A 105,943-nucleotide genomic window follows, 5' to 3' on the forward strand; every position below is an offset into this window, starting at 1 on the left:
TGTAAGATTCATTAAAGACATAAAAACAGCCATCCTTTCATGGATATTCCATGAAAGGATGGCTGTTTTTGTTGAAAATTATACATACGTAACCTTAACTTGATGGCTATGCCATTTCGGTCCTCTTTTTTAATGTACATTTGTAATACTTTGCAATTGCTCTTGCATTTCACGAAGCTGTATTTTTTCAGCTGTACTTGAATGAGTATAAGCGGACTGCAAAGCGTTTTTTGCTCGGTATACGAGTTCTTGCTGCTCAGTACCACTTGAACAATAAATGGCTTTCGAAACAGCGTCTCGTGCTTGTTGAAATAGTAAGTTCCCCATTTAAACCCCTCCAAGAGAAGAGTTGTTTCGTTCTTTTTCTGCCTCAGCTAATGTACCGCGGTACGGGAATCTTGCATCATGCTTCATAACAGCATCTCGTCCTTGCTGGATAAAACGTTTTGATTTGTTCTTTTTACCCATTCGTAATTCCCCCTTTTGTTAGCTGAAAACAATTGACGCGAGTTGCGTCTACTTATAGTATGAGCGATTTAAGGGAAACTATAAGTAGGGAATTTTTAGATTACAATCCAAGAGCCTCTTCTAAATAAAGGGCAATGCCGTCTTCCTCATTCGTTAATGTTGTATAGTTTGCAAGCGACTTTAATTCAGGAATCGCATTTCCCATCGCGATGCCGTGACCTGCATACTCAATCATTTCGAAGTCGTTATCTTCATCACCAAAAGCGATAATGCGCTCTTTTGGAATGTTATAATGGCTTGAAATCTTTTGCAATCCAATCGCTTTATTCAAACCGCTTTTTACGATTTCAATAATCGGCCAAGGAGCGCCCCATTTGCGGTGATCAATGACTTCAGCATGCATATCTGTTAAGTGCTGACGAATTTTATTTGCTTGCTCATCAAGGGTATCGATTAATAAGCATGTTGGATGGTCTTGTAGAATATTTAATAAATCTCCTGTGAAAATATTTGGAGAACCAAATTCGAAAATATGCTTTTTATCCTCATCAATTTCGCGAACATATACATCATCCATCACTTCAGCATAAATATTTTTTACACCAAAATCGAAGCAAGCTCGTACAATTTCTTGTGCAGTGGAAAGTTCGAGAGGTGAATGATGTGTCCCCCAATTTGCATCAAGTGGGTGATGTACATATGCACCGTTAAAATTTACAATCGGTGTGTTTAAACTAAGTTCTTGATAATACGTGTGACTGGCGCGAAATGGACGACCTGTTGAAATGACAATGATATGTCCTTGTTCTTTCGCTTTTTCGATTGTCTGTTTTGTTCGCGCTGAAATCACTTTATCATCTGTTAATAAAGTACCATCTAAATCTAATGCAATTAAGTGCTGTTTTTTCATGTTTTCACCTCTTATAAAATTTTTTATTTCGATCTGTATTTCCATTTATTTTATGCAGAAATAAGAGGTTGGAAAAAGGGAGACCTCCATAGATGAAAGTTTCACTATATATTCATCTTACGTCGCGAAGTGCTAGAATGTCCACTATTTAGCGCTTAAAACAAGAAAAGTCAATATGTTTTTAGAAAGTTCAAATAATGTTTCTTTCATTTTGTACAATTTGTGAAAAGGGTTACATGAACTGGATTATACAGACTATAATGAAAACGTAATCTTCTCGTATATGTTTGACTCTCCTTTGAAACTGATCTCGTATAGGTCAGTTTCTTTTTTTTCAACATACTTGCTTTGTTTTCCTGCTTCATTAAAGAAATACATATGTGTAGGATCGAAAAATATGATTTGTTTCCTAAACATAACAGAAAAGCTTTTTGGAAAATGGATATACTAATGTTGTAAAGATGTTATGGAAGGAGAATGAAGATGGGACAAAGTCATAGATTTCGTGCTGGGCAAAAAGCTCCAAACAATGGGCTCTACGTCGAGATTGGTGAAACTGGCAGTATGGTAAAAGATCCGCAAATGGTAAAATTATCAGCTGGTGAAAGATTTCCGGAAAATTCAAACCATAACCGTCAGTGGACATATAAAAGAAAACCGTAAAGAGACCCGCAGCTTATTGCTGCGGTTTTTTATGTAACTTCTGAAATATGCAATCAAATTGATTGTATAAAAAAGGAGATAAGAGTATAATAAATTACAAAAGGTCAAAGAAAGTCAAAAAATCAAAAAAGGTCAAAAAAGAGGAGGGACTGTAAAGATGGACTTCAATCAAATGACGACAAAAACACAAGAAGCGATTATGAGTGCCCAATCTTTAGCGGTATCTCATCATCATCAAGAAGTAGATACTGTTCATCTATTGCTTGCCTTGCTAAAGCAGCAAGATGGATTAGCGGTACGTATTTTTCAAAAAATGAATGTAAATATAGAACAATTAACGAAAGAAGTGGAAACGCTCATTCAGAAAAAGCCATCTGTAACGGGAAGTGGGGTAGAAGCTGGCAAACTGTATATTACAGGCGCTTTGCAACAATTGCTCGTTCAGGCAGAAGCGGAAGCGAAAAAACTGCAAGATGAATACATTTCAGTAGAACATGTATTATTAGCTTTTTGTGAAGAAACAGGGGATGTAAATCGTCTATTTTCTCATTTTCGGATTACAAAAGATACATTACTACAGTCTTTAATGGCAGTTCGGGGGAATCAAAGAGTGACAAGTCAAAATCCAGAAGTAACATATGAAGCGTTAAAGAAATATGGCCGTGATTTGGTCGCAGAAGTGAAACAAGGAAAAATTGATCCTGTAATTGGACGCGATAGTGAGATTCGCCGTGTCATTCGCATTCTTTCGCGTAAAACAAAAAATAACCCTGTCTTAATTGGTGAACCTGGTGTCGGGAAAACAGCCATTGTGGAAGGATTAGCGCAGCGAATTGTAAAAAAAGATGTACCGGAAGGATTAAAAGATCGCACCATCTTTGCATTAGATATGAGCGCACTTGTAGCTGGGGCAAAATTCCGCGGGGAGTTTGAAGAGCGTTTGCAAGCTGTATTAAATGAAATTAAAAAGAGTGAAGGACGTATTCTATTATTCATTGATGAACTGCATACAATTGTAGGAGCTGGGAAAACAGAAGGAGCAATGGATGCTGGGAATATGTTGAAACCGATGCTTGCACGTGGGGAGCTTCATTGTATCGGTGCGACAACTTTAGATGAGTACCGAAAATATATTGAAAAAGATCCGGCGCTAGAACGTCGTTTTCAACAAGTATTAGCGGAAGAGCCAACGGTGGAAGACACGATTTCTATTTTACGCGGCTTAAAAGAACGTTTTGAAATTTATCATGGTGTAAATATTCATGATCGCGCGATTGTAGCGGCTTCCGTATTATCTGATCGCTATATTTCGGATCGTTTCTTACCGGATAAAGCAATTGACCTTGTTGATGAGGCGTGTGCTACCATTCGTACAGAAATTGATTCTATGCCAACAGAATTAGATGAAGTAACGCGCCGCATTATGCAGTTAGAAATTGAAGAAGCGGCGCTTGGGAAAGAAACGGACCGCGGTAGTCAAGAAAGATTGAAAACATTGCAGCGCGAGTTATCTGATTTAAAAGAAGTGGCAAGCGGCATGCGTGCGCAATGGGAAAAAGAAAAAGAAGAAATTCATAAAGTACGCAATTTGCGCGAGAAATTAGAGCGTTTACGCCGTGAACTGGAAGAAGCAGAAGGAAACTATGATTTAAATAAAGCGGCTGAACTTCGTCACGGTAAAATTCCAGAGGTAGAAAAAGAATTAAAAGAAGCAGAAAAAGCCGGAATGCATAATGAAAACGAGAACCGTTTGCTTCGGGAAGAAGTAAGTGAAGAAGAAATCGCAAATATTGTTTCGCGCTGGACAGGGATTCCGGTAGCGAAATTAGTAGAAGGAGAGCGCGAAAAATTACTCCGTTTAGAGCAAATTTTATCAGAACGCGTTATTGGTCAAGAAGAAGCAGTGAGTCTTGTAGCAGATGCAGTTCTCCGTGCAAGAGCAGGAATTAAAGACCCGAATCGTCCGATTGGTTCTTTCATTTTCTTAGGGCCAACAGGTGTGGGAAAAACAGAACTTGCGAAAACATTAGCGCAGTCGTTATTTGATAGCGAAGAACAAATGATCCGAATTGATATGTCTGAGTATATGGAAAAACATGCGGTATCCCGTTTAATTGGAGCGCCTCCAGGATATGTAGGATATGAAGAAGGTGGACAATTAACAGAAGCGGTTCGTCGCAAACCATATTCCGTTATTTTATTAGATGAAATTGAAAAAGCCCATCCGGAAGTATTCAACATTTTATTACAAATGTTAGATGATGGCCGCATTACTGATTCACAAGGACGAACAGTCGACTTTAAAAATACAGTAATCATTATGACATCAAATATTGGGTCAGCATATTTATTAGAAGGATTACAAGAAAATGGCGCTATAAAAGAAGAAGCAAGAGACCTTGTAATGGGAGACCTTAGAGGACATTTCCGTCCTGAGTTTTTAAACCGCGTGGATGAAATTATTTTATTTAAACCACTCACAACTCGTGAAATAAAAGGAATTGTTGATAAGATTGTAAAAGAATTACAAGGACGGTTAGCGGAGCGTCATATTACAGTTGCATTAACAGAATCCGCAAAAGAATTTATTGTAGAATCTGGGTTTGACCCTATGTATGGCGCACGTCCGTTAAAAAGATATGTGCAGCGCCAAATTGAAACAAAACTTGCAAGAGAATTAATTGCAGGAACAATAACAGATAATAGCCATGTAGTGGTAGATGTAGAAAATAATGAATTCGTTGTGCATGTGAAATAAAAAATGTCCGGACATTTGTCCGGACATTTTTTAATGTTGTTCTGCTGGTTCGTTTGGAATTGCAGCTGCAATTGCCATTACAAGAATTGCAAGAACAACTGAGAAAATAGACGCTTGTTTAAAATCGTATATACCGCCAGTCATAGAGCTAATTACATAACTCATCATATGTACAAGCAGGAACGACCAAATAAAGGCCCAAATTACACGCATCTTTTCACACCCCTATTCGTTCAATCTGCCTTTATTGTAACACAATTGAAAAAAGAATATAGAAAAATATTTGTAGAATTTTCAAAGCAAATTCGTATTCCATTCATACATTATAAAGAGAAGTTTTTTATGTTTAGAAAATAAGGCGGGAGACAAATGAGTATTACGGAACGTTTTTTCTACTTGGAAGAAGAACCATGTGTGATTTACTTACCAGAAAAACCAAATGGATTTTGTGTTATGCTTCTTGGCGATTACAACTACTTTATTGAGAATGGTACAAGTTTATGGATGCAACACACAGGGAGAGCGTATTTTCTAAATGGACTTATAAAGAAAGGATATACTGTTTTTTCATCCAATCTATACGGGAGACATTGGGGAAATGATCAGGCCGTTCGTTTAGCAAAGCGTTTATATCATGTTGTGATGAAGAAAGAGACTTTAAATGAAAGAATTCATATATTGGCAGATGGAATGGGAGCGCTTGTGGCGCTTGAGATGATGCATCGTAATCCGGAATGCATACGTTCTGTTGCTATGTTAAGTCCATGTTTAGATTTACCAGCATATGTGGAATTTGAGAAAGAACATAAATTTTTCTATAAAAGATTAGTGAAAGAGTTATTGCAGGCATATGAGGTGAAGGAAGTAGAGTTAGCGACGAAAATTGATAAAAAATCATTCCGATATTTACCTTCTTGCGTGCCAGTTAAAATGTTTGTCTCGACACAAGAAAAGAAGGAACGTAAACGGCTGCTTCGGGAATACGAGAAACAGCGATTGGATCAGAAATGTGACACATCTTTATCGTTTCACTTACAAGATGTGAAATATAAAACGATTCATCAAGTATGTCGTTTTTTCGAAAAATACGAGGAAGAATTATGAAGCTCCAATATACATAAAGAAGGAGCTATTTGTTTAAGGGAAAGAAAGGATTGGTGACATGAATCGCGTGCTCATTATAGGTGCTCTTACGTTTGTTGGATATCATCTTGTAAATAAAATGCTCGCTGAAGACATCGAAGTGTACGGAATGGACTTTGCAGATTTTGAGAATATCTCAAAAATAGAGGAAGAAAAGTTAATGTTAATTGGACGGAATGCTTTATTTACTTATTCCGACATTAGAGATGAACAGGAATGGAATGAAATAGAGAACCATCCATTTGATGCGGCATATTTTTGTTTATGTGAACCGAACCAAAATGCGGGATTTCGAAAAGAACGGGTCATTTTACAATATTTAAAACGTGTAACACATATGTGTGAAGCAAATGAAGTGAAGTTAAATGTCGTTTCATCTATTGAAGTCGGAAACCGTAACGAGTCGGAAAATAAGCAAATGTTTATGAAGATTGAAGAAGAAGTAAAAAAAGGGGATCTTTCCTACAGTATATTTCGCGTCCCTACATTGTATGGGCCGTGGCAACCAACATTTATGATCTATCATCAACTGATGCTATCGGAATTAAATGAACAGAAATGTCAGTTCACTTCTATTGAAAATGAGTGTGACCTTTTATATGTAGAAGATGTATGTGAATATTTATTGGAAAAGGGAACGGATATAGAGAATATAGGAGTGTATAACTTAATTAGCGGGAAGAGAAAACTTTGGGAAAAAGGAATGCATCTTTTAAATGCGAATGATAAAATGAAGGGGCGTGTAGAAGAAAAGCGAGAAACATTTGCTAACATTTGTATGGAAAAACATACCCCGTTAGAATTCGGTTTAAACAAACAATTTGCGCACGTAAAAAAATATAAGCAGTTATATGAAGAGTGAGGCGCTATATATTTACAATTCGTAAATAAGAGTAGCGAGATGAGAAAGGATGAAATGATATGAACGAAAAAAATATGCAGTTTTTACAAATCGCAATGAAACACTTACCAGAGGCAAAAGCAATTTTAGATGATCATGGAATTGCACTTGATATGGAGAAAGCCCAGCCAGTATTAGAATTGTTAATGAAAGTGATGAATGAAGCATATGAACTAGGAAAGACAGAAAAATAATTTGTTTATTAGTAAGGAAAGCCGACAATTGTTGGCTTCTTTTTTTATGGGGAAAATATAAGGAAGGAATGAAGAGAATTTCTTTGCGTAAAGTTTCACGTTCCGATGAAATATATTCTAGACAAATAAACATTTATGTTTTAGAATTAGTACCAAGTCATAATATTTGATATAAAACGGAGGGCTGCAATGTGAATGTAGGCATTTTAGGGATCGGAAGATATGTGCCAGAAAAAGTAGTCACAAATCATGATTTAGAGAAAATAATGGACACATCCGATGAATGGATTCGTACAAGAACGGGAATATCGGAGAGACGAATTGCCGATGATACAATAGATACATCATATATGGCTGTTGAAGCCTCTAAAAAAGCAATAGAAGACGCGGGAATTACTGGCGAGGATATAGATTTAATTTTAGTTGCAACTGTAACGCCAGATCATTCTTTTCCTGCTGTAGCATGTATGGTTCAGGAGCAAATTGGTGCAACACATGCAGCTGCAATGGATTTAAGTGCAGCATGCGCTGGCTTTATGTACGGAATGATTACAGCTCAGCAATTTATTCAAACAGGTACGTATAAACATATATTAGTGGTAGGAAGCGATAAATTATCTAAGATTGTCGACTGGAACGATCGTAATACAGCTGTTTTATTTGGAGATGGAGCAGGGGCTGTTGTTATGGGAGCTGTTTCAGACGGTAAAGGAATTCTTTCATTTGAATTAGGAGCGGATGGAAGAGGTGGAAAGCACCTTTATCAAGACGAATATGTTATGATGAACGGCAGAGAGGTCTTTAAATTCGCTGTTCGCCAACTTGGTGATTCTTGTCTCCATGTTTTAGATAAAGCAGGTCTCACAAAAGCTGATGTTGACTTTTTAGTTCCGCATCAAGCCAATATTCGCATTATGGAATCTGCAAGAGAGAGATTGGATTTGCCGCAAGAAAAAATGAGCAAGACGATTGAAAAGTTTGGAAACACATCTGCTTCTTCTATTCCAATTGCTATGGTGGAAGAATTGGAAAAGGGACGAATTCAAGATGGGGATCTTATTATACTCGTTGGCTTTGGTGGTGGATTAACATGGGGGGCAGTTGCTTTTCGTTGGGGTAAATGAGGACTGAGAGAGAAAAGGAGTGTATTTTGTATGGAAAAAAAGAGGGTTGTAATTACTGGACTAGGAGCTGTAACGCCAGTCGGAACAGATGTTGAAACAGCTTGGGAAAACATTAAAAATGGTGTATCTGGAATCGGACGACTAACACGATTAGATTCAGATCAATTTCCAGCAAAAGTAGCAGCAGAAATTAACGACTTTGAAGTCGAAAAATATATTGAGAAAAAAGAAGCGCGTCGCATGGATCGATTTACACAATATGCGGTAGCGGCAGCAAAAATGGCAGTTGCTGATGCAAAGTTAGAAATTACAGAAGAAAATGCACCGCGCATTGGTGTGTGGATTGGTTCTGGAATTGGCGGTATGGAAACATACGAAGAGCAATTCAAAATTTTCATGGAAAAAGGCGCACGCCGCGTAAGTCCGTTTTTCGTACCGATGATGATTCCTGATATGGCAGCTGGTCAAGTATCGATTGCGACAGGCGCAAAAGGAATTAATACTTGTTCCGTAACAGCTTGTGCATCAGGAGCAAACTCAATTGGAGATGCTTTTAAAGTTATTCAGCGCGGGGATGCTGATGCGATGATTGCAGGGGGAGCAGAAGCGCCTCTTACCCATATGGCATTTGCAGGATTTAGTTCAGCGAAAGCATTAACATTTCATGAAGATCCAGCAATTGCATGTCGTCCGTTTGATAAAAATCGCAGCGGTTTTGTCATGGGAGAAGGTGCAGGTATTCTTATTCTTGAAGAATTAGAACATGCATTAGCACGCGGTGCTCACATTTATGCAGAAGTTGCTGGTTATGGTGCAACAGGAGATGCATTCCATATTACACTACCTGCGCCAGGTGGTGAAGGCGGCGTGCGCGCAATGCGTCAAGCTTTAGCTGATGCAGGTCTTACACCAGAAGATATTGACTACATTAATGCGCATGGTACAAGTACAGATGCCAATGAAAAATATGAAACAATGGCGATTAAAGAAGCATTTGGTGAACATGCATATAAAGTAGCAATTAGTTCCACGAAATCAATGACAGGTCACTTATTAGGAGCAGCTGGTGCTGTTGAGGCAATTTTCTCTATTAAGTCCATTACAGATGGAGTCATTCCTCCAACAATCAACTATGAAACACCAGATCCAGAATGTGATTTAGATTATGTACCAAATAAAGCAAGACATCAAGAAGTCCGCGCCGTATTAAGTAACTCATTAGGATTCGGCGGACATAACGCTGCGTTAGTATTTAAAGCGTATAAATAATAGGAATGAAAGAGGCTGTCCAAAGAATCATTTTTGGACAGCCTCTATTTTTTTATCCTTAATGTGTCCTTTTCCTTTTCTGCATATATATAAGAAAAGGAGGGAGGCAAGATGGGGATTATTCAAACTGCTAATTGGATGAAATTATATTATGGACGCCCAGAAAAGCTGTGTGAGAAGTTTACAAAATATATTCCATTGCCAAAAGAGCAGCTATATCGATTTCTCGTTTCAAAAGGTATGTATCGTCCTGTGCGAAAAGGTGAAAGTGAAATTCGACAATTAGAAGAAAAACAAATTTGGACAAAATTGTCCGCAGAATATGAAGCGTTAAAAAAATGGTTAGGAGGTCCGGATGTTCCGGTCTTTCTTTTACTATCAGATCCATATAATCGCACCGTACAAGAGGAATACAATGGAAAAGCTGGTTTAACAATGCGTCATGTTATCTTTTTATTTGTATGCGGGAGAAATTCGATTCAAGAATTAAAAGCGTTGCTGACTCATGAATATCACCATATATGCCGACTGCATCAAATCGCAAAAAGAGAACAGGAGTATACGTTATTAGATACAATGATCATGGAAGGGTTAGCAGAACAAGCTGTTATAGAACGACATACAGAGCAGGCGTGCGCCCCGTGGACGTTATATTTTTCAAAAGAAGAAGCGTTGTATTATTGGAAGAAAGTAATAAAAGAGAAACGAGATATAAGGAGAGGTACAAGGGAGCATGACGCTATTTTAAATGGAATCGGACCGTATCCGAAAATGTTAGGATATGGGGTAGGTTTTCATATTGTGAAAGAATGTTTAGAAGTAACAAAAGAAAATACGCTTTCTTTCCTGTCTATCGATGCTAGGCATATATTAAAAAAAGCGACTACATTTGCTGAATCGTTACGTTAAGAACTTGGCGCTGCCGAGTTCTTTTTCGTCATCAAAATAATAAATAGAATATATTTCCTTACATGGAATAAATTTTAACGAAACTGAACATAATGATTGGTACAAACAGTAGTGAAGTGAGGGGTAGAGAAATGTTATATCTGCATGATGTATGGGTAAATTGGTTTGAAGGTGAAGAAAATGGGTATAACGTTTGTCATTTTTACGAATGGCGGAAAGATGATACGATTGAATTGTTAGATCAAGTGCCATTATTAAAAGTAGATGCCACATTATATCATTACATCGAGAACGAATTATTAGAACTTCCACAACAATTATTGGAAGACGTACATCATAAAGCTTATATTCGTAAAAATCATGAACGTTTGCAACAAGAGTATTGCTTCGTTGTTACAGATGGAAGAGGAATTATCGCTGTAGATACAATTGGGTACAATGTACCAATTCGAAAGAGTAGACTGATTCCTCGTCAAGAGCAAATGGTGTATGAGATGGTGGAGAATGTACAAGCAGAGAAGTACAAGTTTCAAATGGAAGAAACGGAAAAAGAACACCATATTTTATCACCATCACCTCATATTATGAACGGATTAACCCGTAAAGAAAGACAGTTAAAGCAATTATTATTTATGGCGTTAGATCAATTACATACAACGAAAAATCCAGCTGAAATTCGCTATTGGTACACAGAGTGGGATCCATCTGCTTATGGAGCAGTTCAACATATGGAATTTGAAGATGTTTGGAAACGGCTTTATGAAGAAGCGAAAAACGGCTGGTCAGAAAAGCATGAACAGCTATGTGAACGCCTTGTAAAAGGACAACCATTCTTTGAAAAGTTATGGGAAATGGAGAACGAGCAGAAGGTAAACTAAAAAAACCGCCACAATGGGCGGTTTTTTTAGTTGATTTTAGAGTAGCTGAGCAGTCGCCTCCGCTTTTTGTAGAATCCAGCTCCGGCGGCAAGAATGTTCGGTGGCTTCGCGCCTTCCTGCGAGGCAAAGAGCACCTCTACGTCAGGAGCTCCATCCCCCTCACATTCTGAGCGAGCCGCCTGCGCTTTTTGTGGAATCTAGCTCCGGCTCCTAGCCCTTCGCGTCTAAGAACCTTCCCCACGAGAAGGTAAAAGGCACCTTCTGTGGGAAAGAACCTTATCCGTCAGGGCTAAGCGAGCCGCCTGCGCTTTTTATGTTACCTACGTTTTCTGCTTAGTCCCATTGCGTTTTCTACTTTGCGTAGTTGTTTGAATGCGACGCGGTTTGCTTTTTCGGCACCTTTGTCTAGTATTTCGTCTAGTTCTGGAGAGTTGATTAGTTCGTTATATTTTTCTTGGATTGGTCGGATTGCTTCTGCGACTACTTGTGCTAGGTCGCCTTTGAAGTCACCGTATCCTTTTCCTTCGTATTGTGCTTCTAGTTCTTCAATTGTTTTTCCAGAGAATGAAGAGTAGATTGTTAATAAGTTTGAGATACCTGGTTTGTTTTCTTTATCGAATTTTACGATACCGTCAGAGTCTGTTACGGCGCTTTTAATTTTCTTCTCAATTGTTTTCGGTTCATCCAGCATGCGGATCATTGCCTTTGGATTTGGATCCGATTTACTCATTTTTTTCGTAGGTTCTGTTAATGACATAATGCGCGCACCTACTTTTGGCATGCGAATTTCAGGAATTGTGAAGACTTCGCGATAACGTTTATTAAAGCGTTCTGCTAAATCACGTGTTAGTTCCATATGTTGTTTTTGATCGTCACCAACTGGTACGATTTCAGTGTTGTAAAGTAAAATATCAGCTGCCATTAATGGTGGATACGTAAGTAGTGCAGTTGGAACAGATTCGCGGCCAGCTGCTTTATCTTTATATTGCGTCATGCGCTCTAATTCTCCAACAGATGCGATGGATTGCATAATCCATCCTAATTGAGCGTGCGCTGGAACTTCGGATTGGACAAATAAAGTTGCTTTTTCCGGATCAATGCCGCATGCAATATATAATGCTGCAAGACTGCGAATATTTTTGCGAAGTTGTACAGGGTCTTGAGGGACTGTAATCGCATGTTGGTTTACAATACAGAAATAGCAGTCGTGTTCATTTTGAAGTTCTGTAAATTGTTTCATTGCTCCTAAATAGTTTCCAAGCGTAATTGTTCCACTTGGTTGAATACCAGAAAAAATAACTGACATACATCATTCCTCCTTAAATTTTCAATAATGAATGATTGAAGAGTAGACGACTATGAGTTGGTTGTCTGGGCGGAAGAGGAGCTAAGTAGTGTGATGGAATGCAAGAATGTTCGGTGGCTTCGCGCCTTCCTGCGAGGCAAAGAGCGCCTCTACGTCAGGAGCTCCATCCCCCTCACATTCTGAACGAGCCGCCTCCGCTTTTTAAATAAAAAAAGTCCATTCATCCCATATGACAATAGGGACGAATGGACCGCGGTACCACCCTAATTATTTCACAGTTGTGAAATCTCTTTGATCCATTTAACGTTTGGATTACGCCAAAGCCTACTTCTTTCGGTTCGGTTTGGTGCTCAAAAGCCCATTCCATATTGTGTAATTACTTGTTTGCACCGACCACAAGCTCTCTGAAATTACTGCAATATGTACTCTTCTTTATCATTGCATCGTATTAGATTTATTCTTTGATAACGATCGTTCGGAATAAGGATGAACGATTGTTATTATGATAACAAAATGTTTGCAAATCATTATATCATTACGAAAGATGGTTTGCAAACTACATCAAAATTGTGACACTAATGATTGTTGAAAGGGCTGCTAGTAGAATACCTGCAAGACAAATTGGATAGGTCCATTTGAATGAATATGTTTTATAGATACGCTCTTTTTTATCTTCAGGTGCTTCCGGTTCTTCAATAAGAGATTCAACTTTTTTGTTCGTTCCAAATACTTTTTGGAAGGCGTACATCGTTACATTGAAAAAGCCATTTTGAAATAAGAATAAAAAGCCGCCAACAATCATAAAAACTAGTGCAATATAAAAAGATAAATTAACAAAATTTAACAAAAAATGAGATGAAGAGAGCAAAGCACCGATACTAGAAACAGTGATTGCTATGAAAATTAGTATACAAGTATGGAAAAAAAGTTGTTTCAAAATGTTCCCCTCCGTAAAAATTACTGGAATTATTATACTATGAAAGTTATAATGAGTAATATAATTAATTATTTGAAAATTATACGCAATTATAAGTTATATTTCAATATGATGGAATCAATGTTAAGTTATCCCTTTACAAAAAAATAAAAAAATAAACATTTTATTTAAAATTTTAACAAAAAAACAAAAAATTATATTCACAATCGTTATATTATATGTATAATGAAAATTGTAGAAACTTGGAGATTATTCTTTCAATTTTCAACAAATTGGGTGCAGGACGTGCAATTAGGGGAGGCAGTGCAGCTATGAAGAGAAAGATACCATTATTACTTGCGTCAACGTTGACTGCAAGCATGTTACTTGGGGCTTGTAGCTACCAAAAAGATGATGGGAAAGCAAAAGGAAAAGAAGCGGCATCTAGTAGTAGTAATGGGAAGCCAGTTCTAAATTTGACAGAATCATCTGAAATTCCATCGATGGATGCATCATTAGCATCAGATTCAGCATCATCAACAGTGTTAAACAATACGATGGAAGGATTATATCGTATTGGTGAAAAACAAAAAAGGATGCCTGGTGTTGCAGAATCATTCGAAAAGTTGGATGACGGTAAGAAGTACCTATTCAAGTTGAGAAAAGATGCGAAATGGTCAAATGGTGATCCTGTCACAGCGAAAGATTTTGTATATGCATGGAAACGAGCGGTAAATCCAGATACAAAAGCAACATATTCTTATATTATGTTTGATATTAAAAATGCAGAGAAAATTCATAAAAGAGAATTGTCACCTGATCAATTAGGGGTCAAAGCAATTGATGACTATACATTAGAAGTGGAATTAGACAACCCAATTCCTTATTTTGTTGATTTAACAGTGTATCCTGTATTTTATCCGCTGAACGAAAACTTTGTGAAGTCACAAGGAGATAAATTTGGTTTAGAAGCCAATACAACTTTGTATAATGGACCATTTGTGATGAGTGAATGGAAGCATGAACGTAGTTTCCAATTTAAGAAAAATCCATCATATTGGGATAACAAAACTGTTAAAATCGAAGAGATTAACTTTAATATTGTAAAAGATATAGCAACGAATGTGAACTTATATGAAACAAATGCGATTGACCGTACAGGATTAAGCTCGGAATTTGTAGATAAGTTTAGACAAAGTTCAGAGTTTAAAACGAGAGAAGAAAATGGGGTTGCCTATTTAAGATTTAATCAGAAAAATCAGTTCTTACATAATAAAAATTTACGAAAAGCAATCTCCATGTCTTTTGACCGTGAAAATATCGCGAAAGTTATTTTAAATAATGGAGCGGTTGGTGCTTATGGATTTGTTGCAAAAGATTTTGCTGAAGGTCCAAATAAAAAAGATTTTCGCACTGAAAATGGTAAGTTAGTTAAAACGGATACAAAAGAAGCAAAAAAACTTTGGGAAGTCGCGAAAAAAGAGCTTGGAACTGATAAAATTGAATTATCAGTTTTAAACTTTGATGATGACGATTCCAAAAAAGTTGGTGAGTTCTTAAAAGGTGAAATTGAGAAGAATTTACCAGGTGTAACCATTCATATAAAACAACAACCGTTTGCGCAAAAAATGAAATTGGAAGACTCAGGGGAATATGATATTTCACTTGCTGTTTGGAGTCCTGATTATCCAGATCCAATTTCATATTTAGATATGTTTGTGACAAATGGTACGCAAAACAAAACAGGATACTCAAATCCAAAATATGACGAATTCATTCAAAAAGCAAAAACAGACACAAAAGATTTACAAGCTCGTTGGAATAATCTTCTAGAGGTTGAAAAAATGTTAATAAAAGAAGATGCTGTTATCGCACCAATATTCCAAAAAGGGTCTGCCTATGTTATAAAAGATGGTGTGAAAGATATTATTCCAATTTCTTATGGTGGTAAACTAACATATAAATGGGCATCCGTTGAAAAATAGTAGTTTTTAACCCGCTATTTTAGGGCAGTCCGATTGGTGAGGGCTCATAATCAGTGGGGAGGAAGAACCCCCCGCTGATTAAAGCTTCACTTTATTCCATCGTTTATAAAGGGGATATGTCCATGAGGGGCATATGCTCTTATTTTAAAAATATAAAAGTAAGAATATTTAAAACTATCTTATTGCTTTTGAAAAAATGGGGAGGTGCTTGACTATGGGACGTTATGTATTAAAGCGTTTCGTGTATATGTTTTTGACATTATTTTTAATTACATCATTAACATTCTTCTTAATGAAATTATTGCCGGGTTCTCCACTCAAAAATCAGGAGAAATTATCTCCGCAACAAAAAGAAATTATCTTGGAGAAATATGGCTTAAACGATCCGGTACCAGTGCAGTACGCACGCTATTTAGGAAACTTAGCGAAAGGCGATTTAGGAGTATCGTTCCAATATGATAATCGTCCGGTAACGGATATGATTGTAGAACGTATTGGACCATCCGCGCAACTTGGTTTTCAGGCGATTCTTTTAGGATCATTTATCGGGCTAATTTTAGGGATTATTGCAGCTCTTCGAAATAATACATGGGTCGATTACGGGGCGACGATTATTTCCGTACTCGGAATGTCGGTACCATCCTTTGTATTTGCGGCACTATTACAATATTTCGTAGGGGTAAAACTCGGCTGGTTCCCAGTTGCATTTTGGAAAGGACCTGAGTTTACCGTTATGCCGACAATCGCTTTATCGATGGCAGTTATTGCAACAATCGCACGTTTTGCGCGCGCTGAATTAATTGAAGTGATGCAAGCTGATTATATTTTAACGGCGAAGGCAAAAGGGATTAGTCAAGGCGTCATTATTGTGAAACATGCTCTTCGTAATTCACTGATTCCAGTTGTTACAATTTTAGGACCGATGGTTGCAGGTTTGATTACAGGAACACTTGTTATTGAGCAAATTTATGCTGTTCCTGGACTTGGGGAACAATTCGTTAAATCGATTACATTAAATGATTATACAGTTATTATGGGGACAACAATTTTCTATAGTGCCGTCTTTATTTTCGTTATTTTCATCGTAGATATTTTATACGGAATTATTGATCCTCGTATTCGTTTAGCGGGAGGGAAAAAATGATGAAAGATGTACAAAAATTATCTCCAGATTTATTTCAACCAGCAAATCAAAGTAATGTTGATAATGAAGTCATTGCCCGTCCAAGCTTAACGTTTTGGCAAGATGTAAGAAGACGTTTATTTCAGCATAAAGGTGCAATGTTCGGTCTTGTATTATTAGTTATCATTACATTACTTGCAATTTTTGGACCGATGGTAAGTAAGTATTCTTATAAAGATCAAGACTTAGGTCGCGCGAAATTGCCGCCAAAAATTCCAGTGATTGAAAATATTCATTGGTTACCATTTGATGGAACAGACCAATATGGTGTGGATCAATATAAAAAACGTGATATTAAAGAGTCTTTCTGGTTCGGTACAGACGATCTTGGTCGCGATTTATGGACGAGAACATGGGAAGGGACACGTGTATCATTATATATCGCGCTTTTAGCAGCTGCGATTGACTTAATTATCGGGGTTGCATACGGAGGGGTTTCAGCGTTCTATGGTGGACGAGTAGATAATATTATGCAGCGTGTTATGGAAATTATTAACGGAATTCCGTATTTAATTATCGTTATTTTAATGGTAATCATTATGGGATCTGGTATTTGGTCCATTACACTTGCGATGGCGATTACAGGTTGGATTGGGATGTCACGTATCGTTCGTGGACAAGTATTAAAATTAAAAAACCAAGAATATGTATTAGCATCACGTACACTAGGTGCCACAAACACACAATTAATTATCAAACATTTAATTCCGAACGTAATGGGGCCAATTATCGTTATGACAATGTTCACAATTCCAACTGCGGTATTTGGTGAAGCGTTCTTAAGTTTCATTGGCCTTGGTATTCAGCCGCCATTTGCATCACTTGGCTCACTTGTAAATGATGGTTATAAATCCATTCAAACGTATCCACATATGATGTTCATCCCTGCGGTTGTCATCAGTATGTTAATTTTAGCATTTAACTTAATGGCGGATGGATTACGCGACGCGTTAGATCCAAAAATGCGTAAGTAAAAGAGGGGAGAGGTAAAGAATGAAAAAATTGCTAGAGGTAAAAGATTTACAAGTCTCCTTTGATACGCATGCAGGTGAAGTACAAGCTGTACGCGGCGTTACTTTTGATTTGAAAAAAGGAGAAACATTAGCGATTGTAGGGGAGTCTGGTTCCGGAAAATCAGTGACTTCAAAGGCGTTAATGGGATTAATCCCAAATCCGCCAGGACGTATTAAAAACGGTGAAATTTTATTTGAAGGTCGTGACTTAACAAAACTAACAGAAAAAGAAATGCAGGCTGTGCGTGGAAAAGAGATTGCGATGATTTTCCAAGATCCAATGACGTCGCTTAATCCGACGATGACAATTGGGAATCAAATTATGGAAGGTCTTATTAAGCATCAAGGAATGAGCAAAGCGGATGCTCGTAAAGTGGCATTAGAACTTCTTGACCTTGTTGGGATTCCAAATCCAGATGCTCGTTTAAAACAATATCCACACCAGTTCTCAGGCGGTATGAGACAGCGTGTTGTGATTGCGATGGCACTCGCTTGTAATCCGAAATTATTAATTGCCGATGAGCCGACAACGGCACTTGACGTTACGATCCAAGCACAAATTTTGGAATTAATGAAAGATATTCAGCAAAAGACAGAAGCAGCCATTATTTTTATTACACATGATTTAGGTGTAGTGGCAAATGTCGCTGATCGTGTCGCGGTTATGTATGCGGGGAAAGTTGTTGAAATCGGAACAGTTGATGAAATTTTCTATAACCCGAAACATCCATATACGTGGGGACTTATCGCTTCTATGCCAAGTTTAGATGGTTCTGAAGAAGAACTATATGCAATTCCGGGAACGCCACCAGATTTATTAAAGCCGCCAAAAGGTGATGCGTTCGCACCGCGAAATCCACAGGCTTTAAAAATTGATTTTGAAATGGAACCACCTTTATTTAAAGTGAGTGATACACATTATGCGGCAACGTGGTTACTTCATGAACAAGCGCCAGAAGTAAAACCACCGGCAGTTGTTGAAAAACGTATTCTTCAAATGAAAGCAGGTGAACAACATGACTAAACAACGTGAAAAATTAATTGAAGTAAAAAATGTAAGTCAACACTTCAACGTAAGTGGTGGTGTTGTTAAGGCGGTTAATAATATTTCATTTGATATTTACCGCGGAGAGACATTTGGTCTTGTAGGTGAATCTGGTTGTGGAAAATCGACAACAGGAAGAACGATTATTCGTTTATATGAGGCAACGGCTGGAGAAGTGTTATTTGATGGCGAAAATGTACATGGTAAAAAATCTCGAGCAGAACTAAAAAAATTCAACCGTAAAATGCAAATGATTTTCCAAGATCCGTATGCATCGTTGAACCCTCGTATGACAGTAGGAGATATTATTGCAGAAGGCATTGATATTCACGGATTAGCAAAAAATAAAAAAGAACGTATGGATCGCGTGCATGAGCTATTAAAAACAGTTGGTTTAAATAAAGAGCATGCCAACCGTTTTCCACATGAATTCTCAGGTGGACAACGTCAGCGTATCGGAATCGCCCGTGCTTTAGCGGTAAAGCCTGAATTTATTATTGCTGATGAACCAATTTCAGCACTTGACGTATCCATTCAGGCGCAAGTTGTCAACTTAATGAAAAAACTGCAAAGAGAAAAAGGATTAACATACTTATTTATTGCTCATGATCTATCGATGGTAAAATATATTAGTGATCGCATTGGGGTTATGTATCGTGGTCAAATTGTAGAATTGGCAAGCAGCGATGAATTATATGAAAATCCAATTCATCCGTATACAAAATCTTTACTTTCAGCGATTCCGCTTCCAGATCCAGATTATGAGCGAAATCGTAAACGTATTATATACGATCCATCTCAGCATCAATACGGAAATGAAGTACCAACAATGCGAGAAATTCGCCTGGGACATTTTGTTTTATGTTCTGAAGCGGAGTATAAGAAATATAAAGAAATTTATCAATAAAAAAAGCGGCTCTCATTGCCGCTTTTTTTATGCTTGCATAGGCACTGTTTCTTCTTGTCCTTCAGGTTTAACAAGTGCATAATTTTCCCACAGTCGACTTCTCCAGCGGAAGAACATAATAATCGCACGTGTCCATTCATCAATTGCGATTGCTAGCCAAATTCCAGGAAGTCCCATGTGTAAATAAAATACAAAGAAGTATCCGAGTGGTAAACTCATTAACACCATAGAAAAAGCCCCGATAAGAACAGGGTATTTGGCGTCACCTGCTGCGCGCAGTGAATTGATAATAACGATGTTCATCGTGCGTCCCGTTTCTAATAGAATGCTGAGTAAAAGAACGGTCGCCCCTAACGCGATTACATCAGGATTATGTGTAAATAATTGCATTAATTGTATGCGGAATGTAATTACGAGAATGACCATACATAAAGTGACAAATATAGCCCATTTCACACTTTTCCATACGCGTACATAAGCTTCATCCTGCTTACTTCCACCAACTAAACGTCCAACGATAATCGCTGTTCCCATTCCAATCGCGATAGCAAATAAGTATGTGAACATGGAAATATTGGTTGCGTATTGTCTAGCGGCTAATGAATCAGCCCCTAAATACGTTGCGTAGTATAGGAAGACAATTTGACAAGCTTGGTACATGACTTGTTCAAAGGCAGAAGGAATCCCGATTTTTAAGATTTTTCCTACATATTCTTTCGATAGAGTAAAGTAATAGGTCAATTTGACGCGGTATTCCATCACGCGATAAAGCAACCAGAAGAAGACAATCAATGCGATCAGTCGGCTGAATGCAGAAGATATCGCCGCTCCTTGTACGCCAAGTTCAGGCATGCCGAACTTTCCGAAAATCAGCATATAGTTTCCAGCAATATGAAGAATATTCATTCCGAATGAAATAAACATGGCTTGTTTTGTAAATCCATGTACACGAATAATAGCAGCAAGTGAATTAATAATTGCTTGAAGAAAAATTGCTCCGCCAACAAGGGATAAATAATTTTGAGCGTAAATTAATACATCACCTTGTAAATTCATCGCTGCCATCATATGTTTTGCAAACAAAAGAAAACCGGCGCTTATTACAAGCCCGACTGCTAAGTTTAACGTGACTGCTAGTGCTGATATTTTAGATGCTTCCATATATCGTTTCGATCCGAGGTATTGAGATACAACAATCGCAGCACCGTTTCCGATTACTTCCAGTACTAATATTGCAATGTGGAGATATTGATTGGCTGCACCAACACCTGATACAGCATCATCAGATAATGCACTTAACATAAACGTATCGGCGATCCCCATTAACATAAACAGAAAAACTTCTAAAAAAATAGGCCAAGTTAAGAAAAATAAATTTAACTTCTCCTCTTTTATATCTTTTGCATGAAGAGCTGTCATTACGTCCCCCTCTTTACAAACATTGTTTTTTAGCAAAGTGTATCTTATCATACTTTATTAACACTTGCATGCATTTTGTTGCGTAATTTATAAAGTTTTTAAACGCGATTTTTTCGACTAGTATGATTATACAAGTATATCTATGTTTATAAGAAGTGGTTATATTCTGATAATTTTAAGTTACGAAAGCGAAAGAAGTTTTCCTGTATTATAAATAGAAAAAACAGTAATATAAAACGTTTACAAAGAAGTTTATAATAACAGAAAATTTTAATAAAATAGAAAAAAGTATACCCAAAAGTTATATTTATGTGTATAATACGAATTGTTGGAATATATATATATTTCTTTTTGTTCGAAAATGAAAGGGCTAACATTTGTAGGAGGATGGAAGTATGAGGAAAAAACTACCGATTTTCGTAGCATCTACGATGGCAGTAAGCATGGTATTAGGGGCATGTAGTTATCAAAAAGATGAACCGAAGGCAAAAGGGACTAGCGGTAAAAGCGGTGCAAAGCAAGTCTTAAATTTAATTGAAACACAAGAAATTCCAACGATGGACCCAGCTTTATCAGCCGATTCGCTTTCTGCCGAAGTAATGAATAATACAATGGAAGGATTGTATCGCCTCGGAAAAGGAGATAAATTAGTTCCAGGAATCGCGACAGAATTTAAAAAATCAGATGACGGTAAGAAATATACATTTACGTTGCGTAAAGATGCAAAATGGTCTAATGGAGATCCTGTAACAGCGAAAGATTTCGAATATGCATGGAAGCGAGCAATTAATCCTGATATAGCTGCAAAATCTGCATACATAATGTACGATATAAAAAATGCTGAAAAGATTAATAAAAAAGAAATGGCACCGGATCAATTAGGGGTAAAAGCCATCAATGAGTATACATTGGAAGTAGAATTAGAGCATGCTGTACCATATTTTGTGGACTTATTAATATATCCTTTATTTTATCCTGTAAATGAAAAGTATGTAACAGAGCAAGGGGATAAATTTGGACTAGAAGCGAACACAACGCTTTACAACGGTCCATTTGTACTGAGTGAGTGGAAACATGAGAGAAGCTTCCAAATGAAAAAGAATCCATCTTATTGGGAGCATAAAGAAGTAAAATTAGAAGAAGTGAATTTTAATATTGTAAAAGACACAGCTACACCGATTAATTTATATGAAACAAAAGCGGTAGATCGTGCTATATTATTAGCAGAATTTATCGATAAATATAAAGGAAAACCAGACTTTAAAACGTTTGAAGAAACAACAGTATTCTTCCTTCGTTTAAATCAAAAAGATCCAGCATTAGCGAATAAAAATATTCGTAAGGCCATTTCCCTTGCTTTTGATAGAAAACCATTTGTGGAGACAATCTTAAACAATGGATCCACAGCAGCAACAGGATTAATTCCAGGAAACTTTATGTTTGGGCCGAATAAAAAAGATTTCCGAATGGAAAATGGAGACATTGTGAAACCGAATATAAAAGAAGCTCAAAAATATTGGGAAGCTGGTAAGAAAGAGCTTAGTAAAAATGAAATTGAATTAGAATTATTAAATGAAGATGTGGAATTGTCGAAAAAAACAGGTGAGTATTTAAAAGGGGAATTAGAAAAGAACTTACCAGGTTTAACGTTGAAAATAAAGCAACAACCATTTGCACAAAAATTAAAGTTAGAAGATGCTGGCGACTATGTCATGTCATTCACTGGTTGGAGTGCTGATTTTCCAGATCCAATTTCATACCTTGATATGTTTGTAACAGGTGGCGCGCAAAATAAAATGGGGTACTCGAACCCAAAATATGATGAAATAATTATGAAGGCAAAGAAAGATGGAAACGATATAAATGCTCGCTGGAAAAGCTTACTTACAGCAGAGAAGATGCTGTTAGAAGATGCAACGATTGTACCAGTGTACCAGCGCGGAAGAGCGTATTTACAAAGAGAAAACGTTAAGGATCTATACTTCCATAAATATGGAGGAGATTTTAGCCTTAAGTGGACATCTGTTGAATAATGAAACCGTTTCGTTAAAAAGGAAGAAACAGGAGTCATATGGCTCCTGTTTTTTAATACACACGTTTTTTATAAGTATCGTTTCCACCTACTTGTTTCCAACCAGACTGTATGTCAGAGCTTCGATTCACAAATTTCAATTTTTCTTTCCTACCGAAAAGCTTTTCGCCTATTCCATTTGTAATAACACCAATGAATGCTGTAATTCCGATGACGAGGGCCGCAACAATTGCAAAATCTATAAAAAAAGCAATCATGTAAAAATTCCCCCTTTCGCTCTTTATCATTTATTGTATGAAAAAAAAGATATAAAAGAAAGAAATATCAGAAAAAAAATCACGAATGAGCTAGACAGTGCATAATAGATTTGATAAAATAAAAAAGAACAAACGTTCTTTTTGTGAGTATTACATTTTTATGTTGTTTTACTAAGAAAATGTAAGAAATCCTGTTTTTTATTTACATTTACTTATGGTGAAACTGGAAAGTATATGTGAAAAAAGCTTTAACAGTGCGTGATTCCTATATGTAACAGAGGATTGAATTCGTTAGCAAAATGTATTGTCACAATGTTTTATATGGAAGTGAAGAAGGATTTGGATTTTCTTGTTAGAAAGGAAATTTACTGTATATTTCTTACTGATTCTATTGTATAATGATTATAGAAGTTACTTATTAAAAGTAATTATTATGTATTTAAAAAATACTTCTTAAGCTGTTGCTTACACTGAAAGCCATTTTTTATTTTCTTGTAAGACAAGTTATAGTAAAGAATTGCTGAAGGTAGAAATTTAAACTGTAATTAGTACAGAAATTGTACTCTTTAAGGAGAGTGAGTCTTGTATGGTAACATTATATAGTTCTCCAAGCTGTACGTCTTGTAGAAAGGCAAAATTATGGCTAGAAGAAAATCATATTCCCTATACAGAACGTAATATTTTCTCAGATCCATTAACGATTGAGGAAATTAAAGAAATTTTACGTATGACAGAAAGCGGGACGGATGAGATTATTTCAACTCGCTCGAAAGTTTTCCAAGAATTAAATGTTAACTTAGAATCTTTACCACTTCAAGATTTATATAAGATGATTCGTGATTATCCAGGTATTTTACGTCGTCCCATTATGATCGATGAAAAACGCCTGCAAGTAGGTTATAATGAAGACGAAATTCGTCGTTTCTTACCACGTACAGTAAGAACATTTCAATTACGCGAAGCACAACGTCTTGTAAATTAATAATAAAGTTATGTATATGAAAACCTTCTACTTATTATAATGAGTAGAAGGTTTTTGCATAAGAAAATATACTAAGTATGTGTTATTCATTCGTGTTACGCAGTTTTACGTGTTGAACAATGATTCCGATGGCAAGAACTGTCAAAACGAAAAGGAACGGAATGCCAGCTGTAAAAGTAGGATTTTGATGAAAGAATGTTGCGAGTCGTGCCTCGTGTGTAATCATTTTTCCGGCTGTGTAAGCAAGAACCGCTCCGCCGCAATAAATAAGAAGAGGAAAGCGTTCCATCAATAATAAAATAAGTTTGCTGCCCCAAATAATGATTGGAATAGAAATGAATAGACCGATTATGACGAGAAGAATATTTCCATGGGCCGCTCCAGCGATGGCAAGGACATTATCAAATCCCATAACGAGATCAGCAAATACAATTGTTCGAACAGCTTGAAAGAGAGTTGTTTTTGCTTGAATAGAAGAAAGATCATTGCTATTATCAGTAAGTAAATTGACAGCGATTAGTGTCAGCAAGATGCCCCCAATCAATTGTAAGAAGGGAATATCAAGTAAATAGACAGCGAGTATTGTGAGCAAAATTCGTAGTACAATGGCTAAGCTAGTACCTATAAAGATGGCTTTGTTACGTTTAGATTCAGGTAAGTTCCGGCTAGCTAGTGCGATGACAATCGCGTTATCGCCACCTAATACAACATCGATACCGACAATCATAAGTATAGATGTTAAAAAATCTAACCCCATTGTTTTGCCTCCATTATTCTGTTTTAATGAGTGGTTATGTATGGAATACAAAAGTTTCATAAGTTTGATTTCCGTGTTTCGAAATCTCACTAAGAAATGAACTGTAGTACATTGTACGGTGTAATTCGTAAATGTATGTCCAATTTTTTTATAAAGGTCATGAAGGTTTTTATAGAGCTAGGCGGATAACTGTTTTTGCAAAATAAAATAATTTTATTTCCATTCTGGAGAATCTTATCATAAAATGAAAGTACAAGAATCTATTGATTTGTCATATGAGTGGGGAATCCCTTCATAACAATTCCAAATAGGAAGGGAGAGTTGTATTTTGGATATTGAAAGAATTAATGATCATACGATGAAATTTTTCATTACGTACGTTGATATAGAGGATAGAGGATTTAATCGCGAAGAAATTTGGTATAATCGCGAGCGAAGTGAACAATTATTTTGGGAAATGATGGATGAAGCGCGTGATTACGATGACTTCTTTATCGATGGACCATTGTGGATTCAAGTACAAGCGTTAGACAAAGGAATTGAAGTGCTCGTAACGAAGGCGCAGCTTTCAAAAGATGGACAAAAATTAGAGTTGCCGATAGGTCTCGATAAAATTATCGATATTCCTCTAGATGAGAGCATTGAATCGTTATTTCAACAAGAATTAGAGGGAGAAGGAACGGTTACGAATTTTAATGAAGATGGAACACTTGGCTTTTTAATTAAGTTTGATGATTTCGAAGATGTCATTTCATTAAGTCATCGCCTCATTTTTGAAGATATAAAAGACCAATTATATTCATTTGAAAATCGTTATTATGTATATGTTGAATTCGATGAAGTGCTACACGATGAAGAAGAAATTGACCGTATTTTAAGCATTATTTTAGAGTACGGAGAAGAATCTACTTTAACGATTCACCGCGTGAGTGAGTATGGGAAAGAGATTATGAACGAACATGCACTTGAGACAATTCGTAAGCATTTTCCTTCTAAAACGTAGGCCGATTTCAATTAGATGAAATCGGCTTTTTATATGATGGGTATAATAGGGACAGTATACTTTCTCTAGCAGAAAACTTTTGTAAGTAAGGGGGGTAGAAATGAAAAATATATTAAAACTACTTTTCTTTTTTGTAGGGTTATTTATAGCGTTTGTTTCGTTACGTATGGTTATTGATGTAGCTTTTTATTCAGATGTAATAGGCATAAGAAATATTTCATTTTTAGGTATTACAAGTATTTTATTTACTATTTCAGCATTTTTAATTGGTTGTGTGATTTTCTTAGAAAATAGACATCCTTCTAAAACATTAACATGGCTCATTGTATTAGGCATTTTCCCTGTCGTTGGCTTTTTTGCTTATTTATTATTTGGACAAAATTTTCGAAGAAAGCGTATGTTCCAAAAGAAGGCACTTTTGGATGAACAAGCTTTCTTACAATACAAGGGACATGAAGATTATAGAGAGCGTATTTTACAAAATCATAAACATCAGGAGTTATTATTTCGTTTAGCTGATCGCCTCGGGGCGCTGAATATTTCTTTTCAGACGGAAACAAAGGTATTAACGAATGGTGAAGAAACGTTTCAAGCTATTTTGCAAGGTTTACAAAAGGCGAAGCATCATATTCATATGGAATACTATATTGTGCGCGATGACAAACTTGGGAGAAAGATTAAAGACATTTTAATCCAAAAGGTGAAAGATGGAGTTGTTGTTCGCTTTTTATATGATGCGGTAGGGAGTTTTAAACTTTCAAATGCCTATATTGAGGAATTGAATAAGGCGGGAGTGGAGATGATCCCGTTCTTCCCGGTTCGTTTTCCCATTTTAAATGATAAAATTAATTATCGAAATCACCGAAAAATCGTGGTGATTGATGGAAATGAAGGGTTTGTAGGGGGACTCAATATTGGCGATGAATATTTAGGAGAAAATAAATATTTTGGATTTTGGCGAGATACGCATTTATATTTACGAGGCGAAGCTGTTCAAAGTTTGCAATTAATTTTCTTGCAAGATTGGTTTTATATGACGGGAGAAGCTGTACTAGCTCCTGAATATTTACAAGCACAATCGGTAGAAGGAGATCATTGGGGGGGCGTACAGCTTGTAGCAGGCGGCCCAGATAATAAATGGGAAACGATTAAACATCTGTATTTTGCGATGATTGCCTCTGCGAGAAAATCGATTTGGATTGCTACACCGTACTTTATTCCTGATGATGATATTTTATCGGCGCTGAAAGTTGCTGCGCTTGCAGGTATTGATGTGCGTTTATTAATGCCAAGCAAACCGGATAAGCGCACAGTCTTTTACGCATCGAGATCATATTTCCCGGAGTTATTAGATGCAGGTGTGAAAATATATGAATATGAAAAAGGATTTCTGCATAGTAAAGTTGTAATTGTTGATTCTGACTTAGCTTCCATTGGGACAGCGAATATGGATATGAGAAGTTTTCATTTGAATTTTGAAGTAAATGCCTTTTTATATGATACAGGGAGTATTCGAAAACTTGTACAAGATTTTGAAGAGGACTTACAAGTGTCAAGCGAAATTCATGGCGACCACTTTCATAAACGACGCCTGCATAAACGGATTGTTGAATCAACATATCGCTTACTATCGCCATTATTATAAACAGGTGTTCTGAAAAGAACATCTTTTTTCTTTCAGATAGACAGGAATTAGGACGCATGTTGCAGAATGTACGAAATGTAGAAAGGATGTGACGCTATTGTTTGTGGCGAAGCGAGAAAACGGTGAAACAATCCACCTTCTCTATCATCAAGATAAGAAAACATTGCTTATATTGCGAGAAAGGGAACGCTTTTTTTGTCCAGCTTGCGGAAAAGAAGTACAACTAAAATTAGGAAATCAAAAAGTTTGGCACTTCGCTCATAAAAATATCGAGCAGTGCATAGGCTCAGCAGAACCTGAATCAAATTATCATATGCGCGGGAAAGAGCAGTTATATAGATGGATTATATCGCAAAAAATCCGCGCTGAAATTGAGAAGTATATCCCGGAAATTCGTCAAAGACCAGATATTTTAATAGAGAGGAACGGGAAAAGTCTTGCGCTTGAATATCAGTGCACGTCCATCTCGACAAATCAATTACAAAAGCGAACATATGCATACCAAAAAGCAGGCATACAAATCATTTGGATATTAGGCGGTAACCAATTGAAAAGAAATGCTCCGTATTGGACTTCTGTATCTTCATTTCATGCTTTTTGTATTCAATCTTATCCTCAACCATATCTTTTATTTTTTTGCCCCGATAAAAAAATATTCCAGAAGTGTATATTTTTGACCCCATTCTCTACGAATATTCATTTTGCACATATCATTCCTTTTTCTATACGAACAAGTACATTTGAAAATATTTTTCAGCAAATTCCTTTTCGAAAAGGCGCGTTAGAAAGAGTATGGAAAAATAAAAAAAACCTCTTTCGTATGCACGCTCTACCCATTTGGAATGATCATCAAAAGGCATTGCTTCGCATGTTCTATCAACTGAAAATTTCTCCATCTATTTTTCCCTCTGAAATTGGAGTTCCGCTCCCATCTGCTTTTTCATTTCAAACATCGCCCTTTATATGGCAAGCGTTTCTTTATCTAGACTTTATGGAGAATTTTAAGCGTGGAGACTATTTTTCCCTACATGCTGTATTTTCTTATGTAAGTAACAAGCGTAACTGGAAAAGGCGAATCTTACCGTATTTTCCGCAACATATATGGAAATTAGCCATTATAGAGTATATGGATTTTTTATGTAGCACTGGGATGATTGAAAAAGTAGGTAGGTATAAGTATCGAAAAGTAAAAGGAATAACGCTATTAAAAACAGAGAAGGAGATAAAAAAATATGATGCGATCTGTCTAGCTCATGCCATATCGTTATTTGAAGCAAAGTATAACATGTGAAATGGAAAAAAGGATATAATAAAAGGGGATCCAGAAGGAATTACATAAGAATTATCGAAATTAAGTAAAGAGTTTAAAAGGAGGGTCTATTCATGTCGGAACAAAATACAGTAAAAGTATTGCCAAATCGCAGTGAAATGGAAGAAAAAAATACGTGGCGTTTAGAAGATATCTTTCAAACGGATGAAGAGTGGGAAAAAGAATTTCAAGCTATAAAAGAGTTATTACCGAAGTTAAATGAGTTTAAAGGTAAGCTTGGTGATTCTGCCGATTCCTTATTAGCAGCATTACAATATGAAGATGAAATTTCTATGCGATTAGGAAAATTATATACATATGCACATATGCGTTACGATCAAGATACAACAAATTCTACTTATCAAGCACTCAACGATCGTGCGATGAACTTATACTCACAAGTTTCCAGTAGCACAGCATACATCGTGCCTGAAATTTTAAAGATTTCAGAAGAGCAGTTACAGTCGTTCTTACAGGAAAATAAAGAATTACGTGTTTATGAACATGCATTAGAAGAGATTACACGTCAGCGTCCTCACGTATTATCTGAGGCTGAAGAATCATTGCTGGCAGAAGCGGCTGAAGTCATGAGTTCTTCAAGTAATACATTTGGTATGTTGAATAATGCGGATTTAAAATTCCCTTCGATTAAAGATGAGAATGGAGAGGAAGTAGAAGTTACGCATGGTCGCTATATTCAATTTTTAGAGAGTGATGATCGTCGTGTGCGCCATGATGCCTTTCATGCTGTGTATGAAACGTATGGAAAATTTAAAAATACATTTGCAAGTACGTTAAGCGGTGCGGTAAAACGCAATAACTTCAATGCACGCGTGCGCAAATATGATTCTGCGCGTCAAGCAGCATTAAGTAACAATCATATTCCGGAAACGGTATATGATCAACTTGTCGAAACCGTACACGATCATTTACATTTATTGCACCGTTACATTGATATTCGCAAACGTGCATTACAACTTGATGAATTACATATGTACGACTTATACGCTCCTCTTGTACCAGAAGTGAAAATGAATGTGAAATATGAAGAAGCACAAGAGATTTTATTAAAATCGTTACACGTTCTTGGTGACGAATATGTGGACATTTTAAAAGAAGCATATGAAAATCGCTGGGTGGATGTATACGAAAATAAAGGGAAGCGTAGCGGAGCTTATTCATCTGGAGCATATGGAACAAACCCATACATTTTAATGAACTGGCATGATAATGTAAATAACTTATTTACATTAGCGCATGAATTTGGTCATTCTGTGCATAGTTACTATACAAGAAAAACACAACCGCACGTGTATGGAGATTATTCTATCTTTGTGGCTGAAGTTGCTTCTACATGTAATGAAGCGCTTCTGAATGATTATCTGTTAAAAACAACAGAAGATAAAAAAGAGCGTTTATATTTATTAAATCATTATTTAGAAGGATTCCGCGGAACAGTATTCCGTCAAACGATGTTTGCAGAATTTGAACATATCATCCATCAAAAAGTACAAGAAGGTCATGCAGTAACACCAGATATGTTAACGGAAATTTACTATGACTTAAATAAAACATACTTTGGAGATGACGTAGTAATTGATAAAGAAATTGGTTTAGAATGGTCCCGTATCCCGCATTTCTATTACAATTACTACGTATACCAATATGCAACAGGATTTAGTGCAGCGACTGCTTTATCGAAACAGATTTTAGAAGAAGGAAAGCCAGCAGTAGAGCGCTATATTAATGAATTCTTAAAAGCTGGAAGCTCCGATTATCCAATCGAAGTATTGAAAAAGGCAGGGGTAGATATGACATCACCAGAGCCTGTTAAAGAAGCATTACAAGTGTTTGAAGAGAAATTGAATGAATTAGAAGCTTTATTATTTGAAGAGAAATAATAGCGAATGAGCTAAGGCGAGAGTGAGAACTCTCGCCTTTTTTGCATTAGAGACCTTTAAATCGCTTCCTATAATTGAAATAAGAAAGGCTCATGAGAATGACTCCGAATAAAAGGGGGAGGGCAATGATTTTAGGGAAAGCCTCTAATAAAGAAAGAATATATAAGAAAAAGGAAATGATCATTCCGAAAAAAAGTAGGGAAATATGGATTTTTTTCATAAAAACACCTCCTAAATTGCTTTTTCTATAGCTTATTCAGTAATGAAAACGTTTAGAATGTGACAAAAGTGTGAATTTCGACAAAAAAGCTTGTCATCTGACGTCGAATCTTGTAATATAATAGACGTGAACGAATTCACATACAAACATATACCCCTTTGTTTGAACGTGAAAATTTCTCCCATCCCCTTTAATATTTTTATAAGCCGTAAAGAAAAAGACCTGGTGTTTACACCAGGTCTTTTTCTTTTTCAATCCATTTCCAATAACGCACACATTTCATTTCAATCATTCGTACTTTTCTTTTGAGAGATAATTTCTTTAGCTCCCGTTCTATTTCTTGCTGCGAGCATTCATAAATAAAGGCAAGTTCTTTAGAAGATATGAATTGCACCATTTCTAGAAATCGTTCTAGCGGTGGTAATGGGGCTGGTTCCATTTCACATTTTACAAGTTCTTTTAAGAGCTGAACATATACATCATAAGAATAAATACCTGCAATTTTAATGCCTTCTTCATCTGAATTCGCATGAAAGAATACGAGAGAAGGAATCTCGGTAATATGCATTTCATTTGTGAATTTTAAATCGCATTGAAACGCTTTTTTTGCACTAATAGAATGTAAGTCTTTTTGAAATTCTTCTGCATCAATCCCGCTTTGCTTCGCGCATGTTAGCAATACGTTTGCATCGGGTTTTAATACATTTTCAAGAAAAATGTATTCCTGGAGTTTTCGCAAAAACCTCGAACCTGCTTTTCGACCTTGCAACTCCGCTGCCTTAATGGCAAGCGAGGTTAAATATGGCGTAGATGTGGCCTCCTGCATATGAACTTTTCCATCACACGAAAACCCATGCAAGCTCGTTGTTTTTTCCCACACAAATCGAATATTAGCAGGTTTATTCCATTTGTGTGAGGACGGAGTTGTTCCGTCCACTTTTCCAGTTAATATATGTCGTATCGAAAAGTACTCTCCATATTCAAGAAATAGTTTCATGACAATTGACTCGATTTCCCAGCAATCTTTGCAAAGTGGATCAACAAACAAATAAGCTTCTACAGATTTATGTTCACAAGTGGAAGAAGAAGGCATACGCATATGCTTTGCTTCCTGTTTATCCATTACGCTTCACCTGTTTCATCTAGAGTGTTGATCATATGTTGTGCAGTTAAGGTTAAACGTTCAAAAACAAACTCTCGAATCGGTCCTTGTATGCCCGTATCGTCCATTGCTTGCTTCATACATGATAACCAGGCCCTCGCTCGCTTTGGTGTAATCTCAAAAGGGAGATGACGCGCTCGTAACATCGGATGCCCATGTTCTTCTGTGTATAAGTTTGGACCACCTAAATATTGTGTTAAAAATTGTTTCTGTTTTCTTGCCGTTTCTGTTAAATCGTCTGGGAAGATGGGAGACAAGTCAGGGTGTTTGCTAACATAGGAATAAAATGTATCGACTAATGTTGCAATGCCTTGCTCACTACCAATCGCTTCGAATGGTGTCATCGGTTGCTTGCTCATCCTTTATAAGCTCCTTTTTCCATCAAGTGTATATTTATTGTAGCAATGGATTGTTACGAAGAGCAACTAAACAGCTTTCATCCAATCGCTTGCTTATTGTATGTTTCTTGAATAGATGTATAAATTTGAATGCCAGTAATTACGAATCACTCTTTTAGAATCTAGTTAATGGGATTTCCAGCAGCATAGCATATTCGCTGCTGGAAATTTCAATTTAGCGTGCATCGCTTTGTTTTGCAAGAAAAAAGCGTTGTACTTTATTTTTTGTATGCCGAACAGGGATGTTGTATTGATTTAATAAGTGAAGAAAATCAATCTTTCCAGTTGGCTCGTCTTGTACTTCGTATTCAAGTTCATAATCATCGTGATTGTAATAGAAACTATGATCAAATACAAGTATCCCACCTTTAAAAGAGGTTTCTGCTCTTTCTGTTGTTAAACTTCCCATATAAGTTAAAGAAGAAACAGGGATTTGTAAGTCTTGCAGTTGTTTTAATACCGATCCTGGAATGAGGCGGTTTGTTTCGAGCATTGTTTTTGCTTCTTCTTCTGTTAAAGATTGATGAGTTTCAAGCAATCCTGTTTTAGCTGGTTGTTTTAAAGTAAATGTATAAGTGCCATTTTTATAACGAATACGAAGAGCGGAGCCCGCTTGTTTTAAAGCAAAGTCATGAGTTTCAAAATAATGATTGACTTGTTTTGTAAATGTGTGAATAGAAAAGGCATCACATAATACTTGAAATTCTTCTTTTGTTACCATGTTTTTAAATTCAATTTCAATTTCTTGTGTCATTTCATAAGCTCCTTTATAAAAGTCATCCTTTAGACATTATCGCTTTTTCATAAAATTGGTTCAATGTTTTATTTGTTTGCGTCCATGTTATGATACAATAATAGTGTTGAGTAAGACAGGATGTTGATATGGAGGAGTTAAAGCATGCAAAATAAAATTCAAGTTAAGAGCGTAAAAGAAAGAGAGAATGCTCTTATTTTTTGTGCAGAAAATACAGAAATAGAGGTAAAGGAGTTAACAGCACGTAACCATGTACTTGTAGACTCAGATCACTTATCATTTTTATATATTTTAGAAAATGAATCATCTTTCGTATATGTAAGCATTCCGCATACATGCTGGGAAGCGATGCATGAAGCAATGCAGCAAGATAAGAAAATGTTCGTTCATGTAAATGATATGGAGATTGAATTAGAACAATTAAAGGAAGAATTGGATTATTTAATTAGTAATATTGAAGGTAATGCAAATTATGGTGAAGAACTTGTGTCAGCAGTAGAGAAAGTATTTCTATAAGGAAATGGATTGACTTTGGTGGTGGTTGAAATGAATCGTAATTGGGAAGAATTTTTAGCCCCTTACCATCAAGCGGTGGCGGAGCTAAAAGTAAAGTTAAAAGGAATGCGAACCCAGTTTACTATGCTAACGGAGCACTCCCCGATTGAATTTGTAACAGGAAGGGTAAAATCGGTAGCAAGTATTATTGATAAAGCAGCAAAGAGAGGGATTCCGTTAAATCGACTGGGAGAAGAGATGCAAGATATTGCGGGACTTCGCATGATGTGTCAATTTGTTGATGAAATCAAACCAGTTGTGGAATATCTCCGCAAACGCAATGACTTTGAAATTGTGGAAGAGCGAGATTACGTCACGCAGAAGAAAGAAAGCGGTTATCGCTCTTATCATGTTGTCATTAGTTATCCTGTTCAAACTATTTGTGGAGAGAAGAAAGTGTTGGTTGAAATTCAAATTCGTACGTTAGCCATGAATTTTTGGGCAACCATTGAGCATTCTTTAAATTACAAATATAGCGGGCGTTTCCCAGAAGATATAAAGGTACGTTTGCAGCGTGCAGCAGAAGCTGCGTTTTTGTTAGATGAGGAAATGTCTTCGATTCGCTTTGAAATTCAAGAAGCACAAAAGATTTTTTCAAGGAAACAAGAAGCGAAAGAATCTGAATCATAAATTAAAGGGTGTTGGGCAATGAAATTTACAATTATGTCAAAGGGAGATCAATCATCAAATGCACTTGCGAGTACGATGAAAGAGTATTTGCTTGATTTTGGATTTACAATGGATGAAAAGGAACCCGATATTGTAATTTCTGTTGGGGGAGATGGAACGCTTTTATATGCATTTCATCGCTATTGTCATCGTTTAGGTGAGACAGCGTTCGTCGGTGTACATACTGGGCATTTAGGATTCTATGCGGATTGGCTACCGACAGAGGTAGAGAAATTAGTAATTGCGATTGCAAAAACACCATTTCAAGTAGTGGAATATCCGCTTTTAGAAGTGATTATTCGCTATGTGAATGGAGGGAAAGAATCGCAGTATTTAGCTTTAAATGAGGCGACTGTAAAAAGGGCAGAAGGTACATTAGTTACGGAAGTAGAAATACGCGGAGAATATTTCGAAACATTTAGAGGAGACGGGCTTTGTATCTCTACTCCTTCAGGAAGCACAGCTTACAATAAAGCACTGGGCGGGGCAATTATTCATCCGTCGATTGAAGCGATTCAAATTGCGGAAATGGCATCGATTAATAATCGCGTCTTTCGTACAGTGGGTTCTCCGCTTGTTTTACCGAAGCATCATACATGTGTCTTAAAGCCGACTGCAGGAATGAATTTACAAATTACAATCGATCATTTAACAATGGTTCACCAAGATGTGAAATCAATCCAATATCGCGTAGCAAATGAGAAAGTACGATTTGTTCGTTTCCGTCCGTTCCCATTTTGGAAACGAGTTCGTGATTCATTTGTTACAGATGAATAGAAAGGGTTTATCTATTTGAAGAGATTTACATTAACATGGGATATAACGGAAACGGAAGAAGGGGCCCTCATTCGAGAATTTGTTAAAACGAAAGGGATTTCTAAAGCCGCTTTAACTGACATAAAGTTTCATGGCGGAGCGATTGAAGTAAATGGTGAAGAGGCAACGGTTCGCCACATATTAAAAGCAGGGGAAATATTGCAAATCTTTTTTCCAGTAGAGGAAAGAAGTGAAGGTATGGTAGCTGAAAATATTCCACTGTCGATTGTATATGAAGATGACGCGGTTCTTGTTATCAATAAAGAACCGTACATGTCAACCATTCCGTCAAGGGAACATCCAACAGGTAGTATCGCGAATGCGCTCCTTTATCATTATGATACGCAGCAACTTGCGAGTACGGTGCATATTGTAACAAGGCTCGACCGTGATACTTCAGGATTGATGTTAATTGCGAAGAATCGATTTGTCCATCACCTCTTATCGAAACAGCATCAACAAAAACAAGTAAAACGGATATATGAAGCAATTGTCCATGGAAGGATACTGAAAGAATCAGGTACGATTGATGCACCAATTGGAAGAAAAAGCGATAGCATTATTGAACGGATTGTACGTGAAGATGGGCAAAAGGCTGTCACACATTTTCAAGTGCGAAAACGCTATTCTGACAAAACACATGTTGCATTGCAATTAGGTACCGGTAGAACGCACCAAATTCGGGTACATATGGCACATATTGGACATCCATTATTAGGGGATGATTTATACGGTGGGCAATTGGATGTAATGAAGCGTCAAGCGCTTCATAGTAAATCGTTGACTTTTTATCACCCTATTTTGGAGAAGGAAATGTCATTTTCAGTAGATATACCAACAGATATGCTTGCTGTTTTAACGAGAGAATAGTAATGGTAAAAGCTGTCCTCATGGAAGAGGACAGCTTTTTAGCGAAATAATATTAAAATTTGGTTTGGACCTGTACGTTTCATAACAAAATATCCGCTCGTTGATGCTGTAGCGATACCGTTATCATTTGGGCGACAATATCCGTGTGTTTGGCAAGTACCATCATCACGTACTAATATTTGTCCCATTAATCCGACAGGTACCCACTCTGGTCTCTCTCTTCTCGGTGTGTACTTTATACTTGGGTTCCACTCTGCATGAATCATAGGTTCTTTCTCTTCTCCTATATATTTTCGTTGTCCCCATTCATCTGTTACATAGCGGTTATGCCAGCTTAACGGAGCGCTATTACCAATAATAAGAGGAGTGGCGCTAGAGATACCTAATATAAATGAATCTGCACTGTTTGCTTTACGGATTTTTTCTTCTGTATCGAATGTCACGAAATATCCGACATCAATTGTCTTTTGATTTGCTGTTTCAAACATTTGTGCATAGTCTGTTCCACTCGCGTTATAAGAGGCACCTTCAATGTACATTTCGCCGTTATGAGCGAGCCATTTTGCCCCTAAACCAGGCATAGAATGGTGAGTACCGTTGGCGATGAACCATGAGTATGGTTGTTCTGCGGAGCCGAATTTCCCCATAATATGAGCACCTGCAAAATGAGCTGTTGATGTATAGAGCCCCTCGGCATGTGAAGAAAATCCAGCTGCTATAGTTGCTGTCCCTTCCGCATGGGCAGCATCTCCTAAAGCAATCGTATATTTTCCTTCCGCGTGCGCGTAATTTCCGCTAGCTGTCGTTTCACTTCCCTCACTATGTGAACTATGTCCAGTTGCTTTTGTTTTGGAACCTTCAGCATGTGCAAAGGCATTGCTTGCATGCGTAAGAAGCCCTTCCGCATGTGAGGCAATTCCGTCTGCTTTCGTATGTCGCCCTTCTTCATGGGCATATTTTTGTGTGGCTGCTTTTTTTTCCGAATCTTGTTTCTCCGCAGAAAGGGCTGGAGTTGGCTTTAACAAATTTTTTATCTTTTTTACTTGATTGGTAATATATTCTAGATTTTCTGGCTGTGGTAATTTAGGGGGCTTTCGTCTTTTTTCTTTTCTGTTTGTACATTGAACATAGTTATGAGATGAATTGTTTTTAGAAAGACGCTCTTTTTTTCTTTGGAATTTTTCTGCTTTTCGATTTGCGATATGTTGGATGATCGGATCTAGCGTTGTATCATTTTCTTCCTCCGTTTGATTCCCTTCAAGAACTTCTAAAGCAGCAGCGCGAATGCTACACCAATTATTCATACCGTAGTTAGGGTGATACATGGGGAAGAAAGATTGTTTTTGTCTGGAAGATTTTTTCTTCATTTTGGCACCTCCTGCGACAGTATATGCCACATAAATGAAAAAAGATGCAAAATAAAACGCATCTTTTCAATTCCTTTCTCACTTCTTCTTGCAAGGTATTTGATTGTACCCCTCTAGTAAGACTCCCACCTCAAAAAGTGTTGAAAGAAAGTAAGGTGGGAGTAGAGCTATTCATAAAAGAAAATTCATAACGAGTCGGATGCAGATATTCCACGGATTAAAGTTTCGCTTTATGAAATGGGGCGGAATTTTTCAGGAACAAATGGCAAGGAAGACGGAACCGAAATCGTTTCCATTTCAGGATAGCGAAGTCCAGTGAGTTTTCCACCAAAGACTGCACCCGTATCAATATTGACTGTATGATTGACAAAACGAGGTTCTTTAACAGGCGTATGTCCATATACAATCCAAGCATTTCCTTTATAATTTTGGGACCAATCTCGACGAACGGGAGAACCGTCAGGGTGTTTTTCACCTGTAATATCACCATACAAAACAAAAGTTTGCACCTTTTTATCTGTTCTCCCTATGTAATTTTGCCTTATACCAGCGTGACATACAATCAATTGGTTGTTATCAAGTATGTGATAGAGTGGAGATTGTTCATACAGGTCGATAAATTTCTCTTTTATGATTGCCTGCTCATTAGAGGGCAGAGCCTGATATTCAGCAACAGTTGTTTCTAAGCCGTGGGCAATAGTTACATTACGTCCAAGAAAGAAGCGATACAATTTATTGCAATGATTTCCTGGTGCATAATAAGCTTGTTTTTGCTTGATAACAAGCTCCCATACAATTTCAATCATCTGTAATGATGCTGGACCGCGGTCGGTAATATCCCCAACAAAGGCGAGTTGTCGCTTTTCAGGATGAATTGGGAGCCCGCTATCCCAATTGTATCCAAGTTTCGTTGTTAATATTTTGAATTCTTGAAAACAGCCATGAATGTCTCCCATAATATCATATTTCATGCGATAACCTCTCATTCTTCTTTTTTCATTAGTATACCTAAAGAAAAGTAAGAAAAACCATATCTACAATAGATATGGCTTAATCAAACATAAATATTTTTGTTCGCGATCGTACATTTAAGATAAATCCAATTGCAATCATATAGGTGAGCAAAGAACTACCACCATAACTCATAAGAGGAAGGGTAATCCCAGTAATGGGAAGTAATCCAATTGTCATTCCGATGTTTTGGAATACTTGAAATGTAAACATTCCAATTGTTCCTGCACATAGATAACTGCCGAATGGATCATTGCTTTCTAATGCGATATGTATCATTCGATAGATGAGCAAGAAAAAAAGTGAAATAACAAGGCTTGCTCCTAAAAATCCAAATTGTTCTGTAATATTAGTGAAAATAAAATCGGTATGCGGCTCTGGAAAATATACTTGATTATTGGCCCATCCTTTTCCGTAAAGTTCACCAGATCCAGTAGCTAACAGTGCCTGGCGCAATTGATATCCTTGCGTTTCATATTCATAAGGAGCTAACCAACCATAGAAGCGATCTAATTGGTATTCTTTTAAAATATGTGCTTTAAAAAAGGCTGTATGCTCAAAATAAATATATGTTAAAGTAGCTGCCGCAGTAGTAGCGAGTGCTACTAGACCGATAATAAAGCGCCAGCGTATACCAGAAACTAAAATCATCGCTGCAAGCATTGCTGAAATGACCATTGTATTGCCTAAGTCAGGTTCTTTCGCGATAAGTAGTAGAGGTGGTAAACTTGCGGCGAAAATTTTCCCAAGCAAAATCATGTCTTCACGCGGTGAGTGGAACGGATATTTTTCATTATGATTTGAAATAATTCGTCCAACAACAATAATAAGAAATAACTTCATAATTTCCGAAGGCTGAAAATTTCCGAGGCCAGGTAATCTGTACCAAGCAGTAGCCCCCTTAATCGTAACAGCGCCGGGAATTTTGAGCTCAAGTCCGATCAGGAGTATCATTGCGAATCCATATAAATACCAAGCAATTTGTTTATAACGATCAAAATCAATAATCATAATCGCGATAATAGCTATAATCCCAATGATATACCACTGAATTTGTTTCGCTACAAAATTCACATTTTGTAACAGCGGTGGTAAAGACGGTTGAGCGCTTGCGATGGCAAAACAACTTACAGTCCCAATTGCAAATAAAATAAGTAATAATACATAATCAATTCGATATTGAGCATTCTTATCTTTCACCGTATGTAGTCCTTTCTATTGCATGTAATGTAATACAAAAAGACGTTATCCTTGCGATTTTGAGGTAGCCACCTCAAAATTAGCAAAGAAGATAGATAGAAGTTAGAGCTATTTGAAAGGTCTAAATCAATAGGGCTCAAAGAAAAGCCCTATTGATTTAAGTTGCACTTTATAATCATATTAGCGAATTTTACATAATTTGCAAATAAATTATTTCATTTACAAATATATAAAGAAGGATCTCCCCCGATCTCAAGAGAAGTAAAAGGAAGGTATCCTGTAACAGCTCGATTGGTGAGAGTTCACAATGAGTGGAAATGGAGAAAAATGCTACTCAATAAAAAAGAAATGAGTTTTTGAATCATTTTTATTTTGTCTTCTTGTAATTTTGTGTTATGATATAAATATATTACCAGGTACTAATAACAGATTATATTAAATAGATTTAGGGGGATAAATAAATGAATCTTCTCAACTTACAAGGGAAAAATATTATTGTAATGGGTGTTGCGAACCAACGAAGTATTGCGTGGGGCATTGCTCGTTCATTGCATAACGCTGGAGCAAACTTAATTTTTACATACGCTGGTGAGCGTTTAGAGAAAAACGTGCGTGACTTAGCGGAATCATTAGAAGGTCAAAAGTCTCTTGTTTTACCATGTGATATAACAAATGATGAAGATATCGCACGCTGCTTTGCTACAATTAAAGAAGAAGTTGGTGTCGTGCACGGATTAGCACACTGCATCGCATTTGCGAACCGCGATGATCTAAAAGGAGAATTTGTTGATACATCTCGCGATGGGTTCTTACTTGCACAAAATATTAGTTCATTCTCTTTAACAGCAGTTGCAAAAGCTGTGAAACCACTTATGACAGAAGGCGGCAGCATCGTCACATTAACATACCTTGGCGGAGAACGCGTTGTCTCTAACTATAACGTAATGGGTGTTGCAAAAGCTTCATTAGATGCAAGTGTAAGATATTTAGCAAATGACTTAGGTCAACATAACATTCGTGTAAACTCCGTATCAGCAGGCCCAATTCGTACACTATCTGCAAAAGGTGTCGGAGACTTTAACAGCATCTTAAAACAAATTGAAGAGCGCGCGCCACTTCGCCGTAATGTCACACAAGAAGAAGTTGGAAACACAGCACTATTCTTATTTAGTGACTTAGCAAGCGGTGTAACAGGTGAGAATATTCACGTTGATTCTGGGTATCATATTTTAGGATAATAAGATAACGAATGATACGATAAAAAGGCACACATTTTTGTGCCTTTTTATTTTTTGTTTTTTAGCAATTCCTCTAATTTTGTTAAGGATTGAAGAGCTTGTTTTGGTAAAAGGGAATTGGCGGAAGATTTTTCTTGGTTTGCAGTATTTTTCGTGAGTAGATTTTTTAAAGCATGTATTTGTTTTTCGGCAAGTGAAGTAGGACTCGTTCGATGTTCTTGAGGAGAAGCATCATCAGTTGCGAGTTGAATCATGGCTGTTAATGCTCTAGTAATATTTTGTAAGGGCAATATGGTAGTAAACAGTGTAAATAAATTTGAAGAAACATCCGGTGAGGTAATTCTTCCTAAAAGTGTTGATACATGTTGAGAAAGTACATTTTGTATTCTCCTAGCAAATGTATTTGAAGCTTGTGTAGGAGTTTCAATTTTGTTAGTTTGTTCTGTTAAGTCAGGTACAGTTGAATCCTCTTTTGAAGAAAGGGATTCCTTTATTTTCTCAGCAGTTAATTTTTCTTTAGGGAGCTTGACTCCGCCTAGTTCGGCAATTTGAATTAACGTATCTAATCCTTCAGGTTTATCTAATATTGAGAGCAAGAGTTCATTCGGGTCTTGATTTTGGATATCTTTTAACTGTTCGATATTTATATTTTTTCTTGAAGTTTCTATACCCATTAAGTTAGCTAATTTTAATAAGGATTCCAGTCCACCTGGTTTACTTAATATTGATAAAAGTAATTCATTTGAATTTCGATCTTTATTTTGCATTGTGACACCTCCAATCTTATTTATTTTACTCATCTGAAGGGAGCTGTTTTAGAAGATTGATTGCTGCTTGAAGTTGTGCTAACTCTGCTAATACAGCATCTTTATCTATTCCGAGTTTTTGTGTGAGCTGAAAGATATTTTCTAGAGCGGATGGGTTTTCTAGAATGGTTTGAAGTACTTGTTCTTGTGTAAGGGGTGTGGAGGAAGCGTTGGAAGTTGGGATAGAAGTAAGGAGTCCTAAGTTTGTAGATTGGATAAAATCCTGCATTTTTTGGACGATAATAGGATTATTTAAAATCGCGGCTCTTAATTCATCTATATTCGTTGTGGCAAGTTTTTCTAATTGTTCAGGATCGAAATGATCTGTATTAGGATCAGCCCCAGCTAATTTTAATGCCTCTAATATAATATTTTTACCATCTGGCGAATTAAGGAGCGTCAGCAGTAATTCATTTTGATCAATTTCCTTTGGATCTTTTTCATTTGTCATATTCTAATCCTCCTAATATGGTATGGTAAGAAAATTCATACATAGTTACTATAGTAGTAAATGCGTGGAATGAAAAAATGGCGATAGTTGTTCGTTTAGATTTTGATATAAATATAAAAATAGGCTTCTTTACTAGTTTGTTTATGTGAGTGTATGGAGTTTGTAAGTTAAATCAAGAAGATTATGAAACTATATTTGGAAAATAGGTACATATAATAGGACGCTTGTCCGTTACCGTTTGTACTTGCTTTGCATGTAATATAGTAGAGTACAAAGGATGGGAGGGGTCATGATGCTTACATTGGTATTAGCGGTTCTGACTGGTCTTTTAGATAGTTTAGTCGCTTTAATTCAAAACTTCCTAACAAACGTTATCGCTCTGGTTAATGCAGTAATTGCATAAGCACTAAAGACTCAGTGGTAAATAAGATAAAATAAAAAAAGATATAAAAAAAGCCATTCTAATTTTAGAATGGTATTTTTTTATTGCATGATTATGAAAAAAGAAAAAGCAATATCTAGAGAAAAGTCTAGATATTGCTTTGTTATTTTTGTAATATACTCTATATTTTTAAGGATAATTAGTCACAGCATAATTTAGACACTGATAGCGAAATTGCAATTTCGACTGAAATTAAACCAGTTGTACGGAAGTATACGCGATCGCCTGGCTCTAGGCAAATTGTATCTTGGAATTTGTCTAATAGAGTGATGCCTAAGATTAAGCCTGTTTCGTGAATAACTGAAGAACCATCGCATCTTTCAACTACTAATTGTAGACCGATTGGACTTATTAATTCGATACCGATGCCAACGAATGAGCCAATTAAATATTTGCCACATTCTTCAACACGGATTACACCTCTACTTGGAACAGAAATACCACTTCCGGATTTTGCAACTGTATCTAGTGGTACGATTGAACCACCGCTAAGGTTTAAACTTGCAGAGATTAAGCTTGCAAGATGAGCCGCTGCTCCATCGCAGCATTTGTCTTTTGGTAAGCAATCGTCACAGCAACGTTTACAATTACTTTTGCAGTTACCAGAGCAAGTGTCATGATGAGTAGGTTTTGTATATGTTGGAGTATAAGTTGGACATGGACACGCATAATTGTTTTGATATGACATTTTCTTTCACCCCCTAATTTGTATCTAATATAGTAAATGCACTTGGGATACTATTGGAAATAGGACGAATGTGTATTTTTAAGAGAAAACGAGCAATTGTGATAGTTACCTATTAAAAAGGAGTTTTTCTATGAGCGATGGGTTCGTTTACTAGAAATTTTGAGTGTGTGCTAGGTCTTTATCAGATTTTTGTTTCGTTGATTGGATGTGTTAGGTAAATTCATCAAATTTCTATGCAAGTTCCATCTCATTGCGAATATACATGTCACAAGAGATGTTTTTTATGTAGGAGGGATTGGTGGTGAGCAAAAGAAAGAAGGAGCGTACACCGTATCCGACATTATATATAACGCAGCCGGATTTTTCGGAGGCAAAATGGAATTTACAAAAAACATTTGTAATAAAGAAAGAAGATGAGAACCTTCGAATGGAAAAGATCCGAAGGGAAATTGCTGAGGCGAAGAGAGCAAGTGAAGAAAAAGCTATGCAAGTATCAAATGAAAAAAATACAGCCCGAAATGAGGAGAACAAAAATGCAGATTTAATTGTTGCAAGTGAGGAACTAGCGGAAGTAGCTTCTATGGAAACGGAACGAGAAGAAACAAAGACAAAAGAAGCTTTAGAAGGGCAAGAAAATATAGTAACCAAAGTAGCAGAAGAGGAGAATACAAAAACATCTAAGCGTAATGAACAGGAAGATCCGTCAGAGTCGTTGAAACAGAGTGATTCAGATTATGAAGGAAAAGCAGCGGAAGAAGCTTCAAGTCTGTATGAACAGGAAGAAGATCCGCCAGAATTGTTGAAACAGAGTGAGTTAGATCATGAAGGGAAAGCAGCGGAAGAAGCTTTAAGTCATTATGAACAGAAAGAGAGCAAACAAAAAGAATTGCCTCAATCAATGGAGGTGAAAAATGAAGGGAAAGAATACGAAGCTTCTAAAAAGCTTACAAAGCGAGAAGAGGCAGAGAAAGAGGATACATTTCATCAAATGGAGAAAAAGCGAGAGGTAAATATGTATGGTGGGCCGCCTCAAGTTGAGGAGCAGGTGCGAAAGGAAAGAGAGGCAGAAAATAGAGAAGTAGAACAATCGGAGGGAATAGATAGAAGGCAAAAAAGAGAACGTAGTAAGTCATTTAAGGATATGGATAATGAAGAAAAAATATTATTCTTACTTGATCGGCCTCATTATATTGCTTCTATTCGTTGTCAAATTAAAACAAAACAAGATTTGTTTACGGGCTATGTACGCGCATATGAAGGTGGTGAAGTATTGCTGGAAGTAAGGCGCGCACAAGAGACTTTTAATCGTTTAATGCCAAGGGAATTCAAAATTCCAATTGACGAGATCATCTCCATACGGATGATGGCGTTTTAAATACGTGAAAAGGTGGTAGACGAAGCTACCACCTTCATAGTTTGTTTGTTTTACGAAATTAGCAACCGCGAACGTGAGTGTCGCGTAGACATTGGATTGCACAGAAGCAACCTAAATCAACAGTAATACAGAATTGAGAAGCTTTTAAACCGAATTGTAGAACGGACTGATAATCTGGTTTCGTGATGCCATTTGAGTATTGACAAATTAAAAAGCGCGCCGCTAAATTTGTAAAGTCGCTTTTATCAATTGTGTGAAGTAAGCTACCTGCTAATAAATCGCAATCGTCTCCACCTAAAGATTCAACGTCTGGGATTAGCACGCGTAATACAGCACATCCATCTTCGTCAACGCTTTCTACTCGTAGAAATGGAGATGGAAGAGGAACGCTTAATGGTACATCTTTTGTTGGGATGGAGAAGCAGCTTGCTGGAATAAAGAGATCACCGCATTTATCAAATAGCACGAACGGACGAGTATTTGCGAATGGTGAGTTACAATTTGCACCAAGGAAAGGTGTGTCGCAACCGGTTGGACAATTTTCGCTGATGGAATCTTGCAGTTCATCAATAAATCTTACGACGTCAATGACGCAGTTAGATGGAAAATGATGTTGGTTGTCGTTACAGCTCATGAATTTCACTCCTTATCAAATATGTTTTAGATACATTAATAAGATATTGAGTGCGAGACAATTCGGTTACTGCTATAGAGAGGATTTTTATAAATAGGCAGCTATAAGGAAGTGATATCAGTTGGTTGTAAATACTTGGTTACTATTTATTATATTTGCATTTGCAGCTTTTCGGCTCACGCGGCTTATTGTATATGATAAAATTACCGCTTTTTTGCGAGCTCCATTTATTGAAGAGTTAGAAATTACTGAGCCAGATGGATCTGTCTCTACATATACGAAAGTAAGAGGAAAAGGACTACAAAAGTGGATAGGAGAATTATTAAGTTGTCACTGGTGTACTGGAATATGGGTGAGCGCTTTTTTAATTTGTTTGTATGTTTTGTTTCCGCACGTTGCGGAAATCGTATTATGTATACTAGGGATTGCAGGTCTTGCAGCATGTATTGAAACAATGGTAAGCCGTATGATAGGGGAATAGGACGAAGCAGCTTACATAAAAAGAGACTATCATAGGATGAAGCACGAGGAAAATGGGGGAACTGGATAAACAAGTTGTTCATATGATAAAAGGAATAATATTGCATAAAAGAGGAGAGGGTTATATGAGAAATCACTATCAACAAAATTCATATTCTGCTCAGCAATGGCATCAATATTCTGCACAACAGCAAATGCTACAGCAACAAGGGTTTGTAAAGAAAAAAGGATGTAATTGCGGGAAGAAAAATCATAAAAATAATCAACAGAAAGAAAGATATTAAACACTCACAAATTTGTGAGTGTTTTTCATTCTATTTGATAATGAAGAGGTAGAATCCAAAGTTTATTTACTAGTATTTTGATTATTCGTAGACACGAGTACTGAATGATTTGAAGACAATGAAAGAGCCTGGCATGAGAATCCGGGATACGTTTTATCGTTTCATCTTGCAATGAACTAAATATCCATTGTAAGGCGCAGCGAAGACCTAAGCGATATGTCTTTTTGCTTTTTAGAAAACTATAGCTACGTGCTGTCGTAATGAGATGTGTAAAGTCTTCCGTTCCTTCCAATAATTTATGGTGAATTTGTTGATCTGGATGGTAGCGAAATGAACTTAGTGCTTCTGCTATATAAACGCCTTTTCCTTTTTGTAACAAATGAACCCATGAAGCCATATCGATACTACAATTATATTGACGGCCACTTAAAGTTCCGAAAGGTTGTGTTAAAAAAGAGAGGCGAAAGAGAACGGTTGTTGGTTCTCCGAGTATATTTAAACTTGTTTGTAGCATTAAGTCTCCTAATGCAGTACCATATAAAGCCCCCACTGATGAAAGATTCCCTTTCCTTTATTCTTTCCGCCAATAAGCGCCAAATTGATCAATTTCTGTGAGAGAGAATTTGATTTTGCGCTGCTTTTGAAAGTCTGCTACAGCTTCTGCGCAAGCTGGTAGACCATAATCGTCAATAATAATAAATCCACCAGTTGAAACTTTATCGTATAAATTGACTAAACTATCCATTGTGGATTCGTACATATCGCCATCGAGGCGAGCGATTGCAATTTTTTCAATAGGAGCTATTGGTAACGTATCTTTAAACCAACCTTTTAAAAATTTGACCTGGTCATCTAATAAATCATATTTTTTAAAGTTTTCTTGTACTTGCTCGAGTGAAACGCGTAAATAATCGAATGTATGTAAATAATCATGAGAATCTTGTGGGTATGCTTGAACATTTGGGGCGGGGAGTCCTTGGAAAGAGTCAGCGACCCATACAGTACGATTTATAATTCCATGTGCTTTTAAAAACCCCCGCATGAAAATACAAGATCCTCCTCGCCATACACCTGTTTCAATAAAGTCTCCCTCAATATGTTCACGTATAACGGTTTCCATTGCGTTTTGTAATTGGTTCATTCGTGTGCGCCCAATCATACTATGAGCTGCTCGTGGCCAATCGTTACCATCTCGTCTCTCTTCTTTTGAAATGACAGGCTTGACGATTTTTAGTTGATGAGCTTCTGCATATTGCTTAATAAATAGAGGCAATGGGACAGTAACGGGTTCATAAGGGAGTTCCTGTGTAATATGTAAGGATGCTGGTAAGTATGGTTCGTATTCTAACCAAATTTCAAATAAAATTGTTTTCTTTAGTAATTCGAGATATAGCTGAACGGCTGTTTCATTTTGCATACGTATTCCCCCTGAAAAGTGTCATACAATGTTATGATTATGCGGAAGAAATGAAATTCATGAGTGGATGGATAATAAAAAAGACAGTAAAACATATAAATGTCTTACTGTCTATCGGAGAAGGATTAAGCGATTTTTTCAATAATAATTGTAGCACTTGTTCCAAGAGCTAGAGATAGACCTAAACCGGTAACAACAGCTTCAACTAAAGAAGGAGTAGTAGTAATTTGCGTAATAGCTTGGAGTACAATAGGTGCGCCCAGTGAAATTAAAGTAGTTCCAGATCCTGGAATAGGTGTGCCGTTTACTTCAATTGTGAGGCCGCCTAATAGACTTACAAGTGCGGTATAGGCAATAACAGTAATTTTATAAAATCCAGTTTCATTAATCGTAAAGGTATCGGCATCTAGTTGAGAAATAGCTGTACCAAATTGTGCTCCGACTGTATTAAATGGTATTGGCTGATCTACTCCAAGACCTATACTAATTGTGGAAGAGTTAAAGGCATATAAACCTGCTGGAAGACCTGCACTAGTCGGTCCAGTCGGCCCAGTAATACCAGTTTCCCCGGTCGGTCCAGTCGGTCCAGTAATACCAGTTTCCCCGGTCGGTCCAGTCGGCCCAGTAATACCAGTTTCCCCGGTCGGTCCAGTCGGTCCAGTAACACCAGTCCCTCCAGTCGGTCCTGATGGAAGAGTAAATGGTGGAATAGGTGGTAATGTAGGGCCGATAAAGTCAGGATCTAGTGCACTAGCTGCCAAATATTCTTCATCGTTTGAATAATTTTCCTTTGACATAAATTCACCTCCAAAAAGCATTCATTATATAGTAGATGTACAGCATGAACAAAATGACACTGACACATGAATTATTTCTTTTTGGGAAAGTTTTCACTTCTTTCAACATAAACTTGAGTGGGAGAGGGTGAGAATTTTGAGAGATAAGGAAATTACAATTAGCTTATGTATGATTGTGAGAGATGAAGAACAAACAATAGGAAGATGCTTAGATTCTATTCAATCTCTTGTTGATGAAATAATTGTTGTAGATACAGGATCTATTGATCGAACGCAAGAAATTGTTCGGGAATACACACCTCATATATACGAATTTCCTTGGGTGGATGATTTTTCAGCGGCTCGTAATTTTTCTTTTTCAAAAGCGACACAAGATTATATATTGTGGCTCGATGCAGATGATGTCTTATTAGAAGACGCGCAAGAATTGCTAAGGAAATTAAAATGGGAGTTAGATGATAAAATAGATGCCGTTTCTATGCCATACCACCTTGTAATGGACTCGAATGGAAAACCGTTATATTGTACGAGAAGGTATCGGCTCGTTAAGCGAGGGTGTGGATTTGAATGGTTTGGAAAAGTGCATGAATATTTAGCGGTACATGGTGAACTTCTTCAAAGTGAAGTCGCCATTACACATAAAAAAGAAAAAAAGCCAACAAATCGTAATTTGAAGATTTTCCAAAATATTGTAGCGAATGGAGAGGAATTAACTGCTAGAGATATTTTTTATTATGCCAATGAATGTTCAGATCACCAGCACTATGAAGATGCGGTTTCATTATATGAAGTATTTCTAGAGAGGGAAGAAGGATGGGATGAAGAAAAAATTTACGCGTGTGGGAAGTTGGGGGATTGTTATTTACAGCTAGAAAAATGGAAAGAAGCTATATTAGCTTGTACAAGGTCGTTTCAATATTCTATTCCGAGAGGTGAGAATTGTACAAGATTAGGGAATATATATATGAAACAAGAGAAATATGAAGAGGCTATATTTTGGTATAAGTTAGCAACTGAAGTGCCTGCTCCTCAAGCGAGCCCGTTTTATAGTCCAGCTAGCTATACATGGCTTCCTTATTTGCAAATGTGTATTTGTTATAGCCGTCTCGGGGATCAGGAAAAAGCTCTTTATTATAATGAATTGGCAGCAACTTACGTCCCAAATAATGCGGCTATTGAATATAACAGAACTTACTTTAGAAAGGTATTTAGGCAGGAATATGAGGGATAACATGTAGCGTGAGTGCGTAGAGTATGGTAAAGAACTTACAATAAGAAGTAAGGCTGTCATTCATAAGGAGGGAAAATAACATGAATAAAGGAGAGTCTTCCTTATATAATGAAAAACCAGATTTTTATTATACAGGAGCAAATCCACATTTACTCAAACATATAAAAAGCGAATGGAAAGAAGTATTAGATATCGGATGTTCTGAAGGTGGATTGGGAGCGGCCATAAAAGAAAAGGGAGCACGTGTATCAGGGATTGAAGCATTTTCTGATGCATTTGAAAAAGCAAAACAGAAATTGGATCATGTTTTGCATGGTGATATTGAAACGATGGAATTACCATATGAGCATGAACAATTTGACTGTATTATTTTTGGGGATGTGTTAGAACATTTATTTGATCCTTGGGCAGTGATTGAAAAAGTAAAACCATATGTAAAAAAAGGTGGCGTCATTTTAGCGAGTATTCCAAATGTAGCTCATATTTCAGTGATCCAGTCATTATTAGCTGGGAATTGGACTTATACAGAATTGGGACTTATGGATAAAACGCACATTCGCTTTTTTACCTTTAATGAAATGCTACGATTATTTTTGAAGGCTGGTTTTTCTATACAAGAAGTTGATCGTGTATATGTGCCATATGATCAAGATGTGCCGCTCATTGAGGATTTGCAGAAAATCTGTAGTAAATATCGGTTAGGGAGTGGTTTTTTAGCAGAATCAGTTGTTTATCAGTATGTAATCTTGGCGGAGAAATAAGAATGAATCAGGCGGAGAAAACCATTTTATTTGTTACATGTGTTAACAATCAACAAATGTATGCAAAATGCGTCAAGCATATTATGAATTTAGAAGTACCAGATTCATACCGCGTTGAGTTTCTACCGATTCGAAATGCCAAGAGTATGACAAGTGGATATAATACAGCGATTTCTCATCCGGCAAAATATAAAGTGTATTTACATCAAGATGTGTTTATTATTAATCGAGCATTTTTATGCGGAATAATTGAATTATTCACGAAACATGAGAATCTCGGGATGATTGGGATGGTTGGTGCACAATATGTACCGCAAAATGGCTTATGGAATATTGGAAAAGGGGTTGTAGGGAAGGTAATCGGTTATATGAATGATATTTTCTATATGGCAACATTAGAGAAACCGTTTCATGAATCAAAAACATTTATGCCTGTAGAAGCAATTGACGGATTATTAATGGCGACGCAGTATGATATTCCGTGGCGAGAGGATTTGTTTGACGGCTTTCATTTTTATGACGTATCGCAATCATTTGAGTTTCGAAAAGCAGGATATACAGTAGGAGTTCCTGTGCAGCGTGATGCATGGTGCATTCACTATCATATTGATATAAATTTGGATCATTATGAGAAGTACCGTGAAATTTTTGTAGAACATTATATGGGGAAAAAGTCGTAAGAGAGAAAGGATTGTAGGTATGCAAGAAAAGACAATATTATTTGTCATTTGTACAAATAATGAGGAACTTTTTGCGCAATGTCAAAGACAGATTCATAATCTATTTGTACCTCCGGGATATCAAATTCAAATTTTACCAATATACGGAGCAAAAAGTATGACAAGTGCATATAACGAAGCAATTTCGCATCCTGCAAAGTATAAGGTGTATTTGCATCAAGATACTTTTATTATTGATCGAAATGTTGCTACTTATTTGATTGACCTTTTTACAAAGAATGAAAAGCTTGGATTAATTGGTGTTGCTGGTTGTCAAAGTCTGCCCGCTAGTGGGATTTGGTGGGAAGGAAAAAATTTAGTCGCACAAGTGATTGAATACCGAGGACAAAACTATCAATTGTTGAATTTGGAGCAACCATTTTATGAATCAAAGACATTTCTATCTGTGGAAGCAATTGATGGACTATTTATGGCGACGCAATATGATATTCCATGGCGCGAAGATGTATTTGATGGTTTTCACTTTTATGATATTTCCCAATCGATGGAATTTCGAAAAGCGGGATATTTAATTGGAATTTCTACTCAAAAAGCACCGTGGTGTATTCATTATAATGGTGATGAATTTGATGCTGTAGCGTATGAGAAATATAGACAAAAATTTGTAGAACACTATATGAAACCACTATTTTCATTATAAGATAGTGGTTTCATAGTTAAGTATAGAGAGGAGTAAAAGGGGGGATTTTAGATGAAAGGGATTATTTTAGCTGGAGGAACGGGATCGCGGCTATACCCCATTACGAAAGTAACGAATAAGCATTTGCTTCCAGTTGGTCGTTATCCGATGATTTATCATGCTGTTTATAAGATGAAACAATGCGGCATTACCGATATTATGGTTGTTACGGGAAAAGAACATATGGGGGATGTCGTTAATTTTTTAGGAAGCGGTCATGATTTTCATGTTTCATTCACGTATCGAGTGCAGGATAGCGCCGGGGGAATAGCTGAGGCGCTCGGACTTTGTGAACAATTTGTTGGAAAAGATCGGATGCTTGTTATACTAGGGGATAATATTTTCTCCGATAATATTTATCCATACGTTCAGGAATATGTAAAGCAAGAAAAAGGAGCAAAGGTATTATTGCAGGAAGTGGAAGATCCAGAGAGATTTGGAGTCCCGGTTATACAAGATGGTAAAATTATTGAAATTGAAGAAAAGCCAAAGAAGCCGAAAAGTTCATATGCAGTGACAGGAATTTATATGTATGACGCTGAGGTATTTTCATATATTAAACAATTAACACCTTCAGAAAGAGGAGAGCTTGAGATTACAGATTTAAATAATCGGTATTTGAAACGCGGTTTATTATCTTATAATATTATGTCTGGTTGGTGGACAGACGCAGGAACACATACATCATTGCAGAGAGCAAATGCATTAGCGTGTCATTTAGATTTTGGTCAACAATTTAATGGGGAATAGGTGGGTATATGGAAATAGTTGAAACACATTTTCAGCATGCTTTATTATTACAACCTCGTTTATTTGAAGATCATCGTGGTTTTTTTACAGAAAGTTATAATTGGAAACAGCTTCAAAAATTAGGCGTTTCTTATTCGTTCATTCAAGATAATCTTTCATTTTCAGCGAAGGCCGGCACAGTGCGCGGTTTGCATTTTCAGAAAGAGCCGAAAGCGCAAACGAAATTAATCCAAGTATTAAAAGGGGCAATCTATGATGTTATTGTGGATTTACGCGTTTCATCTCCAACATATAAAGAGTGGAAAGGCTTTATATTAAGCGAAGAAAATCATAGGCAGCTTCTTGTGCCAAAAGGATTTGCTCATGGATTTTGTACGCTCGTGCCAAATACACTCGTTATGTATAAAGTAGATGAATATTATAGTGTAGATCATGATGATGGATTATATTGGAATGATGAAAGCTTGGCGATTACATGGCCGGTCCGTGAACCGATTCTTTCAGAAAAAGATAAAGCGTTGCCTACATTTGACCAATATCATGATTGTTTTAAGTAGGAGTGTTGGATATGAATATATTAGTAACCGGTGGAGCAGGTTTTATTGGAAGTAACTTTATTCATTATATATTACGAACGCATCAGACATATCGTATCATTAATTACGATCTTTTAACATATAGTGGGAATCTTGAAAATTTGCAATCTGTTCATCAAGATTCTCGTTATTTTTTTGTACAAGGAGATATTCAAAATCGAGAACTTGTCCAAAACGTAATTTTGCAACACCGTATCGATTGTATTATGAATTTTGCAGCAGAATCACATGTAGATCGAAGTATTGAAAACTCAACTCCCTTTTTCAATACAAACGTAATGGGAACAGTCGCATTGTTAGAAGTAGTGAAAAGGTATCCGAATATAAAAATGCTTCAAGTTTCAACAGATGAAGTGTATGGTTCATTAGGAAATGAGGGATTTTTCACAGAAACAACGCCACTAGCGCCAAGTAGCCCATATTCTTCAAGTAAAGCAAGTGCAGATATGATTGCTCTTTCTTATTTCAAAACGTATGGAACGCACGTCTCAATCACACGTTGTTCAAACAATTATGGCCCGTATCAATACCCTGAAAAATTAATTCCGCTTATGATCATTCAAGCATTAAAAGGGAAAAAGCTTCCTGTATATGGAGATGGAAAAAACATTCGTGACTGGCTTCATGTAGAAGATCATTGCCGAGCTCTGGATGCTGTTATGCATAGAGGAAAAGCAGGAGAGGTATACAATATTGGAGGGAATCAGGAAAGAACAAATATAGAAGTGGTGCAAAGTATACTGCAACAACTTGGAAAGTCAGAAACAGCTATTGAATTTGTAGCAGACCGCCTTGGACATGATAGGCGTTATGCAATTGATGCAAGCAAAATAAAAAAGGAACTAGGATGGAGTCCAACTTATACATTTGAAGAAGGTTTGAGGGAAACGATTGAGTGGTATTGTGAGAATGAATTATGGTGGAGCCGACTACAACAAAAATAAGGAGCGACTGTATGAAGAAGGTCAAAGTCTGTATTACAGGAGCGAACGGTCAGTTAGGGAAAGAATTGCAGGAAGTATTTATGCTCGATAAATATGAAGTGTATCCCTTAGGAAAAGATGCTTTAGATGTAACGAAAATGGAAGATGTGATGAGGCTGATGCAACAATTACAGCCAGATATTATTATTCATGCTGCTGCTTATACAAAAGTAGATAAAGCGGAAGAAGAGCAAGCGTTGGCTTTTTTAGTCAATGCAATCGGCACAAGGAATATTGCAGTTGTTGCACAAGAGTGCAATGCAAAGCTTGTTTATATTAGTACAGATTATGTCTTTTCAGGTGATCAAAAAGAAGGATATCATGAATTTCACGCTACAGCACCTATTAATATATATGGTCATTCAAAGTTAGCCGGGGAACAATTTGTCCAAAGCTTACATCACAGGTATTTTATTGTTCGGACTTCCTGGCTATATGGAAAACATGGGCATAATTTTGTGAAGACGATTCTTCGCTTAGCGGATGAGAAAGAGGAAATATCAATCGTTTCCGACCAAATTGGTTCACCGACATACGCAGGGGATTTAGCTCGTATGATTGAAAGATTAGTAGAAACGAATTTATATGGTATCTATCATGTATGTAATAGCGGATCATGTTCTTGGTATGAATTTGCGAAGAAAGCATTACAAATGATGCGAAAAGATGTGAAAGTTCATCCGATAACGACAAAAGACTATGGAGCAAAAGCAAAGAGACCTCATTACTCTATTTTGAAAAATCATATGATAGAATTAAATGGTTTTCCCATTTTGAGAGGGTGGAATGAAGCGTTAGCGCAATGTATAGAGAGAATAAAGTAAAAAGAAAAAGCGGTTTTCGAAAAATCTTTTCGAAAGCCGCTTTTTGATTAACCAATTTGTGCCACAGTTAATGCGGCAGCACGAACATCAACGCTTCCAATCACTTCAACAGGAACAATTTGAATAAGGTTACCAGGGTTCAAATTAATAAGAATTACACCGCTAGAAACATCAACTTCACCAGTACCTACGATATTAGAACGAACTGCAGTTCCTGAACCAGGAATAATATTATCCAGTGTATTTAAAGTTAAAAAGAATCGAGCAGCTTCTGGAGAAACGGGAACATTATCAAGACTAATCGTCAATGTATAACTAATTTGATAAATACCTGCTCTTTCAATTCGAATGCCAGCTCCTGTGCTAACAGTATCATTCAATACAGGTACACTAATATTTGGATTTGGATTTGTGCTAGGTAATGCTAGAGGAATGCCTAATGTTGCAAATTGAGGTGCTGAGGCATTAAATGCAAAACCAAAAGCAGGTAGTGTATCGACTGGAGCGTTGGGGCAAATTTGAGTAGGTTTACAATCCCAAGAGGACATAGTTTTCACTCCTTTACTTGTTCTACTGTTATTTAATGAATCCAATCACGTTCCTGCTATAGACAGGTTCCTAATTTTCATAAAAAAATAGTTAAAAATAATGTGAATGATATCGAAAGTAGGAGGAAAAGGTCTTGATTTTCATGCGGGATCAATCAATCAAGGTGGAGAAGGAGTCTTTTTTATGCAAGTTGCATTGTTAGGAGTCTCGCTTTTTGATGAATGATCATTACGGAAACAGTGATGGGGTGGCATCGTTCTACCACCCCAATCATTCGGTAACATATACGTCGTTACATTAAATAGAGACATCTCGTAAGCATTGGATACCACAGAAACAATTTAAATCAACAGTAATACAAGAAGTTGTGGCGCGCAATGAAGCATTTGGAACATTTAAAAATGTACAAATTGGGTTATCGCTTGTATCAGGTTCGCCTCCTACAAATACGGCTAAAACGCGCAATACAGCACAGCAATCATCATCTACACTTTCAACACGGAATATAGGGGATAGGCAGCTTGTAACAGATCCTGATGGAGCGAATGCTTCAAACGGTGTTCCGGATTTTGTAAATAAAACAAAAGGTCTTGTATTGGCAACTCTTGCGTCATTATTTGGCCCTAAAAAGGGAACTTCGCAACCTGTTGAACATGTTGTAGTTGCACATTCTTGTAATTCATGTATAAAACGTACTACATTACATACACAATTAGAATCAAAATTAGGATCAAAATCGTGAGGATGCTCCTCGTGACAGTTGCAGCTCATTCTGTTCACTCCTTATCGTGTGTTCTGACATACACTATTACAATATGAATGGAATAGGATTGATATTACGCTAATTCGTACGATGAAAGCATGAATTTTTCATTTGAAATAAAGAGGTGTTAGGAAGAATGAGATGTACAAGAAGCAAAAAAAGACACCTAGCGCATTTAAGAAGGTGTCTTTTTTGGTAAATCTTTTCGCGTGATATATAAAAAACGAGATATGTCTAATTTTTTTCCTCTAAAAAATTGTGGAGAGGAAATATACAATTCTTCTTTTGCGCGCGTAATGGCAACATACATCAGTCTTCGTTCTTCTTCTAACGCTTCGGAAGAATCTGTTAGGCGATCGTTTGCATCTTTTAAAGAGGATGAATGTGGCAATATGCCATCGCTTGCGCCGAGCAAAAAGACACAAGGGAACTCAAGGCCTTTTGCATTATGAATGGACATGAGTGATACGGCGTCTTTTTGCGGTTTTGTTTTTAATGCTTCCATTTCCTTTTGATTTTGAATCGCCGCATGAACAAATTCTAAATAAGTGGGAATATCGGTAAAACGATTGGCAGACTCGATGAGTTCTTCCAGCATTTCTTCCTGAATATCTTTATGCATCGTAAAGGAAGAACGGTCGTTGTTCTGCAAGTATTCTAAATATTTCCCTTTTCCTTTAATAATCTCTTTCAGTGCTTTTTTTGGTTCCAGCTCTTTTATAAATTTAATAAAATCGATTTTGTCATTCAGCTTTTTCACTTGAAATGATTTTAAATTCGGATTCAGCAGTAGGAAATGAAGAAGAGAAGGGAATCTTCCTTCACCATATTTCCACTTTTCACGTTCAATAAAAGAGAGGCAATCATCACGCCCGATATACATTGTTGGCAATATGCTTGCCAGTGCTTCCATCTGAAACGGTTCGTATGCTAAGCGTAAATGATCAAGCGCAGGTTTAATTAAAGAATGTTCATAGAATGATTGACTGGCGCCGTGCTTAATAAACGGTACTTTATGAATGGTAAGTTGATCGAGTAACGATCGACTGACAGAATGTGTGCGATACAATAAACAAAAGTCTTTATATGCACGTTCACCGCTTGATACTTTATCTTGAATCAATTGCAGAATTTGGTTTGCTTCATCAAGTGTCGTAGCAGGACGAGCATAAAATGGACGCATTCCTTCTTCATGCACAGAATACAATTCTTTATGAAAACGCTCTTGATTCAGCTTGATGACTTCATTTCCAAGTCCAACGATAAATGGATTGGAACGGTAATTTGTATTTAACGCAATGATTGTTGTATCATCAAATTCTTTTGGAAATGATAATATAATTTGATGACTAGCGCCGCGCCAACCATAAATTGCTTGATCATCATCACCTGCGATAAATAAATTATTTTGCGGTGCAGCTAATAATTTTACAATCTCATATTGTGCGTAAGATGTATCTTGAAATTCATCGACTTCAATATATTGGAAACGCTCTTGTAATTGTATGAGCAAAGGAGCGTTATTTTCAAGCATATAGAATGTTTCTAGTAGAATATCATCAAAATCAATATAGCCGTATTTTTGCTTCACTTCTTCATAGCGCTCATATACTTCGCGAAATTCTTGCTCAACAGGTGTTTTTGCTTGTACATCTTTCGGACGATTTAATTTATTTTTTTCAAGTGAAATCATGGCAAGCATCGTTTCGGCATCATAAGCATCTTTTAAGCGCAATTCTTTTAAGATTTTCTTAATCATAATTTGTTTATGTTTTTCATTTGCTAAAATTTGCTGATTATATCCTTGATTGCGCAATAATTTTAAAAAGACAGAATGAAACGTTCCTGCCACAACATAGCTACTCGCAGCATGATTCATACCTGGTAAACTAGCAACGCGACTTCGAATTTCTTCCGCTGCTTTTTGTGTAAAGGTTAATAATAAAATATTGCGTGGATGAACTTTTTTTACATTTACTAAATAACCAACGCGCGTGGTTAAAACAGAGGTTTTTCCACTACCAGCGCCAGCTAAAGTTAGGACAGGACCTTCTGTTGCTCGCACTGCTTCTAATTGTTTCTCATTTAAATAAACGCCTTGTTGTTCTAAAGCACGAAAATAAGCGGCATCTGCATCATGCTCCATAATTAAATGGGAAGATGTCTTAGGAATATGATATGTCGCTTGAGGAACGTCGGCGTGTGTTAATGATTTTTGTGAAAATTTTTCCTGAGTCATACATTCACCTTCAAATTTATAGCATCAACTTTTAACTTTAGCGGAAGAAAAAGAAAATAGCAATGTAAAAAACAGGAGGAATGACCTCCTGTCTTCAAAAATTATAATTCTTTTATCATAATCACATGCGGTATATTTGCTTCTAAAAAAACATCAGAAACAGTTTGGTATCCTAATCTTTTATAGAAAGATTCCGCATGTGTTTGCGCATGAAGTTTAAGCTTTCGTATCGCTTCTTCCTTGGCATATGTTTCGAGCGCATCCATAATGAGTTTTCCAATTCCTTTTTTGCGATAGGAAGGGAGAACGCATATGCGCTCTATTTTCCCGATGCCATCTACCATACGCATGCGCCCCGCTCCAACGGGAATATCGATATCGTATATGACAACATGTTTGGCGATTTCTTCAAATTGATCATATTCTTCTTCAGCAGATGCATGTTGTTCTTTCACAAAGACTTGCCTACGCACAGAGAATGCATCTTTTAATTGTTGATCTGTTTGGACAAGTTGTGCCTTCAAATTATTTATTCCCTTCCCCAAGGTGGAATGTTTCGTGTACATTCCATGTTTCGTTTTCTAATTGATACAGGAGATGAAAACGATCGATTGTTTGTTCATAGTAAAAATCTTTCATGCGCAAGCGTCCTAAAATGTCAGCATGCTCAGCATCAGATAACTTTTGTGCAATTGTTAAATGTGGTACGAAAGCATACTCGCGTTCTTGTGTAAGGAATCCTTTATGCATTTCTTCATTTAAGAATGTCAGTTCAGGTGTTTTTTCGACTTTAAAATAAATAACATTATTAACAGGGGCAAATGAGCCTACCTTTCCAACATGAAGGGTGAAAGGATTCGTTTTATTTGCAATTGTACGCAATTCTTTCACAATCGTTTCTAATTGTTCTTCTGGTGCTTCAAAGGGTGCTTTTAATGTGATATGTGGCGGAACTAATGCATAATGCGGATCATAGCGCTTACGCAGCCCGTTCGCTTTATCTTGAATCATTTTTGACGGAAAAATTACAATGCCTAGTTTCATTTCTCAATTCCTCCCTTTGTAAGTCTAGTTAGATTTTTAAGAAAACAAATCTTTTTTATATTATATCAAATAATTCAGAATACTGCTGATTATTATTTCATTGATAGAATATGAGCAAAGGCTTTTGGTAAATCTATTTGCCAATATTTCCACGTATGATTCCCTTCAAACTCTTCGTAATGTGTGATGAAATTTCTTTCCGTCAGTAATGCATGTAGTTTTCGGTTCGGTTCGACGAAATCGGAAACTTGTCCATCTGTTCTTTCCACAGCTGTTTCCCCTGTCCCAATGACATGGTAAATATCCAATGCCTCGGGCTCTTTAAACTCTCGCACAAGGTTTAATACAGTTTCATCTACAAATGGAGATTGCATAACAACCTTACCAAATGTATGCGGATACATAAGTGCTGTCATAAAGGATACTGTACCGCCAAGTGAGTCTCCTATTAATACGCGACCTTTTCCCATTTGATATGTTGGATAATTTGCATCAATATACGGCGCTAATTCATGAGCAAGAAAGCGAATATATGCGTTGTTGTTCACTTCATTTGGAAAATATTTTTCTTTGCGGTCGTGTACATTTTTATATGGAATACCGACAATAATAGTACGGTCAATTTCTTCGTTTTCACGAAGGCGTTCAATCGCGCGATGTGCCTTCCCAAGTTGAAAATAATCTTTCCCATCTTGTGCAATAACGACAGTATGTTTGTGAAGAGGTGTGTAATTAGTTGGTAAGTAGACGAGCAATGTCATCTCTTCTTGAAGTGCTGTACTGAAAAATGAAATTTCTTCGATTCTCCCTATTGCCTGGTTCATGTAAATCCCCCTAAATAAAAATAGCGTATAGATATCCATTCCTTTTCCGACATATGAATTTAAGTAGCAGTGATAGTTGCATGCTCTTTTCCACTTAAAGATATATGTCATTTTATATTTTAACATAATAATAGAAAGAATCTAAAAAATTAGTATTTCAGTAAGAGAAGAAAAAAGCTATAATGAAGTTTGATTTTGATAGAAGAAGGGAGGCAATTCATATGAAAAAGGATAAATCAATCGCACTGCCATTAGTGGTTTCTATTATAGCAATCTCATTTGCAGCTATTTTCGTGAAGATGTCTTCAGCGCCATTTTCTATTTTAAGTATGTATCGCTTATGGATTATCACTTTCATTATGCTACCTATTGCGTGGAGGAAGAGGGAAGAATTTCGCAGAATTCAACAGAAAGACTGGTATTTTTTAATCGGATCAGGATTTTTTTTAGCACTTCATTTTTTATTATGGTTTGCCTCTTTAAAGTTGACAACAGTTGCAAGCTCGACAATCATTTTAGCACTCCAGCCCATCGTATCCTTAGTAGGCGGTTTCTTTTTATTTAAGGAACGAACAACACATTCAGCAATAATCACGATGGGAATTGCTATTTTAGGTGTCATTTGTATTGGATGGGGGGATTTAGGCTTAAGTAAGCAAGCGATACTAGGAGATCTTTTATCCTTTTTAAGTGTCATCGCAGTCGTTGGTTACTTATTTATCGGTCAAACAACAGTGAAGAAAGTATCGCATTGGATTTATAGCTTTACTGTTTTTACATTTGCAGGTCTCTTTATGGCCATTTATAACATAGTGATGAATGTGCCGTTTACAGGATATTCAGCATGGGACTGGTGGATTTTTCTTTTACTTGCCATTGTACCAACAGCTTCGCATATGATAAATAACTGGCTGCTAAATTACGTGAATGCTACGACGATTTCAATGAGCATATTAGGAGAACCAGTTGGTGCATCGATACTTGCATTTTTCTTACTTGGAGAAAAGCTAAATGGTATGCAAATCATTGGCAGCATCTTTGTCCTATTCGGTGTATTTCTTTTCTTATTACAAGAACAAAAGCGAAGATCAAAAGGGCCAGTGAACGAAGCTGTATATACACAAGAATTGTAAGTGCTAGATTCATTATACTTTGATATGAGGTATGGTGAATCTTTTTAGATTGTAAAAAATATCATATAGTGGAATGACTCTTTTATTAAAAAATGTTTTAGATTAGAAAAGATACTCTCTATGTGAAAGTATCTTTTTTTGTATAAGTATTTGGAAATGGTAGCGTTTTAGTAAAAGAAATAAAGGTGGTTTTTTTAGAAATTTAAAAAACTTTTTAATGGAGCATGTCGTCTAATCAATTGAAGGAGGAACTGATGTGGATGAATTAACAGCAGAGTTATTTGAAATAGAAGATAAGGAGGCTCTTATAGATGAGATAATGAACAAGTATGGACAGGAAATCTTACAACTTGTTTATTCATATGTAAATAATAAAGAAATTGCAGAAGATTTAACCCAAGATATATTTGTAAAATGTTATAAGTCTCTTCATACATACAAGGGGAAATCGAAGGTAAGAACATGGTTATGGAGAATTGCTATTAATCAGTGTAAGGACTATATAAAAAGTTGGTATAACAAGAAGGTAATCGTTACAGAAAACGAATCTACTTATATTGAGGTTCAAAAAGAAAGTGCTGAACAGACTGTTATTCAAAATGATGAGGATCGCAGGCTGGCTTCTGCCGTAATGAACTTACCAATAAAATATCGAGAAGTGATTTATCTCTTTTATTTTGAAGAATTGCCAATTAAAGATATTGCTATGGTACTAGAAGTGAAGGAGAATACGATTAAAACAAGACTTAAAAAGGCTAAGGAACTTTTGAAGAAAGGATTGGAGGAATAATCAAATGGAAGAGCGATTAAAAGGGCTACGAAAATCAATGGAGAAAACAACCTTTAAACATTTGAATTTTTCTGATCAGCATCGTAAGCAGGTTTATGAAGAAATCAATAAACCATACGAAAATGAAGAAGATATCTTTTTAGCAGTGTTACAACTTCTTATGAATGAAAAAACAGGATATGAATTGGCAAGTCTATTACGAGGAAGAGGGATTCGAAAATTCGAAGAAAATGAAGGGTTTTTATACACTTTATTACATCGTCTAGAACAGAATCGCTTTATCCAATCAAGTTGGGATCATTCAGGAGCGAAATATTATCAATTAAATAATAAGGGAAGAAAGATACTACGAAAGGCAGAAAAAGATTTTGTAAAGACACGATTTATATGGAAAGAATTCATACAGGAGTGAGACAAAATTGAATAAAAGAAGGGATCATTTTTTAAAAGAAGTCACCAATCATATTAAATCAAAAGAAGCAAAGAATCTTGTAGCAACTGAACTCGATTTTCACTTGAAGCAGGCTAAGAGCATGTGGATGAAGAAAGGATTAAGTGAGGCAGTTGCTGAAGACAAGGCAGTTGAACAAATGGGAAGTCCAATCAAACTTGGTCAAGAACTGAACAAACTTCATAAGCCAAAGGTTGATTGGTTGATTATTATGTTACTAGTAGCTGCTATGGGGATCGGTTTTTTGCCAATTGTAGCCTTTGGATATGCAAATGATTTACTAATAAATAAGGTGATATTTGTTATTCTCGGTGTTGCAACAGCTTTTGTGATGATGATGATCGATTATCGGAAATTAGAGAGACTGGGCTGGCTGTTTTACACAATTGGAGTACTCATCCTATTAGTGATCAGTTATTTTTCAAACGCTTCAATGAATGGAGAACCGTTCATACAAATTGGTCCCATTACAATTGAATGTTTAATGGCAGTGCCGTTCTTTTTTCTAGCTTGGGCTTCTTTTTTTAATAATAGTAGATTAAAGGTTATGCATCTTGTGATATTGTATTTGTTTTCTCTGTATCTATTCTTAACTACATCAATTCTTGCAACAATTTTTATTTATATCATAATGGTATTTGTTATGCTTTGGTGGAGTAAGTTAGGGAAGAAAAAGGCATGGATTATTACTATTGTACCAATTTGTTTATTGATTATCATTTCTTGGTTTGCAGTAAAAGAATACCGGATAGCTAGAATTTTAGGCTACATAAACCCAAAAAAAGATGCAGGGGGTGTAGGGTTTATATATTTACGTTTAAAAGAGGTAATGTCGTCAGCAGGTTGGTTTGGTACATATGGAAATATAAAGTCTATCCCTGCTGCACATACTGATTTTGTGTTTGCAAGCTTGACTTACTATTATGGATACTTGTTTGCACTTATCCTTGTCTTGATTTTTTCCTTTTTTGTAGTAAGGATAATGATCATATCTTATCAAATAAATAGTCATTATGGTAAATTGCTTCTTGTTGGTGGAATGACTCTTTTTGTAGTTCAGTTCATTTATAACATTGGAATGATCTTAGGTTTATTACCAATCATTTCTATATCACTACCTTTTATTAGTTATGGATTAACGCCAACTTTATTTCATACTCTTTTAATGGGGATTGTGTTAAGTGTGTATCGACGTAAAAATTTGCTATCAAGCCGTTGTATGTAATATTTTTTATATTTATAAATTTCATATAGGGGAGGGGGAATTTGTTGGAATTTCCATCGAAAAAAGATGTTTGGTTATATTTTCTTTTTATTCTCTTGATTGGTGCATGTTTTACTCCGATTGTTGTAGGAAGAGAGCACTTTCTTTTATTTTTCACGATACCGCTTGCAGTACTTCTTATTTGGAGTTGGTTGACAACGAAGTATATTGTCGAGGAAGATCGAATCATGATTCAATCCGGATTTCTGAAAAAAAGTATTTCAATCAAAGATATTAAAACCATTTCGTATACAAAAAATCCTCAAGCAGCTTATGCCTTATCATTTCAGCGACTTGAAATTCTTTATGGAGCATATGAAACAGAACTTATTTCTCCTCAAAATGAGATGGAATTCATTTCTTTAGTGAAAAGTAAAAATCCTCAAATCCAAATTAAAAAAAGCGGTTTTTGAAAACCGCTTTTTTTATTTCGGATTTGTCATATACGGTTGTACGTGTACGATGCATAAATCACGAAACTTTCCTTCAGTCGATGTTACGATAATTACGGCTTTTCCAGCTGATTTTCCTGTAATGGTGACCGTATTTCCTTTTGGAGATAATGTGATGATGTTCGAGTTCATATTTGTCCATATTACCTCTTTATTGGTTGCGTTCTCTGGCAAAACAGAAGCCGATAATTCGATACTTTGTCCAGCTTTCATTTTTATTTTCTGTTTTTGTATGTGAACACCAATTACGGGAACAACAGAAGGAGCGATGGAAAGGTTTCGTTGAATGTTGAGACAGGAAGCGGAAGCAGAGGTGTTTGTGATAGGTGCAAGTTTCCTTATGTTTTGTGGCTGTAAAGATGCTACCATATTGTAGTCTCCTTTCTGTATCGGTATTGTTAGTAATACTATAAAGGAAGAGTGTTATGGTACATTTAACGAAACATAAAGAATTTGTTAAGTTAAAGAAGAAAATTGTCGAAGTACCCGCGAGGTGAAAAGAACCTCCACTTTTATAAGATGGAGGTTCGTATTGGTGTCTTATACAGTTTTCTCAAATTCTTCAAACTGTTTTTTGACTTCTTTTGAAGGGGGTGTGAATAAGCTGACAATTACAATGACAAGCAAGCTTATCGCGAACCCTGGAATCATTTCATATAAGAAGTCTTTTAAAAATTGAAATTGCGTCCACGTAATAACAGTTGCCGCTCCAGCAATCATACCAGCGAGCGCACCCCATTTTGTCATACGTTTCCAATATAAACTTAATAAAATAGCAGGACCAAATGAAGATCCGAAACCAGCCCACGCATATCCAACAAGTGCCAGAATTGTGTCGTTTTGTTTATATGCCAATCCGCATCCGATCAGTGCAATAACGAGAACCGCCATACGACCGACAAAAACAAGTTCTTTATCAGAAGCAGAACGTTTAAAGAATGTTCTATATAAGTCCTCTGTTACTGCGCTTGAAGTGACGAGAAGTTGAGATGAGATTGTACTCATAATTGCTGCTAAAATGGCGGCTAGTAAAAATCCAGTAATGAGTGGATGGAATAAAATCCGTCCTAATTCAAGGAAAATTGTTTCCGGATTAGCTAATGTTAAATTATGTTTTGAATAATAAGCAATACCAATAAGGCCGGTAAACATAGCTCCAATAACAGAGAAAACCATCCAGCTCATACCAATTCGACGTGCGCTTTTAATTTCTTTAACAGAAGAAATGGCCATAAAGCGTACGATAATATGAGGTTGTCCAACATAACCAAGACCCCATGCAAATAAGGATATAATGCCTAATACAGAAGTGCCTTTAAAAATATCTAACAATGTTGGATCGATGGATTGAATGGTATGAAATGCAGAACCAAGTCCATTTACCTTCATGATTGTTACGGTTGGAACAAGAATAAGTGCTACTACCATAATGATACCTTGCACGAAGTCCGTCCAGCTTACTGCTAAGAAACCACCAAATAATGTGTAAGCGACAACAACACCTGCGACAATAAATAATCCAATATGATAGTTAATACCAAATGAATTTTGGAATAAGATAGCACCTGAAACCAATCCAGAAGCTACATAAAAAGTAAAGAAAATCATAATAACAAGTCCAGATACAAGTCGTAACATATGAGATTTGTCGTGGAAACGATGTTCTAAAAATTCTGGGATAGTAATAGAGTTATTTGCAATTTCAGAGTAGGTACGTAAGCGAGGAGCAACATAGATCCAGTTTGCGTATGCGCCAAGTGTCAGGCCAATCGCAATCCAGCTACTACTTAATCCAACGCTAAACATTGCACCGGGTAAGCCCATTAAAAGCCAACCGCTCATATCGGATGCTCCAGCACTTAAGGCTGTTACTGCGGGGCCTAGTGTACGCCCGCCAAGCATATAATCTGTTAAGTTGGATGTTCGTTTATAGGCGAAATAGCCAATTAGTAACATCCCGAGCATGTAGATAGAGATCGAAGTTAAAGTTAACATCTGCGTACTCATGTAGTTCCCCTTCCTTTTGTAATGTCTGTTGATGAATTTACATATTTATAATCTATCATGATTATGGTAGAAAATCCACACATAAATACGAATTTTCAGAAATGTAAGCGTTTTTTGATAAGGTTTTACTTTTAGAATATATAATTTTCTGACATAGAACCTTTATTTTAATAGAGTATTTATTATATTTACATAAAAATAGGTTGTTTTGTCAATATAATATTGAATGAATAAAAAAATAAAATTTTTTAAAAAGTATTGACTTATAAGAAAAATGAGAATTATAATAAATGCAACTTAACAAAATATAAGCGTTGATGAAGAGGAGTACATATTATGAACATGTCAGAGAGCTGATGGATGGTGCAAATCAGTATGGAATTAATATGGAATGGACTTCGGAGCTTCCAAACCGAACCGAAAGAAGTAGGCTTTGGCGACATGATCTCATCGATATAAGAGACACGTATTATGTTTGATACGATTAAGTGCGTTACAATTGTAACGAATGAAGGTGGCACCACGGGAGTACCCGTCCTTTTTATAGGATGAGTACTCCCTTTTTATATGGAAATAGTAAATAAGTGAAATCGTTGAGTAAGAAGAGTACGCATGATGGAGACGTTCCAGAGAGCTGGGGATAGGTGGGAGCCCAGTGCGGTGCCAGATGCGGAATGGGCTTACGAGAGGTTTGCTGAACAGAGATAAGTAGGCAACCCGGGTTCCGCCGTTACAAGGATAAGGTATAGATTTGTACCTGAATAAAGCGGGATGTTTTTACATCCAAATGAGGTGGTACCGCGGTAAATTTATCGCCCTCTACATATTTCGATATGTAGAGGGCTTTTTTATTTTGAGACAGAGGTGAAAGGTATGATGACAAAAGAGGAGTTTACGGGGAGACAACGACAAGAAGCCACCTTTCTCGTAATTGAGGAAGCAGAAGGAGATTGTATGACGCCTATTTCTTTATATCGTCGTATGAAAGGAGACAAGAAATTTTTATTGGAAAGTTCACAGTTGCATCACGATAAGGGGCGTTATTCTTACTTAGGGTGTAATCCGTACGGTGAACTAAAAAGCATCGGGAAACAAGTAGAACTGACGATACAGGGACATACTAGGCAGTTTAAAGAACATGTATTACATGTATTAAAAGAAGTCATTGTGCCAAATCAAGTTGATAGTCCGTTTCCATTTTGCGGGGGAGCGGTTGGATATGTTGGGTATGACGTTGTTCGGCAATATGAAAATATCGGTAAGGAACTATATAATTCGATCCATATTCCAGAAGTTCATCTTCTTTTGTACCGTGAATATGTCGTCTATGATCATGTAAAGCAGAAGCTATCGTTTGTATATGTATGCAGAAAAGAAGAAACGACTTCTTATGAAGAAGTATGTGAAAGATTACAAGCTTTTAAAAGTGATATATTAAGTGGATCAGAAGAGCAAACGGAAGTGGAAATATCCCCTTTATCATTTGCACCATCTATCACAGAAAGAGAATTTTGCAAAATGGTAGAAAAGGCAAAGGCATATATTCGGGCAGGTGACATTTTTCAAGTTGTATTGTCGCAGCGGTTACAAAGTGAATATAAAGGAAATCCGTTTGCCTTATACCGAAAACTTCGGACGAGAAATCCATCGCCATATATGTTTTATATTGATTTTCAAGAGTATGTCGTGTTAGGTTCATCGCCAGAAAGTTTCCTTTCTGTAAGAGGGAATAAGGTGATGACGAATCCAATCGCAGGAACGAGGCCGAGAGGGAAAACGAAGCAGGAAGATGAGGAAATTGCAAAGGAATTACTAACAAATGAGAAAGAGCAGGCAGAGCATATCATGCTAGTTGATCTTGCTCGAAATGATATTGGAAGAGTAAGTGAAATTGGTTCGGTTGCGATTGATAAATATATGAAAGTTGAAAAGTATTCTCATGTGATGCATATTGTATCTGAAGTTTACGGAACATTCCGGAAACGAGTGGATTGGGTTCATGCATTAACATGCTGTTTACCAGCTGGAACTGTATCGGGCGCTCCGAAAGTGAAAGCGATGGAAATTATAAATGAATTAGAACAGGAAAAAAGAAATGTATATGCCGGAGCAGTTGGCTATATTGCTTTTTCGGGGGATCTTGATATGGCACTTGCGATTCGAACGATGGTTGTCAAAGATGAGAAAGCGTACGTTCAGGCAGGAGCTGGTATTGTGTATGATTCGGATCCAATTGCTGAATATAAAGAAACATTAAATAAAGCAAGAGCACTATTGGAGGTGATGAAATGATTGTGCTCATTGATAATTATGATTCATTCACGTATAACTTGTACCAGCTATTAGGCGCATATGCAAAGGAAAGCGTTGTTGTGCGAAACGATAAAATCACGATTAGAGAGCTAAAAGAGATGAAACCAAGGGCAATTATTCTTTCGCCTGGACCAGGAAAACCAGAGGAAGCTGGGATTTGTATGGAAGTCATCCAGCAATTTTATAAGGAAATTCCGGTTCTTGGCATATGTCTTGGGCATCAAGCGATTATTTCAGCGTTTGGAGGTAAAATTGCTAGGGCAAAACAGATTAAACATGGGAAAACATCACGAATAAAACATAGCGGAACATCGATCTTTTCATATATGACACAGCCATTAATAGCAATGCGTTATCACTCACTCGTCGCTGCAAAGTATAATTTACCAGAATGTTTTGAAATATTAGCAACCGCGATGGACGATGGTGAAATTATGGCTGTTCGTCATAATAATTATCCGCTCTTTGGGTTGCAGTTTCATCCAGAATCTATTGCAACAGAAGAGGGGAGTCAATTGATACGGGCGTTTTTATCTCATATCAAAGAGGAGGAAAGAGTATGAATGATTATCTTCGTAAATTAATAGAGGGAGTCAATTTAACAGAACAAGAAATGTATGAAGCGGGTCTATCGTTATTAAGTGAAGATAGATTAGAAAGTGAAATCGTCGCCTTTTTAGTGCTATTAAAAGCAAAGGGAGAAACGGCTGATGAAATATATGGATTTGTTCGAGCTTTAAGGGAAAAAGCATTGCCATTGACAAGTTATATAAAAGGAGTGATGGATAATTGCGGAACAGGTGGAGATGGAGCAGGGACGTTTAATATTAGTACAACATCGGCATTTGTGCTTGCCGGGGCTGGCGTGAAAGTGGCAAAGCATGGGAACCGAGCTATATCTAGCAAAACGGGAAGTGCCGACTTATTAGAAGAACTTGGTGTCAATCTTACATGCAAGCCAAAAGCAATTGATAATGTACTAGAAAAAGTAGGGATCGCTTTCTTATTTGCCCCAGCGATGCATCCGGCGCTTACACGAATGATGAAAATAAGAAAAGAACTGAATGTACCAACGATTTTTAATCTTATTGGACCTCTTACGAATCCGCTTGATTTAGAAACGCAATTCGTTGGTATATACAAGCGAGATATGCTGATCCCTGTAGCAGAAGTATTACAAAAACTCGGCCGGAAACAAGCGGTTGTTATAAATGGAGCTGGTTTTTTAGATGAGGCATCTTTGCAAGGGGAGAATTACATTGCAATTTTAAAAGACCACAAAATTACGAAAGAGACAATTGTTCCAGAAACATATGGATTTTCACGAATAAAGAATGAAGAAATAAGAGGCGGTACCGCAAAAGAAAATGCTCATATTACAAGGGGTGTGCTCAGCGGAGAAAAGAACGTCTACCGCGATATTGTTTTGTTAAATGCAGGAATTGCTTTATTTGCAAGCGGAAAAGCAAAAACAATTGAAGAAGGAATTTCTTGTGCGACTGATAGCATTGATTCAGGCAGTGCATTAGCGAAATTGAATGCTTTAATTGTAGCTAGTAATCAGAAGTTAGAGAGGATGAACTAAATGGAAACCATGTTAGAAACAATTATGAAGCAGAAGAGAAAAGAAGTAGAGAAGCTGTATGAAACATATACCCCTATGAAAAAAAAGAGAAACATAAACTCGCTTGCCAAAGCGTTACAGCAATTTACAGTAATCGCAGAAGTAAAGCGGGCGTCTCCCTCTAAAGAAGATATTCACTTACATGTCGATGTCCAAAAGCAAGTGCAAATGTATGAAAAGTACGGCGCGGGAGCTATTTCAGTTTTAACAGACGAAACGTTCTTTAAAGGTTCTTTTCACGATTTAGAAACAGCAAGAATGCATAGTACAATCCCGCTTTTATGTAAAGATTTTATTATGGATCGTATTCAAATTGACCGCGCATATGAAGCAGGAGCGGATCTTATTTTACTCATTGTTGCAGCTTTACCATCAGAAAAGTTACGAGCGTTATATCAATATACAACTGAGCTTGGTTTAGAAGCCATTGTCGAGGTTCATAACGAAGCGGAGTTGGAAATCGCTCTAGAATTAAAGCCACATGTGATTGGAGTTAATAATCGCAATTTGAACACATTTGAAGTCAACCTGCGCACTACGGAAAGGCTAGGAAACCGATTGAACGAGGAAAAAGTACTTTGGATTAGTGAAAGCGGTATGTATACGAAAGAAGATGTAGCGCGCGTGAAAGAAGCTGGTGCGAAAGGAATTCTCGTTGGAGAAGCTCTTATGAAAGCCCCGTCTGCACACAAATTCTTTCATTCACTGAAGGTAATAGGATGAAAGTGAAAATTTGCGGCATTACGGATTTAGAAACAGCAAAGAAAGCTTATGAATATGGAGCAGATGCAGTTGGATTTGTATTTGCAAGCAGCAAGCGGAAAATATGTCCAGAGCAGGTGAAGGAAATTACTTCGGAATTACCAGCTGATGTGATGAAAATTGGTGTTTTTGTAAACGAATCAGTCGAAAGGATGGAGGGAATCGCCACGTATTGTAAGTTAACGCACATACAATTACATGGAGATGAGAACGATCACCTCATTAAAAGATTGAATATTCCGTCTATAAAGGCGGTTGGCATCGGAAATAGACAAGATGTCGAACAAATAAACCGTTATGAAACAAATTACATTTTATTTGATAGTCCAAAAGAAACGTTTCGCGGCGGAAATGGAAAAACATTTTCTTGGGAGTTGCTTACGAGGTTACCGAAGAATTTGCGGAAAAAAAGTATATTAGCTGGCGGTTTGCACGTTGACAATATAGAAGAAGCGATTCGCATCGTGCAGCCGTATATGGTCGATGTAAGTAGCGGAGTCGAGACGGATGGTAAGAAAGATATCGAGAAAATAAAACAATTTATAAGAAAAGTAAAGGAGTGTTCCATATGAAATACGCATATCCCGATGAAAAAGGTCATTACGGTATATATGGAGGACGATACGTTCCGGAAACGCTTATGCAATCTATTTTTGAATTGGAAGAAGCATATCAAGAAGCGATGCAAGATGAATTCTTTCAGCAGAAATTAGCGAACTATTTACAAACATATGTAGGAAGGGAAACCCCGCTTTATTTTGCTGAAAATGTAACGAAACATTGCGGCGGGGCGAAGATTTATTTAAAGCGTGAAGATTTAAACCATACAGGTGCTCATAAAATTAACAATACAATTGGGCAAGCGCTTTTGGCAGTGAGAATGGGGAAAAAGAAAGTTGTGGCGGAAACAGGAGCTGGTCAACACGGGGTAGCAACAGCGACTGTATGTGCGTTGCTCGGATTAGAGTGCGTCATTTTTATGGGCGAAGAAGATGTAAAGCGTCAAAAATTAAATGTCTTCCGAATGGAACTGTTAGGGGCGAAAGTGGAAAGGGTGGCAGCAGGAAGTGGAACGTTAAAAGATGCTGTAAACGAAGCGCTTCGTTACTGGGTTGCGCATGTCCATGATACGCACTACGTCATGGGATCTGTGCTTGGACCGCACCCATTTCCGCAAATTGTCCGTGATTTTCAAAGTGTAATTGGGAAGGAAACAAAGAAACAATATAAGGCATTAGAAGGAAATGTACCAAAAGCAGTTGTTGCTTGCATTGGCGGCGGTAGTAATGCAATGGGCATGTTTTATCCGTTTGTCGAAGATGAAGAAGTTGCCCTATACGGCGTAGAGGCAGCAGGAAAGGGAATTGATACAGAGAAACATGCTGCGACCTTAACGAAAGGAAGCATAGGCGTTTTGCACGGCTCGATGATGTATCTCCTGCAAAATGAAGAAGGACAAATTAAAGAAGCGCATTCGATTTCAGCAGGGCTAGATTATCCGGGTGTTGGTCCAGAGCATAGTTTCTTAAAAGATATGGGGCGTGTTTCGTATCATTCTATTGCAGATGCAGAAGCGTTAGAGGCTTTTCAATTATTAACGAAAAAAGAAGGGATTATTCCAGCATTAGAAAGTTCACATGCTGTCGCATATGCTCTCAAGCTCGCACCGACTATGAAACGAGAAGAGGGACTTGTCGTTTGTTTATCAGGACGCGGTGATAAAGATGTCGAAAGTATAAAACATTATATGAAAGAGGTGTAAGAAATGGGAGTAGAAAACATTCAATTCGCATTTGAACAGGGAAAGAAAGCATTTATTCCGTATATAATGGGCGGGGACGGCGGCTTAGACGTATTAAAAGAGCGACTTCGTTTTTTAGACAAAGCAGAAGCAAGCATGGTGGAAATCGGTATCCCGTTTTCCGATCCAGTCGCTGATGGACCGACAATACAGCGAGCTGGAAAACGAGCATTAGATGGTGGTGTAACGCTTGAAGGCATTCTTCAAGCATTAGCGGAAGTAAGAAAAGACGTAAAGATTCCATTTGTACTTATGACATATTTCAATCCCATATTGGCATTTGGAAAAGAACGCTTTATTAAAAAATGTCTGAAAGCTGGTATCGATGGAATCATCATTCCAGATTTACCGTATGAAGAACAATCAATCATTGCACCGTTCCTTCACGATGCGAATATCGCACTCATTCCACTTGTTACAGTAACGAGCTCAGCTGAGCGAATAAAAAAGATTACGCGGGAATCGCAAGGCTTTGTATATGCCGTAACAGTAGCAGGCGTGACAGGAGCTAGACGGGATTTCCAACAAGATATGTATCGTTACTTGGAAACAGTAAAGGCACATGTTCATCTCCCGGTAGTTGCGGGATTTGGAATTTCAACAACGAAGCATATTAAGGAAATGATGACTGTCTGTGATGGAGTTGTAGTAGGAAGTAAAATGATTGAACTATTAGAAATGGAACAGCACGATGAAATTAGCAAACTTATTGGTGCAGTTATATCACCTAAATGAAAATAGTTATCGGCGCAACTTTAAAAATAACGGCGTTTCGACAAAGAATATCGATATAACGACAAAAAAGGCTGCCTGCTTAGGAGCCTCTTTAGAAAATTTACCACTCAGAGAATTGAATATTCCGACATCTATTATATAATAGTTACAATTGTATTTTATAAGAAATGAGATGATGGTATGGATGTATTACTAGCCCTTATTCCGATTCTGATGATTTTTATTTGTTTATTTCTGTTTAAACAAACATCATTAAAAGCATCGCTAATTTCTTATGCTATATGTATGAGCATCGTGTTATTAACACCGATGTTTCGTCTGCAAATCGGAGAAGTGGTGCATGCAACGATTAAGGGTGGATTGATTTGTTTTATCGTCGGATATGTTTTGTTTTTTGGTATTCTTTTATTTCACCTCATGAACAAAATGGGGTATATCGATCAAGCGGCAAAGTTTATTAAACAAGTGACAAAAGATCGTTTGTTACAAATGTTACTGATGTGTTTTGGAATTTGTCCGCTTATTGAATCAGTAAGTGGATTTGGCATCGGTTTTATGGTAGCGGCACCTATTTTTCTTTCGCTTGGTTATAAGCCGTTTCAAGCTGTTTTATTATCGTTTATCGGCTTACTAGCAAGTTCATGGGGAGCGATGGCAACGGGAACCATTATTGGAGCACAGCTTGTTCATATGCCGCTCGTTCAGTTTGGAACTAGCACAGCATTGTTAAGTATTCCTTTCTTTGCATACTTTATTATTCTTTCTTTATATGTCGTTGGCGGATGGCAAGCAGTGAAACAAAAATGGAAAGAAGGATTCGGCTTTTTTCTCTTATTTTCTATTTCTATTTATCTTTCAAATGCATATGTAAGTGTCGAGTTAGCTGGTATTTTAAGTTCAATTGTAACGATTGCATTTAGTTTAGTTATAATAAAAATGACCGCGAAACAAGAGAGTGGAATGTTATCAGAACATGCAGCAACGATAGAGCGAGAGCCTTCCATTGTTAAGATTATGAGTCCGTATCTCTTTTTAACGGTTTGTATTTTACTATCTCGCCTCGTTCCTGCTTTCCATCATACATTACAATCTTACGCTGTTTTACATTTACCATCTTACTCTTATAAACTAGAACTACTATATTCCCCAGGATTTTGGCTTGGTGTTACTTGCTTATTTACTATTTTTGTCTTTCGTGTACCATTTACGATTATAAAAGAATCGTTATTTCAAACGGTAAAACAATGGATTCCGTTTGCGATTACAACGACAATGTTTATTGCCATTTCAGAACTAATGGGAGCAGCAGGAATGCATTCCTTGTTAGCGGACGTAGCAGGAAATACATTTGGAACGTTATTTGTCTTTATAGCACCTTTCATCGGTGGAATTGGCGGCTTTTTAACAGGAAGCAATGCTGGATCCAATGCGATGTTTATTAACCTGCAAATGCAAACAGCACAAAACGTAGGATTGTCGTGGCAATATGTTACAAGTCTACAAAATACGGCATCATCAGTAGCAACCATTGCCTGTCCATCGCGGATCACACTTGGAGCTTACTTATGTAATATTCCGTTTCGCGAAAATGAGTTATTGAAGAAAACAACACTCATGATTTTCGGTGCAGTGTTGATTGTAGGTATCGAGGTCCTTATTTGGTATATATTCTAATAAATTACTTAAAAAAATCCTCTGTCATAGGAGGATTTTCTTTTTACAATGAGTAATTTATAAAAGAACAAATGTTTCTATTAAACAAAGAGGAGAGGATCCCCGTGCCGCTAAAAAACTATGGTGTATTAAAAGGAAAAGCAATACAGTCTATGAGTGGAAAAGGGAAAACACCTCATTATCAAGTTCATTTACAAGGTGAACAAGGAGTGGATTATCGAATTGCGATTAATGTGAAGTCACAAAGTTATCCATCAGAAGTACTATATTTCGCAAGCGAGAATATAAAATCAGACGCGATTACCATTTTACTAAGCTTGCCATTCGGTTTTACAAAAGTGAAGCAGAACGAACCGAAAGTTGCATTGGATTATGTAAGAGGAGAGTTATTTGATGCAAAACAAATGATTCCTTTACCACCAGAGAAATCAGGTGCCAACAATGATTTAAATGAAAAACTAGAACAGTATATAAAACGAGCAATAGTTGAAGAAGCAACTATTTATGCATTTGGAGAGCGATGGGGGCCAGAAGAAAATACACCCGATGCTTATTTTCACTTTAAACCAGGAAATGGTATCCATGATATTCATATGAATCAAGGGAATGTGGAGAAGTGGAAAAATGATGATGGCATATGGCAAGATGGCGGGATATTGATTCATTTTGAAAAACAAGACAAGTGGGTTGGTATTTTCCTTGCCTTTCAATCACAGTCATGGTGCACAGACGAGAATGGACATGCTCTTGCCCCTGTGGAGCAGTGTAACTATAGAGGTAGAAAGTGATGCTAATGACTAAACAAGGCACATTCCAACATCGTGATGTGCCTTGTTTATATGTTTTTACTTTATAGAACAAGTAGCTAATCAGCATAGAAATGCATGAAAATAGAATGGTTATACTTGAAAAAGCGAGCATATACATATTGTATTTTACGATTCCTTCCATTAGCGTATGACTATTTGTTTGCAAATTGCTAGAGTTAAATATGGGCATGTTTTGTCTTCCTGTACATATATTAATCTTATAACAACTTAGAACATGCATATAAAGGGGGAGATGGAATGACATGTCCAAATTGTCATATGGAGAATACCACTCATGCAAAGTTTTGTGGGTATTGTGGGCATGCTCTAACGGAGCTCGCAGAAGAACAAGCGGGAACCTATTACAATTCGGAAAAACGATCCACTGAAGTGCTAGAGCAAGTAAAGGAATTTATGAGCGGATATTTTCATTTCTTTAAAAATGCAATGAAAGCTCCTTCAGCCATTATGAAAAGCGGATCCATTGAAGGGGGAAATGGAATAACAAGTCTTATTTTCATTTGTTTTTTATTTACGCTTGTTTTCTATCGCATTATGAATGAGACGACATGGATGACAATGAATCTTATGCCTGAAGCACTCCCTTCTTCATTGTTAGGAGAATCTATTAAAATCTTTTTCTTTCTCCTTGTTTTATTCCTCTTTATTGGATTTATTATTTTTATAAGTGGTAAGTTGATGCAGTCATCTTTTTCTTTTTGGGAGACGTTAGGAGTATGGGGAACAGTATCAACACCAGTTGTTACGATGCTCATCCTTTCCTTTTTATTTAGCTTTTTAACCATTTTTCTAACCATGTTATTTTTAGGAATGGCTGTAACACTTATGAATGTAGGGATTATTGTTTCGATATTTAGACTAGATCGAGGTGGATTAGATCCGGTTTATACACTAATTATCGCAAATATTCTTATTTCCATTGCAGGATGGCTTGTATTTTGGTCTTATATAAAAATAGTCGTTCATCTGTTAACTGGTTGGTTTATGAATTTTTTAATGTGAAAGGTACAGTAGCAATGGTGCGCTTGTACCTTTTTTTAATGGAAAGAGCAGGACATTGGTGAAAAAAGAAAGCAAATATTATACTTTGTATAAGAAAAAGGTGTTATTTGTAGAAAATCTGGAAAATGTAAAGAGTAGAGTAAAATGAAGGAGTGGTATGGTGAAGTATGTAATTATTGGTGGAGATGCTGCTGGTATGAGTGCGGCGATGCAAATTATTAGAAATGATAAAGATGCAAAGGTGATTACGTTAGAAAAAGGAGAAATTTATTCTTATGCCCAGTGCGGACTCCCATATGTAATAAGCGGAGCAATTTCTTCTACAGAAAAATTAATTGCGCGCGATGTGAAAACATTTCGTGATAAATATGGGATTGATGCAAAAGTACACCATGAAGTAACAAAGATTGATCCGGAACGTAAAATAGTGCATGGAATACATACAGATACAACAGAGGAATTTCAATACGAGTATGATCGCTTATTAATTGCAACAGGAGTTAGACCTGTTATGCCAGATTGGGAAGGGGCTCATTTACAAGGCATTCACCTTCTCAAAACGATTCCAGATGCTCATCACATATTAGAGACGTTACAAGAGAGAAATGTGGAACAAGTGACAATTATCGGTGGTGGAGCAATTGGTCTTGAAATGGCGGAAACATTTGTAGAACTTGGAAAAGCGGTGCGAATGATTGAAAGAAACAATCATGTCGGCACAATTTATGATGCGGATATGGCAAAGTATATACATGAGGAAGCAGAGAAGCATGGAATTGAAATTTTAACAAATGAAAATGTGAAAGCTTTTAAAGGGAACGAAAAAGTAGAAGAAATTGAAACAGATAAAGGGACATATAAAACGGATCTTGTCTTAGTATCAGTAGGAGTAAAGCCAAATACAGATTTTCTTGCAGGAACGAATATACGTGTAAATCATAAAGGAGCGATAGAAGTAAATGCTTATATGCAAACAAATGTGAAAGATGTGTTTGCAGCTGGAGATTGCGCGACTCATTATCATGTCATAAAAGAAATACAAGATCATATTCCAATCGGGACAACTGCAAATAAACAAGGACGACTTGCGGGATTAAATATGGTTGATAAACGAAGAGCATTTAAAGGAACGCTTGGTACAGGAATCATTCAATTTATGGGACTTACACTTGCAAGAACCGGTTTAAATGAAAAAGAAGCAATCGGATTGAATTTACCATATGAAACGGTAAAAGTAGATTCGACAAGCATCGCTGGTTATTATCCGAATGCGGCGCCGCTTCATGTGAAATTATTGTATCGCTCAGATACGAAACAGTTACTTGGGGGGCAAGTAATTGGAGCGGAAGGTGTAGATAAACGAATTGATGTAATCGCAATGGCACTTTTTCATAAGATGAGTATTCATGACTTAGAAGATGTGGATTTAAGCTATGCCCCGCCGTATAATAGCGTTTGGGATCCGATCCAACAAGCAGCTCGGCGCGCGAAATAATACTTCTTATCGAAGGACTACTTTTCAGATTCACTCTTGAAAAAGATAGTGTTTATCGATTATATTTTCATATAGTATTCATTTTTACATAATGAAGAAGCGCTAGTGTTCATGCAGGAGGATTAAAAATGGCAATTAATTTAAAAACAGTAGAAGAGTGGATCGAAGAAGCAAACGAACGACATGAAGAAGACTTTGGAGAAGTGATTCAAGAATTAAAAGAATTATGTATTGGGATTGATCATGCTACATTAATTTATCCGAAGCACGTATTTTGCTTTGGGAAAAAAGTAGAAGTCTTCTTTTTCTTCCAAGATCATGTTGTAGTTGGACAAGCAAAAGAAGAGTATATTGAAGTGGAAAAACTAAAGTATGATGATATGACAGACGTGAATTTAAAAACAAATGACAAAAATACAACATTACAGTTGAAATTTTCTAATGGAAAATCTATTTTGTTAGATAGCTTAAATGATAATTGTGGTTCAAAGAATTGGCTATTTGCAAGACAAATTAAGAGCATTTTTAAATTAATTTAACGAAAAAAGCAGACGAAACAACGTCTGCTTTTTTGATTGTCACTATTTGTCGAGCGGTCGATATTCTCTGTCGAATCGCCGATATTTTAAAAGTTGCGCCGATATATGGTGTACAATCGCCGATAAAAGTACCAGTTGCGCCAATATAATTTCATGTACCAAGGCTTTTATCATTTACATCGAACAGATTTTAGCTATGCAAGTTACCTTTTAACCAATTGCGTGGTCGATAAAAGCCAACTGGAATTTGGATGAGTGTCGTTTTTCGCGTTACATCAATTTTATATAATTGATCACAAAGATTAACATCGAAACCTAAAAGGGGGTGACCACCCATGCCCATTGCAGAGGCAGCTAAGAGGAGCTTTTGAACAAGTATGCCAGCTTCCATTTGCTGCATGCGGTATCCTCTATATCCAAATGTATCTTTCATGTAATCTTTATTGCCGATGATATGAAGGCAAAGTGGCACTTGAAACAGGTTGACATTATCCATTGTTAAACCTGAATGCAGGAGATGACGATGATCTCCAGGAGCAATAGGTTCTAGTGCATGAGCGTCGCTATTATAGGAATACGCCCCGCTAGGTAAACCGTCTATATGAGAAAAGCATCCGTACAAGGAAACGCGTGCTTTTGGACTCTTGTCGCTGTGATCTATGTCATTTTGGTAAGAAAAAGAAGAAGCTGTTTCTTGCAATAACGTAGCAAGCTTAGTGACATTCGATTTCTTTAAGAAAAAATCAGCCTCTGGTGAATAACGTTTTTGGCAAACAGCTTTAAAATCATAAGATAATTGCTCTACTTTAGGAAGTGGGAAACTGTCTTTATCATACGTAGTAACGGCTTCGTTTCGTAATGTTCGAAATTGCTCAGTTGTTTCGAACATAGAGGCTTCGTTTATTTTTAGAATCATTGGATATTCAGTTACATGTTTTGAACGAACAAAGCGTTCATGTTGTAAAATAGGGAGTTGATTCAATAAGTCGTTAGACGTGACGTTTGATAGTGTTAGAGGATTGCGCCAAGTAGATTCATTCGATAAAGGAATAATAGCATATACGCTCTCTTCCTCTTCAGAAAGTCCAAGTAAATGATTGATCGCCCGGTCTAAAAACTGATAATATACGCTAGTTGTATAGCCAAATTGTTTGGAAGACTCCAGTAATTGTCCGATAAGAACACCGGTATCTAGACTGTGAAGCCGATAGGAAAAATGATTGTATTTAAAGAAGTTTTTCCAAAACATTGTCGAAACAAAGACAGTGCCAAAGCATGCCGATATGTCACAGCGATCGCCAAGTGATTTTTCAAGATAAGAGTCAAAGTTTCCAGCGCGAAGTAAGAGAAGACGATGGTGCGCAACATCATAATGATAAATTCCTTGTGGATAATCTTCAAGCTTTAAATAGATATATAATTCGTTTGGATATAAACCTCCCCCAGAGGGGAGAAATCTTCGAAATACATGGACGTTATGCTCAAAAGAAGGTTGACATAACTTTGTTAATCCAAATGTATACCAAAGAAAATGGCCAATGTTTGTAATAGTAGAGTTGCTACACATCTGTTGATTTCTTACTGTTAATGGGACTTCTAGAGAAAGGGGAATACTCGGTAACCCTCGGTATAATTTATAGGGAAGCGGGGCATCTTCCCAGTTTACTTCTTGATTGTGAGGCATAATTTCATCGACCGAAAAATGTAAATGATGAAGAAATGTATCTAGTTGCATCTCGATTGAACCTCCTTCATAGTCATCCCCCACTAACATAAGTTGGTGGGGGATAGTAGGTTATGGAAAAGGATGCGGATGTGGATTTAACTGTTCAAATGTAAGAGACTGATCAACATATCCTAGTTTCATCGGTACAGTCAATACTCTTTCTAGGCCGGTTATACGGGTTAAATGATGACCAAATGTCATCGGTAACATGCCGGGAATTAGTACTTTTACGCAAGATAGCCCGTTTTTTTCTATGAGTGGAACAGTTTGATCAACGACAATAACATCAAGGCCTGCATGATGCAATCGAGTTAAAAGATGGGATAAATCTGATGTTAAATTTTTATTGATAGATTTTAAATGATTCATCTCTTTAAATGTTTGTAGCGACTGATGAGTATCTAATAAAAATTGAAGACGCTCTTCCGCTTCTGGTAATCCATATAGCATACTGTGGTCTTCCATTTTTGTCACAAGATAAGGGTCTTCTAAACATTGTGCATATGTTTTTCGATTTGTTTCAAGATTTTCATCCATAATGAGTAACATACCGGCTAGTTCATGAATTGCACTTTTCACAGCGCGCACAGGATCCATATGAGCGCCACCTGCGCAGACGAGATTCATACCACTTTTCCTCGTATTTTTAGCGATTGCCCATATACTTGGGATGCCGTGTTCCATTGTTGCATTAAATACATGTAATTCATAGCCTGTAATCGCCTGCATTCGAGCCAGCATAAGTTGTAATTCTATATCCTCCGAAGAGCGAAGATCGATGCGCGGTAATGGTAATTGTGCATACCAAGTGAGTAAGAAAGAGTCGCGTTCTATCACTTCTAACATGCCGTGGAAAATAGCTTCTTCTATACTGCCGCCAATCGCGCATCCATTTGAAGTTTCATAGACAAAAGCATCTTTATGTCCTAAGCTGTAATAGGCAAGTGATTCTGGAACTAAAACGGAGCGATTTTGTAATAGTGAGTATCCCCATACCCAATTTTGCGGATGATCAGGATCAAATGGTTTGAATGGGAATCCATCCCGATTATAATGTTCGTCTGTATGTACACCAACTGTAAGAGGATTGATAGCGATATTTTCAAAGTCTCGGTAACTCCCATAAACATTTGTCCGTTTCCCGCGCGGAGCCATTCCACAGTAGCGTTCTAAACCTTCCAAAATTGCGGTTGCTTCGCTTATTTTATATGAATGTGTCCGTCCAGCAACACCTTCATTTCCTAATATTAAAGGCATATTGACAATGACATCAGCAAATGGCAGAAGGGAATGCTGCATTTTGTTATTTAACAGTCCCGTTTTCTGATTTAAATAATCTTTCTTTAAACATATGCTTAAATCGTGTATGGAGCGGCAACGGTAACTTTCGCGGTTCGTTTTCAAACTTGGTTTGAATTGCAAGATAGCAGCTTCTTCAGAATCATTTGGCACCGTCCCGCATACCGGACAGAGAGGGTCTGGAAGAAAAGGATGGCGTGAAGATTGGAACGTTTGTAAGTTCAGGAATATGAGTTCATCTGATAAGGAAGTATGCTTTTCTCGCTGTATGTTCTCGATTTCAGCATGAATAAGATAGGACATGTGTAGCAGACCGATTGGTGTTGCACATATATCCCGCTTTGTCATTTGGTCTGTCTGGAAAGAATATGTTCGTTGTAATTCCCACATCTCTTTTTGATCGAATCCAGCTGTAAATCGCCTTGCATCAGCACATTGGGAACATCCTGGTTGATTCGGTGTAACATAGGGACCGATAATTCCTTCTCCAAATGAAGTGAAGGCGCGAAGCCATGGAATATGAGCGGATCGAAATCGTTCTTCAGCTTGATGATGAATGGAAAGAGGGAATCCATCATGTAGTACAAGGGCGAGACGAGTCTGTTCTGGGATACATTCTTCTAGCGTATGTTGACGAATGATAGGGTAGTGAGCAGACAATTGCTTATCTACATAATCAGCAAGTACGCCATCTCCGACAATTAATAATTGAAAATCTAGCATTCGTCTACCTCCTCTTTTATAACTACGCCGAACACACCGCTTAAACCATCTTTAAGAAATGGTTCGATAGATAAATCAAGAATATATGGATAAAGATCCTGTTCTTTTAATTTCTGTAAAGCATTTTGTAAAGTAGAAAGACTTGGAATGGCTTCTTCTGTTTGGATTTTCATTTTGTATGGCTCTCTATCTAGCATACGGATAGAAGAATCCCATAATATATTAGACCGATAAGGAGCTTCTTCGTTTTGAAAATGGAACAGAGCTTGTTGCAATGCGTTTCTTAATGCCAAAGTTACATTAAAGTGAGCGCTACCGTACCAATTATGATGTGCTTGAACCCAAATGACAGGAAAGCCATATAAATCTTCAGCCATCCCAATTGTAGGCTCTTCGCATGCGATGCGAAGAGCATCGAAATAAAAGCGGCACTGTTTATCAGTAATCTCAGTAAGCTCTAAGGGGGTCATTTCTTCCGGTTTGCTTTTTTGCCTCATACATAATTGATGTGAAAAATAATGCTGAAATGCGCGGTGGATACCTTCTGTCATCGTTTCTCCAGCTCCAATTCCAATAAACTCTTCTTGCTCAGGAAGGAGAAAGTCAATCATTTTGGAGACATATGTTTCAATTCCAGTTAGACCTGCTGAGCGGCGCGCTTCATCATGAGTGAATCCATTACAAATAATGGGAGGGAGGGGTGTTGTTGGTCCTTCTGATAATGGATCTGCGATTTGAATATAGCACTGTGACAAAGGAAGTTGCTGTAAGTCATCTTCTTCCCACATATGAAAAATACCGGACGTTCTGGAAGTTAGCTTGTCAAAAAAGTGAAAAAGTTCATGGGAATGATTGCGCTCGGCATCTTGTTCTAGTTTCTCATCGATCTCTGTTAAAAGTTCGAACGTCACACAATTGCTCGTTGTAAGGGGATGTTTAACGAAAGAATGCCAATTTCCTTCAAGTGTCTCTAAATCGAGTAAAAAGAATTGATCGTTTGTTTCTCGAGTTGAAGCGCCAGTAATCTCTTTAAATAGCTCAAAAACAATTACATTTGCTAGCATCGCACCAGCGGTAGGAGAGAAGGAACCTTCCCATTCGTTTGGATGAAGAGCTGTTTCATGAATGCGATGCCATGCAGATTCCCAACATTGATTACAGTCAGAAGTGATGATGGGACCGACTAAGCCGACTTTTTCTAAATAAATAGCAGGGATAAAGTTTTTCTTCTCTTCTCGGCAAATAGAATCGAGTAGACGCAGTTTATCGATATTCCCATTTTGAGATACATATACAATCCAATCAAAAGGTTCGAAAGCTTCTGCTAAGGAACAATCTATCGTCGTATCGATTTCCTGAATAGAGATATCTGGATCAGCTGATTGTGCTTCTTGGATGAGTTCGTCTAGTCTCGCCAAGTTTGTTGCATCTCGATCTGTAATTACGTAATGAAACGTAGGTAAACCAGATGTTAGTAAAGAAGCAACTAGTGAGATAAACATAGGGCCAGATCCAATTGCTAACACGTTTGCTTGCCGATACGTTTGAAAATGTAAGGTGCCAGAGGGAGACGACGCTTCTAAAAATTCAATTTGTGATGCATATCTTTCTAAAAGTGTATCATCTAATTGATGCGGAGCATTTTGACTAACGTCGCGAACAAAACCATTTGTATATAAAAGCTCACCAATTTCAAATACTCTCTTTTGATAAGGAAGAGGGAGTCCGTTCGTTAGTTCTTCCAGTGTATGTTTACCGTTAAACATCGGCATTAATTTTTCAATCCATTCGTAGATGCCATCTCCTTGCATCCGAAATGAGCTGGCATTATTTCGAAAATAGACACCTCCGTCTCGGTCGGGGAGGAAAAAGGTATCTTGATTCATTTTTAGCTTTGCAGAAGGCGGGAAATTACTCATTACATTACCTCCTAATTATCTCATGTTTAGGCATACATTATGAGTGTATGTATAATAAATTGTCCGTTATGAGTGCGGAAAGAATGGAGATTGCTAAATAAAAAACCAGATGAAAGATTGTCCTCTTTCATCTGGTTTCTATCATCTAGAAAGTCTATCAACCTTCTAATAATAATGATTTTGGATCTTCGAGCATTTCTTTTACTGCTACAAGGAAGCTAACTGCTTCTTTACCGTCGACAATACGGTGGTCATAAGATAAAGCAATGTACATCATTGGACGGTTTTCCATGCGTTCATTATCAATTGCAACTGGTCTTACTTGAATTTTGTGCATTCCAAGAATACCGACTTGTGGAGCATTCAAAATTGGTGTTGACATAAGGGAACCGAATACACCGCCGTTTGTAATTGTGAATGTGCCACCTTGTAGTTCTTTTAATGTAAGTTTATTATCGCGAGCTTTTTTACCTAGGTCACGAATATCTCTTTCAATTTCAGCGAAGTTTAATTTATCTGCATCGCGTACAACTGGAACAACTAATCCATCTGGAGCAGCTACAGCGATACCGATGTCATAGAATTTTTTAACAACAAGCTCGTCGCCTTGAATTTCAGCATTTAATAGTGGGAATTGTTTTAATGCTGCAACAACTGCTTTTGTAAAGAATGACATGAAGCCAAGACGAACATCATGTTTTTTCTCAAATGCTTCTTTGCGTTCTTTACGCAATTCCATAATCGCAGTCATATCAACTTCGTTAAATGTTGTTAACATAGCAGATGTTTGCTGAACTTCAACAAGTCGTTTTGCAATTGTTTGACGGCGGCGGGACATTTTTACACGCTCAACTGGCTTGTCAAACTCAGTTGTTACAGCTGGTTTTGGACTTGTTTTTTCTTGTTTTGGTTCTGCTTTTGGAGCTGCAGCATGTGCTTGTACATCATGTGGTCTCACGCGGCCAAGTGGATCCGTACTGCGCACTTCATTTAAATCGATACCTAATTCACGTGCCATTTTTCGAGCAGCAGGTGATGCGATAGGGCGGTCTGTATTTGGAAGACCTTGTAATGCTGTTTGACTTGGCACATCACTTGGAGCCTCAGCTTTTGGAGCTACTGGAGCTTCTTCTTTTGGTTGTTCTGGAGCAGCTGGTGTACTTGCTGCAGCCGTACCATTTTCATCTAAAATTGCAATGACGTCGCCAATTTCAACTGTATCTCCCGGCTCTCCTAATAGTTTTGATACAATACCTGAATCTTCTGCAATGATTTCAACATTGACTTTATCAGTTTCTAGCTCAACAACGCTGCCACCTTTTTCAACTTTGTCGCCTACGTTGATTAGCCATTGTGAAATAGTTCCTTCTGTAATAGATTCTGCAAGCTCAGGTACTTTAATTTCGATCATTTTAAATGTCCTCCCCTTATTTGCCTAACGGTGTGTTTTCTTTTTTTGGTAATCTCCAAGTTTTTCAGCTTACTGAGGTAGACGAAACGCTACCTCAGTAAGCCAGAAATTACTTTCTCTTTCAGTTACTATACACTTCTATTTCTTGTTTATCTTGGCGAAAGTTATATTTAGTATCTAAAGCATGAGCAATAATTAGTTCTTGCTCAGCTTTGTGCGCATGTGGATCGCCGCCAGATGGGCTAGAGCGGTCTGGGCGTCCAATATATCCTGTTTTCAATTTGTCGCCAGCAAGTTCGAATAAGATTGGCGCCATGTAATGCCATGCACCCATATTGCGAGGTTCTTCTTGAACCCAAACGATTTCTTCTAAGTTTTTAAAGCGTTTTATAATGGATTGAACTTTTTCAGCAGGGAATGGGTACAATTGTTCAATGCGAACGATATGAAGTTCATCTAAATTGTACTCATGTTTGCCAGATTCAATCTCAGCTGCTAAATCAATTGCCATCTTACCAGTCGTAAAGATAAGGCGTTTTACTTTCGTTGGTTTTGTACCAAGTTTTTCTTGTTCTAGTGCAGGTTGGAAACGTCCTTCGCTTAGTTCGCTACTTGTAGAAGCTGTAAGCGGATGACGCAATAAACTTTTTGGCGTCATAATCACTAATGGACGAACTGCTTCTGTACCAAGAATAGAAGCTTGACGGCGCAAGATATGGAAATATTGTGCCGCACTTGTTAAGTTTGCAACAGTCCAGTTATTTTCTGCAGCTAATTGTAAGAAACGTTCTGGACGTGCACTAGAGTGCTCTGGTCCTTGCCCTTCATAACCATGTGGGAGAAGGAGAACAAGACCTGATTTTTGGCCCCATTTTGCTCTACCAGATGAAACATATTGGTCAAATAATGCTTGAGCCGTATTTGCGAAATCACCGTATTGCGCTTCCCACATCACAAGAGTTTCTGGAGCAAACACATTATAACCATATTCGAAACCAACAACAGCAGCCTCTGATAACGGACTGTTATGAACAGAGAAAGATGCGTTAATATTTGGTAAACGGTGCAGCGGTGAATATGTTTCATTTGTTTCTGTATCATGTAGTACAATATGACGTTGTGCAAATGTACCACGTTGTGAATCTTGACCAGTTAAACGAATTGGTGTTCCTTCTTGTAAAATGGAAGCAAACGCTAATGATTCAGCAAGTGCCCATTCCACTTTACCGCCTTTCTCTAAAGCAGTTCGGCGGCGTTCTAAAATTTTCTTCACTTTCGGATAAACGTTAAAGCCTTCTGGCCAAGATAAGAGCCCTTCATTAATCGCACGAAGTGTTTCCAGTGGAAGACTAGTGTCAATTGATTGAATACCTCTTGCGACTACATCTGGAACTTTCACATGTACCGTTGCTTCACTTGTATCAGCAGGTGGCACTTGTGCATATTCCGCTTTTAATTGCTCTTGTGTAAATTGCGTAATTGTTTCTACTTCATCAGAGCTTAAAACACTTTCTGCTTTCAATTGTTCCGCATAAATGGCTCTGACAGTTGGATGGTTTTTAATCTTCTTATAAACTTGCGGTTGTGTAACAGCTGGGTCATCCATCTCGTTATGACCGTAGCGGCGATAACCGATTAAGTCGATTAAAATATCTTTTTTGAAACGTATGCGATATTGAATTGCAAGGTTTGCAGCTGCCAGACAAGCTTCAGGGTCATCTGCATTTACGTGAACAATTGGAATATCGAAACCTTTTGCAAGGTCACTTGAATATCTTGTAGAACGAGAATCATAACTATCTGTTGTAAAACCAATCGTATTATTTGCGATAATATGAATGGTTCCACCAGTTTGATAAGCGTTCAATCTGCTTAAGTTCAATGTTTCAGATACAATACCTTGACCAGGGAAAGCGGCATCTCCATGAACTAAAATGACGAAAGATTTTGAACGATCTTGCTCAGGATAACCAGCTTTTTTACGATTTTCTTGAGCCGCACGTGCGTAGCCTTCTACAACAGGATTGACGAATTCAAGGTGACTCGGGTTGTTTGCTAATGTAACACGTGTATGAACTGTTTCATTACCAACAACTTGTTCGCGACCTAAATGGTATTTCACGTCTCCTGTCCAGCCAGCATGATGATTCGTTTTATCGTCAGATTGAATCGTTGCATGTTTAAACTCAGCAAACATGTGACTATATGGTTTTTCTAATACGTGAGCGAGAACACTTAGACGGCCGCGGTGAGCCATACCAATCATGACATCTTCAACGCCAGCTTTTGCACCTTCAGCAATCATTTCATCTAATACAGGTACAAGCATATCGACGCCTTCTATAGAGAAACGTTTTTGCCCAACGAATGTTTTATGCAAGAATTGCTCGAAACCTTCAACGGCTGTTAAGCGTTTTAAGAGAGCAGTTCGTTTTTGATTTGATAATGGTTGACGCAAGGAATTTGATTCCACCATTTGATGCAACCATGTACGTTCTTCGCTATCTTGTATATGAGAGAATTCATAGGCTAAGGATTTTGTATACACATCTTTTAATCTATGAATTGCATCAAGAGCTGTGTGAACATCATTTGGCGCATCTGGCCATACTGTTTTTGCTGGAATCGCTTTCAAATCTGCATCGTTTAATTCGCGCATCATTGTCTCAATGAGAGATTGTCCATCATGCGGCTCTTCCATTGGATTAATATGGGCTGATAGATGACCGAATGAACGGATATTCTCGACAACTTGCACAGCTTTCAAAATTGTTTCAATGTTTCCTGTACTTTGAGGAGAAAAATTTGTTTCTTTGTTGTCCCCTGTTACGACATCCACTTGGAACGTAGGAGCTCCGAACGTTTCAAAAAGCTCTTGTAATTCCGGATCAACAGAACCTTCATTCGTCATATAACGATCATACTGTTCAATAACATAGCCAAGGTTCGGACCATGGAATTTGGCCCAAGGGTTTGTCGCTGTATTCTTCCTCGTCATTTGTTTAAACCTCCCAATGCATATATTCCTTTCTTCATGTGAAAAGGATGCATTTCACTCTTTTCATAATTGATGAACCAGTAATGAATGTAAATGTTAACTTTACTCTTATGTTATTACAATAATTTACATAATACCAAACATTATTACTTATCCGTTTTGTAAAAAAACATTCACAATTACTTATCACCTAAGTTAATCTTTCATGTTATAAATTAATTTTAAGGAAAAAATAGGTGATTTCATCTGATACGCCTGTATTTCAAACAAGTAGTATTACGATGAAATACAAAAAAAATTGTTAGAATTTTTGGTCGAAGTATCGTTTGTATTATGTATATTAGAATAATAAGCGCTTACAAAGATATTATACAACAATATAACAGAATATAGTATAAAAAATAAAAAATTATGAATTTATCGTAAACTTTATTTCGATAGTGTTAAATAATGAAAGAAAAAAGGAAGTATTTGATTATAAAGGGTGATTATAAATTGAAAATGGCGTATAAATCGTTTGTTTTTGCAAAAATAGCAAAAAATCCTGAAAAGCCATTGCTCATTTTATTTGTAAATGATAAGAAATGAAATATTTTAAAAAGATAAAAGGCATATAGCCATATTAATTTTTCTTATGACAAAGGAATGAATATAACGAACATTTATTATGCTTATCATTCCATTTTGAATGGAAAATAATCATGATGACAGATAGAGATAGATGAACAAATGTAATTCTTTGATCTCATCTCAAGATTCAGAGAGAAGCAAGGAAGATAGGTAGGAGCCTTACCTTCACTTTTATCGGCATGAACGATTCGTACGATCTTGCTTCCATTTGTGATTTGTGCCAAAACATATTAAAGTGAAAGGGAGAAAGGTGAATGAGATAAATGCAATAAATGCAAGCTATGTATGTTTTAGGATTAGGTGCACTTTTAATGTTAGCGGTGTATTTCTTCGTTCGGAAGGATATACAAGGCAATACATTGACAAAGCGAGGATTTTATAAATTAATCGGTTGCTTAGTTGTGATGTTTATTGGAATTATCGTTATGATTGTATTAATTAGTAAGCAATTGTAAAACAAAAACCCTATTTTTGGTTATCAATCAAAAATAGGGTTTTTGTTTTGGTGATCATTCTTTATAAAAGAGATGGATTGCGGAAGGTTTCAAGGAAATGGAGGGCGACTTTGGAAAGGGAACGATTTTTTAACCAAATCACTGCGGAGTCAGATGTAATAGTCGAATCTTCAATATTCAGCACTTTTATTCCAGTTAAAGGAAGCGAAATGAGAGTTGATTTTGGGAGTAATGTACACCCAATGCCGGATCGAACGAGTGAAAGAAGCATAGCAGCATCCGGACAATCGCAAATGATATTTGGTTTTAAGCCATGCTTTTGAAAGCTTTCCAGTACCTTTTCGTAAAGACCGAACCCTTTTATCCGTTGGAGTAGCATAAGAGGTAACTTGGCGAGTTCTTTCATAGAAATCATTGACCGGTTATCTGCCTTATCATTCGGCATGACAGCAACAAATTGATCTGTAGGTAACGACAGGGAAGCGAAGTCTTCCATCTCTAATGGAAGGCGGACAATCGCGAGTTCAATTTCGCGATTTTTTATAAGTTGTGCTAAGCGAAATGAATCTCCTTCCTGCAAATGAAATGTCACGAGCGGATATGTTTCATGGAAGGAACGTAGTCTGTCTGGAATATAAGAGAAAGCGGATTTAACAGAACCAATCGATAAGGTTCCTTTGAGACCACTTCCAACTTCTTTTACTTCAGTAATAGTTTCATGGAAGTGATTAAGAATCTCCTTTGTCTTTTTAAATAAAACATGTCCAGCTTCAGTAAGTTCTAGTTTTCGTCCATTTCTTTCTAGTAATTGAACGCCGAGTTCTTGTTCTAGCAATTTCAATTGCTGACTTAATGGAGGCTGTGCCATATGAAGTCTTTTAGCTGCCCGGGTGATTTGTCCTTCTTGTGCAATTGTATAGAAATAACGAAGTTGTCTAATATCCATACTGATTCCCTCCCATAGATCACTATATTTTTTTCGTATGGAATGCAAATTTTTTTAGTATTTTTCATCTATGATATCACGTGATAGAGTAATAATGTAATGAATTTTCTGATTAATTAGAAATTTAAAAGTGAGGAATTGTGTAATGCGCACAGAAGTAGAAAGGGAAAAGGAGAGACGAAAGAATGGATAAATTCGCAGAAGCAAAGAAAAAATTGAGAGGTTCGATCGCTCCAATTATTACACCATTTGACGAGAGCGGCGCAATTGATTTTCAAACACTTGAAAACTTAATTCATTGGCATATTGAAAGCGGGAGCCATGGTATTTCTGTTACAGGTACAACGGGAGAACCAAGCTCTTTAAAGATCGAGGAACGTGTAAAGGTAATGAAAACGGCGGTAAAGGCAATTAATGGCCGAGTTCCTTTCGCGCCGGGGACGGGATCTACCAATCATGAAGAAACATTGTATTTGACAAAAAAGGCACAAGAAATTGGAGCGGATGCAGCGCTTGTTATTGTGCCTTATTATAATAAACCATCGCAGCACGCATTGTACAAACATTTTAAAACTGTCGCGGATTCTGTTGATATTCCGATTATTATTTATAACATTCCAGGAAGAACAGCTGTAAATCTACAAGTAGAAACGATTGCAAAGTTAAATCAAGATTGTCCAAATATTATTGGAATAAAAGAGTCGAATAAAGATTTTGAACATATTAATCGCGTTCTCTTACATTGTGGAAGAGATTTTCTCTTGTTCTCTGGTATTGAATTGCTTTGTTATCCAATGTTAGCGATTGGTGGCGCGGGGCATATTAGTGCTACTGCGAACGTTGCTCCAAAACAAGTTGCAGAAGTCTATAATGCGTGGAATGAAGGAGATATAAAACGTGCATTAAATCTTCATTATGAACTTATGCCACTCAATGATGTGTTATTTAAAGATACAAATCCAGCTCCTGTAAAAGCGGCGCTCGGTATGATGGGGAAAATTAAGCCGGTACTTCGTTTACCAATGGATGTTCCATCACAAGAATTGCAAGATGAAATTCGGGACGTCTTAAAGAACTATGTAGAATTACCAGAAAGTATTGTATCTAGATAAGGACATAGCCCCTTTAAAGTCATACAGATTTTAAGGGGCATCATTCAAAAAATTGTAGGAGGGAAGAATGTGCATATAGAAGCGAAGGATATACAAAAAGATAAAGCCCATAAGCAAATAGAACAGGTAGATTTATATATTGATGGAGAATTTAGAAAAGCGCAGTCTGGAAAAGTATTTGTAAATATGAATCCGTTTACAAACAAGGAGATTAATCGAATAGCTGAAGGAGATAGAGTTGATATCAATCTGGCAGTTGCTGCAGCGAAAGCCGCTTTTGAAAAAGGGTCATGGGGCAAGATGAAAGTAGAAGAGAGAATGAAATATATCAATCGAATTGCGGATTTAATTGATGAGGAAATAGAAGAAATCGCATATTTGGAAGCACTAGATACGGGGCTTCCTATTAGTCAAACGAGAAAAATGACATCGCGTGCAGCAGAAAACTTTCGTTTCTATGCAAGAATGGTACAAACGAAATTACACGGTGAATCATATCCGGTAAACAAAGAATTTATTAATTACACTGTCTACCATCCAATTGGGGTTGTTGGCCTCATCACCCCATGGAATGCCCCGTTCATGTTAGAAACTTGGAAAGTAGCTCCAGCATTAGCTACCGGGAATACAGTTGTTTTAAAACCGGCTGAATTATCTCCTTTAACGGCTAACAAACTGGCTGAAATAATTCATAAAGCAGAAGTGCCAAATGGCGTCTTTAACGTCGTTCATGGCTTTGGGGAAACAGCGGGTGCCTCTCTTGTCGCTCATAAAGATGTGAAAGCTATATCATTCACAGGTGAAACAACGACAGGTTCAATCATTATGAAAAATGCGGCTGATACGTTAAAGAAAACTTCAATGGAACTAGGTGGTAAATCTCCTCTTATCGTCTTTGAAGATGCAGATTTAGAGCGCGCTTTAGATGCGGCTGTGTGGGGCATTTTCTCATTTAATGGAGAACGCTGTACCGCTAATTCTCGCTTATTACTGCACAAAAATATTAAAGATCAATTTATTGAAAAATTAAAAGAACGTGTTGGCTATATTACAATCGGCGATCCGATGGACCCTAAGACAGAACTTGGTCCGTTAATTGAAAAACAGCATTTTCAAAAGGTACAAAAGTATATTGAGATCGCAAAAGAAGAAGGGTGTGAAGTGATACAAGGAGTTGTTCCCGAATCGGTGCAAGCGGGTAACTTTGTGCCGCCAACTTTATTATTACATGCAAAAAATGAGATGCGAGTATGCCAAGAAGAAATATTTGGTCCTGTTATGGCTGTTATGGAATTTGAAACGGAAGAAGAAGCGATTGCAATTGCTAATGATGTAAGGTACGGACTTGCTGGTTATGTTTGGACAAATGATATGAAGAGAGGTCATCGACTTGCGCAGTCCATTGAAGCGGGCATGTTATGGGTGAACGCTCAAAATGTACGCGATCTTCGAATTCCGTTTGGCGGAGCAAAAGATAGCGGGATCGGAAGAGAAGGTGGGCACTATGCCATTTTCGAGTTTTATACGGAACCAAAGGTTATCCATGTTGCAATCGGAGATCATCATATTCCGAAGTTTGGCACAAAGAAATAATAAGCTGCAGATGAAAGTATAAAAACAATAGTTTCATGAAAGGGGAGAGTGAAATGCCAGCAAAAACAGGAAAAGAATATATCGAAAGAGTAAATCAAGCAAATGCCAATGTATGGATTGACGGGAAGAGAGTAGAAGGAAACATCTCAGAACATCCTGCTTTTAAAGGGGTAATGAAAACGCAAGCTGAGTTATATGATATGCAACACGATCCTGAGAAAGCAGAGTATATGACATATACTTCTCCAACTTCAGGAGAGCGTGTCGGCACTTCCTTTTTGCAGCCAAAAACAAAAGAAGACTTAGCAAAGCGCCGCAAAATGATTCAAGAGTGGGCAAAATACAACGGCGGTATGATGGGGCGCTCTCCAGATTATATTAACGCCGGAATGATGGCTTACGGATCGGCTGCTGAAATGTTTGGAAAACAAGATGCGTTTTATGCGAAAAATATGGCGGAGTATTACGAGTATTGTCGAGAGAATGATTTATCTTTAACACATACATTAATTCAGCCGCAAGTGAATCGTGCGGTTAATGCATCGCAATTATCCGATCCTTATATTGCTGCGCGCATTGTAGAAAAAACATCAGAAGGCGTAGTCATTCGCGGAGCGCGTTTACTTGCAACGCAAGGAGGAATTACCGATGAAATTATGGTGTTTCCTTCGACTCTTTTAAAACAATCCGAAGAGGAAAATCCATATGCATATGCCTTTTCAATTCCAAATCATACACCGGGATTAAAGTTTATTTGCCGTGAATCATTTGATTACGGAAAGTCTCATTTTGATCATCCGCTTGGATCGAGATTTGAAGAAATGGATACGATTGTCGTATTTGACGATGTCGTAGTGCCTTGGAATCGAGTGTTTGCTTTAGGGGATGTTGGCGTTTGTAATCAAGCTTACAACGAAAGTAATGCGGTTGTTCATATGACGCATCAAGTTGTCTCAAAAAATATTGCAAAAACGGAATTTGTATTAGGAATTTTACAGCTCATGGTAGAAACGATTAATATCGGCCAGTTTCAACATGTACAAGAAAAGATGTCGGAAGTCATTATGGCGCTTGAAACAGTGAAAGCATACGTAACGGCAGCAGAAGCAAATGCGAAGCTGGATAAGTGGGGCATTATGACACCGGACTTTACACCATTAAATGTTGCGCGCCACTACTATCCAAAAATTTACCCAAGATTTAGTGAAATTATGCAACTACTTGGAGCAAGCGGCTTAATGGCAATTCCATCCGAATCAGATTTTCAATCGGAATTACGCCCGGATTTAGATAAATATTTACAAGCGGCAAATGGGGATGCATATAATCGTGTGAAATTATATCGACTAGCTTGGGATGTTTGTATGAGTGCATTTGGCACGAGACAGACATTGTATGAACGCTTCTTTTTTGGAGATCCAGTTAGAATGGCGAGCGCGCTATATAATGGCTACGATAAGCAAGTATATGTAGACCGCGTAAAAGAATTTTTAAATCGCTCGGAAGAGTTAATCGAAAAAGTATAAAAATGTGGAGGTGCACCAAATGGAGTTTAATATTATTCGCATTGCAAGAACAATTCTAAATGTGAAAGATTTGGATCGTTCGCGAGAATTTTATGTAAACGCTTTAGGGTTTATCGAGACGGAATGTGATGAGGAGCATATTTATTTAAGAGGGTTAGAAGAACACGTTCATCATAGCTTAGTATTGAAAAAATCAGAGCAGTTAGGTGTTCATGCACTTGGCTATAAAGTGAAGAGTGAAGCAGATTTAGATAAACTAGCAGCATTTTTTCAATCAAAAGGATTAAAAACAAAGTGGAAAGAAGAAGGAACACAATATGCACTGGGCAGGGCATTACATGTTCATGATATATCAGGAATGCCCCTTGAATTCTTCTGTAAGATGAAGGGTGCTGAGCGTATGATTCAGCGTTATGATCAATATCGTGGAGCAAGAATTCAGCGTATTGATCATGTAAACTGCGCTGTGCCAGATGTAGAGAAAGCTTACGACTTCTTTGTCAATGAACTTGGCTTTGCATGTTCTGAATATACAGCAACAGAAGATGATCGCGTATGGGCTGCTTGGCTTCACCGGAAGCAAACGGTACACGACCAAGCATTTATGAATGGAGAAGGACCACGCCTTCATCATATTGGCTTTTGGTTACCAGATCCATTAGCACTTATTCATTGTTGCGATGTCCTTGCATCACTTGGCTATGGTGAAAATATGGAAAGAGGACCTGGACGCCACGGATTATCGAATGCATTCTTCCTGTATTTACGAGACCCAGATGGATACCGAATTGAGCTGTATAACGGAGATTATTTAACAAGTGATCCAGATTTCAATCCAGTGCGCTGGGATTTAAATGATCCAAGACGCCAAACGTTCTGGGGGCATAAAGCACCGGATAGCTGGTTTAATGAAACATCTCCATTTTTAGATATCGAAACAGGGGAAAGAATACAAGAGGCAAGTCCAACGTTAGAACAGAGAAAACCAGATTTTGTGTTATAGATTATTAGAATAGTTTGTGAAAATGATAGGTGAGGTGATAAGGTGAAGACGCTGTATATGCAACACCCCATTTCTAAAACGTTGCGAGAAGAAACAGAGGAATGTGTCCTTGCACTTGGCTTCTTTGATGGCGTTCATATTGGTCATAGAAAGCTCATTAAAACAGCAAAAGAGATTGCCAAACAAAAGAAGATCACATTTGCTGTTATGACATTTTACCCACATCCAAAGGAAGTTGTGAATCCTTCTGATGGCCCGATAAAATATTTAACACCTTTGAAAGTGAAAGAAGAGCGTTTTAAAAATATGGGTGTTGAAAAATTAATCGTAGTCAAGTTTGATCCAATATTCGCCCGCCTATCTGATCAAGAGTTTGTGGAAACATATATTATCGGATTTTGCTGCAAACATGTTGTCGCCGGATTTGATTATCATTACGGATATAAAGGGCAAGGCAATATGCAGCTATTAAAAGAACAAGGGAAGAACAAATTTGAAGTTACCACGATTCCAAAAATAGAACACCATCATCATAAAATTAGTTCAACTGCTATTCGAAAACTACTTTCCCATGGAGCAACACATGATATTCCGAATTATCTCGGTGATTATTATGAAACAAGGGGAATTGTACAGAAATCCTCCGTTTTTTACGAAACGTATAGATTTATTGAAGTGTTCGTAGAGCCAGATTATATGCTACCAGTACCTGGTGTTTATCATATTACAGTAGAAATTAATCAAATTTTTTATAAGGGAGTATGTCAACAAATAAAAGAACAGCATCTTCTCCTTCAGTTATCCAATTGCCCCATGGATGTATTAAATAAACAGATAAAAGTAAAATGGACCCAATCTATTTTTGAAAATGCAAATGTATATGATATCAATCGGTATGTTTTACTAGATCACTTAGCGATATAGAGAGCCTTACGCCCTTAAAATAGCGGGATAAAATTGAATAAAGGATGAGGTGGGTTTTATATGATAAAATCCAAAAATATAAATTACGAGGAGATTGCAAATTCAGAAAAATTTAAAGCGTTATTGCGCGAGAGAAAAAGATTTACAGTTTCCGTGACAGTCTTTTTCATTTGTTTTGCGCTACTTTTACCGATTTTAACATTGGATACAAATCTATTCACAAAGCCAGCGATTGGTTCTATATCATGGGCCTGGGTATATGCCTTTGCTCAGTTTGGCATGACCATTGTCATTTGTCATCTATATGTAAAAAAGGCAGCTTACTTTGATGCATTAGCCGAGCAAGTGTTAAGGGACGAGGCAGAGGGGAGAAAAGTAGATGGATTATAAAGTGGTAGTAATGTTTGGATTCATTGTAATTATGACGCTTGTTATTACCTATCATGCCTCGAAAAAAACAAGTAATGCTCATTCTTTTTATACAGCTGGAGGGGGACTAAAGGGATGGCAAAATGGTTTTGCAATTGCCGGTGATTTTATGTCAGCCTCTTCTTTTTTAGGTCTTATTGGTGCGATTTCCCTTCTTGGATATGACGGATATTTCTTAATGTATGGTGCGCTTGTATCGTATTTAGTCGTTTTACTCCTAGTAGCCGAACCGCTTCGCAATCTAGGAAAATATACATTAGCAGATATGATTACAGAGCGTTTTCAAAATAAAAAAGTGCGCGGTGTTACGGCATTTAATGCCCTTACCATTTCTGTTTTTTACATGCTTGCACAGCTTGTCGCAGCGGGGGCGCTATTTAAATTACTAATAAACATTCAATATGAAATATCTGTCGTTATTGTAGGGCTTGTTATGCTTGTATTTGTTATTTTTGGTGGTATGACAGCGACGAGCTGGGTGCAAATTACGAAAGCATTTTTATTATTAGGCGGGACATTGCTCATTTTTATCATGGTAATGAGCAAATTTGATTTTAATGTTTTTCGTATTTTTGAAGAAATGAAAACAGCAACGCCCCTTCAAGAGGCTTACTTACATCCAGGTGCAAAATATACAAATGGATTAGATGCCTTTTCTTTAACGCTTGGCTTGATTCTTGGTACAGCTGGGCTTCCTCATGTTTTAAGCCGCTTTTTAACCGTTCCAAATGCAAAAGTAGCGAGAAAATCTGTTGCTTATTCCATTTGGATCATTGGCTTATTTTATATTATGGTCATCTTTTTAGGATTTGCTGCTGCAAAATTCGTTGGAGCTACAGAGATTATGAAAGCGAATCCAGCTGGAAATATGGCGGCACCATTGCTAGCCAAAATATTAGGCGGTGACATGCTATTTGCTGTTATATCAGCCGTCTCCTTTGCTACCATTCTTGCTGTCGTAGCGGGAATTGTTGTCACAGGGGCAACCGCATTCTCTCATGATTTTTATAATGAAATTATTCGAGAAGGAAAAGCGACTGAAAAGGAGCAGCTTCGCATGGCGCGATTTGCTTCGATTGGCATTACAGTTTTCTCTATTATATTGGCATTGTTTGTTCAAAAAATGAATGTCGCCTTTCTTTCCTCATTAGCATTAACAGTTGCAGCAAGCTCTAATTTGCCTGTCATTTTATTCACTGTGTATTGGAAGCGTTTTAATATGGCAGGAGCCATTACAGGAATGCTCGTAGGTTTACTTGGCAGTATGATTCTCGTTGCGCTTAGTCCGAGTGTATGGAGTCCGAAAGTAGGAGAAGCACTTTTTGTAGGAGAACCGTTATTTCCATTGTCTTCCCCAGGCATTGTCTCCATTCCGTTAGGATTTCTTGGAGCTTATATAGGTACAATTTTATTTGCGAAAAGAAGTAAGACGGGTAATTTTGAAGAAATATTGGTGAAGTCGAATACAGGAAGCGATGTGAAAGGTATTAGTCATCATTCAGTGAAATGAGGGAGGAAAATATGAGGAAAATACAGTTTAAATGTTATGGTCGATCTCAAATAGAAGAAGCGGAGCTACATGCAACAGAAGATGTTGTCATATGGAACGGAAAAGAGTATGAAAGTCACGAGCTTGCATTGGATATTCCAACTTCAGGAAATATTTACGGGACATTGCTCAATTATAAAGGAGCACTTGCCGCATTAGGAAATTCGGTACATGAATTGCCATATAAACAAGCGCCAATGGCTCCCATTTTATATATCAAACCGATAAACACAATGATTGCCCGGGGAATGCCGATTCCGTTACCGAGTGAAGAAAAGGAGTTAGAAGTTGGGGCAGCACTAGGAATTGTCATCGGAAAAAGGGCGACGAAAGTAAGGGAAGAAGAAGCGTTAAAATATATGCAAGGATATACGATTGTAAATGACATCAGCATACCTCATGAAAGCGTGTATCGCCCAGCGATTAAGCAAAAAGCACGCGATGGATTTTGTCCAGTTGGCCCATGGGTGATCGAGAAAGGGGCTATTCAAAACCCAAATGATGTAACCATTCAAGTATATGTGAACGGCATATTGCGGCAAGAAAATCATACGAAACACTTAATTAGACCAGTGGAACGACTCATCGCAGATGTAACAGAATTTATGACGTTATATGAAGGAGATATACTGCTTGTTGGTGTCCCGGAAAATCCACCACTCGTAAAAAATGGAGACCGCATTCGAATTGAAATCGAAGGAATTGGCAGCTTAGAAAATCAAGTCGTTTTAGAAAAAGAACTTGTGAGAGGAGGAGTACGATGAAACGAGCGCGCATCGCATATGCTGGCGGGATTTACTACGCAACTGAAGTAGATGGCAAATTGCAATTAGATGATGGGCGAATGCTAGTAGAAGAGGAAGTAACATGGCTCCCGCCAGTTGAGCCGCGAACAGTATTTGCTCTCGGCTTAAATTACGCAGATCACGCAAAAGAGTTATCATTTAACGCGCCAACAGAACCGCTCGTCTTCTTAAAGGGACCTAACACATTCATCGGTCACCGTGGTCAAACATATCGCCCAGAAGATGTAACATATATGCATTATGAGTGCGAGCTAGCTGTTGTTATGGGAAAAACAGCTCGAGGCGTTAAGAAAGAAGAGGCATACGATTACGTCGCTGGCTATACAGTAGCGAATGACTATGCAATACGGGATTATTTAGAAAATTATTATCGTCCAAATTTGAGAGTGAAAAACCGCGATACATGTACGCCAATCGGTCCATGGATTGTCGATGCATCCGACATTGACGACCCGATGAACTTAACGCTCCGTACATATGTGAATGGCGAGCTGACGCAAGAAGGAACAACGAAAGATATGATCTTTTCCATCCGGGACTTAATTGCCTACTTAAGTAGCTTTATGACATTAAGTAAAGGAGACATCATTTTAACAGGTACGCCAAAAGGATCTGTCGATACGAAAGTAGGAGACGAAGTCATTACCGAAATTGAAGGAATAGGCCGTCTGATCAATACCATTGTTGGGGAAGAAACGTTTTCTAAACAATAGGAAGCAAAAGAGTAGCGAACAGAACGGCTACTCTTATTCTAGTAATCTATAAAAAGAAAGGGGCCTTACGTCCATGCCACATTTTATAGTCGAGTATACGAATAATATAAAAGAAGAAGCGAATATGAAAGAACTATTAAAAAAAGTAAACAATATCCTTATCTCACGAAGTGACATCTTCCCAACAGGAGGGATTCGTTCAAGAGCAATCGAATTACAAGATTACTATATTGCTGACGGACAAGAAGAGGATGCATTCGTCCATGCGACGCTCAAAATCGGAGCCGGGCGAACCACACAAGACAAAACAGAAACATGCAACCGCCTATTCAACATGATGAAAGAACACTTCGCAGACCTCGCTGCCAAACGCTACTTCGCCTTATCCATGGAACTAGCAGAATTTAGCGAAGCAGGAACGTATAAGTGGAATAATATACATGAGCGGTTTCGGAGGAAAGAGAAGAAATAACAAACGATTATATCATCTTATAAAATATAAGGCTTACTGTTTAAAAATGGACAGTAAGCCTTATATATTTTTGCTATGTGTATATTAAGTCATAAAAGGTAATGGTAGTACCTTTTTATGACCGCTGTATAAAATTCTTCTATATGATTTACAATCTTTTGTAGGAAATGTAGGGGGCTTATGATCATTCACTTAAGGATATTCAGAATATAATTCTTAATATTATGTATTTTCTGGATAAAATTAAATAAGAAGTATTTAATGTGGCATTTTTTGTTAATATTAAGGTGCATAATTCTGTAATAAGGAGGATTTATATGTCCGTAATCGTGAGGAATGACAGAGTGACAAAACTATTGAACGATTGGTATGTCGAAATTCGTTCAAGACATATCGCGAAAGCTCATAGTATGAAGGAACAGATTGATAGTTTGATTCAAGAACTAAAAGAAGAGAAACAGGAGTCATTGCAGAATCAGGATTTATTACTTTATTATTCTCTGCTGGATTTTCGATATAATTATTTAATAGACAATATGAGTATATCGAAAGATAGTTTTAATCAAGTCGAATCTTTTGGAACACCAACAGATGAACATTTATCTTATTATTATCATTTCTTTAAAGCAATCTATATGAGTGTTACAGGTAGTTATACTGAAGCGAGAGAACACTTTGATAAGGCAGAAGTCCTTTTAAAACATATTCCGGATGAGTTAGAAGAAGCTGAGTTTCATTATAAATTAGGCTCATTTTATTATGATATATATAAAGGACTTTTATCAGTTAAACATGTTACTAAGGCAAAAGATATTTACCTTAAATTTACTGGTTATGAAACAAATATTGCTTTCTGTGAAAACATGTTAGGGTTGGCTTGTACTCATTTGAAAGAGTGGGAATTAGCTGAAGAACATTTTACAACTGCAATGGATCAATTTCAAAAAAACAATGAAGAATATTATATTTTAATGGTTCGACATAATATAGGGTTATTATATGCAAGTCAAAACCTCTCAAGTCTAGCTATTCGATATTTATCTGAAGTAAATCTAAAAACATCAGGAAATTATCGAGCAATTTTTATTGAAGCACAAGAACATTTCAAGCTTAAAGAATATGAAATGGCAGAGGAACTGATTCAAAAAGGGTTACAAATTTGTAATGCATTGGAACATGAGGAATATCAACATCGTTTTATGATTTTGGATGCTAGGAACAAAAATGTTTCTGCTGAAGAGCTTGAAAAAATTGTATTGGCAGGAAATGAGTATTTTGAAAGAGAAGAATTATATACGTATATGCATGAATCTCTGGAGGCTTTAGCGATTAAGTTCTATAAAGAGGATAACCACACAAAAGCAAGTAAGTATTTTTATTTAAGTACACAAGCAAGAAAGAAAGTATTTGATAAGGGGGCACTAAAATGAAGAAAATGATAGGTAGTATAATGGGAAGTATGATGGTGTTAACTTTAACGTTCGGGATACACACATTAGCAGAAAAACCGCAATATGCAGACGGTAATCATCATAAAATGATGTTGATTCAATATGCAGATGGGAATCATCATTAATATTTGTATACGTAAAAATATATAAATAGAAGTGTAGGTCTTCTAAAAAAAACGGAGACCTCCTTCGATAACTTCGGGTCTAAAACGTTAAATAGAGCTGACTTCGTGTAGAAGTCAGCTACTTAAATTATTACAATTCCTTATTTTCTCCTTTTTTAAATTCTTTTTGTTTATCTAGCCAAATATGAATTAAGTCTACCAATTCAATCGTTTCTATTTCACAAAATTCTCCCTTACCATCTTCAGCTAAATTGTCTAGGACAGTAGTTGTATCTTTCCGAATTTCTAAACCGCAAATGTTGCCATTTACTACTACGTAATCTTCTTTTTCATTTAAAACACTATGTATTTCTTCTAAAATCCAATCTCCAAAAGCAGAAACTTCAACGCCTAAAAAAGTTTCAATAAGTTTAATTTCCTGAGGAAGCCTCATAACTAATTTTCCATTGGTAAGTAATTCAAAATTATATTTATACTTCATTTCTATTGTACGCCTTTCAATTTATTAAAAATAGGGGGTATTCTTTTGGAAAAGCAGAGATAATTTTCTCCTTCAGAATCCCCGCTCCCTTTAGCGAACTGATGGGGATGGATTGATAGTTTTTCTTCGGCTTGTCTAAAATCTGGCGTATCAAATCTAGACCGAAAACCACCTCCACCAGCAAAAGCAAATCGGTCTTTCAATGGTAACTGATTTGAAACAGATGAGATACCTTCTGAGAGTAACCAATCTATAGAGAGAAAGGCGACTTTCTGTTCAAAATTGAACGAAAGTCGCCTTTTTTGTTTTACATATGTTTTATGATCTGAAAAGCGGAACTTTTTCAGTGGCCACCATAATTGCCACTTTCTTTTTGTGTTATAGTTTGTAAAATAATAAACAACGAATTAACCAGTATGTCCATGTGTGTATGCAATGATTTCAACGGTTTGTTGAACATCTAATGAAGAAGATGCTCCGAAGGTTAAAGTTAAAACTGTCAAAACTCCAAGTAAACTTAATACTGTTTTTTTCATTTTAATGCTCCTTTTTTAAAATTTTTATCTTTAGCTTTGCTGACTGTATAAAAATATTTGCTGGCTTTTGAGTGATTGTCTTCTTGATAGAATTTTAATGCTAACTTTTCAGCATATTCTTCCACATACTCATATAATTCTTCTTTTTCGAAATAGGATAATCCTTCTACAACAATTTTTTCTAAATCTTCTGTAGAGGCATTATCGTTCAGTAGTTTTAAAATTGTAAAATGATGTATATAGCCTTTATTACATAAATTATTACAAATATTTAATCCTTTTTCAATTAAATTTGAAGCAATATTTGTTTCTCCTAGTTTGAAATGCTCTCTAGCTTGAATGAAAATGGCCTTGTAATCAGTTGTTAACTTTTGATTGACTTCAGATAGATAGCGGATAGCTAGAGTAGAAAGGTTTTGGTTTGCATACATTAAACCGAGATTGTGACGCACAATTAAAATATAAGAGTCTTGTTTTTCTTTTTGGAATGTATCTATTGCAGAAAGAAAATGTTCCTCTGCCAATTCATACTCTTTTAAATGGGTACATGCTAGTCCATATAGATTATTACAAAAAGCAACTTTCAATTCATATCCTTTGTGACTAGAGAACACTTCTTTAGCTTTCGTTAAATAATTAATAGTAAGAAGATACTTTTGAGTGTGACAATAGAAAATGGCTAATTCATAATAGAATTCAGCTTTTTCAATTTCATCTGGTATATGTTTTAAAAGTTCTTCAGCTTTTTCGTAGTGCATTTTAGCAATAGTGTGACTGCCAGTTATATTTGAATGAATTGCCTTAAAAAAGTGGTAATAATATGCTAAGAAGTTATCTGCCGGTATTGCAAAAGAATCATTTTGTTTAAAGCTATCTTTAGAGATGCTTAAGCTATCGACCAAATATTGATATCTAAAATTAAGAAGAGAATAGTATATGAATAGGTTTTGGTCTTCCTCAATAGTTTGGATGTTAGTATTAATCTCTTCTTTTAATTTGTGTGCATTCTCTATTCTTCGAGCACGAATCTCTACATACCAATCATTTAATAACTGTGTGATTTGCTCATTCCCCTTTAATGAAGCGTTCATAGAATCCTCCCCATCCCTAATATATGTAATTTTCAATAATTATATAACATAATCTGGATAAAGAAGAGGATATCAGAATATTTATCAAAAATATTATAAATATTCCGTACTTTCTTCTTCAAGTAAATATTGGAGTGCTTCTTCGGAAAATGTATCTTGATGAAATGTTGCTGCTAAGAACTGATAAACCGGATCTTCTGGATTTTTTTAAAATCGCATATATTTCTTTCCTCCTGCCGTTTTACCTTTACGTAGGGTGTCACATTAGCAAAAAGTATTGTGAAGTTCGTTATCCATTTTCTCAAAGTCTTTAGCTACCGAATGAATGCTATTGACCGCTTGTTGAAAGGTGTGGAAAATTGTTTTGTCAAATCAAACATTTGTTGATTTGTTTCTTGGGCTTGTGAGTTAACAGATAGCATAGTACGTTTTTCCTTTTTAATAGACTTATTTGTCGCACTTTGGGTAGTATCCGAAGCCTTTCTCATTTGAGTAGCAATTTGTTGTGCCACTTGAAAATTACTTTGAAATTGTCCCGTAGCTAAAACCTGGAGTTAGTATAGTCATATGGACACAACTTAGTTAAGTCCTTACAATGGATTTCAAGGAGGAAGTGTCCGTATGGCAAACAAGAAATTTAATGCAGAATTTAAAAAGAT

106 protein-coding genes, 2 pseudogenes and 3 other annotated features are annotated in these 105,943 nt (G+C 37.0%); of the genes and pseudogenes, 67 read left to right on the top strand and 41 right to left on the bottom strand.

Annotated elements, in window-relative coordinates:
- Window positions 1-129: 129 nt before the first annotated feature.
- From MR063_RS16225 to MR063_RS16235, 3 genes are all read right to left on the bottom strand, one after another.
- Window positions 130-327, bottom strand: coding sequence for a DUF3813 domain-containing protein (locus MR063_RS16225; protein ID WP_242199533.1), 198 nt, complete (start codon window positions 325-327; stop codon window positions 130-132).
- Entirely contained in the window at window positions 328-468 is a 141-nt protein-coding gene (locus MR063_RS16230; protein WP_242199536.1) for a competence protein, read from the bottom strand.
- 100 nt (window positions 469-568) lie between these two features.
- Window positions 569-1,378 (bottom strand): Cof-type HAD-IIB family hydrolase, encoded by an 810-nt coding sequence (locus MR063_RS16235; RefSeq protein WP_242199537.1) that lies wholly within the window; start codon window positions 1,376-1,378, stop codon window positions 569-571.
- A 483-nt stretch (window positions 1,379-1,861) separates the two neighbouring features.
- Between MR063_RS16235 and MR063_RS16240 the strand changes: the two genes are divergently transcribed.
- Together MR063_RS16240 and clpB are read left to right on the top strand one after the other, a co-directional pair.
- Entirely contained in the window at window positions 1,862-2,041 is a 180-nt protein-coding gene (locus MR063_RS16240) for a YjzC family protein (RefSeq protein ID WP_242142252.1), read from the top strand.
- 157 nt (window positions 2,042-2,198) lie between these two features.
- Entirely contained in the window at window positions 2,199-4,799 is a 2,601-nt protein-coding gene (gene clpB, locus MR063_RS16245) for an ATP-dependent chaperone ClpB (protein ID WP_242199539.1), read from the top strand.
- 30 nt (window positions 4,800-4,829) lie between these two features.
- On the opposite strand, the gene MR063_RS16250 is transcribed toward clpB, so the two are convergent.
- The gene (locus MR063_RS16250) at window positions 4,830-5,012 is read right to left on the bottom strand and encodes a YjzD family protein (protein WP_011983975.1); all 183 of its coding nucleotides are present in this window, start codon (window positions 5,010-5,012) and stop codon (window positions 4,830-4,832) included.
- A gap of 156 nt (window positions 5,013-5,168) precedes the next feature.
- Here MR063_RS16250 and MR063_RS16255 point away from each other — a divergent pair, with 156 nt between their 5' ends.
- The 7 genes from MR063_RS16255 to MR063_RS16285 all read left to right on the top strand — a co-directional run bounded on the left by MR063_RS16255 (window position 5,169) and on the right by MR063_RS16285 (window position 11,217).
- Window positions 5,169-5,903: an alpha/beta fold hydrolase gene (locus MR063_RS16255; protein WP_242199556.1), complete on the top strand. Its 735-nt coding sequence runs from the start codon at window positions 5,169-5,171 to the stop codon at window positions 5,901-5,903.
- A 58-nt stretch (window positions 5,904-5,961) separates the two neighbouring features.
- Complete coding sequence (locus MR063_RS16260; RefSeq protein WP_242199559.1) at window positions 5,962-6,804, top strand: NAD-dependent epimerase/dehydratase family protein; 843 nt, start codon at window positions 5,962-5,964, stop codon at window positions 6,802-6,804.
- A 59-nt stretch (window positions 6,805-6,863) separates the two neighbouring features.
- On the top strand, window positions 6,864-7,037 hold the full coding sequence (locus MR063_RS16265) for a ComZ family protein (protein ID WP_242142260.1): 174 nt from the start codon (window positions 6,864-6,866) through the stop codon (window positions 7,035-7,037).
- 191 nt (window positions 7,038-7,228) lie between these two features.
- Window positions 7,229-8,161 (top strand): beta-ketoacyl-ACP synthase III, encoded by a 933-nt coding sequence (locus tag MR063_RS16270; protein WP_242199569.1) that lies wholly within the window; start codon window positions 7,229-7,231, stop codon window positions 8,159-8,161.
- Window positions 8,162-8,191: 30 nt separating this feature from the next.
- Entirely contained in the window at window positions 8,192-9,430 is a 1,239-nt protein-coding gene (gene fabF, locus MR063_RS16275; protein WP_242199572.1) for a beta-ketoacyl-ACP synthase II, read from the top strand.
- Window positions 9,431-9,541: 111 nt separating this feature from the next.
- The gene (locus MR063_RS16280; RefSeq protein ID WP_242199575.1) at window positions 9,542-10,339 is read left to right on the top strand and encodes a DUF2268 domain-containing putative Zn-dependent protease; all 798 of its coding nucleotides are present in this window, start codon (window positions 9,542-9,544) and stop codon (window positions 10,337-10,339) included.
- Between the two features lie 131 nt (window positions 10,340-10,470).
- Entirely contained in the window at window positions 10,471-11,217 is a 747-nt protein-coding gene (locus tag MR063_RS16285; RefSeq protein ID WP_242199578.1) for a YjbA family protein, read from the top strand.
- A gap of 316 nt (window positions 11,218-11,533) precedes the next feature.
- Here MR063_RS16285 and trpS read toward each other — a convergent pair whose 3' ends face one another.
- Window positions 11,534-12,523, bottom strand: coding sequence for a tryptophan--tRNA ligase (gene trpS, locus MR063_RS16290; protein WP_242199582.1), 990 nt, complete (start codon window positions 12,521-12,523; stop codon window positions 11,534-11,536).
- Window positions 12,524-12,757: 234 nt separating this feature from the next.
- Window positions 12,758-12,971, bottom strand: a binding site (T-box leader).
- A 108-nt stretch (window positions 12,972-13,079) separates the two neighbouring features.
- Window positions 13,080-13,460, bottom strand: coding sequence for a DUF3899 domain-containing protein (locus MR063_RS16295; RefSeq protein ID WP_242199585.1), 381 nt, complete (start codon window positions 13,458-13,460; stop codon window positions 13,080-13,082).
- A gap of 311 nt (window positions 13,461-13,771) precedes the next feature.
- Here MR063_RS16295 and MR063_RS16300 point away from each other — a divergent pair, with 311 nt between their 5' ends.
- From MR063_RS16300 to MR063_RS16320, 5 genes are all read left to right on the top strand, one after another.
- The gene (locus tag MR063_RS16300; RefSeq protein WP_242199589.1) at window positions 13,772-15,424 is read left to right on the top strand and encodes a peptide ABC transporter substrate-binding protein; all 1,653 of its coding nucleotides are present in this window, start codon (window positions 13,772-13,774) and stop codon (window positions 15,422-15,424) included.
- 214 nt (window positions 15,425-15,638) lie between these two features.
- Window positions 15,639-16,568 (top strand): oligopeptide ABC transporter permease, encoded by a 930-nt coding sequence (gene opp3b, locus MR063_RS16305; protein WP_242142274.1) that lies wholly within the window; start codon window positions 15,639-15,641, stop codon window positions 16,566-16,568.
- Window positions 16,565-17,581 carry an oligopeptide ABC transporter permease gene (gene opp3C, locus MR063_RS16310; RefSeq protein WP_242199601.1) on the top strand — a complete coding sequence of 339 codons (1,017 nt, stop codon included), beginning with the start codon at window positions 16,565-16,567 and terminating at the stop codon, window positions 17,579-17,581. The genes opp3b and opp3C overlap by 4 nt, the downstream gene beginning before the upstream one ends.
- Before the next feature lie 19 nt (window positions 17,582-17,600).
- Entirely contained in the window at window positions 17,601-18,644 is a 1,044-nt protein-coding gene (locus tag MR063_RS16315) for an ABC transporter ATP-binding protein (RefSeq protein ID WP_242142278.1), read from the top strand.
- A complete protein-coding gene (locus MR063_RS16320; RefSeq protein WP_242199605.1) occupies window positions 18,637-19,572 on the top strand; it encodes an ABC transporter ATP-binding protein in 936 nt (311 codons plus the stop codon). Before MR063_RS16315 ends, MR063_RS16320 begins: the two co-directional genes overlap by 8 nt.
- Window positions 19,573-19,599: 27 nt before the next feature.
- On the opposite strand, the gene MR063_RS16325 is transcribed toward MR063_RS16320, so the two are convergent.
- Window positions 19,600-21,042, bottom strand: coding sequence for an MATE family efflux transporter (locus MR063_RS16325; RefSeq protein ID WP_242199608.1), 1,443 nt, complete (start codon window positions 21,040-21,042; stop codon window positions 19,600-19,602).
- A 344-nt stretch (window positions 21,043-21,386) separates the two neighbouring features.
- Here MR063_RS16325 and MR063_RS16330 point away from each other — a divergent pair, with 344 nt between their 5' ends.
- Window positions 21,387-23,024 carry a peptide ABC transporter substrate-binding protein gene (locus MR063_RS16330; protein WP_242199611.1) on the top strand — a complete coding sequence of 546 codons (1,638 nt, stop codon included), beginning with the start codon at window positions 21,387-21,389 and terminating at the stop codon, window positions 23,022-23,024.
- Between the two features lie 52 nt (window positions 23,025-23,076).
- On the opposite strand, the gene MR063_RS16335 is transcribed toward MR063_RS16330, so the two are convergent.
- On the bottom strand, window positions 23,077-23,280 hold the full coding sequence (locus tag MR063_RS16335) for a hypothetical protein (protein ID WP_242199615.1): 204 nt from the start codon (window positions 23,278-23,280) through the stop codon (window positions 23,077-23,079).
- 586 nt (window positions 23,281-23,866) lie between these two features.
- Between MR063_RS16335 and spx the strand changes: the two genes are divergently transcribed.
- Window positions 23,867-24,262: a transcriptional regulator Spx gene (gene spx / locus MR063_RS16340; RefSeq protein WP_000258267.1), complete on the top strand. Its 396-nt coding sequence runs from the start codon at window positions 23,867-23,869 to the stop codon at window positions 24,260-24,262.
- An 82-nt stretch (window positions 24,263-24,344) separates the two neighbouring features.
- On the opposite strand, the gene MR063_RS16345 is transcribed toward spx, so the two are convergent.
- A complete protein-coding gene (locus tag MR063_RS16345; RefSeq protein ID WP_242199618.1) occupies window positions 24,345-25,019 on the bottom strand; it encodes a TerC family protein in 675 nt (224 codons plus the stop codon).
- 328 nt (window positions 25,020-25,347) lie between these two features.
- On the opposite strand from MR063_RS16345, the gene mecA reads away from it, so the two are divergent.
- From mecA to pepF, 4 genes are all read left to right on the top strand, one after another.
- Entirely contained in the window at window positions 25,348-26,022 is a 675-nt protein-coding gene (gene mecA / locus MR063_RS16350; protein WP_242199621.1) for an adaptor protein MecA, read from the top strand.
- Window positions 26,023-26,122: 100 nt separating this feature from the next.
- Entirely contained in the window at window positions 26,123-27,667 is a 1,545-nt protein-coding gene (gene cls / locus MR063_RS16355) for a cardiolipin synthase (RefSeq protein WP_242199624.1), read from the top strand.
- A gap of 88 nt (window positions 27,668-27,755) precedes the next feature.
- Window positions 27,756-28,958 carry a competence protein CoiA gene (locus tag MR063_RS16360; RefSeq protein ID WP_242199627.1) on the top strand — a complete coding sequence of 401 codons (1,203 nt, stop codon included), beginning with the start codon at window positions 27,756-27,758 and terminating at the stop codon, window positions 28,956-28,958.
- A 92-nt stretch (window positions 28,959-29,050) separates the two neighbouring features.
- The gene (gene pepF / locus MR063_RS16365) at window positions 29,051-30,877 is read left to right on the top strand and encodes an oligoendopeptidase F (RefSeq protein ID WP_242199635.1); all 1,827 of its coding nucleotides are present in this window, start codon (window positions 29,051-29,053) and stop codon (window positions 30,875-30,877) included.
- A 449-nt stretch (window positions 30,878-31,326) separates the two neighbouring features.
- On the opposite strand, the gene MR063_RS16370 is transcribed toward pepF, so the two are convergent.
- The 3 genes from MR063_RS16370 to MR063_RS16380 all read right to left on the bottom strand — a co-directional run bounded on the left by MR063_RS16370 (window position 31,327) and on the right by MR063_RS16380 (window position 33,411).
- Window positions 31,327-32,220, bottom strand: coding sequence for a ClpXP adapter SpxH family protein (locus MR063_RS16370; protein WP_242199638.1), 894 nt, complete (start codon window positions 32,218-32,220; stop codon window positions 31,327-31,329).
- The gene (locus MR063_RS16375; RefSeq protein WP_242199640.1) at window positions 32,220-32,618 is read right to left on the bottom strand and encodes a globin domain-containing protein; all 399 of its coding nucleotides are present in this window, start codon (window positions 32,616-32,618) and stop codon (window positions 32,220-32,222) included. The genes MR063_RS16370 and MR063_RS16375 overlap by 1 nt, the downstream gene beginning before the upstream one ends.
- Before the next feature lie 214 nt (window positions 32,619-32,832).
- Window positions 32,833-33,411, bottom strand: a complete 579-nt coding sequence (locus MR063_RS16380) for a CYTH domain-containing protein (RefSeq protein WP_242199643.1) — start codon at window positions 33,409-33,411, stop codon at window positions 32,833-32,835.
- Between the two features lie 144 nt (window positions 33,412-33,555).
- Between MR063_RS16380 and MR063_RS16385 the strand changes: the two genes are divergently transcribed.
- The 4 genes from MR063_RS16385 to MR063_RS16400 are packed head-to-tail and all read left to right on the top strand — an operon-like array spanning window position 33,556 to window position 36,321.
- Entirely contained in the window at window positions 33,556-33,927 is a 372-nt protein-coding gene (locus tag MR063_RS16385; protein WP_242199645.1) for a UPF0738 family protein, read from the top strand.
- A gap of 30 nt (window positions 33,928-33,957) precedes the next feature.
- Window positions 33,958-34,596: a GTP diphosphokinase gene (yjbM, locus tag MR063_RS16390; RefSeq protein WP_242142305.1), complete on the top strand. Its 639-nt coding sequence runs from the start codon at window positions 33,958-33,960 to the stop codon at window positions 34,594-34,596.
- Between the two features lie 18 nt (window positions 34,597-34,614).
- Window positions 34,615-35,412 (top strand): NAD kinase, encoded by a 798-nt coding sequence (locus tag MR063_RS16395; RefSeq protein ID WP_242142307.1) that lies wholly within the window; start codon window positions 34,615-34,617, stop codon window positions 35,410-35,412.
- A 15-nt stretch (window positions 35,413-35,427) separates the two neighbouring features.
- The gene (locus MR063_RS16400) at window positions 35,428-36,321 is read left to right on the top strand and encodes an RluA family pseudouridine synthase (protein WP_242199653.1); all 894 of its coding nucleotides are present in this window, start codon (window positions 35,428-35,430) and stop codon (window positions 36,319-36,321) included.
- A gap of 38 nt (window positions 36,322-36,359) precedes the next feature.
- Here MR063_RS16400 and MR063_RS16405 read toward each other — a convergent pair whose 3' ends face one another.
- The 3 genes from MR063_RS16405 to MR063_RS16415 form a co-directional block, all read right to left on the bottom strand.
- Window positions 36,360-37,688 (bottom strand): peptidase G2 autoproteolytic cleavage domain-containing protein, encoded by a 1,329-nt coding sequence (locus MR063_RS16405; RefSeq protein WP_242142311.1) that lies wholly within the window; start codon window positions 37,686-37,688, stop codon window positions 36,360-36,362.
- A 230-nt stretch (window positions 37,689-37,918) separates the two neighbouring features.
- A complete protein-coding gene (prpE, locus tag MR063_RS16410) occupies window positions 37,919-38,659 on the bottom strand; it encodes a bis(5'-nucleosyl)-tetraphosphatase PrpE (RefSeq protein ID WP_242199656.1) in 741 nt (246 codons plus the stop codon).
- Window positions 38,660-38,738: 79 nt separating this feature from the next.
- Entirely contained in the window at window positions 38,739-39,899 is a 1,161-nt protein-coding gene (locus tag MR063_RS16415) for an FtsW/RodA/SpoVE family cell cycle protein (RefSeq protein WP_242199667.1), read from the bottom strand.
- A gap of 461 nt (window positions 39,900-40,360) precedes the next feature.
- Here MR063_RS16415 and fabI point away from each other — a divergent pair, with 461 nt between their 5' ends.
- Window positions 40,361-41,137 carry an enoyl-ACP reductase FabI gene (gene fabI, locus MR063_RS16420; RefSeq protein ID WP_242142317.1) on the top strand — a complete coding sequence of 259 codons (777 nt, stop codon included), beginning with the start codon at window positions 40,361-40,363 and terminating at the stop codon, window positions 41,135-41,137.
- Between the two features lie 47 nt (window positions 41,138-41,184).
- On the opposite strand, the gene MR063_RS16425 is transcribed toward fabI, so the two are convergent.
- Together MR063_RS16425 and MR063_RS16430 are read right to left on the bottom strand one after the other, a co-directional pair.
- A complete protein-coding gene (locus MR063_RS16425; RefSeq protein ID WP_242199669.1) occupies window positions 41,185-41,904 on the bottom strand; it encodes a hypothetical protein in 720 nt (239 codons plus the stop codon).
- A 25-nt stretch (window positions 41,905-41,929) separates the two neighbouring features.
- Window positions 41,930-42,394, bottom strand: coding sequence for a hypothetical protein (locus tag MR063_RS16430; RefSeq protein WP_242199670.1), 465 nt, complete (start codon window positions 42,392-42,394; stop codon window positions 41,930-41,932).
- A 277-nt stretch (window positions 42,395-42,671) separates the two neighbouring features.
- On the opposite strand from MR063_RS16430, the gene MR063_RS21845 reads away from it, so the two are divergent.
- The gene (locus MR063_RS21845; RefSeq protein ID WP_277927904.1) at window positions 42,672-42,797 is read left to right on the top strand and encodes a hypothetical protein; all 126 of its coding nucleotides are present in this window, start codon (window positions 42,672-42,674) and stop codon (window positions 42,795-42,797) included.
- A gap of 178 nt (window positions 42,798-42,975) precedes the next feature.
- Here the strand turns inward: MR063_RS21845 and MR063_RS16435 are convergent, their stop codons facing one another.
- Window positions 42,976-43,524, bottom strand: coding sequence for a hypothetical protein (locus tag MR063_RS16435; protein WP_242199671.1), 549 nt, complete (start codon window positions 43,522-43,524; stop codon window positions 42,976-42,978).
- Window positions 43,525-43,825: 301 nt separating this feature from the next.
- Here MR063_RS16435 and MR063_RS16440 point away from each other — a divergent pair, with 301 nt between their 5' ends.
- Window positions 43,826-44,899, top strand: a complete 1,074-nt coding sequence (locus MR063_RS16440) for a CotO family spore coat protein (protein ID WP_242199673.1) — start codon at window positions 43,826-43,828, stop codon at window positions 44,897-44,899.
- Window positions 44,900-44,957: 58 nt separating this feature from the next.
- Here MR063_RS16440 and MR063_RS16445 read toward each other — a convergent pair whose 3' ends face one another.
- Window positions 44,958-45,533 (bottom strand): CotY/CotZ family spore coat protein, encoded by a 576-nt coding sequence (locus tag MR063_RS16445; RefSeq protein ID WP_242142327.1) that lies wholly within the window; start codon window positions 45,531-45,533, stop codon window positions 44,958-44,960.
- Window positions 45,534-45,654: 121 nt separating this feature from the next.
- Here MR063_RS16445 and MR063_RS16450 point away from each other — a divergent pair, with 121 nt between their 5' ends.
- Both MR063_RS16450 and MR063_RS16455 read left to right on the top strand, forming a co-directional pair.
- Window positions 45,655-46,014 carry a DUF1360 domain-containing protein gene (locus tag MR063_RS16450; RefSeq protein ID WP_242199675.1) on the top strand — a complete coding sequence of 120 codons (360 nt, stop codon included), beginning with the start codon at window positions 45,655-45,657 and terminating at the stop codon, window positions 46,012-46,014.
- Window positions 46,015-46,138: 124 nt separating this feature from the next.
- Complete coding sequence (locus tag MR063_RS16455) at window positions 46,139-46,297, top strand: cytochrome C oxidase subunit III (protein ID WP_242199677.1); 159 nt, start codon at window positions 46,139-46,141, stop codon at window positions 46,295-46,297.
- A gap of 25 nt (window positions 46,298-46,322) precedes the next feature.
- Here MR063_RS16455 and MR063_RS16460 read toward each other — a convergent pair whose 3' ends face one another.
- The 3 genes from MR063_RS16460 to MR063_RS16470 form a co-directional block, all read right to left on the bottom strand.
- A complete protein-coding gene (locus MR063_RS16460) occupies window positions 46,323-46,847 on the bottom strand; it encodes a hypothetical protein (protein ID WP_242199678.1) in 525 nt (174 codons plus the stop codon).
- 21 nt (window positions 46,848-46,868) lie between these two features.
- On the bottom strand, window positions 46,869-47,714 hold the full coding sequence (locus tag MR063_RS16465) for a TylF/MycF family methyltransferase (RefSeq protein ID WP_242199679.1): 846 nt from the start codon (window positions 47,712-47,714) through the stop codon (window positions 46,869-46,871).
- Between the two features lie 125 nt (window positions 47,715-47,839).
- The gene (locus MR063_RS16470) at window positions 47,840-48,511 is read right to left on the bottom strand and encodes a BclA C-terminal domain-containing protein (protein WP_242199680.1); all 672 of its coding nucleotides are present in this window, start codon (window positions 48,509-48,511) and stop codon (window positions 47,840-47,842) included.
- Between the two features lie 169 nt (window positions 48,512-48,680).
- On the opposite strand from MR063_RS16470, the gene MR063_RS16475 reads away from it, so the two are divergent.
- The 8 genes from MR063_RS16475 (at window position 48,681) to rfbD (ending at window position 55,075) form a co-directional block, all read left to right on the top strand.
- Window positions 48,681-49,742: a glycosyltransferase gene (locus MR063_RS16475; RefSeq protein WP_277927908.1), complete on the top strand. Its 1,062-nt coding sequence runs from the start codon at window positions 48,681-48,683 to the stop codon at window positions 49,740-49,742.
- An 80-nt stretch (window positions 49,743-49,822) separates the two neighbouring features.
- Entirely contained in the window at window positions 49,823-50,503 is a 681-nt protein-coding gene (locus MR063_RS16480; protein ID WP_242199681.1) for a class I SAM-dependent methyltransferase, read from the top strand.
- A 2-nt stretch (window positions 50,504-50,505) separates the two neighbouring features.
- Window positions 50,506-51,183 carry a glycosyltransferase family protein gene (locus tag MR063_RS16485; RefSeq protein WP_242199682.1) on the top strand — a complete coding sequence of 226 codons (678 nt, stop codon included), beginning with the start codon at window positions 50,506-50,508 and terminating at the stop codon, window positions 51,181-51,183.
- 19 nt (window positions 51,184-51,202) lie between these two features.
- Window positions 51,203-51,883, top strand: a complete 681-nt coding sequence (locus MR063_RS16490) for a glycosyltransferase family protein (protein WP_242142341.1) — start codon at window positions 51,203-51,205, stop codon at window positions 51,881-51,883.
- A 51-nt stretch (window positions 51,884-51,934) separates the two neighbouring features.
- Window positions 51,935-52,672, top strand: a complete 738-nt coding sequence (locus MR063_RS16495; RefSeq protein ID WP_242142344.1) for a sugar phosphate nucleotidyltransferase — start codon at window positions 51,935-51,937, stop codon at window positions 52,670-52,672.
- Window positions 52,673-52,680: 8 nt separating this feature from the next.
- Window positions 52,681-53,229, top strand: a complete 549-nt coding sequence (gene rfbC, locus MR063_RS16500) for a dTDP-4-dehydrorhamnose 3,5-epimerase (protein ID WP_242199683.1) — start codon at window positions 52,681-52,683, stop codon at window positions 53,227-53,229.
- Between the two features lie 11 nt (window positions 53,230-53,240).
- Window positions 53,241-54,212, top strand: coding sequence for a dTDP-glucose 4,6-dehydratase (rfbB, locus tag MR063_RS16505; RefSeq protein WP_242199684.1), 972 nt, complete (start codon window positions 53,241-53,243; stop codon window positions 54,210-54,212).
- Window positions 54,213-54,223: 11 nt separating this feature from the next.
- Window positions 54,224-55,075, top strand: coding sequence for a dTDP-4-dehydrorhamnose reductase (rfbD, locus tag MR063_RS16510; RefSeq protein WP_242199685.1), 852 nt, complete (start codon window positions 54,224-54,226; stop codon window positions 55,073-55,075).
- A gap of 47 nt (window positions 55,076-55,122) precedes the next feature.
- Here the strand turns inward: rfbD and exsF are convergent, their stop codons facing one another.
- The 6 genes from exsF to MR063_RS16540 form a co-directional block, all read right to left on the bottom strand.
- Entirely contained in the window at window positions 55,123-55,623 is a 501-nt protein-coding gene (gene exsF / locus MR063_RS16515; protein ID WP_242199687.1) for an exosporium protein ExsF, read from the bottom strand.
- Between the two features lie 298 nt (window positions 55,624-55,921).
- Entirely contained in the window at window positions 55,922-56,395 is a 474-nt protein-coding gene (locus tag MR063_RS16520; RefSeq protein ID WP_242142353.1) for a CotY/CotZ family spore coat protein, read from the bottom strand.
- A 167-nt stretch (window positions 56,396-56,562) separates the two neighbouring features.
- A complete protein-coding gene (locus MR063_RS16525) occupies window positions 56,563-58,626 on the bottom strand; it encodes an ATP-dependent helicase (protein ID WP_242199688.1) in 2,064 nt (687 codons plus the stop codon).
- 101 nt (window positions 58,627-58,727) lie between these two features.
- Window positions 58,728-59,150 (bottom strand): GNAT family N-acetyltransferase, encoded by a 423-nt coding sequence (locus tag MR063_RS16530; protein WP_242199689.1) that lies wholly within the window; start codon window positions 59,148-59,150, stop codon window positions 58,728-58,730.
- 1 nt (window position 59,151) lies between these two features.
- On the bottom strand, window positions 59,152-59,670 hold the full coding sequence (locus MR063_RS16535) for a YjcG family protein (protein WP_242199690.1): 519 nt from the start codon (window positions 59,668-59,670) through the stop codon (window positions 59,152-59,154).
- A gap of 92 nt (window positions 59,671-59,762) precedes the next feature.
- On the bottom strand, window positions 59,763-60,494 hold the full coding sequence (locus MR063_RS16540; protein WP_242199691.1) for an alpha/beta hydrolase: 732 nt from the start codon (window positions 60,492-60,494) through the stop codon (window positions 59,763-59,765).
- A gap of 221 nt (window positions 60,495-60,715) precedes the next feature.
- Between MR063_RS16540 and MR063_RS16545 the strand changes: the two genes are divergently transcribed.
- From MR063_RS16545 to MR063_RS16565, 5 genes are all read left to right on the top strand, one after another.
- The gene (locus MR063_RS16545) at window positions 60,716-61,627 is read left to right on the top strand and encodes a DMT family transporter (RefSeq protein ID WP_242199693.1); all 912 of its coding nucleotides are present in this window, start codon (window positions 60,716-60,718) and stop codon (window positions 61,625-61,627) included.
- A gap of 256 nt (window positions 61,628-61,883) precedes the next feature.
- Window positions 61,884-62,417, top strand: coding sequence for a sigma-70 family RNA polymerase sigma factor (locus tag MR063_RS16550; protein ID WP_242199695.1), 534 nt, complete (start codon window positions 61,884-61,886; stop codon window positions 62,415-62,417).
- Window positions 62,418-62,421: 4 nt separating this feature from the next.
- Complete coding sequence (locus tag MR063_RS16555) at window positions 62,422-62,829, top strand: PadR family transcriptional regulator (RefSeq protein WP_242199705.1); 408 nt, start codon at window positions 62,422-62,424, stop codon at window positions 62,827-62,829.
- A gap of 7 nt (window positions 62,830-62,836) precedes the next feature.
- Window positions 62,837-64,093, top strand: a complete 1,257-nt coding sequence (locus MR063_RS16560; protein WP_242199706.1) for an FtsW/RodA/SpoVE family cell cycle protein — start codon at window positions 62,837-62,839, stop codon at window positions 64,091-64,093.
- Between the two features lie 44 nt (window positions 64,094-64,137).
- Window positions 64,138-64,545: a PH domain-containing protein gene (locus MR063_RS16565; protein ID WP_242199707.1), complete on the top strand. Its 408-nt coding sequence runs from the start codon at window positions 64,138-64,140 to the stop codon at window positions 64,543-64,545.
- Window positions 64,546-64,557: 12 nt separating this feature from the next.
- Here MR063_RS16565 and MR063_RS16570 read toward each other — a convergent pair whose 3' ends face one another.
- Together MR063_RS16570 and putP are read right to left on the bottom strand one after the other, a co-directional pair.
- Window positions 64,558-64,953 (bottom strand): Ig-like domain-containing protein, encoded by a 396-nt coding sequence (locus MR063_RS16570; RefSeq protein ID WP_242199708.1) that lies wholly within the window; start codon window positions 64,951-64,953, stop codon window positions 64,558-64,560.
- Between the two features lie 171 nt (window positions 64,954-65,124).
- A complete protein-coding gene (putP, locus tag MR063_RS16575) occupies window positions 65,125-66,591 on the bottom strand; it encodes a sodium/proline symporter PutP (protein WP_242199709.1) in 1,467 nt (488 codons plus the stop codon).
- Between the two features lie 305 nt (window positions 66,592-66,896).
- Window positions 66,897-67,134: a binding site (T-box leader), on the top strand.
- A 41-nt stretch (window positions 67,135-67,175) separates the two neighbouring features.
- Window positions 67,176-67,414: a binding site (T-box leader), on the top strand.
- 50 nt (window positions 67,415-67,464) lie between these two features.
- Here putP and trpE point away from each other — a divergent pair.
- From trpE to MR063_RS16635, 12 genes are all read left to right on the top strand, one after another.
- Entirely contained in the window at window positions 67,465-68,883 is a 1,419-nt protein-coding gene (gene trpE, locus MR063_RS16580) for an anthranilate synthase component I (RefSeq protein WP_242199865.1), read from the top strand.
- Window positions 68,880-69,467: an anthranilate synthase component II gene (locus MR063_RS16585; RefSeq protein WP_242199711.1), complete on the top strand. Its 588-nt coding sequence runs from the start codon at window positions 68,880-68,882 to the stop codon at window positions 69,465-69,467. The genes trpE and MR063_RS16585 overlap by 4 nt, the downstream gene beginning before the upstream one ends.
- Window positions 69,464-70,489 carry an anthranilate phosphoribosyltransferase gene (gene trpD, locus MR063_RS16590; RefSeq protein ID WP_242199712.1) on the top strand — a complete coding sequence of 342 codons (1,026 nt, stop codon included), beginning with the start codon at window positions 69,464-69,466 and terminating at the stop codon, window positions 70,487-70,489. The genes MR063_RS16585 and trpD overlap by 4 nt, the downstream gene beginning before the upstream one ends.
- Complete coding sequence (gene trpC / locus MR063_RS16595; protein WP_242199714.1) at window positions 70,490-71,251, top strand: indole-3-glycerol phosphate synthase TrpC; 762 nt, start codon at window positions 70,490-70,492, stop codon at window positions 71,249-71,251.
- The gene (locus tag MR063_RS16600) at window positions 71,248-71,862 is read left to right on the top strand and encodes a phosphoribosylanthranilate isomerase (protein WP_242199716.1); all 615 of its coding nucleotides are present in this window, start codon (window positions 71,248-71,250) and stop codon (window positions 71,860-71,862) included. The genes trpC and MR063_RS16600 overlap by 4 nt, the downstream gene beginning before the upstream one ends.
- Window positions 71,859-73,052, top strand: a complete 1,194-nt coding sequence (gene trpB / locus MR063_RS16605; RefSeq protein ID WP_242199717.1) for a tryptophan synthase subunit beta — start codon at window positions 71,859-71,861, stop codon at window positions 73,050-73,052. Before MR063_RS16600 ends, trpB begins: the two co-directional genes overlap by 4 nt.
- Before the next feature lie 3 nt (window positions 73,053-73,055).
- Window positions 73,056-73,826 (top strand): tryptophan synthase subunit alpha, encoded by a 771-nt coding sequence (gene trpA, locus MR063_RS16610; protein WP_242199719.1) that lies wholly within the window; start codon window positions 73,056-73,058, stop codon window positions 73,824-73,826.
- 180 nt (window positions 73,827-74,006) lie between these two features.
- Window positions 74,007-75,500 carry an L-lactate permease gene (locus MR063_RS16615; protein WP_242199721.1) on the top strand — a complete coding sequence of 498 codons (1,494 nt, stop codon included), beginning with the start codon at window positions 74,007-74,009 and terminating at the stop codon, window positions 75,498-75,500.
- Window positions 75,501-75,604: 104 nt separating this feature from the next.
- Window positions 75,605-76,288: a DUF2278 family protein gene (locus MR063_RS16620; RefSeq protein WP_242199723.1), complete on the top strand. Its 684-nt coding sequence runs from the start codon at window positions 75,605-75,607 to the stop codon at window positions 76,286-76,288.
- 279 nt (window positions 76,289-76,567) lie between these two features.
- Window positions 76,568-77,332 carry a zinc ribbon domain-containing protein gene (locus MR063_RS16625; RefSeq protein ID WP_242199725.1) on the top strand — a complete coding sequence of 255 codons (765 nt, stop codon included), beginning with the start codon at window positions 76,568-76,570 and terminating at the stop codon, window positions 77,330-77,332.
- Between the two features lie 160 nt (window positions 77,333-77,492).
- The gene (locus tag MR063_RS16630; RefSeq protein WP_242199728.1) at window positions 77,493-78,827 is read left to right on the top strand and encodes an FAD-dependent oxidoreductase; all 1,335 of its coding nucleotides are present in this window, start codon (window positions 77,493-77,495) and stop codon (window positions 78,825-78,827) included.
- Between the two features lie 128 nt (window positions 78,828-78,955).
- A complete protein-coding gene (locus tag MR063_RS16635; protein ID WP_242199731.1) occupies window positions 78,956-79,366 on the top strand; it encodes a DUF3908 family protein in 411 nt (136 codons plus the stop codon).
- Between the two features lie 190 nt (window positions 79,367-79,556).
- On the opposite strand, the gene MR063_RS16640 is transcribed toward MR063_RS16635, so the two are convergent.
- The 5 genes from MR063_RS16640 to MR063_RS16660 form a co-directional block, all read right to left on the bottom strand.
- Window positions 79,557-81,101, bottom strand: a complete 1,545-nt coding sequence (locus tag MR063_RS16640; RefSeq protein ID WP_242199734.1) for a SagB family peptide dehydrogenase — start codon at window positions 81,099-81,101, stop codon at window positions 79,557-79,559.
- Between the two features lie 60 nt (window positions 81,102-81,161).
- Window positions 81,162-83,114 (bottom strand): TOMM precursor leader peptide-binding protein, encoded by a 1,953-nt coding sequence (locus tag MR063_RS16645; RefSeq protein WP_242199738.1) that lies wholly within the window; start codon window positions 83,112-83,114, stop codon window positions 81,162-81,164.
- Window positions 83,108-85,033, bottom strand: coding sequence for a putative thiazole-containing bacteriocin maturation protein (locus MR063_RS16650; RefSeq protein ID WP_242199743.1), 1,926 nt, complete (start codon window positions 85,031-85,033; stop codon window positions 83,108-83,110). The genes MR063_RS16645 and MR063_RS16650 overlap by 7 nt, the downstream gene beginning before the upstream one ends.
- A 157-nt stretch (window positions 85,034-85,190) precedes the next feature.
- The gene (gene odhB / locus MR063_RS16655; protein ID WP_242199746.1) at window positions 85,191-86,444 is read right to left on the bottom strand and encodes a 2-oxoglutarate dehydrogenase complex dihydrolipoyllysine-residue succinyltransferase; all 1,254 of its coding nucleotides are present in this window, start codon (window positions 86,442-86,444) and stop codon (window positions 85,191-85,193) included.
- Window positions 86,445-86,565: 121 nt separating this feature from the next.
- Window positions 86,566-89,442: a 2-oxoglutarate dehydrogenase E1 component gene (locus MR063_RS16660; RefSeq protein ID WP_242199748.1), complete on the bottom strand. Its 2,877-nt coding sequence runs from the start codon at window positions 89,440-89,442 to the stop codon at window positions 86,566-86,568.
- 902 nt (window positions 89,443-90,344) lie between these two features.
- Here MR063_RS16660 and MR063_RS16665 point away from each other — a divergent pair.
- Window positions 90,345-90,527, top strand: coding sequence for a DUF3976 domain-containing protein (locus MR063_RS16665; RefSeq protein ID WP_242199751.1), 183 nt, complete (start codon window positions 90,345-90,347; stop codon window positions 90,525-90,527).
- 61 nt (window positions 90,528-90,588) lie between these two features.
- Here the strand turns inward: MR063_RS16665 and MR063_RS16670 are convergent, their stop codons facing one another.
- Window positions 90,589-91,473, bottom strand: a complete 885-nt coding sequence (locus tag MR063_RS16670) for a LysR family transcriptional regulator (protein ID WP_242199763.1) — start codon at window positions 91,471-91,473, stop codon at window positions 90,589-90,591.
- Between the two features lie 185 nt (window positions 91,474-91,658).
- Here MR063_RS16670 and hpaI point away from each other — a divergent pair, with 185 nt between their 5' ends.
- The 12 genes from hpaI to MR063_RS16730 all read left to right on the top strand — a co-directional run bounded on the left by hpaI (window position 91,659) and on the right by MR063_RS16730 (window position 103,176).
- Window positions 91,659-92,585, top strand: a complete 927-nt coding sequence (gene hpaI, locus MR063_RS16675) for a 2,4-dihydroxyhept-2-ene-1,7-dioic acid aldolase (protein WP_242199765.1) — start codon at window positions 91,659-91,661, stop codon at window positions 92,583-92,585.
- A 75-nt stretch (window positions 92,586-92,660) separates the two neighbouring features.
- Window positions 92,661-94,178 carry a 5-carboxymethyl-2-hydroxymuconate semialdehyde dehydrogenase gene (gene hpaE / locus MR063_RS16680; protein ID WP_242199874.1) on the top strand — a complete coding sequence of 506 codons (1,518 nt, stop codon included), beginning with the start codon at window positions 92,661-92,663 and terminating at the stop codon, window positions 94,176-94,178.
- Between the two features lie 53 nt (window positions 94,179-94,231).
- Window positions 94,232-95,704, top strand: coding sequence for a 4-hydroxyphenylacetate 3-monooxygenase, oxygenase component (gene hpaB, locus MR063_RS16685; RefSeq protein WP_242142412.1), 1,473 nt, complete (start codon window positions 94,232-94,234; stop codon window positions 95,702-95,704).
- Between the two features lie 19 nt (window positions 95,705-95,723).
- Window positions 95,724-96,707 (top strand): 3,4-dihydroxyphenylacetate 2,3-dioxygenase, encoded by a 984-nt coding sequence (gene hpaD, locus MR063_RS16690; RefSeq protein ID WP_087094625.1) that lies wholly within the window; start codon window positions 95,724-95,726, stop codon window positions 96,705-96,707.
- Window positions 96,708-96,749: 42 nt separating this feature from the next.
- A complete protein-coding gene (locus tag MR063_RS16695) occupies window positions 96,750-97,631 on the top strand; it encodes an FAD synthetase family protein (protein WP_242199768.1) in 882 nt (293 codons plus the stop codon).
- Between the two features lie 60 nt (window positions 97,632-97,691).
- A complete protein-coding gene (locus MR063_RS16700) occupies window positions 97,692-98,021 on the top strand; it encodes a DUF485 domain-containing protein (protein ID WP_242199781.1) in 330 nt (109 codons plus the stop codon).
- Window positions 98,011-99,570: a solute symporter family protein gene (locus tag MR063_RS16705; RefSeq protein WP_242199784.1), complete on the top strand. Its 1,560-nt coding sequence runs from the start codon at window positions 98,011-98,013 to the stop codon at window positions 99,568-99,570. The genes MR063_RS16700 and MR063_RS16705 overlap by 11 nt, the downstream gene beginning before the upstream one ends.
- A gap of 11 nt (window positions 99,571-99,581) precedes the next feature.
- Entirely contained in the window at window positions 99,582-100,373 is a 792-nt protein-coding gene (locus MR063_RS16710) for a fumarylacetoacetate hydrolase family protein (RefSeq protein ID WP_242199791.1), read from the top strand.
- Window positions 100,370-101,128: a fumarylacetoacetate hydrolase family protein gene (locus MR063_RS16715; protein WP_242199839.1), complete on the top strand. Its 759-nt coding sequence runs from the start codon at window positions 100,370-100,372 to the stop codon at window positions 101,126-101,128. Before MR063_RS16710 ends, MR063_RS16715 begins: the two co-directional genes overlap by 4 nt.
- Before the next feature lie 73 nt (window positions 101,129-101,201).
- Window positions 101,202-101,600, top strand: coding sequence for a 5-carboxymethyl-2-hydroxymuconate Delta-isomerase (locus tag MR063_RS16720; RefSeq protein ID WP_242199841.1), 399 nt, complete (start codon window positions 101,202-101,204; stop codon window positions 101,598-101,600).
- A 317-nt stretch (window positions 101,601-101,917) separates the two neighbouring features.
- Window positions 101,918-103,030, top strand: coding sequence for a response regulator aspartate phosphatase (locus MR063_RS16725; protein WP_242199851.1), 1,113 nt, complete (start codon window positions 101,918-101,920; stop codon window positions 103,028-103,030).
- Window positions 103,027-103,176, top strand: a complete 150-nt coding sequence (locus MR063_RS16730; RefSeq protein ID WP_242199853.1) for a hypothetical protein — start codon at window positions 103,027-103,029, stop codon at window positions 103,174-103,176. Before MR063_RS16725 ends, MR063_RS16730 begins: the two co-directional genes overlap by 4 nt.
- Before the next feature lie 130 nt (window positions 103,177-103,306).
- Here the strand turns inward: MR063_RS16730 and MR063_RS16735 are convergent, their stop codons facing one another.
- The 5 genes and pseudogenes from MR063_RS16735 to MR063_RS16745 all read right to left on the bottom strand — a co-directional run.
- Entirely contained in the window at window positions 103,307-103,657 is a 351-nt protein-coding gene (locus MR063_RS16735) for a hypothetical protein (RefSeq protein WP_242199855.1), read from the bottom strand.
- Window positions 103,658-104,064: 407 nt separating this feature from the next.
- Complete coding sequence (locus MR063_RS21850; protein ID WP_256941452.1) at window positions 104,065-104,193, bottom strand: hypothetical protein; 129 nt, start codon at window positions 104,191-104,193, stop codon at window positions 104,065-104,067.
- Window positions 104,190-105,284, bottom strand: a complete 1,095-nt coding sequence (locus tag MR063_RS16740; protein ID WP_242199863.1) for a Rap family tetratricopeptide repeat protein — start codon at window positions 105,282-105,284, stop codon at window positions 104,190-104,192. Before MR063_RS16740 ends, MR063_RS21850 begins: the two co-directional genes overlap by 4 nt.
- Window positions 105,285-105,380: 96 nt before the next feature.
- Window positions 105,381-105,491, bottom strand: a pseudogene (locus MR063_RS22215) (hypothetical protein); the annotation flags it as partial.
- Between the two features lie 57 nt (window positions 105,492-105,548).
- Window positions 105,549-105,820, bottom strand: a pseudogene (locus MR063_RS16745) (TIGR04197 family type VII secretion effector); the annotation flags it as partial.
- Window positions 105,821-105,943: the final 123 nt, after the last annotated feature.

Origin of the sequence: Bacillus cereus group sp. BfR-BA-01492 (assembly GCF_022662815.1) — a bacterium.
Taxonomy (GTDB): Bacteria; Bacillota; Bacilli; order Bacillales; family Bacillaceae_G; genus Bacillus_A; species Bacillus_A cereus_BD.

Bases quoted from the DNA above. Each gene is read 5' to 3' on its own strand.
- MR063_RS16380 (WP_242199643.1), bottom strand. From the start codon at position 33,411: ATGACACAAGAAATTGAAATTGAATTTAAAAACATGGTAACAAAAGAA.
- hpaB (WP_242142412.1), top strand. From the start codon at position 94,232: ATGCCAGCAAAAACAGGAAAAGAATATATCGAAAGAGTAAATCAAGCA.
- trpC (WP_242199714.1), top strand. From the start codon at position 70,490: ATGGAAACCATGTTAGAAACAATTATGAAGCAGAAGAGAAAAGAAGTA.
- hpaI (WP_242199765.1), top strand. From the start codon at position 91,659: ATGGATAAATTCGCAGAAGCAAAGAAAAAATTGAGAGGTTCGATCGCT.
- MR063_RS16645 (WP_242199738.1), bottom strand. From the start codon at position 83,114: ATGCTAGATTTTCAATTATTAATTGTCGGAGATGGCGTACTTGCTGAT.
- MR063_RS16345 (WP_242199618.1), bottom strand. From the start codon at position 25,019: ATGGGGTTAGATTTTTTAACATCTATACTTATGATTGTCGGTATCGAT.
- MR063_RS16555 (WP_242199705.1), top strand. From the start codon at position 62,422: ATGGAAGAGCGATTAAAAGGGCTACGAAAATCAATGGAGAAAACAACC.
- MR063_RS16730 (WP_242199853.1), top strand. From the start codon at position 103,027: ATGAAGAAAATGATAGGTAGTATAATGGGAAGTATGATGGTGTTAACT.
- MR063_RS16710 (WP_242199791.1), top strand. From the start codon at position 99,582: ATGAGGAAAATACAGTTTAAATGTTATGGTCGATCTCAAATAGAAGAA.
- clpB (WP_242199539.1), top strand. From the start codon at position 2,199: ATGGACTTCAATCAAATGACGACAAAAACACAAGAAGCGATTATGAGT.
- spx (WP_000258267.1), top strand. From the start codon at position 23,867: ATGGTAACATTATATAGTTCTCCAAGCTGTACGTCTTGTAGAAAGGCA.
- MR063_RS16455 (WP_242199677.1), top strand. From the start codon at position 46,139: ATGAGAAATCACTATCAACAAAATTCATATTCTGCTCAGCAATGGCAT.
- MR063_RS16335 (WP_242199615.1), bottom strand. From the start codon at position 23,280: ATGATTGCTTTTTTTATAGATTTTGCAATTGTTGCGGCCCTCGTCATC.
- MR063_RS16650 (WP_242199743.1), bottom strand. From the start codon at position 85,033: ATGAGTAATTTCCCGCCTTCTGCAAAGCTAAAAATGAATCAAGATACC.
- MR063_RS16715 (WP_242199839.1), top strand. From the start codon at position 100,370: ATGAAACGAGCGCGCATCGCATATGCTGGCGGGATTTACTACGCAACT.
- MR063_RS16470 (WP_242199680.1), bottom strand. From the start codon at position 48,511: ATGTCAAAGGAAAATTATTCAAACGATGAAGAATATTTGGCAGCTAGT.
- fabI (WP_242142317.1), top strand. From the start codon at position 40,361: ATGAATCTTCTCAACTTACAAGGGAAAAATATTATTGTAATGGGTGTT.
- cls (WP_242199624.1), top strand. From the start codon at position 26,123: ATGAAAAATATATTAAAACTACTTTTCTTTTTTGTAGGGTTATTTATA.
- MR063_RS16465 (WP_242199679.1), bottom strand. From the start codon at position 47,714: ATGCAAAATGAAACAGCCGTTCAGCTATATCTCGAATTACTAAAGAAA.
- MR063_RS16325 (WP_242199608.1), bottom strand. From the start codon at position 21,042: ATGATAAGATACACTTTGCTAAAAAACAATGTTTGTAAAGAGGGGGAC.
- pepF (WP_242199635.1), top strand. From the start codon at position 29,051: ATGTCGGAACAAAATACAGTAAAAGTATTGCCAAATCGCAGTGAAATG.
- MR063_RS16260 (WP_242199559.1), top strand. From the start codon at position 5,962: ATGAATCGCGTGCTCATTATAGGTGCTCTTACGTTTGTTGGATATCAT.
- MR063_RS16525 (WP_242199688.1), bottom strand. From the start codon at position 58,626: ATGACTCAGGAAAAATTTTCACAAAAATCATTAACACACGCCGACGTT.
- MR063_RS16395 (WP_242142307.1), top strand. From the start codon at position 34,615: ATGAAATTTACAATTATGTCAAAGGGAGATCAATCATCAAATGCACTT.
- MR063_RS16700 (WP_242199781.1), top strand. From the start codon at position 97,692: ATGATAAAATCCAAAAATATAAATTACGAGGAGATTGCAAATTCAGAA.
- MR063_RS16445 (WP_242142327.1), bottom strand. From the start codon at position 45,533: ATGAGCTGTAACGACAACCAACATCATTTTCCATCTAACTGCGTCATT.
- trpB (WP_242199717.1), top strand. From the start codon at position 71,859: ATGAAATACGCATATCCCGATGAAAAAGGTCATTACGGTATATATGGA.
- hpaD (WP_087094625.1), top strand. From the start codon at position 95,724: ATGGAGTTTAATATTATTCGCATTGCAAGAACAATTCTAAATGTGAAA.
- MR063_RS16255 (WP_242199556.1), top strand. From the start codon at position 5,169: ATGAGTATTACGGAACGTTTTTTCTACTTGGAAGAAGAACCATGTGTG.
- rfbB (WP_242199684.1), top strand. From the start codon at position 53,241: ATGAATATATTAGTAACCGGTGGAGCAGGTTTTATTGGAAGTAACTTT.
- MR063_RS16280 (WP_242199575.1), top strand. From the start codon at position 9,542: ATGGGGATTATTCAAACTGCTAATTGGATGAAATTATATTATGGACGC.
- MR063_RS16240 (WP_242142252.1), top strand. From the start codon at position 1,862: ATGGGACAAAGTCATAGATTTCGTGCTGGGCAAAAAGCTCCAAACAAT.
- prpE (WP_242199656.1), bottom strand. From the start codon at position 38,659: ATGAAATATGATATTATGGGAGACATTCATGGCTGTTTTCAAGAATTC.
- MR063_RS16490 (WP_242142341.1), top strand. From the start codon at position 51,203: ATGCAAGAAAAGACAATATTATTTGTCATTTGTACAAATAATGAGGAA.
- MR063_RS16320 (WP_242199605.1), top strand. From the start codon at position 18,637: ATGACTAAACAACGTGAAAAATTAATTGAAGTAAAAAATGTAAGTCAA.
- trpS (WP_242199582.1), bottom strand. From the start codon at position 12,523: ATGTCAGTTATTTTTTCTGGTATTCAACCAAGTGGAACAATTACGCTT.
- MR063_RS16475 (WP_277927908.1), top strand. From the start codon at position 48,681: ATGATTGTGAGAGATGAAGAACAAACAATAGGAAGATGCTTAGATTCT.
- MR063_RS16545 (WP_242199693.1), top strand. From the start codon at position 60,716: ATGAAAAAGGATAAATCAATCGCACTGCCATTAGTGGTTTCTATTATA.
- yjbM (WP_242142305.1), top strand. From the start codon at position 33,958: ATGAATCGTAATTGGGAAGAATTTTTAGCCCCTTACCATCAAGCGGTG.
- fabF (WP_242199572.1), top strand. From the start codon at position 8,192: ATGGAAAAAAAGAGGGTTGTAATTACTGGACTAGGAGCTGTAACGCCA.
- trpD (WP_242199712.1), top strand. From the start codon at position 69,464: ATGAATGATTATCTTCGTAAATTAATAGAGGGAGTCAATTTAACAGAA.
- MR063_RS16725 (WP_242199851.1), top strand. From the start codon at position 101,918: ATGTCCGTAATCGTGAGGAATGACAGAGTGACAAAACTATTGAACGAT.
- putP (WP_242199709.1), bottom strand. From the start codon at position 66,591: ATGAGTACGCAGATGTTAACTTTAACTTCGATCTCTATCTACATGCTC.
- MR063_RS21850 (WP_256941452.1), bottom strand. From the start codon at position 104,193: ATGAAAAAAACAGTATTAAGTTTACTTGGAGTTTTGACAGTTTTAACT.
- MR063_RS16250 (WP_011983975.1), bottom strand. From the start codon at position 5,012: ATGCGTGTAATTTGGGCCTTTATTTGGTCGTTCCTGCTTGTACATATG.
- odhB (WP_242199746.1), bottom strand. From the start codon at position 86,444: ATGATCGAAATTAAAGTACCTGAGCTTGCAGAATCTATTACAGAAGGA.
- MR063_RS16640 (WP_242199734.1), bottom strand. From the start codon at position 81,101: ATGCAACTAGATACATTTCTTCATCATTTACATTTTTCGGTCGATGAA.
- MR063_RS16635 (WP_242199731.1), top strand. From the start codon at position 78,956: ATGGCAATTAATTTAAAAACAGTAGAAGAGTGGATCGAAGAAGCAAAC.
- MR063_RS16495 (WP_242142344.1), top strand. From the start codon at position 51,935: ATGAAAGGGATTATTTTAGCTGGAGGAACGGGATCGCGGCTATACCCC.
- MR063_RS16430 (WP_242199670.1), bottom strand. From the start codon at position 42,394: ATGACAAATGAAAAAGATCCAAAGGAAATTGATCAAAATGAATTACTG.
- MR063_RS16660 (WP_242199748.1), bottom strand. From the start codon at position 89,442: ATGACGAGGAAGAATACAGCGACAAACCCTTGGGCCAAATTCCATGGT.
- MR063_RS16705 (WP_242199784.1), top strand. From the start codon at position 98,011: ATGGATTATAAAGTGGTAGTAATGTTTGGATTCATTGTAATTATGACG.
- MR063_RS16375 (WP_242199640.1), bottom strand. From the start codon at position 32,618: ATGAGCAAGCAACCGATGACACCATTCGAAGCGATTGGTAGTGAGCAA.
- MR063_RS16570 (WP_242199708.1), bottom strand. From the start codon at position 64,953: ATGGTAGCATCTTTACAGCCACAAAACATAAGGAAACTTGCACCTATC.
- MR063_RS16370 (WP_242199638.1), bottom strand. From the start codon at position 32,220: ATGGATAAACAGGAAGCAAAGCATATGCGTATGCCTTCTTCTTCCACT.
- MR063_RS16670 (WP_242199763.1), bottom strand. From the start codon at position 91,473: ATGGATATTAGACAACTTCGTTATTTCTATACAATTGCACAAGAAGGA.
- exsF (WP_242199687.1), bottom strand. From the start codon at position 55,623: ATGTCCTCTTGGGATTGTAAACCTACTCAAATTTGCCCCAACGCTCCA.
- MR063_RS16405 (WP_242142311.1), bottom strand. From the start codon at position 37,688: ATGAAGAAAAAATCTTCCAGACAAAAACAATCTTTCTTCCCCATGTAT.
- rfbD (WP_242199685.1), top strand. From the start codon at position 54,224: ATGAAGAAGGTCAAAGTCTGTATTACAGGAGCGAACGGTCAGTTAGGG.
- MR063_RS16665 (WP_242199751.1), top strand. From the start codon at position 90,345: ATGCAAGCTATGTATGTTTTAGGATTAGGTGCACTTTTAATGTTAGCG.
- MR063_RS16535 (WP_242199690.1), bottom strand. From the start codon at position 59,670: ATGAAACTAGGCATTGTAATTTTTCCGTCAAAAATGATTCAAGATAAA.
- MR063_RS16740 (WP_242199863.1), bottom strand. From the start codon at position 105,284: ATGAACGCTTCATTAAAGGGGAATGAGCAAATCACACAGTTATTAAAT.
- MR063_RS16735 (WP_242199855.1), bottom strand. From the start codon at position 103,657: ATGAAGTATAAATATAATTTTGAATTACTTACCAATGGAAAATTAGTT.
- MR063_RS16615 (WP_242199721.1), top strand. From the start codon at position 74,007: ATGGATGTATTACTAGCCCTTATTCCGATTCTGATGATTTTTATTTGT.
- MR063_RS16625 (WP_242199725.1), top strand. From the start codon at position 76,568: ATGACATGTCCAAATTGTCATATGGAGAATACCACTCATGCAAAGTTT.
- MR063_RS16520 (WP_242142353.1), bottom strand. From the start codon at position 56,395: ATGAGCTGCAACTGTCACGAGGAGCATCCTCACGATTTTGATCCTAAT.
- MR063_RS16225 (WP_242199533.1), bottom strand. From the start codon at position 327: ATGGGGAACTTACTATTTCAACAAGCACGAGACGCTGTTTCGAAAGCC.
- MR063_RS16300 (WP_242199589.1), top strand. From the start codon at position 13,772: ATGAAGAGAAAGATACCATTATTACTTGCGTCAACGTTGACTGCAAGC.
- trpA (WP_242199719.1), top strand. From the start codon at position 73,056: ATGGGAGTAGAAAACATTCAATTCGCATTTGAACAGGGAAAGAAAGCA.
- trpE (WP_242199865.1), top strand. From the start codon at position 67,465: ATGATGACAAAAGAGGAGTTTACGGGGAGACAACGACAAGAAGCCACC.
- MR063_RS16265 (WP_242142260.1), top strand. From the start codon at position 6,864: ATGAACGAAAAAAATATGCAGTTTTTACAAATCGCAATGAAACACTTA.
- MR063_RS16230 (WP_242199536.1), bottom strand. From the start codon at position 468: ATGGGTAAAAAGAACAAATCAAAACGTTTTATCCAGCAAGGACGAGAT.
- MR063_RS16585 (WP_242199711.1), top strand. From the start codon at position 68,880: ATGATTGTGCTCATTGATAATTATGATTCATTCACGTATAACTTGTAC.
- opp3b (WP_242142274.1), top strand. From the start codon at position 15,639: ATGGGACGTTATGTATTAAAGCGTTTCGTGTATATGTTTTTGACATTA.
- MR063_RS16435 (WP_242199671.1), bottom strand. From the start codon at position 43,524: ATGTCATATCAAAACAATTATGCGTGTCCATGTCCAACTTATACTCCA.
- MR063_RS16540 (WP_242199691.1), bottom strand. From the start codon at position 60,494: ATGAACCAGGCAATAGGGAGAATCGAAGAAATTTCATTTTTCAGTACA.
- rfbC (WP_242199683.1), top strand. From the start codon at position 52,681: ATGGAAATAGTTGAAACACATTTTCAGCATGCTTTATTATTACAACCT.
- MR063_RS16600 (WP_242199716.1), top strand. From the start codon at position 71,248: ATGAAAGTGAAAATTTGCGGCATTACGGATTTAGAAACAGCAAAGAAA.
- MR063_RS16315 (WP_242142278.1), top strand. From the start codon at position 17,601: ATGAAAAAATTGCTAGAGGTAAAAGATTTACAAGTCTCCTTTGATACG.
- MR063_RS16720 (WP_242199841.1), top strand. From the start codon at position 101,202: ATGCCACATTTTATAGTCGAGTATACGAATAATATAAAAGAAGAAGCG.
- opp3C (WP_242199601.1), top strand. From the start codon at position 16,565: ATGATGAAAGATGTACAAAAATTATCTCCAGATTTATTTCAACCAGCA.
- MR063_RS16235 (WP_242199537.1), bottom strand. From the start codon at position 1,378: ATGAAAAAACAGCACTTAATTGCATTAGATTTAGATGGTACTTTATTA.
- MR063_RS16485 (WP_242199682.1), top strand. From the start codon at position 50,506: ATGAATCAGGCGGAGAAAACCATTTTATTTGTTACATGTGTTAACAAT.
- MR063_RS21845 (WP_277927904.1), top strand. From the start codon at position 42,672: ATGGGAGGGGTCATGATGCTTACATTGGTATTAGCGGTTCTGACTGGT.
- MR063_RS16425 (WP_242199669.1), bottom strand. From the start codon at position 41,904: ATGCAAAATAAAGATCGAAATTCAAATGAATTACTTTTATCAATATTA.
- MR063_RS16480 (WP_242199681.1), top strand. From the start codon at position 49,823: ATGAATAAAGGAGAGTCTTCCTTATATAATGAAAAACCAGATTTTTAT.
- MR063_RS16330 (WP_242199611.1), top strand. From the start codon at position 21,387: ATGAGGAAAAAACTACCGATTTTCGTAGCATCTACGATGGCAGTAAGC.
- MR063_RS16285 (WP_242199578.1), top strand. From the start codon at position 10,471: ATGTTATATCTGCATGATGTATGGGTAAATTGGTTTGAAGGTGAAGAA.
- MR063_RS16385 (WP_242199645.1), top strand. From the start codon at position 33,556: ATGCAAAATAAAATTCAAGTTAAGAGCGTAAAAGAAAGAGAGAATGCT.